Annotated in this window: 90 protein-coding genes and 2 pseudogenes; 25 read left to right on the top strand and 67 right to left on the bottom strand. The window is 47.2% G+C overall.

What is annotated here, in order from left to right; all coding sequences use genetic code 11:
• The first annotated feature begins 44 nt into the window (after positions 1-44).
• A complete protein-coding gene (locus SD53_RS14580; protein WP_046520912.1) occupies positions 45-1,676 on the top strand; it encodes a response regulator in 1,632 nt (543 codons plus the stop codon).
• Positions 1,677-1,729: 53 nt separating this feature from the next.
• On the opposite strand, the gene SD53_RS14575 is transcribed toward SD53_RS14580, so the two are convergent.
• Both SD53_RS14575 and SD53_RS14570 read right to left on the bottom strand, forming a co-directional pair.
• On the bottom strand, positions 1,730-2,224 hold the full coding sequence (locus SD53_RS14575) for a DUF1543 domain-containing protein (protein ID WP_046520911.1): 495 nt from the start codon (positions 2,222-2,224) through the stop codon (positions 1,730-1,732).
• A 12-nt stretch (positions 2,225-2,236) separates the two neighbouring features.
• A complete protein-coding gene (locus tag SD53_RS14570) occupies positions 2,237-2,833 on the bottom strand; it encodes a nucleoside deaminase (RefSeq protein WP_082101887.1) in 597 nt (198 codons plus the stop codon).
• Positions 2,834-3,063: 230 nt separating this feature from the next.
• On the opposite strand from SD53_RS14570, the gene SD53_RS14565 reads away from it, so the two are divergent.
• From SD53_RS14565 to SD53_RS14555, 3 genes are all read left to right on the top strand, one after another.
• Positions 3,064-3,840, top strand: a complete 777-nt coding sequence (locus SD53_RS14565; RefSeq protein ID WP_125060808.1) for a penicillin-binding transpeptidase domain-containing protein — start codon at positions 3,064-3,066, stop codon at positions 3,838-3,840.
• A 133-nt stretch (positions 3,841-3,973) separates the two neighbouring features.
• Positions 3,974-4,708 (top strand): hypothetical protein, encoded by a 735-nt coding sequence (locus SD53_RS14560; protein ID WP_046520927.1) that lies wholly within the window; start codon positions 3,974-3,976, stop codon positions 4,706-4,708.
• A gap of 102 nt (positions 4,709-4,810) precedes the next feature.
• On the top strand, positions 4,811-5,299 hold the full coding sequence (locus tag SD53_RS14555) for a CS1 type fimbrial major subunit (protein ID WP_046520909.1): 489 nt from the start codon (positions 4,811-4,813) through the stop codon (positions 5,297-5,299).
• A gap of 2 nt (positions 5,300-5,301) precedes the next feature.
• On the opposite strand, the pseudogene SD53_RS18380 reads toward SD53_RS14555, so the two are convergent.
• A pseudogene (locus SD53_RS18380) lies at positions 5,302-5,818 on the bottom strand (integrase core domain-containing protein); the annotation flags it as partial.
• Between the two features lie 61 nt (positions 5,819-5,879).
• Here SD53_RS18380 and SD53_RS18535 point away from each other — a divergent pair.
• Positions 5,880-6,966 (top strand): annotated as a pseudogene (locus SD53_RS18535) (IS3 family transposase).
• Positions 6,967-7,061: 95 nt separating this feature from the next.
• On the opposite strand, the gene tnpA reads toward SD53_RS18535, so the two are convergent.
• The 13 genes from tnpA to SD53_RS14485 form a co-directional block, all read right to left on the bottom strand.
• Positions 7,062-7,229 (bottom strand): IS66 family insertion sequence element accessory protein TnpA, encoded by a 168-nt coding sequence (gene tnpA / locus SD53_RS18530; RefSeq protein ID WP_185714226.1) that lies wholly within the window; start codon positions 7,227-7,229, stop codon positions 7,062-7,064.
• 334 nt (positions 7,230-7,563) lie between these two features.
• Positions 7,564-7,950 carry a helix-turn-helix domain-containing protein gene (locus SD53_RS14540; RefSeq protein WP_052749396.1) on the bottom strand — a complete coding sequence of 129 codons (387 nt, stop codon included), beginning with the start codon at positions 7,948-7,950 and terminating at the stop codon, positions 7,564-7,566.
• A 162-nt stretch (positions 7,951-8,112) separates the two neighbouring features.
• Positions 8,113-9,327 carry a hypothetical protein gene (locus tag SD53_RS18370; protein WP_052749395.1) on the bottom strand — a complete coding sequence of 405 codons (1,215 nt, stop codon included), beginning with the start codon at positions 9,325-9,327 and terminating at the stop codon, positions 8,113-8,115.
• 139 nt (positions 9,328-9,466) lie between these two features.
• Entirely contained in the window at positions 9,467-11,923 is a 2,457-nt protein-coding gene (locus SD53_RS14530) for a CS1-pili formation C-terminal domain-containing protein (RefSeq protein WP_082101884.1), read from the bottom strand.
• A 318-nt stretch (positions 11,924-12,241) separates the two neighbouring features.
• On the bottom strand, positions 12,242-12,775 hold the full coding sequence (locus tag SD53_RS14525) for a CS1 type fimbrial major subunit (RefSeq protein WP_046520906.1): 534 nt from the start codon (positions 12,773-12,775) through the stop codon (positions 12,242-12,244).
• A 602-nt stretch (positions 12,776-13,377) separates the two neighbouring features.
• A complete protein-coding gene (locus tag SD53_RS14520; RefSeq protein WP_046520905.1) occupies positions 13,378-13,854 on the bottom strand; it encodes a CS1 type fimbrial major subunit in 477 nt (158 codons plus the stop codon).
• A 489-nt stretch (positions 13,855-14,343) separates the two neighbouring features.
• Positions 14,344-15,462 (bottom strand): group II intron reverse transcriptase/maturase, encoded by a 1,119-nt coding sequence (gene ltrA, locus SD53_RS14515; RefSeq protein WP_206539949.1) that lies wholly within the window; start codon positions 15,460-15,462, stop codon positions 14,344-14,346.
• A 518-nt stretch (positions 15,463-15,980) separates the two neighbouring features.
• Positions 15,981-16,457: a CS1 type fimbrial major subunit gene (locus SD53_RS14510; RefSeq protein ID WP_046520904.1), complete on the bottom strand. Its 477-nt coding sequence runs from the start codon at positions 16,455-16,457 to the stop codon at positions 15,981-15,983.
• 330 nt (positions 16,458-16,787) lie between these two features.
• A complete protein-coding gene (locus tag SD53_RS14505) occupies positions 16,788-18,059 on the bottom strand; it encodes a DUF5666 domain-containing protein (protein WP_046520903.1) in 1,272 nt (423 codons plus the stop codon).
• 277 nt (positions 18,060-18,336) lie between these two features.
• Positions 18,337-19,506: an EAL domain-containing response regulator gene (locus SD53_RS14500; RefSeq protein WP_046520902.1), complete on the bottom strand. Its 1,170-nt coding sequence runs from the start codon at positions 19,504-19,506 to the stop codon at positions 18,337-18,339.
• Positions 19,507-19,526: 20 nt separating this feature from the next.
• Positions 19,527-22,697 (bottom strand): response regulator, encoded by a 3,171-nt coding sequence (locus tag SD53_RS14495; RefSeq protein WP_046520901.1) that lies wholly within the window; start codon positions 22,695-22,697, stop codon positions 19,527-19,529.
• Positions 22,694-23,320: a response regulator transcription factor gene (locus SD53_RS14490; protein ID WP_046520900.1), complete on the bottom strand. Its 627-nt coding sequence runs from the start codon at positions 23,318-23,320 to the stop codon at positions 22,694-22,696. The genes SD53_RS14495 and SD53_RS14490 overlap by 4 nt, the downstream gene beginning before the upstream one ends.
• A gap of 201 nt (positions 23,321-23,521) precedes the next feature.
• Positions 23,522-23,965 (bottom strand): SgcJ/EcaC family oxidoreductase, encoded by a 444-nt coding sequence (locus SD53_RS14485; RefSeq protein ID WP_052749394.1) that lies wholly within the window; start codon positions 23,963-23,965, stop codon positions 23,522-23,524.
• A 486-nt stretch (positions 23,966-24,451) separates the two neighbouring features.
• On the opposite strand from SD53_RS14485, the gene sbcB reads away from it, so the two are divergent.
• From sbcB to SD53_RS14455, 6 genes are all read left to right on the top strand, one after another.
• Entirely contained in the window at positions 24,452-25,912 is a 1,461-nt protein-coding gene (gene sbcB / locus SD53_RS14480) for an exodeoxyribonuclease I (protein ID WP_241481812.1), read from the top strand.
• 203 nt (positions 25,913-26,115) lie between these two features.
• On the top strand, positions 26,116-27,138 hold the full coding sequence (locus SD53_RS14475; protein WP_052749393.1) for a hypothetical protein: 1,023 nt from the start codon (positions 26,116-26,118) through the stop codon (positions 27,136-27,138).
• Between the two features lie 261 nt (positions 27,139-27,399).
• Positions 27,400-28,428 carry an alpha/beta hydrolase gene (locus SD53_RS14470; RefSeq protein WP_052749398.1) on the top strand — a complete coding sequence of 343 codons (1,029 nt, stop codon included), beginning with the start codon at positions 27,400-27,402 and terminating at the stop codon, positions 28,426-28,428.
• Positions 28,429-28,710: 282 nt separating this feature from the next.
• Complete coding sequence (locus tag SD53_RS14465; RefSeq protein WP_046520898.1) at positions 28,711-29,418, top strand: 3-keto-disaccharide hydrolase; 708 nt, start codon at positions 28,711-28,713, stop codon at positions 29,416-29,418.
• Entirely contained in the window at positions 29,418-31,097 is a 1,680-nt protein-coding gene (locus SD53_RS14460) for a GMC family oxidoreductase (RefSeq protein WP_046520897.1), read from the top strand. Before SD53_RS14465 ends, SD53_RS14460 begins: the two co-directional genes overlap by 1 nt.
• A complete protein-coding gene (locus SD53_RS14455; protein WP_046520896.1) occupies positions 31,097-31,897 on the top strand; it encodes a gluconate 2-dehydrogenase subunit 3 family protein in 801 nt (266 codons plus the stop codon). The genes SD53_RS14460 and SD53_RS14455 overlap by 1 nt, the downstream gene beginning before the upstream one ends.
• Before the next feature lie 73 nt (positions 31,898-31,970).
• Here SD53_RS14455 and blaOXA read toward each other — a convergent pair whose 3' ends face one another.
• The 4 genes from blaOXA to SD53_RS14430 form a co-directional block, all read right to left on the bottom strand.
• Positions 31,971-32,765, bottom strand: a complete 795-nt coding sequence (gene blaOXA / locus SD53_RS14450) for a class D beta-lactamase (RefSeq protein ID WP_436197679.1) — start codon at positions 32,763-32,765, stop codon at positions 31,971-31,973.
• A 577-nt stretch (positions 32,766-33,342) separates the two neighbouring features.
• Complete coding sequence (gene katG, locus SD53_RS14440) at positions 33,343-35,541, bottom strand: catalase/peroxidase HPI (RefSeq protein ID WP_046520893.1); 2,199 nt, start codon at positions 35,539-35,541, stop codon at positions 33,343-33,345.
• A 530-nt stretch (positions 35,542-36,071) separates the two neighbouring features.
• Positions 36,072-36,221: a hypothetical protein gene (locus tag SD53_RS18680; RefSeq protein WP_157850025.1), complete on the bottom strand. Its 150-nt coding sequence runs from the start codon at positions 36,219-36,221 to the stop codon at positions 36,072-36,074.
• A gap of 358 nt (positions 36,222-36,579) precedes the next feature.
• Complete coding sequence (locus tag SD53_RS14430) at positions 36,580-36,942, bottom strand: YebG family protein (protein WP_046520891.1); 363 nt, start codon at positions 36,940-36,942, stop codon at positions 36,580-36,582.
• A gap of 160 nt (positions 36,943-37,102) precedes the next feature.
• Here SD53_RS14430 and SD53_RS14425 point away from each other — a divergent pair, with 160 nt between their 5' ends.
• From SD53_RS14425 to SD53_RS14405, 5 genes are all read left to right on the top strand, one after another.
• The gene (locus SD53_RS14425) at positions 37,103-38,374 is read left to right on the top strand and encodes an anti-phage deoxyguanosine triphosphatase (RefSeq protein ID WP_046520890.1); all 1,272 of its coding nucleotides are present in this window, start codon (positions 37,103-37,105) and stop codon (positions 38,372-38,374) included.
• Positions 38,375-38,398: 24 nt separating this feature from the next.
• Positions 38,399-39,436: an alpha/beta hydrolase gene (locus SD53_RS14420; RefSeq protein ID WP_046520889.1), complete on the top strand. Its 1,038-nt coding sequence runs from the start codon at positions 38,399-38,401 to the stop codon at positions 39,434-39,436.
• A 14-nt stretch (positions 39,437-39,450) separates the two neighbouring features.
• Positions 39,451-40,344 carry a LysR family transcriptional regulator gene (locus SD53_RS14415; RefSeq protein WP_046520888.1) on the top strand — a complete coding sequence of 298 codons (894 nt, stop codon included), beginning with the start codon at positions 39,451-39,453 and terminating at the stop codon, positions 40,342-40,344.
• Between the two features lie 170 nt (positions 40,345-40,514).
• A complete protein-coding gene (locus SD53_RS14410; RefSeq protein WP_046520887.1) occupies positions 40,515-41,324 on the top strand; it encodes a hypothetical protein in 810 nt (269 codons plus the stop codon).
• Positions 41,325-41,381: 57 nt separating this feature from the next.
• The gene (locus SD53_RS14405) at positions 41,382-41,942 is read left to right on the top strand and encodes a DUF1349 domain-containing protein (protein ID WP_082101883.1); all 561 of its coding nucleotides are present in this window, start codon (positions 41,382-41,384) and stop codon (positions 41,940-41,942) included.
• 18 nt (positions 41,943-41,960) lie between these two features.
• Here the strand turns inward: SD53_RS14405 and SD53_RS14400 are convergent, their stop codons facing one another.
• The 24 genes from SD53_RS14400 to yceD all read right to left on the bottom strand — a co-directional run bounded on the left by SD53_RS14400 (position 41,961) and on the right by yceD (position 62,722).
• Complete coding sequence (locus tag SD53_RS14400) at positions 41,961-42,530, bottom strand: GNAT family N-acetyltransferase (protein ID WP_046520885.1); 570 nt, start codon at positions 42,528-42,530, stop codon at positions 41,961-41,963.
• 18 nt (positions 42,531-42,548) lie between these two features.
• Positions 42,549-43,061: a GNAT family N-acetyltransferase gene (locus tag SD53_RS14395; protein WP_046520884.1), complete on the bottom strand. Its 513-nt coding sequence runs from the start codon at positions 43,059-43,061 to the stop codon at positions 42,549-42,551.
• 81 nt (positions 43,062-43,142) lie between these two features.
• Complete coding sequence (locus SD53_RS14390) at positions 43,143-43,547, bottom strand: hypothetical protein (RefSeq protein ID WP_046520883.1); 405 nt, start codon at positions 43,545-43,547, stop codon at positions 43,143-43,145.
• A gap of 105 nt (positions 43,548-43,652) precedes the next feature.
• Positions 43,653-44,879: a 2-methylaconitate cis-trans isomerase PrpF gene (prpF, locus tag SD53_RS14385; protein ID WP_046520882.1), complete on the bottom strand. Its 1,227-nt coding sequence runs from the start codon at positions 44,877-44,879 to the stop codon at positions 43,653-43,655.
• A 16-nt stretch (positions 44,880-44,895) separates the two neighbouring features.
• On the bottom strand, positions 44,896-47,484 hold the full coding sequence (acnD, locus tag SD53_RS14380; protein ID WP_046520881.1) for a Fe/S-dependent 2-methylisocitrate dehydratase AcnD: 2,589 nt from the start codon (positions 47,482-47,484) through the stop codon (positions 44,896-44,898).
• An 83-nt stretch (positions 47,485-47,567) separates the two neighbouring features.
• The gene (gene prpC / locus SD53_RS14375) at positions 47,568-48,695 is read right to left on the bottom strand and encodes a bifunctional 2-methylcitrate synthase/citrate synthase (RefSeq protein ID WP_046520880.1); all 1,128 of its coding nucleotides are present in this window, start codon (positions 48,693-48,695) and stop codon (positions 47,568-47,570) included.
• 52 nt (positions 48,696-48,747) lie between these two features.
• A complete protein-coding gene (gene prpB / locus SD53_RS14370) occupies positions 48,748-49,632 on the bottom strand; it encodes a methylisocitrate lyase (RefSeq protein WP_046520879.1) in 885 nt (294 codons plus the stop codon).
• Positions 49,625-50,311, bottom strand: a complete 687-nt coding sequence (locus tag SD53_RS14365) for a GntR family transcriptional regulator (protein ID WP_046520878.1) — start codon at positions 50,309-50,311, stop codon at positions 49,625-49,627. Before SD53_RS14365 ends, prpB begins: the two co-directional genes overlap by 8 nt.
• 217 nt (positions 50,312-50,528) lie before the next feature.
• Positions 50,529-51,239 (bottom strand): DUF4386 domain-containing protein, encoded by a 711-nt coding sequence (locus SD53_RS14360; protein WP_046520877.1) that lies wholly within the window; start codon positions 51,237-51,239, stop codon positions 50,529-50,531.
• A 535-nt stretch (positions 51,240-51,774) separates the two neighbouring features.
• On the bottom strand, positions 51,775-52,554 hold the full coding sequence (locus tag SD53_RS14355; RefSeq protein WP_046520876.1) for a TatD family hydrolase: 780 nt from the start codon (positions 52,552-52,554) through the stop codon (positions 51,775-51,777).
• 52 nt (positions 52,555-52,606) lie between these two features.
• A complete protein-coding gene (locus SD53_RS14350; protein WP_046520875.1) occupies positions 52,607-52,933 on the bottom strand; it encodes a PilZ domain-containing protein in 327 nt (108 codons plus the stop codon).
• A gap of 12 nt (positions 52,934-52,945) precedes the next feature.
• The gene (gene holB, locus SD53_RS14345; RefSeq protein ID WP_046520874.1) at positions 52,946-53,869 is read right to left on the bottom strand and encodes a DNA polymerase III subunit delta'; all 924 of its coding nucleotides are present in this window, start codon (positions 53,867-53,869) and stop codon (positions 52,946-52,948) included.
• A complete protein-coding gene (gene tmk / locus SD53_RS14340) occupies positions 53,844-54,491 on the bottom strand; it encodes a dTMP kinase (RefSeq protein ID WP_046520873.1) in 648 nt (215 codons plus the stop codon). Before tmk ends, holB begins: the two co-directional genes overlap by 26 nt.
• Positions 54,488-55,513: an endolytic transglycosylase MltG gene (gene mltG, locus SD53_RS14335; RefSeq protein WP_052749391.1), complete on the bottom strand. Its 1,026-nt coding sequence runs from the start codon at positions 55,511-55,513 to the stop codon at positions 54,488-54,490. Before mltG ends, tmk begins: the two co-directional genes overlap by 4 nt.
• On the bottom strand, positions 55,510-56,274 hold the full coding sequence (gene pabC / locus SD53_RS14330; RefSeq protein ID WP_157850024.1) for an aminodeoxychorismate lyase: 765 nt from the start codon (positions 56,272-56,274) through the stop codon (positions 55,510-55,512). The genes mltG and pabC overlap by 4 nt, the downstream gene beginning before the upstream one ends.
• 102 nt (positions 56,275-56,376) lie before the next feature.
• The gene (gene fabF / locus SD53_RS14325; RefSeq protein WP_046520872.1) at positions 56,377-57,615 is read right to left on the bottom strand and encodes a beta-ketoacyl-ACP synthase II; all 1,239 of its coding nucleotides are present in this window, start codon (positions 57,613-57,615) and stop codon (positions 56,377-56,379) included.
• Positions 57,616-57,735: 120 nt separating this feature from the next.
• Positions 57,736-57,972, bottom strand: coding sequence for an acyl carrier protein (gene acpP / locus SD53_RS14320; protein WP_008898948.1), 237 nt, complete (start codon positions 57,970-57,972; stop codon positions 57,736-57,738).
• 61 nt (positions 57,973-58,033) lie between these two features.
• Positions 58,034-58,168 carry a hypothetical protein gene (locus SD53_RS18960; RefSeq protein WP_277619436.1) on the bottom strand — a complete coding sequence of 45 codons (135 nt, stop codon included), beginning with the start codon at positions 58,166-58,168 and terminating at the stop codon, positions 58,034-58,036.
• 111 nt (positions 58,169-58,279) lie between these two features.
• On the bottom strand, positions 58,280-59,026 hold the full coding sequence (gene fabG / locus SD53_RS14310; RefSeq protein ID WP_046520870.1) for a 3-oxoacyl-ACP reductase FabG: 747 nt from the start codon (positions 59,024-59,026) through the stop codon (positions 58,280-58,282).
• Positions 59,027-59,040: 14 nt separating this feature from the next.
• Positions 59,041-59,976, bottom strand: coding sequence for an ACP S-malonyltransferase (fabD, locus tag SD53_RS14305; RefSeq protein WP_046520869.1), 936 nt, complete (start codon positions 59,974-59,976; stop codon positions 59,041-59,043).
• 19 nt (positions 59,977-59,995) lie between these two features.
• On the bottom strand, positions 59,996-60,955 hold the full coding sequence (locus SD53_RS14300; protein WP_046520868.1) for a beta-ketoacyl-ACP synthase III: 960 nt from the start codon (positions 60,953-60,955) through the stop codon (positions 59,996-59,998).
• 6 nt (positions 60,956-60,961) lie between these two features.
• Positions 60,962-62,002, bottom strand: a complete 1,041-nt coding sequence (plsX, locus tag SD53_RS14295; RefSeq protein WP_173425702.1) for a phosphate acyltransferase PlsX — start codon at positions 62,000-62,002, stop codon at positions 60,962-60,964.
• Between the two features lie 6 nt (positions 62,003-62,008).
• The gene (gene rpmF / locus SD53_RS14290) at positions 62,009-62,176 is read right to left on the bottom strand and encodes a 50S ribosomal protein L32 (protein WP_008898943.1); all 168 of its coding nucleotides are present in this window, start codon (positions 62,174-62,176) and stop codon (positions 62,009-62,011) included.
• Positions 62,177-62,194: 18 nt separating this feature from the next.
• Positions 62,195-62,722 carry a 23S rRNA accumulation protein YceD gene (gene yceD, locus SD53_RS14285; protein WP_046520867.1) on the bottom strand — a complete coding sequence of 176 codons (528 nt, stop codon included), beginning with the start codon at positions 62,720-62,722 and terminating at the stop codon, positions 62,195-62,197.
• A 207-nt stretch (positions 62,723-62,929) separates the two neighbouring features.
• Between yceD and SD53_RS14280 the strand changes: the two genes are divergently transcribed.
• Positions 62,930-63,523 carry a Maf family protein gene (locus SD53_RS14280; RefSeq protein WP_046520866.1) on the top strand — a complete coding sequence of 198 codons (594 nt, stop codon included), beginning with the start codon at positions 62,930-62,932 and terminating at the stop codon, positions 63,521-63,523.
• 58 nt (positions 63,524-63,581) lie between these two features.
• Here the strand turns inward: SD53_RS14280 and SD53_RS14275 are convergent, their stop codons facing one another.
• Together SD53_RS14275 and rluC are read right to left on the bottom strand one after the other, a co-directional pair.
• Entirely contained in the window at positions 63,582-64,229 is a 648-nt protein-coding gene (locus tag SD53_RS14275) for an HAD family hydrolase (RefSeq protein ID WP_046520865.1), read from the bottom strand.
• A complete protein-coding gene (rluC, locus tag SD53_RS14270; protein ID WP_046520864.1) occupies positions 64,229-65,188 on the bottom strand; it encodes a 23S rRNA pseudouridine(955/2504/2580) synthase RluC in 960 nt (319 codons plus the stop codon). The genes SD53_RS14275 and rluC overlap by 1 nt, the downstream gene beginning before the upstream one ends.
• Before the next feature lie 605 nt (positions 65,189-65,793).
• Here rluC and rne point away from each other — a divergent pair.
• Both rne and SD53_RS18875 read left to right on the top strand, forming a co-directional pair.
• Positions 65,794-67,917 (top strand): ribonuclease E, encoded by a 2,124-nt coding sequence (rne, locus tag SD53_RS14265; protein WP_241481811.1) that lies wholly within the window; start codon positions 65,794-65,796, stop codon positions 67,915-67,917.
• A complete protein-coding gene (locus SD53_RS18875) occupies positions 67,842-68,897 on the top strand; it encodes a ribonuclease E domain-containing protein (protein ID WP_241481810.1) in 1,056 nt (351 codons plus the stop codon). The genes rne and SD53_RS18875 overlap by 76 nt, the downstream gene beginning before the upstream one ends.
• A gap of 79 nt (positions 68,898-68,976) precedes the next feature.
• Here the strand turns inward: SD53_RS18875 and SD53_RS14260 are convergent, their stop codons facing one another.
• Both SD53_RS14260 and SD53_RS14255 read right to left on the bottom strand, forming a co-directional pair.
• Positions 68,977-70,020, bottom strand: a complete 1,044-nt coding sequence (locus SD53_RS14260; protein WP_052749389.1) for an alpha/beta fold hydrolase — start codon at positions 70,018-70,020, stop codon at positions 68,977-68,979.
• A 3-nt stretch (positions 70,021-70,023) separates the two neighbouring features.
• Complete coding sequence (locus SD53_RS14255) at positions 70,024-71,037, bottom strand: serine hydrolase domain-containing protein (protein ID WP_046520863.1); 1,014 nt, start codon at positions 71,035-71,037, stop codon at positions 70,024-70,026.
• Positions 71,038-71,292: 255 nt separating this feature from the next.
• On the opposite strand from SD53_RS14255, the gene SD53_RS14250 reads away from it, so the two are divergent.
• On the top strand, positions 71,293-73,386 hold the full coding sequence (locus tag SD53_RS14250) for a winged helix-turn-helix domain-containing protein (RefSeq protein WP_046520862.1): 2,094 nt from the start codon (positions 71,293-71,295) through the stop codon (positions 73,384-73,386).
• Between the two features lie 36 nt (positions 73,387-73,422).
• Here the strand turns inward: SD53_RS14250 and SD53_RS14245 are convergent, their stop codons facing one another.
• The 8 genes from SD53_RS14245 to SD53_RS14210 form a co-directional block, all read right to left on the bottom strand.
• Entirely contained in the window at positions 73,423-73,800 is a 378-nt protein-coding gene (locus SD53_RS14245; RefSeq protein ID WP_046520917.1) for a nuclear transport factor 2 family protein, read from the bottom strand.
• Between the two features lie 189 nt (positions 73,801-73,989).
• Positions 73,990-74,877, bottom strand: coding sequence for an EamA family transporter (locus tag SD53_RS14240; protein ID WP_046520861.1), 888 nt, complete (start codon positions 74,875-74,877; stop codon positions 73,990-73,992).
• 133 nt (positions 74,878-75,010) lie between these two features.
• Positions 75,011-75,523 carry a GNAT family N-acetyltransferase gene (locus SD53_RS14235; RefSeq protein WP_046520860.1) on the bottom strand — a complete coding sequence of 171 codons (513 nt, stop codon included), beginning with the start codon at positions 75,521-75,523 and terminating at the stop codon, positions 75,011-75,013.
• Positions 75,524-75,919, bottom strand: coding sequence for a nuclear transport factor 2 family protein (locus SD53_RS14230; RefSeq protein ID WP_206539948.1), 396 nt, complete (start codon positions 75,917-75,919; stop codon positions 75,524-75,526). It abuts the gene before it with no gap.
• Positions 75,920-76,031: 112 nt separating this feature from the next.
• Entirely contained in the window at positions 76,032-77,120 is a 1,089-nt protein-coding gene (locus SD53_RS14225) for a phospholipase A (protein WP_046520858.1), read from the bottom strand.
• Positions 77,121-77,263: 143 nt separating this feature from the next.
• Complete coding sequence (locus tag SD53_RS14220; protein WP_046520857.1) at positions 77,264-77,704, bottom strand: GFA family protein; 441 nt, start codon at positions 77,702-77,704, stop codon at positions 77,264-77,266.
• A 53-nt stretch (positions 77,705-77,757) separates the two neighbouring features.
• Positions 77,758-78,543, bottom strand: coding sequence for a PhzF family phenazine biosynthesis protein (locus tag SD53_RS14215; protein ID WP_052749388.1), 786 nt, complete (start codon positions 78,541-78,543; stop codon positions 77,758-77,760).
• A 38-nt stretch (positions 78,544-78,581) separates the two neighbouring features.
• Complete coding sequence (locus tag SD53_RS14210; protein WP_046520856.1) at positions 78,582-79,052, bottom strand: YehS family protein; 471 nt, start codon at positions 79,050-79,052, stop codon at positions 78,582-78,584.
• 133 nt (positions 79,053-79,185) lie between these two features.
• On the opposite strand from SD53_RS14210, the gene SD53_RS14205 reads away from it, so the two are divergent.
• On the top strand, positions 79,186-79,662 hold the full coding sequence (locus tag SD53_RS14205; RefSeq protein WP_241481809.1) for a LabA-like NYN domain-containing protein: 477 nt from the start codon (positions 79,186-79,188) through the stop codon (positions 79,660-79,662).
• Between the two features lie 95 nt (positions 79,663-79,757).
• Positions 79,758-80,099 (top strand): zinc ribbon domain-containing protein YjdM, encoded by a 342-nt coding sequence (locus tag SD53_RS14200; RefSeq protein ID WP_046520854.1) that lies wholly within the window; start codon positions 79,758-79,760, stop codon positions 80,097-80,099.
• A 62-nt stretch (positions 80,100-80,161) separates the two neighbouring features.
• Here the strand turns inward: SD53_RS14200 and SD53_RS14195 are convergent, their stop codons facing one another.
• The 11 genes from SD53_RS14195 to SD53_RS14145 form a co-directional block, all read right to left on the bottom strand.
• Complete coding sequence (locus tag SD53_RS14195) at positions 80,162-80,509, bottom strand: GFA family protein (RefSeq protein ID WP_046520853.1); 348 nt, start codon at positions 80,507-80,509, stop codon at positions 80,162-80,164.
• A gap of 26 nt (positions 80,510-80,535) precedes the next feature.
• Positions 80,536-81,261: a polysaccharide deacetylase family protein gene (locus SD53_RS14190; protein ID WP_046520852.1), complete on the bottom strand. Its 726-nt coding sequence runs from the start codon at positions 81,259-81,261 to the stop codon at positions 80,536-80,538.
• Entirely contained in the window at positions 81,254-82,129 is an 876-nt protein-coding gene (locus SD53_RS14185) for a sterol desaturase family protein (RefSeq protein WP_082101879.1), read from the bottom strand. The genes SD53_RS14190 and SD53_RS14185 overlap by 8 nt, the downstream gene beginning before the upstream one ends.
• A 61-nt stretch (positions 82,130-82,190) precedes the next feature.
• On the bottom strand, positions 82,191-82,583 hold the full coding sequence (locus SD53_RS14180) for a hypothetical protein (protein WP_046520851.1): 393 nt from the start codon (positions 82,581-82,583) through the stop codon (positions 82,191-82,193).
• A gap of 60 nt (positions 82,584-82,643) precedes the next feature.
• Positions 82,644-83,405 carry an SDR family oxidoreductase gene (locus SD53_RS14175; RefSeq protein ID WP_046520850.1) on the bottom strand — a complete coding sequence of 254 codons (762 nt, stop codon included), beginning with the start codon at positions 83,403-83,405 and terminating at the stop codon, positions 82,644-82,646.
• Positions 83,406-83,443: 38 nt separating this feature from the next.
• Positions 83,444-84,349 carry a 3-hydroxyisobutyrate dehydrogenase gene (gene mmsB, locus SD53_RS14170; RefSeq protein WP_046520849.1) on the bottom strand — a complete coding sequence of 302 codons (906 nt, stop codon included), beginning with the start codon at positions 84,347-84,349 and terminating at the stop codon, positions 83,444-83,446.
• Between the two features lies 1 nt (position 84,350).
• Positions 84,351-85,502, bottom strand: coding sequence for an enoyl-CoA hydratase/isomerase family protein (locus SD53_RS14165; RefSeq protein WP_206539947.1), 1,152 nt, complete (start codon positions 85,500-85,502; stop codon positions 84,351-84,353).
• Between the two features lie 10 nt (positions 85,503-85,512).
• Positions 85,513-86,286, bottom strand: a complete 774-nt coding sequence (locus SD53_RS14160) for an enoyl-CoA hydratase (RefSeq protein ID WP_046520848.1) — start codon at positions 86,284-86,286, stop codon at positions 85,513-85,515.
• A 106-nt stretch (positions 86,287-86,392) separates the two neighbouring features.
• Positions 86,393-87,550, bottom strand: a complete 1,158-nt coding sequence (locus SD53_RS14155) for an acyl-CoA dehydrogenase family protein (RefSeq protein WP_046520847.1) — start codon at positions 87,548-87,550, stop codon at positions 86,393-86,395.
• Between the two features lie 164 nt (positions 87,551-87,714).
• Positions 87,715-89,211 carry a CoA-acylating methylmalonate-semialdehyde dehydrogenase gene (locus SD53_RS14150; protein ID WP_046520846.1) on the bottom strand — a complete coding sequence of 499 codons (1,497 nt, stop codon included), beginning with the start codon at positions 89,209-89,211 and terminating at the stop codon, positions 87,715-87,717.
• A 250-nt stretch (positions 89,212-89,461) separates the two neighbouring features.
• Positions 89,462-90,646 (bottom strand): thiolase family protein, encoded by a 1,185-nt coding sequence (locus tag SD53_RS14145; protein WP_046520845.1) that lies wholly within the window; start codon positions 90,644-90,646, stop codon positions 89,462-89,464.
• A 269-nt stretch (positions 90,647-90,915) separates the two neighbouring features.
• On the opposite strand from SD53_RS14145, the gene SD53_RS14140 reads away from it, so the two are divergent.
• The 3 genes from SD53_RS14140 to SD53_RS14130 form a co-directional block, all read left to right on the top strand.
• Entirely contained in the window at positions 90,916-91,347 is a 432-nt protein-coding gene (locus SD53_RS14140; RefSeq protein WP_277619435.1) for a MerR family transcriptional regulator, read from the top strand.
• A gap of 95 nt (positions 91,348-91,442) precedes the next feature.
• On the top strand, positions 91,443-92,612 hold the full coding sequence (locus tag SD53_RS14135; RefSeq protein ID WP_046520844.1) for an isovaleryl-CoA dehydrogenase: 1,170 nt from the start codon (positions 91,443-91,445) through the stop codon (positions 92,610-92,612).
• An 86-nt stretch (positions 92,613-92,698) separates the two neighbouring features.
• A partial coding sequence (locus tag SD53_RS14130; protein WP_046520843.1) for a carboxyl transferase domain-containing protein occupies positions 92,699-93,932 on the top strand: 1,234 nt, incomplete at its 3' end.

The following is a 93,932-nucleotide window of genomic DNA, read 5'->3' as shown; positions in this document are numbered from 1 at the left end:
CGTGATAAATCAGCAGTTAAACGCATAATAAGAGTTAGTTCGCTATGGACCAGTCATTTTTTCGATGTAAAAAAGTCTTGGTCATTGATGACTGTGCGCCTGTCCGGGCCACCGTAAAAGGAATGTTACAGCAAATGGGGTTTGAGGCTATTCATCTGGCCAAAGACGCGGGCGAAGCGATGCAAAAATGCATTGATATGCCCTTCGATTTTATTCTGTGTGACTTTAACCTGGGTGACTGCAAAGATGGTTATCAGTTGTTTGAAGCCTTAAAAAAACAACAGCTACTGGCCCCGCTCTGTTGTTTTATCGTGATTAGTGCCGAAGCTCAAAGCCAAATTGTGCATGGTGTGATTGAGCTGCAACCGGACGATTACCTGCTCAAACCTTTTACGGCCCCTGCTTTGGAAGAACGGATCAGTAAAGCGATTCGTCATCGTATCGAGCTTCGAAAAGTATTTTTCCGTTTGTTTGAACAGGATTATGCAGAAGCCTGCCGGGAATGTGATCTGGTGATCCGCACTAAAGCTGACTATGCACTGCAAGCTATGCGTGTCAAAGGCGAACTTTTGCTCAAATTAGCTCAATACGACAAAGCCGAACTGTTTTATCAGAACGTCATGCAGCAAAAAGCCTACAGTTGGGCGCGCCTCGGACATGCGATCAGTTGTTTTTATCTGGAACGTTGGGAAGATACCGAACTGGAGCTTGCCGACTTGACACAATTTGGTGACACCAAAGTAGAGGCACTCGACTGGTTATCCCGTTTATACCTGCGTCATGGGCGTTATCAACTGGCCTTTGACACGCTAAGCAAGGCTGCCGCTTTGTCACCGAAAAATATCAGCAGGCAAAAGACGCTCAGTAATTTATGTGTCATTTTAGGTCATACCGATGTCGCAGCCCGTATTGCCGGTAAAATAGTTCAGGGAGCCCGCCATTCGATTGATGATACGGCAGACAATTATCTGAACCATGCCCGCGCTTTGGTGGATCAGGCTAAAAGCGCTAACGTGCTGGAAAAAGCGGTGATCCTGCAAAACGCCGGTAAACTGCTGGATGCACTGCATAAACGTTTTAATGTCGAGGCACTGAAACGGGAGACTGTACTGTTACGTAGCCGGATGTACAGTTGCCGGGGCGCTATCAAAGAAGGCCGTGAACTGATGCAGCAAATTCAGGACTTACCTCTGGATGATCTCAGTATCGACAGTTGTATGGATGCGGCCAAAGCTTATTTTGAACTGGGCGATTTATACTCCAGCCAACTTTGTATCGACCGATTAAAAACCATGTTGTACGACGATGATTTTCTCACCGAAACGCAGCGTATCATGCTCCAGCAGGAGCAAAACAAACATGAGAGCCTGAAACAACAAATCAAACAAGTAAATACAGAGGCGTCCGATGCGTATCGTCTGGGCCAGTATGGCCGCGCTGTGTCACTTTTTTGTGAAACCTTCGACTATATGCCCACCAATCCGGTGATCGCACTCAACTTGCTGCAAGCCATGAGTAAAAGCGCCGGTTTAACAGGCGAAACCATCCATTATGCGAAAAGTGCAGCCCGCGTTCTCCGGCAAAATAAGCTGGAGAAAAACGAGCAGGAACGTTTTGAAAAGTATGTGGTGACCTTAAAGAAGACCCAGCCAGGCTTAGCTCAGATCCAGTTGTAAAAATGGGCGCAGATCAGGTTGTTCATCAGGTGATCTGCTCCCCATTTTGATGTTTAAGACAAAATAATATAGTCCGACTGGTGCACTATCTCTTTGTGTTGGCCCGGGATCAACCGCACGTAACGACCCCCGATCTGATCAATAGCGATGCAATCATCGACATCCACTACCGCATCGGTATGGGGTTTATCCCAGCTTTTCGGCAGGTAGCTTTTGCCTTTTTGCTTGGCTTGTACTTTATCTTTTGCTGTCACCAGCAGGTAATGATGGTCCTCACCAAAAGCACCTGAGGTATAGCCACCTAAGTTGATAAAAAATAGTCGCAACTCGTCGGCCGCTGGAGCCTGCTCAGAAAATCGCACCAGATAGCCTTCAACACCATCGACCTGCATCCAGCAGTCGATATGCAGACCGGCCGCAGCACCAAACCACTGCGCGCGCAGCTCTTGGTAGCACTCTTCAATGCTATTGCCAGTCACGAACACCACATCGTGCACTTCAATTTTTGCTTTGGGGTGTTTTCCCCCCAGCATCACCACAAATAGCATGAAAAACTCCTGTTAATCTCTGCCGTTGTAAATACGACCGCCGGAGTTTTTGTAATAATCCAATACAGCTTTAGCATCAGAGCGTTTAAACTGGCGCACGACCTCCATACCGGCTTTTTCTAAATACTGGTAGGACTGCTCAAACACCGGACCTTCGTCAAAACCAATGGCACGCGCGTCTTCTGCGGCACCGGCACAAACCATCCGATTGACGCCGCTCCACAGCACTGCGCCCATACACATGGCGCATGGCTCACAAGAGGTAAAGAGTTCACGCCCCCCCTCTGTTGCCAGAGTGAAAGTCCCGAGCGCTTTTTCCGCCATCATAATAGCCACAGTTTCACCATGTAAGGTGGAGTTGCTTAAAGGCACCACCCGGTTAACCCCAACCCCTAACAACTGGCCTGAAGCACGATCAAAAATAGCAGTACCAAAAGGGCCGCCTGTACCACGTTCAACATTTTGTTTTGACAGTTCAATAGCTAAGGCCATTTTCTCATCATCTGAATTGTATGTTTTTTGCCAGTCGACAAAAGTAGCTACCCAGTCAGGTAATTCCACAGTGACAGCACTGCCCGGCTGGTGCATAAAACCAATACGTTCTCTCATAAGTTGTCCTGTTGCCTGCTGCAAAAAATGGGGCCGACTTTTTACCTTTATATCAGCTGGGCTACAAGTAAAAAATCACTGAATGCTAAATTTTTGTGAAAAACGTGCACATTTTTTAGCCCATGCACTGAAGCTTCTATTTAGAACCAGATTAGTCTGATGACCAAGCGATAATAAAGATGAAAAACTAGCGCAGATAGTAAGCACGAAGTTTCCGCAAAGTGGATTTATTGAAAAAAGTATTTTTTCTAATCGCAATTCAGTCTATTTGCTTCGTTTCAGCCAACGATCAACAAATTGCCAGTATTTTTTCTGCTCATGGCATCGAAGGAGCTATGGTACTGTCATCTCTTCATTCTGGAAAAACCTATATCCATAACTCGCGAAAAGCTTCTCAGCCACTGCCTCCTGCTGCAACTTTCAAAATACTGAACATGCTAATTCTTCTGGAGCAAACCATTATTACGCCAGAACAAAGCGGCTTCATTTGGAAAAATAAAACATGTACGGAAAAACGTTGGTTAAATCGACGAATACCCCAGCAAACAGGTCATAGGACGTCAAATTGTTACTACCTGGATCAACTTACCAAAAATGTTGGAACAATAAATTACGTCCAGTACCTTGAAGCGTCAAAGTACGGACACATAGACAACATTAGTACAGGTACAGAGTTCTGGTTTAACGGCAACCTACAGATCAATAGCTACGAACAAGTCAGTTTTCTGAAAAGTTTTTACAAAAAAAAATTACCTTTCCAGTTCGGTAATTTCTCATTAGTAGAACAATTGATGCTTGCAGAAAAAACGGATACTTATCAGCTTTATTATCAAACCGCTTGGATCAAAACGATTTATCCAGACCTGGGTTGGCACATTGGATATTTAACAACCAAAAGTGATACTTGGTTTTTTACAGTTGTTGCCACCACAAAATCAGGCGAAAACTTAACCTTACTACCACAAATTGCAATCCATTCTCTAAAAGCCAAAGGGCTACTGTTATAATTTTTTGTAAAAATCTCAGAGGTTGTGAAACATTACGGATAACTTGAATCAGAGGAATCTGATAGCTATGCTCACATCCTTAAAGTACCTTAAAGGTATTGATTTTTTAGAATTGTTATTAAAGGAGAACGACATGCACAAACTTCTGGTAGCTATTGGAATAACTCTTAGCTCAGTTCATGCTTTGGCAGCCCCACAACTTAATGTAGGTTCAATGTACGATTATGTGGCGGCAAGCAAAACAACCGAGGTAAAGCGTATTATGAATTCGGGGTCGTCGACTGCTTATGTACGAGTATCTGTAGCTGAAATTGTCTACGATAGCAACGGGAAAAGTAGTGAAGTCGCAGCGGGCGAAATACTGGACGTAAGCAAACAAACAGACACTTTAATTGCCAGCCCGGCTCGCTTAATAATTCCTGCAGAATCTAGCCAAACTGTACGGCTATTGTATATGGGGAATCGTGAGAAAGAACGTTATTTCCGGGTACGTTATATTCCGGTAGCACCAGATATTAACGATCAGTTTAATTTGTCGGAAAAAGAAGCTGAAGAGTATAAAAAACAACTAGATGCTGGTTTTAGCATCATGGCTGGCTATGGAACCATAGTAATGGTCCATCCAGAAAAAACAAGATTTGATACCCAAGTTATTGAAAGTGAGTCAAATATTAAAGTAACAAACAAAGGCAACTCGACAGCGATTGTCGACATGATCAGATATTGCGACAACTCTGGCTTAAACTGCACTCCTGTAAGAGTTGATCACCTGCTGCCGGGAAGAGAAAAAACATATGAAAAAATGTCGGGAAAAAAAATATACTTCGACATAAAAGAGTTCGATGTAAAAAAACCATACTCTTTTTGATGGAAGGCTTTCAGCATATAAAACCATACAAGTGGTTTTATATGCTGAAGTTTTCTACAACACCCTATCAATCTCATTGTCAAATTTTAGAGAGTTAAAGTCATGATTAAAATACATTCAATAATAGCTTTTTTATTATTATCGACTTCCCATATTTTATCAGCGAACGACATTATTGAGCACAAAGTAAAAGTTGTAGTAGAGCTACCTAATCCGAACTTTATTGTAAGACCTCCAACGGGAAACAACTGGCTGTACGAAACACAAACTATGCACTGGGATATGGTTGGTAATAGGCATTCAGCTATTCGCCAGCAGCTTTATATTGAAAGCAGTCTGGGACCTGTTACGGCCAGACTTTATAATGAAGCGGAACTGGTAGGTATAAATGACAGAATACCTTTGAACGTCAGAATAAATTCCGTGCTTTTAACTACAACAGCCCAACAAATACTTAACAGTCAGGACAGTCATGCGGGACGACTAGTTCCGGTACACATTAGTATCCAGCCGGCACCAAGTGGCACCCAATATCAACCTGGAACTTATTTAGGCCAGGTTAATTTAGTTTTCGACATTTTGTCGCCATAAGCTTACCTTTCGGTAATACTCCCATTTTTAAGCGAAGTTAAAAGTAGAGTTTGTGCAGCCATCAATGGTGACTTTCCGTCATTGGCTTTGTGTGGCCGTTCATGATTGTAAAACCATAACTATTTGGTAGTGTAGTCCTGAACTTCTTCAAGCCTGTCAAATAAATATGTTTGCTTACCCAGCTGTACCTGTTCGTGTACCTGTTTGCCTTGTTGTGTCGTTCGATGTACGCATTTTGCTGCGGCTTGCCAGGTTAAATGTAATCAATCTTGATCTCATGCTTTTTCGCCCATTCCGTAAATTCGTGACGAATAAACTCAGGTCCATTGTCACAATGGATGGCCATTGGTTTGTTCGCCCTTCAAGTAGCTAATTTAGGGGGCGGTTCACCCGCATTGTTGGCAAGGAAAACCAGCTTCAATCGCGAGCCATTCACATTTAAAGCTATCAATCACTCTGAACAGACGGTTGGCTTCTTCCACCTGATAGCTGGTTATGCATAAAATTGTCGGTCCCCCAATAAAAAGATCCAAAGCAGCGATGAATTTGGGCATGATTAAAAACCTACGAGGGCCATGCCATGAAATCAAAACGTTTTTCTGTCGAACAGATCGTTTCTGCGATAAAACAACACGAAGCGGGGCTACCTATCGCTGATATTGCCCGCAAAATGGGGATTGCCGAGGGAACATTCTACGCTTGGAAGAAAAAATACTCTGGGCTTGAATCAGGCCAAGTTCGTGAACTTAAGCAATTACGAGAGGAAAATGAAAAGCTTAAACGAATTGTTGCAGATTTAACTCTCGACAAGGTTATGTTGCAAGATCTCAATACCCGAAAGTGGTAAGCGTACCGCAGCGTCGCAAAGCGGTACGCCATCTGATAAGTCTTTATCGAATAAGTGAGCGGCGAGCATGCTCTTTGACTGAATTAAGTCGAACGGCGTGCCGGTATAGACAACGCTCAGAGCCTCAGGAAGCTCTTCGTCAGAAAATCGTAGCGATTGCCAGAGCACGAGTCAGGTATGGCCACAAACGTATCCACATCATGTTGAAGCGTGAAGGGATCCATGTGAACAAAAAGCGAGTGCACCGCCTGTACTGTCTGGAAGGACTTCAGTTGCGGCCTAAGCGGCCTCGACGTAATTTCAGTGGTGCACATCGAAAACGCGATTACATCCCAAGCACAAGACCAAATGAGGCATGGGCAATGGACTTTGTGGCAGATCAGCTATCTACGGGTAACAAGTTCCGTATTCTGACCGTGGTTGATACCTGCACAAGAGAATGTTTAGCAGCCGATGTCGGTGCACGTTTACGTTCGGAAAATGTGGTCGCAACACTGACTAGGCCCTGTCGGGAGCGAGGCGTTCCACAACGTATTTATTACGATAATGGGAGTGAGTTTGCTGGGCAGATGGCAGCTCTATGGGCATACACAAGGTTACACTTGCATTCTCTCGTCCTGGGAAGTCAACAGACAACGCTTATATTGAGTCGTTTAATGGAAGCCTGCATGATGAATGCTTGAACTGCCACTGGTTTGAATCACTGACCGATGCAGAATTGAAAATCGAAGCCTGGCGAGATGACTATAACAAGAGTCGGCCTCATCGGGCTTTAAATAACCTGCCACCTTTGCAGTTTGTGGCGTCCATTGAAAATTGAATAACTCAATTCATTCTACGAGTGCTCCTAAAAATGGGAGCCTGTCATAAGCTGGAAAATCTCATCACGGGATTGGTATTAATTCCGGGGAAAGGTCAAAAGCCGTCGTTATCGTCCTGTTGCCAGGCAAGCAACTGCCGCTTGCGCAGTCTGAAGTAACCTGGGTCGATGCCCTGCTGCTTTGCAAATTCGGTCTGAGTTAAACCGCTGGCTTTGTGCTGGTCAAATAGCGTCTGCCATTGTTCGGAGGTTCTGCGGAGCATAGGAAGCCCTGATTGGTGAATGATGCACACAGGATATGGTGGTTTAGCTAAAGCTGGAATGTGGGGTTCGAGCTACGCTTACTTTTTAAATTTTGACTGAGAATTCAGCTCAGACTTTAAAGAATGGCTCCTCACTTTTTTTACCTTGCAGATCTGGGCAAGACGATAAAAATTCATGTGATAGCCACAACAAGTTTTTAAGCAGCAGAAAAACAGAAACGTCCGTGTCCATCTCAGTTATGAATAACATTGCCCCCTGAACTTTGCACTCCGAAAATGACAGCTAAGCAGAGCGACATGGGCTCTCTCAAGACTTTGCATATCCGGTCCGTTTTTATGCTACTTTTCCGCCTGTCTCACTACGAACAGCTATACTTTCAACCGCTTCAATATCCAGTCGCACTCCATAAGCGGGGAATGTCAGCAGCAAACATGGTAAATTGTTGTCCCGACATAACCCTCTAATTTGATGCAGAAGCTGATGGTAGCTATTACTGGGGTTCTGCTGCGGACAATCAAACCACAGATAATTAAAAAGGTCGGATCTGCGCGTTACATTTTTCAGCAAACAAGCAAATAATCGCTTTTGTATTTCATTTAATCTCAGATACTTTCCTGCAATATATAACTGATTTTGCCAGCAATCTAAAATTAAATAATTATTTTTGCATTTTAACTTCGTCTGGTTCACGTCGAGCCAGAATTCTTCGTAATTTATCACGTACTGCTCCTTTTCATTCACTTCACTTCACTTCACTTCACTTCACTTCACTTCAAAACGACAAATCGTCAGTTTTGACAAAATGCAAGTAATTAATTGTTAATTTAAATAACGGAAGCGCTGCGTACTATAGGAATATTCCGTTTTTCACATGCTTATTTATTATAAAACCTCAGATTCAATCATTAGGGTTACATCCCCCTCATACCTTTCTCCGGGAGTATCTTTTAACATTCCCTCTAAAGCCGGATTCGTAATTTCAAAATGCAACAGCCCTTGCTGATTACTTACCGCAAAGAGCGGCGTAAAGGCTCTACGCATTAAACGTCCTACAGGTAATGACAACCGGTTCACTGGTGAACCATTACCAAGCCGAATTGCGCCAGGCAGAGTAACCGAAGTATCCAGCCGTACTGTGCGGCCCGAAGCCGCCTTAATACCGCAACCAACATTTAAATCATGTTCGCATGCAAGATACATACTAAAAGATCCGGAGTTTGTTACTCTAAATGGGATATCTTTATTTATTGAGCCTGGGTTTGCGCCATTGTAACTGGCCCACCCCCCGGCTGGCTCTAACACAGCAATACTTTCGGCAGCCGGAAACTGAAAGATAAAATCGTGCATTACATTCAATTCAAAGTTAACTGTCATTTGATTAGAAATAGAGGTAAAGCTGTCGCCAAAATCGATTTCGCCCCCAGGTCCAACTGAAAAAGTAAGGCTGCCGTTATATATACCACTCTCCATCGCTAAGGGGTTTGGCGTTTCAAGTTCATACGCCAGAAACAGCTGTCGCATCGAGTATTCCCAAGTACCTTGGAGGGAAGATTGATTAAACATTTTATAGCAGTCTGTTCCTGTGGATTGAAAGGCAGGCATAATATCCCAGGCAAACCCAGTATCAGTAGGTCCCCAGTACGCCCAGCGCAGGTTGCAATAAACACCACGATTGTGAGGCAACACATTTCCCGACAACTGATACAAATGTGGTGTAGTATTTACTGTCCGCCGATACACCCCGCCAATTGCAGTAAATCTAAAAGTTAATACATGTGTCTGTCCTTTTGCATTAGTCATATTCACTGTTCTACTGCCAGGAACCTTATAGTACAAATTTTGCCGGGGATCTGTTGAAGGCACCGTTGTTGTAAGCTCTGACCCCATGGTATTCATAATGACGGTTCTCCTTTGTCCCATATAACTACACCAGTAATTGGTGCCGCAACTGGTTGTGTCGGTAAATTCTGCCTGATTGACACCTTTTACTGTACGATATTCAGCTTTTACACTGACCTCATAGGCTGTTGCTGTCATCGTGCTTAACAAACAAAGCAGAGCTACGTTTGCTTGAACTATTTTTTTTATTTGTTGCATTACTAACTCCGTAAATCAATTACTTAACAGCGAGTTTAAACAGAGCAGAACTTTTTTCTGCTTCACTTTATGCCTGACCATACTCACAATACTCACAACACAACATGCATTTTTGAAACCTGGTTTTGTTCACGATTTCTTATTCAGTCTCTTTGTTAGCAACAGCCACGCCGCATTGAACATCGCCCACCATTACCACATTATCCTGTCGAGTGGTATGCGAGGTATTCAGTTCAATGTCACAGAGTTCTTCACCCTGGTACACCACTTTTAAAGTAGGCGTGGCTTCGCGCATCTCTACACTAAAAAAACCACTATGTTCTGTTACTGTTCGACTGGCATGGTTAATGACATGACTGCCGCCTAAAGGTTTACCCAGTGTATCCAGCAAACGTCCCAATACGGTCACGGTTTTATGAACATACAACTGAACATGCTCTACACCGCCTTTGTTTAACTGATAACTCTGGCTGCTTTTTGATAAGCTGATGTTATCCGTGCGTCCTTGTGCCAAATCAAAACTTACAGTACCTGGTTTAAACGCCGTGACAGGTACCAGATTTTTCCCTGGTTTTAGCTGATACTGACCACCATTTGAGTCATAGGCCATCACTGGCACATCAGGAGCATCACTGATCAATTCTACGGTCAAAGCAGCACCATTGAACAATGACACGCTACTGGCAACTGCACCTTCGGTTCCCAGCACAACACTATTTTGTAAATTTAACCCACCACTCAGCGAACCAGAACCAGCGGCAGTACTGATAAACATATCGGCTTGCACCACATCGTTATCTAAAGACCCAGCGCCACTAAGCCCTACTCCTGATGAATTTACTGACGCATTCGCACCCAGCTGTTTGATGATTGAATCAGAGTATGTTCCCTGCCAGCCCAAATCCAACACCTGTTCTTTTTTACCACTTGTTGAAGTGCGACTACCTATGGCTGCATTGTAACGGTTTCGATCTTGCGATGAATCACCAAATCTGATGTTTACTCCAAGCTCTATACCTTGCTGACGCTCAAACTTTGTCCCCTTGTTCCCCGGACGATTAAATGCACTCAGGTTCCAGACGGCCGGAGCATTTAATACAGACGAGTTGTAAAGCCAGCTGATATCATAAGCCGTTCCTTGATTATTTTGGCGACTGATCCGCATCATCATATTTTGATCTCTCGTCAAGCGGTAACTTAAACTTAAGCTGCTGATGTGCTGGGCTTGCTCAGTTAAGGCTTCACTTAAATCTTTTTTACTGTATCTGTGCCCCAAAACAAAATAACCAAAATTAAGAGGATGCATCAGCTGCATATCGGCTGCCATGCCAAACTCTGTTGAATGCAAAACATTTGTTAACATTCTGGTCTGATCGAATAAAGTCCAATCAAAGGAAGCGCCCATTTCCAGCTCTGAGCCTCTGGTTTGTATTGAAACACCACCAACCAACTGAGGCTTCAATAAATAGTTTACAGCTGCCCCCAAAGTGAAACGTTCATCAGCATTATTTGTAGTTCCCGATAAAAAATTACTTTCCTGACCGGCAAAAAAGCTGTACCTGAGCTTTTGTGATGGATCTCGCCAAGAGGTCGGTTTATAAACCATCTCTTCCGTTTCAGAAATTACCTGACCGTCTTCAATTAATCGAACTAAAACAGGGTAAATACCTGTCGGTAACTGACGCGTATCAACAGTCTGCAAACCTGATGGAACAGACTGACTATGAATTAATGCGCCATTTTTGTATAGTTCAACTGAAGCCTGCTTGTTTGCAGTAACGTAAATAGGTGTGCTACTTGGTGTATTTTCCACTCTCACCAACGCATCGGAAGAGCTATACATAGCACCCAACATAGTGTTATTTCCAAGTTGCTGAGGTCTTAAACTAAGACCCTCAATGCCATTATAAAAATACCCGACACGAACAAAGTTATCCTCAAATTCAGTCTGTCCATACAACTGGTCAATGCCATACATATTTTTTTCTTCGGCGAAATCACTTTTTACAAACTGCCCACCTGCATGGTATGACCATAAACCGCGACTGGCTGTTGCATTAAAATTATAATTTACGTTAGCTTGTTGGTGTTCTGCAGCAGTCACATTTAGACGATTTTCCAGCATTAATCCTTTACTACCATTTTCAGGCATTTGGTAGTGGCGCCCTACAGTGTTTTGTTCTGCATCGGCGGTAAGAATGCTTAGTTTAGATTCATTTAAATTGTAATATAAGGCTAATATATTATTTGGGCATTTAGTGGTGCATTTACCAAGGTTAGTAAAGTTCTGTAAACTATCTGCCCACGCGGTACGGTCCTGCTCTGAATATTTACTGCTGTGAGCTTCTGTAAACCTTAATAACTGAACTTGCTCTTTCCGATTCAGCATTACCATAGCATCGCCCAGATACTGATCATTTAATTCGACCCGGACAAAAAGGGGAGCATCAAATAAATAAGAAACAAAATCTGCAGGCAATTCCTTAGCCTGAGATAAAAGGCTGGGTTGACTCAGTTGCGATCCGGCAAAAGCTGATACATGACATAAAGCCATAACTATAACGCTAAGACGCTTTAATTTAAGTAAACGTGCCATAAGAGCCGAGCCTCAACTGATTAGAATTTAATTCATTTTAAGGAGTCGGGGCGAATGACAACATCAGACTAATCCGAAATATGTGAGGTTGGGTGGACGTTAGACTGTTAGACAAAGCGCCTTGATATGCGCAAAAATCTGCGCATTCAGTGAGTAAAGACTTACGCTAGTTCAATAAATTGGCTTATCTATTTGATTTTTTGTTAAATATAGAGTAGTCGACACTCATTATCCCGAGTTCAGGTTGATTTGGGGATCTACAAAACTCCCCAGGACTACTAAAGAGCACCAGGAAGTTTTTATTATGAAAAGTCAGGGTCAAAGATCTGCCGAATTCTCGAACAAAATATTTAAACTGGCTGAATAATAATCAGCGACTACAGAATCGCTGGTTTTTGCATTGATCGTTAATTTAACAACTTTACTCGCTGCAGCTTCCATTTCATTTGCAATCTGCTGACTTGAGGCAGTTAATAGCAAAGAATCTATATGCACCTCTAATGGTATTTGGTTCGCTGAATAATGCCCGGTTAAAGCCTGAGCCCCCAAGAGCATTGCAGAAATAGTTCCTGCTGACGCCCCAATAATAATTTCTCCCCCAACTTCAGAAAAATTACTAACACCTGTGTCGTAATGCATTCGTTGGTTACTAGAAAAAATAGTGGAGCCACTCTGCTCCACAACATAAAATGATTGAGATGGCACCTCAGCTATAATCGAAACCGAACGATTATCTCCTGCTACAACAGGTGCAACATTCAAAAAAAACACGGCAACAGATATAAAGTATTTCATGATAAGAACTCCCCATTTACCGAAAAACAAACCTTTCAAAATTACATAAGTACCCATTTACGGATCAATTAAAATCCTTATTATTAATAACGCTGCTTTTTATCTTTTCTTGATTTAACTCGCCATATTTTTTAACCTCCTTTACCATAGATATAGCTCAAAATTTATCAGGTGATGAAAAATAATTTATTTCAGGAGTCAATGGGCTGGCGCTTAAATCCCCGGGAAACCTTTCCCAGAAAATCGTAACGATCGCCAGAGCGCTAGTGCGATATAGCGACAAACGTCTCCACGTCAGTTGAAGCTTGAGTGGTGATCTACGTGAACAAGAAAAGAGTGCATCGTTTGTATTGCCCTGTGCGGCTTCAGTACACGCCTAAGCGGCCTCGACGCATCGAAAACGTGATTACATCCAAAGCAAAGCACAAGACCAAATGAGGCATGAACTCATTTCATTCTAAGGGGGCAAAAATTAGGGGTTAATCAGGAAAGGTTATCGCTCTGACGACTGAAAAAATATCATTTCTTTTTTGGCTCATTATCTCGAAGGTACATTAGAGCATTTATCTCTCTATCAAACCTCTTTAGCCATGCATAAAAAAATCCCCCACCGCAAGGTGAGGGACTTTTTGACAACAGAACCAGAACGCTGTTTTCTGTTACGGTGTTACGTTTTCAAAAATCAGGTTCACTACACCAGAGTAGCTATCCGCCGCAGGTGCATTACCACCAGCAGTCGCAGAAACACGCAACTGCTCAGTTGTTGGTACACCAGCGCTTGACGCAGGCGCAATTTCTGCCGCTGTGGCACTCAGTGTAACGTTACCAATTTGCACAGTTAAAGGAACTGTGTTGGCCGGGTCACTACCTGTCAGGGTAGGAGTTCCCGTTACCGCTGCAGTGATAGAACCTGCTGACGCCTGAAACGTTATGCCACCTGTCACTGGCGCAAACGTTTTAGCCACAACATCATAGTTCATTGTCTGGGTTGCGCTGAAAATATCAGAGCCCGATGCCTCGACAACATAAAATGTATCCGAAGGCACATCAGCTATGATGTCTACAGTGCGCGTTTCTGTTGCAGCAGCCTGGCCCGCAATAAACAAAGAGGTTGCAATTAATAGTGCTTTTTTCATGATTAATACTCCCTAAGGGTTAATGAACTGGTTAACTTCTCGTTGCAGGAGCTAATTTAATCCATCCCTTTGCCTTGCCCTATCGGAGTAATCTGAAAGTACTTAATAAACCTTAGCGCCATAGCCAGCACCTCTTTAGCCATGATCGAGTAGGAGGCGGGATCGCTCCCGCCGTCCTCTCACACCACCGTACGTGCGGCTCCGCATACGGCGGTTCATGTTAACACTGGAACTGTCGATGACTTTCCAGCAGTGAAACCAGTCCCAGCCTGTCGAACCAGCTCTTCTTTAAAGCCTGATCCATATGACTGGCACCAGAGTTCCACCAAGCGCCACGCTGGTTACAAGCTGACGCCCATGCCCTGACTTCATCAAGTCCTGCTTTCATCAGTTGTTTGGCTCGGGTAAAAGGTCGCTTCTATTGTCGCCAGTACAGGCAACGCAGTTTACGTCTTATCCAGCCGTCCAGCTCTTCCACCACGCCTTTGATTAGGTCAGTCGGAAGTAGCTTATCCACCCACGCAGTATCGGTGTCAGTTCGCTGATAGCTTTTGCTACTGATTTTGAACCATTTCCCGTGGTCAGGCTTCTGATTTTGTCTTTCAGCCTGCCTACGCTGCTTGGTGCTATTTTCAGTCGGGCCACTTTGTGCCATGTGAAGCTGTAACCAAGGAACTGACGTTCCGATGGTCTTGCCACTGCACTCTTCTGTGCATTCACCTTCAATTTCAGCGTTTTCGCTAAGAATTCACTCATGTCTTTCAGTAAATGTTCGCCCGCCTTTTGGCTGCTGACATAAATGTTGCAGTCATCGGCGTAGCGGCAGAAGCTGTGACCTCGTCGCTCCAGCTCTTTATCCAGTTCATCCAGCAGGATATTCGATAGCAACGGGGACAATGGGCCGCCTTGCGGCATGCCTTTATCGCGTTTTAAGACCTCTTTTCCATCCATCATTTCTGCTTCCAGATAACGGCGGATAAGTTTGAGCAGCCGCTCATCTTTGATAGTCCGTGCCAGTCTCGACATCAGAATATCGTGGTCGACACGGTCAAAGAATTTCTCCAAATCCATGTCTACAACCCAGCGTTTGCCGCTTTGAATGAACTGCTGTGCTTGTCGCACCGCTTGCCACGCGTTGCGGTTGGGTCTGAAGCCGTAGCTGGACTTCGAGAATGTCGGTTCCACGTAGGGTGTTAATGCTTGTGCTATCGCCTGTTGGATAAATCGGTCTGCCACGGTTGGGATACCCAGTGTTCTCACATCGCCATTTGGCTTTAGGATATCCACTTTGCGGATTGCCCGTGGCAGATAACTGCCTGCCATCAGTGTACTTTTGACGCTCTGCCAATACTGTTTCAGCCATGGTTTTAACTCCAGCACACTGAGGTTATCCACCCCCGCCGCACCTTTGTTTTCTACCACCCGCTGATACGCCAGCATCAGGTTCTCGCGGCTTATCACTGCGTCCATCGTCAACGACATTTCCGCTTTCGTTCGCCCACTGGCCGCCGTATCAATTTCAACACCATCAACCAGCCCCGGCGAATTCTGTTCGCTTCCTCTGTTCATGGCCGCAGTCGCCTGCGCTTGTGCATCATCAATCAACATCGAGGTCCAGAGTCCTAATCGCGGTTAACTATGTTCAGCCCTTCGTGCTGTTGGTTAAGAGCACTACTACGGCCTCGGCTGACTTCTGAGCATCCATCCCAACACCTCCCGATGTCAGTAGCACTCTGGCAGACACTCAGACCTCCCGGGGTAATTCGCGCGACCTTCCTGCTTATACCTGTCGACTCTACGTTGTAACATTCCGTGCAAGTATTGGGCTTTGGTGATATTGGCCACCTTACCCTGCTACAGCGCATAAATCGCTTCCTGTTCGTCAGGCCAGCATTTTGCTTTCGGCTTCCTTCAGATTTAACCTCACGGTGAACACCCTTGCCGTTCAGCTAACACTTCCCCTTGCCGGGTGTGTAGAGGACTTGCACCTCCAAGTCACCGGTTTGACTACCTCAGTCAACCCAGTTGCGCTTACGTGCAACGCGCCGTGCCCGGCGCACCAAAAAAAAATCCCCCACCGCTAGGTGAGGGACTTTTTGACAACAGAACCAGAACGCTGTTTTCTGTTACGGTGTTATGTTTTCAAAAATCAGGTTCACTACACCAGAGTAGCTATCCGCCGCAGGTGCATTACCACCAGCAGTCGCAGAAACACGCAACTGCTCAGTTGTTGGTACACCAGCGCTTGACGCAGGCGCAATTTCTGCCGCTGTGGCACTCAGTGTAACGTTACCAATTTGCACAGTTAAAGGAACTGTGTTGGCCGGGTCACTACCTGTCAGGGTAGGAGTTCCCGTTACCGCTGCAGTGATAGAACCTGCTGACGCCTGAAACGTTATGCCACCTGTCACTGGCGCAAACGTTTTAGCCACAACATCATAGTTCATTGTCTGGGTTGCGCTGAAAATATCAGAGCCCGATGCCTCGACAACATAAAATGTATCCGAAGGCACATCAGCTATGATGTCTACAGTGCGCGTTTCTATTGCAGCAGCCTGGCCCGCAATAAACAAAGAGGTTGCAATTAATAGTGCTTTTTTCATGATTAATACTCCCTAAGGGTTAATGAACTGGTTAACTTCTCGTTGCAGGAGCTAATTTAATCCATCCCTTTGCCTTGCCCTATCGGAGTAATCTGAAAGTTATATATTTTCACTAACTAACAAAGTGTTGAACTTATCCCCATTTATCGTTCTGGGTTACTACACCACTATTTGTTGCACACTATGGCCAGATGGCAAATCAGAAAGCTGAATTAGAGTTCGTTATGAGGTAGTGTACACTTCAAAAAACTAAAACGGGGGGTTAAACCGAATGTGACAGCAACAAATATAAAATAAGTAACTGTCACATAGAGCAGAGTTTAATTCAATTTAATCAATTTGGCATTGTGAAAGTGAAAGTCCATCGAAAAAACATTCCAATTCGACCCACAGGCCTTCAAAATGCTCCAAAGAACGATCTGAAGCTGAATACCCCCAAATACCACCATTTTCTACTAAGCCTTCAAGCGACACTTCGCGGTCATGGTCTTTGCGTTCAATTTCCCGAACCCAATAAGCTCCGTCTCGAAATACACCATCAATCTCAAGCTCTGCCCCATCTAACTGCCCAAGTGTTAAGCCATCATCAAACCGGGTTTGAGGGTCCAATTTAAAAGTAAAACCATTAACAATCAGAACTGAGTTACTGTAACTGGCTCTACCAAATAACTCATAATTCTGCGGTTTACCGCTTACAGGAGGGACCATTTCATATTGGAAATCTATTTCTGAAACCAGACTGCTGTCATTTGTGTTCTTGATTTTGACATCAATCACTTTGCCTACAGCTAAGTCACGCTGTGTACCATCTTTAAACCTTGTCTGTGGACTCACTTCCAAGGCGATATGATTATTAAGCTCAAACGCAACCTGTTGTGGGTCAACCCAGGTCACTACTCCTTCAATTTCTATATCATTAGTATTGCTGTAGCCCTCAACATCTACCTCATAAGCAATGAACACATGCCCTTCAAATTGGCCAAAGACTTCGACCCAGGCCCCCGCATTAACAGGGCCGCCTTCAATCACAGCAGCGCTGTAATCAATCAGAATATCGTTAATCACAAAGGTGGAAGACCCCGGAATTATTTCACTGATACGGCCTTCAATTTCGCTGTAAAGCGGTGCTGAACTCAATTTTGTGACAGCAGTTACATCAATCACATCACTGTATTTATTGGTGCTGACAAGAACATAATCACCATTACGAATATCGTTAGCAATAGTGTCGTAATTCATAGTAACGCCAGCAACTGTCATGCTGCCGGATTCAACTTTACTTGCTTCACCAGCAATGGTTGGATTCAGTTCTATAGTTGAAAGTTTCTTTCCATCAGTATAAACACGTACTGCAGCTCCCTCGGTTAGCATATGTTGCGACAACATATTATCTCCGTACTGCACAACGACATGCTCTGTTGGCCACGAATAATCGTTCACTGTGACATTTTGGACTGATATCGCATTGATAGTGCCGACAATAAGCTTTGGATAATTAATATCACCTCCTGAACCAGGATTTGGTACGGAGATCGAGTCTGAACTTCCACCACAGGCTGTTAGCGCAACAGTAGCAGTCAAGAACATAATTTTTTTAAGCATGATTAAGCTCCTTAAATAAAAAAGTAAAACTTCGGCAAGCAAGCCAAAGTTATACTGGCGACTATGGCCAATTCTAAGGAAATGAGCTTAGGCTTATATCAGATAAATCCGGTATTGATTGCAAAGAAGTTAATAAAGATAGGTCAATCTGAATTCACAAAAGTTCAGTTTATGATCCGAAAATCTAAAAAATCAGATTTTGGTGCAGCCGTGAATGTTGGTTAACGTATGTTTTAACAGCTACTAAACCTCTACGTCAGTAAGGTGACATTGTTGCTTACTGCTGTAAATACTGGATCAAGGCTTCGGCATCCAAAGGTCTGGAATGATAATAACCTTGTTGGTATTCCACTCCCAGCGCAGTTAAAGCATTAGCTTCGGCTTGTGTTTCTATGCCTTCTGCAACCACGGATAATCCAAGTTGTTTTGCCATTTGTATGGTATTAGCCAGGATCACAAACTGTTGTGAGCCTTCAGTGACATTACTGACCATACTGCGGTCGAGCTTTAATCTGTTTGCTGGTACCCGAAGCAATTGTTGAGTGTTCGCATAGCCTGTGCCGTAATCATCTATCGCAATAGAAAACCCACGTAGCCGCAAACTGGCCAGATTTGCAATAGAGCTTGCAAGATCAGTGAAGTCTGCGCTCTCTGTGACTTCAAACATAAGCTGATCGGCCGAAATCTCTTGCTCTTGCGCTATTTGCATAATTCGGTTCATAAAAAGAGTATCGGGTAAAGATAAGGCTGAAAGATTAAAGGATAAATTGACAAATACCCGCTGACGGTTCCATAGCTTTAACTGACTTAATGCTTGTTGAAGCAACATTAAAGACAAAGGTTCAATCAGATGAAAACGCTCTGCGGCTTCAATAAATTGATCGGGAGACACGGGCCCCAACTCAGGATGAGTCCAGCGGGCTAATACTTCGGCAGCAACAGGCATGCTTTTATCGGCAGGCACTATCGGCTGATAAACCAGCGTAAATTGATCCGTTTCCATAGCTCGTCGGAGCATTTCTGAGCTGATGTTGAAAACAGGGCGACTATCTTGTTTTGTAACCTGCTGATGTTGCGCCTTTTTCAGGCAAAGCGTAAGAAGGTCTATGCTGATAGGCTTACTCAGGGTTCCCAGTATCGTCAAACCATCGGCCTCCGCCATTGTCGTTACGCTGGTGAGTAACAACGGGTCTTTCGCACTGGCGATAATGACTTTAGCGCAAAGTTTTTGCCGCGCTATATGCCGAAGTAATTCGATGCCATTCATCACACCCATTTCCAGGTCGACCAGAACAACGTCAGCTACTTTGGCGGCTAATCGCTCTAACGCCTGTTCGCCGTTGGCGGCATAAGAAATATCTGTAATGGCGAGCTGATGAAGCAAACGGGTTGCGTATAAACGTTGAATTACGCAATCTTCGACAATAAGTACACTTAAATTTTGCATATATACCGTCCCTAGTTCGGTTAATCTGGCAACATAGCCGAAACAGAATGATTGAACTCAGACAAATGCTTAATCAACAAGGCCGCTAATTCGACACATTGTTCTTCTGGGGCATGTTCTATTTTTAAACAACTCTCCACAATAGTTGACGCATCAATGATAAGAGCCGCGCCTTTGATTTTGTGTGCTAACGATATGATGGCCGCTGTGTCGCCTTTATCCACAGCCTGTTGCAACTGCTTTTGATCAGCTTCATTACTCTTGCACATTTCCTGCAGCATCAAGTTAAAAAAGCTATCGTCCCCCCCCGCAAAGTGCTTTAGTTTCTCGACCGAAAAAACGCTCGGTTGTGATTTCAGATAGGCTTTAAACACCTGTTGTAACTCAGCGATACCTATAGGTTTAAATAAACACTCGTTCATTCCGGCATGAAGGCAACGTTGGCGCTCTTTATTTTCAGCGCTGGCTGTCAGTCCAAATACCGGTATATCTTTTAGAATCGGGTCAAGACGTATCGCAGACGTTAGCTGATAGCCATCCATAACGGGCATATTGCAGTCAGTTATCACTAAATCAAAATGGTGCTTTTGCAACAGTTCCAGGGCTTGTTTGCCATCGCCACAGGCTTTGACGTGGTGTTGACAATATTCGATCATACGAACCAATAACATTCTGTTGACGTCATGGTCATCAACAACAAGAATTCGCAATGGCTCAAACACTCTGTCGTCTTCAATACTGTCCTTTGCTATAGGGTCAGCACGCGATTCAGTTCGTTTCAGGCTTAATAGAACCCGCACTGAGGTTCCTTCACCGACTGCACTTTTAAGCTCGATTTTACCATCCATATGTTTAACAATAGCCAGACAAATACTCAGCCCCAATCCTGTACCTTTGGCTGTGGTTCTGCGAGCAGATGACGCCTGGACAAAAGGTTTCATTAATTTTTGTAATTCGTGCTGTTCGATACCACATCCGGTGTCGGTAACGACTAACTCGATGTTTAACAGCTCTGCCGATTGTTCGGCCAGCCTGAGTGAAAGCGTTACGCCACCTAATTCGGTAAATTTCACAGCATTACTTAACAGATTGGCAAGTATCTGTCGGAATCTGTCTAAATCAATCAAAACAGTTTCATGCCTTAGCCTTTCATCAATATCTAGCTGTAAATAAATAGATTTTTGCTTGGCTAACCCAACAAATATTTTATAAACACGTTCGGTGTGACTGATTAAATCTGCAGGGGTAGGAAAAAGCTCCAGCTTGCCTGCCTCTATTTTTGCTATGTCGAGAATATCGCCGATGAGCTCCCGTAAGCCCAGAGCTGACTGATAGGCTATATCGACCGCATTAAAATCCCATATTTTTTCCAGGGCTTTTAACCTGGCCAGCTCCAGAGTTCCTATCACTGCATGTAAAGGTGTGCGAATTTCATGGCTCATATTGGCAAGGAAAAAGGTCTTGGCTTTGTTGGCCTGTTCGGCTTCATCTTTTGCACTTTGTAAAGCTTCGAGTAATCGTTGGCGTTCACGAACCTGGTGTCTTAAATAAAAATTCCAGAAGGTAAAGGCAGAAATGACGAGGAGCAACAACAACGCAATTCTGATGATTTCATTTTGATAATCTTGCCAAATACGTACTTCCTCATCAGCGCGATTTAACCAATCAGACGTAAGTAAAGCCAGCTGGTCAGGCGGTACACTGAGTAACGCTTTATCTAAAATACTGGAAAGTACCTGCTTTTGTTTATGTACCGAAAATGTAAAACGAGACTCTGACTGAAGAAAACTGGAGCTAACCTGTAAGGTATTTTTATAAAACCTATTGATGTGGTATCTAGCGGTAATTAAATCATTCGCTGTTGCATCCACATCGCCTGAGCTTACCGCCTCAAAGGCTTGCTCGGCAGTATCGACCGGAACCACAATGATCTTTGGGTAGTTTTGTTGTATGAACGCCTTTACCCTGTGAGACTTCAGCACCGCAATGCGTTTGCCTGAAAGATCTTCGAGTTTTGTATTCTCTTTATCTGCTTTTATTTTTGTGATCAACGCATAAGAAGTCACCAGATAAGGACGGGTAAAAAGTAAGGTTTTTTTTCGTTGCTCTGTTGGGGCTAACACCGCAGCAATATCGACTGCCCCACTTTCCAGGCTATCGGTCAGATCTCTTAGCGATTCAACTTGTTTCCACTTAAACTGCAAACCGGTTTTCGTCTGAATAACTTCAGTTAATGACTTTACTATGCCTTGCACCCTGGCTGGATCATCGCCCATGGTAAAAGGAGCCTGTTTAGACATATAGGCAATGGTTGCGACAGGATTGTTTGCTAAATATTTGCGTTCGTCGTCTGACAGGTGAAGGGATTGGTCCAGCATGTGCAAAGTTCGGCCTGCACTCCAGCGTTTCAAGATATCTTGTTTCTGTTTGTTAGGGATAACCCGCAGAACTTTGTTAATCAGGCCTAAAAATGTATCATCCTTACTTCTGCTGTAAAAATTAAAGGAACCAGAGGAAAGCGGAGTGAAATTAGCAATTTGAAGCTCATTAAAATGGTTTGACTGGATCAAATAATGAGTGCTGATGATATTACCCAAATAATAGTCTGCCTGCCCGAAAGCGACCGCCTCAATGGCTTGGCTTGGACTGTCAAACCCCTTCAACTGAGCATTTGGAAACACTTCTTTTAGTTTTTCAGCATGAACATAATGGACAGAAAAGGACAAACGAACATCTTTTGCTGCGACCGTATTTTCCTCAGCAGAAGACAATAAAACCGGAATGTCATCCGCATAAGCATCAGAAGCAACTATAGCCTCAATACCAAGGTCACTTAAGCCCGCATAACTAAAAAAATCTATGTCTTTATTGATCAGAGCGTCAATAAGCTGCTGCTTATTAGAAAAAGTTTTGATTTTTATATCGATCTTCAAGGCGTGAGAAATCAAGCCTAAATAATCTGCAGTTAGTCCCTCAAATTCAGAACTGTTGGCACGCATCATAAAAGGAGGATGTTCGAAGGACAAAGCACCAAAGACGAGGTGTTGACGTTGATTGCGCCACTCAGCCTCATGCTCTGACAGGGTAATACGAATGTTTTCCGTATTACTACGGGAAAAAATATGTTGTTCTTCCTGCGCCGAGAGGCAAAAACAGCTAAAAAAAACCAACCACACTAAGGTTTTAATCATCCATTCAGGCCGTTTCTACGAGCGAAATCAACGAGTTCTATCATGCTGCTCAACCCCAATTTCACCAGCAAATTTGTCTTATGAGTACTTACGGTTTTAAAGCTGATAGAGATTTCATCCGCTATATCTTTATTCGCTTTGCCTTTACACAACAAATTTAAAATTTGCAGTTCTCTGTTACTGAGACTTGCCAGCAGTTCAGATTCGGATTCAGCAAGTCGTTCGCCATAATACTCAGGTTGGGGAAATACTTTCTGACCCCGAAGAACTTTGTGGGCCATGTCGACTAATTTATTCAACTCCTGAGATTTAGATAAAATGCCATGGGCCCCTGCTTCAGCGCAACGTACGGCATAAATGGAAGGTTCCTGAGCTGTTAAAACAATAATAAAAACATCAGGATGACGCTGAGCCAATCTGTGAATAACTTCCAGACCATCCAGCTGTGGTATACCCAAATCAAGGATCATTAACTTAAATTCTTCTTTACGGGGAAGAGCAACAGCGTCTAAACCGTTATCGGCTTCTACGACTACCTTAAAGTTGTGCTGTTCAAGAACATTTTTTACGGCAAGTCTTAAGAAAGGATGATCATCAACTACAGCTACAGAGATTGGCAACATACCATGCTTTCCATATTAAAAATTTAGTCAAGCTATAAGTTTGTAAGAGGATATTAGCTGGTAGCGCAGGCAACATCAATTAAATTTGCCAAAGGAGGTGTTTACAGAACTTTATAATCAGGTACAAAAAAAGGAAAACCGAATTTCCTTCTTTTATCGCATTAATCGCTTGTTAAACAGCGATTTACCAAGACGCTTTTACTACTCTGGCATCAGAGAAGAATGATGATGGCTGATCAGCCACTTGTTGTCGGCAAAGCGATAAACATAGGTATAACGAGCCTGAGCCTTGGAGCCATCAGCGAAACTAAAAGTATAAATACCTGTATCAGTTGCTTTGTTGCAACCCAATACCACAACTCGCTCATTGATCTCACCTTGCGGCCCTTTCTTCAAAAAATGGCTAAAATAATCGGCGATTTCGACATGATTAGTACGCATATCATTTGACAGTGTAGGCAGTAACACAGCGTCCTCAGCGTAGAAGTCGGCCATTAATTCCGGTTCTTTTGCTTTTAAACCTTTGTTCCATTGTTGAAACAATGAGGTTATTTCATTCTCTGTCACTGACTGACAGCTTGTGTCTGAAGCTTGTACCCCGGCAGCAACACTAGAAAACGCCAGTGCTATAAAAGTTTTCTTCACAAAATATCTCCTGAAAAGTTAAAATTGGCTAAATCGGGCTACTCATTGAATATCTTTGACAACCAATGAGATTCTTGGGCAGTTAACATATGCTGCGTGTGACGCTTGTTTTGAGTAAGCTGTGGACTAGGTTCTTCGCGACTAAGGCTTAACCGGTCATTCTGAAGTGACACATGCAAAGAAATTCCTGCCCTAAGTTGCATAGCCTTGACGTAAGATTTGGGTAGCCTGAGTATCAGCTCATCTCTATCGGATACACATACCAGTGCTTTTTCTTCACAATTCATACAGGAACCATCTTTTCATTCACTTAATATCTGAATTAAATAGTAAATTCTGCGATCAGGGCATAGGAATGCTCTGATTTACACTCACAGATTAATTACCGACCTGGTAATCCTGAACTACGAGCAACCCAGTCGACGCCTTTCGCTACCAGTGCTACACTGCCTGCTCTTCGTTTTCGCATTTATGGATGCCACTGTTTTGAGCCAACAATCGACACCACTGGCACCACCACAGGCCAGCTTCTATTTTTACGACTATGAAACCTGGGGCGCGGATCCAAAAAAAGACCGCCCGGCCCAGTTTGGTGGTATTCGCACAGATTTTGATTTAAACCCTATTGGCGAACCCGATATGTGGTATTGCCAGTTGGCGAACGATTATTTGCCTCATCCAGTGGCCGCTTTAATCACTGGCTTGACGCCACAGCTTTGTAATCAAAAAGGTTTGCCTGAAACTGAATTTTGCCGTCGTATTCTCGAGCGTTTTAGCCAGCCCAACACCTGTGTGCTGGGCTACAACAGCTTACGTTTTGATGATGAAGTCACGCGTTACAGCCTGTACCGCAACTTCTACGAACCTTATGGTCGTGAATGGCAGCACGGCAATAGCAGATGGGATTTAATCGATATAGTACGCGCCTGTTATGCGCTGCGCCCTGAAGGCATTGTCTGGCCAGAAAAAGCCGATGGCAGCCCCAGCTTTAAGTTGGAAGATTTAACCAAAGCCAATGGTTTATCACACCAACGCGCGCACGATGCCTTGTCTGATGTCTATGCCACTATCGCTATCGCCAAGCTGGTGAAAGAAAAACAACCGAAGTTGTTTCAGTACCTGCTGGGTTTACGCAAAAAAACTGAGGTCAGCAAGTTATTTGATTTGGTCAATTTAACACCGCTGGTGCATGTGTCGGGCCGCTTCCCCGCTATTCAGGGTTGTGTGAGCTGGATAGTGCCGTTAGCGCCACATCCCAGCAATAAAAACGCGGTGATTTGCTACAACCTGCAAGCCGACCCAACACCTTTATTGGAGCTCGATTTAGCCTCGCTGCAGCAACTGTTGTACACCAAAACCGCAGATTTGGATGAAGACCAGCAACGGCTTGGCTTAAAACTGATTCATATCAATAAGTGCCCTGTGCTGGCTCCTGCGAAAACCTTGTCAGAACAACGTGCTGCCGATTTAGGCATCAACAGAGCCGCTTGCCTGCAGCATCTGGACTGGTTACGGCAGCACCGCGTCGCTATTCAGCCTAAAGTGATGGAGCTGTATCAATTGCCGACAGACTACAGTGTGGAAACCAACCCGGATTATCAGCTCTATAACGGTTTTATCTCTAACGAGGATAAACAACGGATGGAACAGTTGCATCAAATGAGCCCCGATCAACTGGCGTCCAACCCAGTGCTGTTCAGCGAAGATCGCCTCAATCAGTTGCTGTTTTTCTACCGCGCCCGCAATTATCCACACAGCCTGACTCATCAGGAACACCAGCGCTGGCAACGCTATCGCAGCGATAAGCTGACGCATGGTCTGGATAAACCTAATTTAACTTTTGAAGAATTTGGTTTAGCGCTGGAAAATCTGGCGCATGAGGCGGGTGATGACGCGAAAAAAATGAATATCCTCAAAGCCTTGTATCAATACGCTCAAAGCTTGTAATAGCTAAACCCCAGGGGCGGGACTTGTGCCCGCCCGTTCTTAAGATGTCGCGGTATGCATTGACGGGCCGGGACAAGCCGCAGCGTCGAACACAACAGTCACAGTTTTTTTGTTCAGCTACCAGTCAGCTCTCTATGTTTCAGATCAGACTTCTGCTAGCCTGCGCACAGTAATCAGTGTTGTTTTTGGGTGCGGAGTCTGTGATGAAGTTGTGGTCAAAAATCAAAGTGATGTTATGCAGTTTGTTATTAACCGGCTGTTTTGCTCCGGCTTTATTAATGACATCACAGGCCCAGCTTCTGGGTGAATTGTTCCGCCCTCTGGTAGGTTTTAACCCACTTGACGTCAAGCTGTTTGAAAACCCGCTGATCCGCGACCCGATGGTGGCTTTAATGGGCGAAGATAATTACCGTACAGCCGTTACTTTATTAAATACCGCTACTGCAATTCAGCAACAAGGCCCGCTGTATTTTGTCGTATCAGAGCACTCCCCTTTGCCGCATCTGGCAGAAAAAGCCGGTTTTGTCTGGAACTCAGAACACAACCAAATGGCTATTTTGCTGGTATCCGGCGGCAAAACCGAAATCTTTAATCAGGTGGTGGAAGGTGCTGCAGGCAAAATAGCGCCAAGCTGGCCGAAAGAGCTGGTCGAGTACACCAGCCCTGAAAAGTTAAAACAAAAAGTGGTCGCTGAGGCAGCAGGCCGAATTGGTCAGGGTTTAGGCTTATCCGAACAGCAAACAGGTTTGGTTGAAACCGGTTTATCCGGTGGCTCGGTACAAAATGCGCTGGAGGACAACTTAAAACAACAAGCGATGGATCCGGTGGAGGAAATTAAGCAAAAGGTAGAAGCTGGCAAAGCAAAGCTGTTAAGTGTGCCCAAACAACGTTTTACAGAAATGACTCAGGAAGCAGTGCCCACAGAAGATGATGTGATAAAACAATTTACCGGTAAATCGGCCGACGAGCTAAAAGCTGCAAAAAAATATGTGGAAGACGCCAAAGCTAGGGCTGACGCTAATCAAAAGCAGCCGGTTTCGACAGTGAAAGACCAAGCCACTTTAGAAAAAGAAGCCAAACAGTGGGCCAAAGACAAAGCCAACAAAAAAGTAGACGAAACCCGCGCCCCGGCTGACGAGTTACTGAATGAGTTAACAGAAGAAGTAAAACAAAAGACTACTTTGCCAACGCCTGCGCCAGCGAAGAAAAAGGATGGTGGGGAGTAGGTTTGAATCAAAAAATCCAGTTAAAAGGCTAAAGTACATACCTGATTAGGTCCTACCGAGATTATGTTGCAATGCCGCATACGGCGATTGCAACCTACCCCTTTCACAATTTATTTATCCGCTTAACGTTTTTTCGCACAAAAGCCTGTTGTGCCGAATTGTTTTGGTATCAGCCACAAATCCATGTTTTTATAAAAGCATGGGCGGACAAACCAAAGTCTGGTGGTACAAGCTGCCAGCAAACACTTATCGGGAGTTTTTATGCGCAAAGGGCAAGTTGCTATTGTTTATATCCTGTTTTTTATCACTGCAGTGTTTAGCCAGCAGGTGGTGGCGCTTAATGAGGTGAAATTACATCAAGAGATCGAGTGGACTAAAGTCAAAGGTTTTTCACTGACAACCGACATTTACAGCCCGCAAAACAAAGCTAAGCCTCTACCTGTATTGGTGATTTTCCATGGTGGCGGCTGGCTGGTGAACAACAAATCCATCATGAAGGATATGGCGCTCTATATGGCAAGCCATGCCGATCTGGTGGTAGTGAATATGAACTACAGGCTGCTTGGCGATAACAACAACCGCACCACAATCAACGAGATAGTCGAAGATGCGCTGGGTGCTGTGCTTTGGGTCAAAGATCATATTCACCACTACGGCGGCGATCCAGCGAAGATCGCACTGACAGGCGATAGCGCCGGTAGTCATTTAGCCTCTATGGTGATGCTCGCAAGCCGCTCTTTAGACTCCAAAGGTTTTACCCCACAAAGCCAGAAATTTACCCCCAGCTATTTGCCAAAAGGTAAAACCGCGGAACAAGTAGCTGCTGCCGATGGCGCCAAAGTGCAGGCGGTGATTTTAAGTTACACCGCCTTCGATTTACTGCAAAGCGCTAAAGGTGGCTTTGAGACAGCACAAAATCCATTCTGGACATGGGGCAACGCCAGTCCACGTGGCTTGTTTGGCGCTGGTATTAGTGTTCAGAACCATCCGCAGTATTACAAAGCGGTGTCGCCTCTGTATCTATTGCCACAAGATGGCTACAGATTACCGCCTCAGTTTGTGTTGGTCGGCAGTGACGATAATCTCACCACGCCTGAAGTTGCGAGTCGTTATGTCAGTGAGCTCAAAGCCGCCGGACAACAGGTGGAGTTTAAAATTTACCAAGGCAAAGGCCATGGTTTTCTTGATAGCGGCTGTAACGACTACACCAAAGGCTGCTTTAAAGACTTAGCCACCCCCACTTTGGATGACATGATTAAGTTTTTAAACACTGTGTTTGAGCAGCGCTAACAGGCATAGCTTGAATTCAGTGCCTGCCCGGTTTCACCCTGGGCTTTCAGCGTTAGCTGAAGAGCCCGGGGGCAGTGAAGCCAATCAACTTTCCAGTGACCTGCCTAGAGCGTCGCCACGCTTGAGCGCAAACAGCAAGGCTTGCACCTCAAAACCTAAAAACAACCCTTGCTTTCTGCTGGCTATAGTTGTTTTGATAGAGCAGCAATGAAACCGATTACACTACAGTAAAACCATAAAACGGTGCTAACAGAGCATTGCACAGACAACAGGGGTGACCAATTGATATTATCGATAAAAAATAAAACCTTAGCAGCCATTACTCTGCTTTCGGTGATAAGCGTATCAGTCTTTGCAGACGACAACCAACTGACAGCACAGGAAAAGGCAGACGGCTGGCAGTTGCTGTTTGACGGCACAGATATGTCGCAGTGGCGCAGTTTTAAACAGCCAACTGTCAACGAAAAATGGCAGATTGAAGATGGCGCTATTACCCTGACCGCAGGCGGTGGTGGCGACTTAATCAGTAAAAAAACTTACAAAAACTTTGAGCTGACGCTGGATTGGAAAATTGCCGAAGCTGGCAACAGCGGCATTCTTATTCTGGCGGATGAAAAAGGCAAATACATTTACTCCCACGCACCGGAAATTCAGATTCTGGATAACGAGCGTCATCCAGACAATAAGCTCGACACTCACCTCTCTGGCTCCTTGTACGACCTGATTGCCTCCCCTATCGCTTCCCATAAAAAAGCCGGGCAGTGGAACAGTACTAAAATTCGTTTGGAGAACTCTGCTTTAACTGTTTGGCAAAATGACGTGCAAACGGCAAAAGTGACGATCGGCAGTGACGAATGGAACAGCTTAATTGCAAAAAGTAAGTTTGCCAGTTGGCCAGATTTTGCGGCAGCCAAAGAGGGTCATCTGGGTTTACAGGATCATGGCGATAAGGTCTGGTTTAAAAATATCAAAATAAAAGAGCTGAACTGATGAACAATTTTGACTTTGAAGTACTGGTGGTTGGGTCAGGCGCTGGGGGTTCCATGGCAGCCTATGAACTGACTAAAGCCGGGCATAAAGTGCTGATGCTCGAAGCCGGGCGGGATTATGACCCAAAAACAGAAACTCCTATGTTTAAACGTAATGGCGAAGCGCCGTTGATGGGCGCTGGTAACTCAGATAAAGACTTCGGTTTTTATGACGCGACTGTCGATGGTGGCTGGCAAGTACCGGGAGAGCCTTATACTGCAGCCGATGGCTCTGAGTTTTTATGGTGGCGCGCTCGTATGTTAGGTGGCCGTACCAATCACTGGGGCCGTTATTCATTACGCTTCAGCGAGCATGATTTTAAGGGCAAAAGCCGGGATGGTTTAGGTGCAGACTGGCCATTTGATTATGAAGATATAGCCCCCTGGTACGATAAAACCGAAGCTTTAGTGGGTGTCTGCGGCACCAATACAGGTTTGGATGATATGCCGCCATCCTCAGATGGTATTTTGCAGCCGCCACCAAAACCTCGTATTACGGAGCTGTTGATCGCAGCCGCGGCGAAAAAACTGGGGATCCCGGTAGCCCCTATGCACCGCGCCGTACTCACCCGTCCGCTAGACAACAGAGCCGCCTGTTTTTACGCTACGCCTTGTGGTCATGGCTGCTCTATTGGCGCCGCTTTTCAAACTACAACCTCGCTTATTCCTATGGCCAAAGCCACAGGCAATTTGCAGGTGATCACAGACGCTATGGTGAAATCTGTTGATACAGACGAACATGGCACAGTGACAGGTGTGAGTTACGTCGATAAAAAAACCTCTGCAGTGCATCAGCTCAAAGCCAAAGTGGTGATCCTGGCCGCCAGCGCCTGCGAATCGGCCCGTTTGTTATTAAATTCCAAATCGGCGCGTTTTCCCAATGGCCTGGCCAACTCCAGTGGTCAGGTTGGTAAAAACCTGATGGACTCGACAGGCGCCAACATTGGCGCTATGGTGCCAGCTTTGCAAGGCAGGCCAATTTATAACGAAGATGGCCATACCGCCAACCATTTGTTTATTCCCTGGTGGGGCCACAAAGCGCAAGAGCGCAAGGAGCTGGATTTCCCACGCGGTTATCACTTTGAAATTGGTGGTCGTTTTAGCGAACCCAGTGCAGGTATAGCAGGCAATGTTCAGGGCTATGGCGCTGATTTAAAACGTCAGGTCAAACAGAATTATGGTGCTTATATCGGATTTGCCTTACGGGGTGAGATGGTACCGAACGAGCATTGTTATATGGATATAGACCCAGAACTGAAAGATAAATGGGGTATTCCTGTCGCGCGTTTTCACTGGAAATGGTCAGAGCATGAATTAAAGCAAGTGGCCCATGGTCTGAACACCGCCAAAGCGATTTTCGCGCACATGGGGGCCGATGTCGGCGAGTTGCCAACCCCGGAGCAAGCCATTTTAAAAGGCGGCGAAATTATTCATGAAGTGGGCACCACCCGGATGGGTGCATCCCCCAAAGACTCGGTCACCAACCAATGGGGTCAAAGCTGGGACTGCCCTAACCTCTTTGTAATGGACGGCGGTGTATTTGCCTCTAACCCGCATAAAAACTGCACCCTGACTATTATGACGCTGGCGATGCGCAATTCAAACTGGCTTTCGGCCCAGTTAAAACAAGGAGCGATCTGATGGCCAACGACCAAAACAACAGTACTGTAGAACAACATCAGACGCACTACCGATCCGGTATGACCAGACGCGATTCGTTAAAACTGATGATGGCCCTGGCAGCCAGTATTTTATTACCAGCAGTGTTAGCAGGTTGCGACAACGCGCCATCAGGGACTCAAGATGGCGGCACAGACTTAGCAAAAGCCACCACTGAACATTGGCCAGAGCTGAAATTAACTCCAATCACAGCGACTGGTTATGGCAAAGATCCGAATTTAATTTTGCCACCAGAATCGCCCTGGCCTTTGACCTTAACTCAGGCACAACTGACTTTAGTGGCCGTGCTTTCAGATATTCTGGTTCCCCGTGAAGGTAGCGTACCCAGCGCTTCGGAAGTGCATGTGCCTGCTGTGGTGGATGAATGGGTTAGCGCACCTTACGAGCGGCAACAACAAGACCGACTGACTATTTTGTCGGCTTTGGCCTGGATAGACGACGAGGCGCAGATGCGTTTTGGTAAAAGCTTTGTATTGCTCACTCAGGTGCAGCAAAAAGCCATTATGGACGATATCGCTTTTGATACCGCTGAAACTCCGGCTCAGTTTAAACGCATCGCCGCTGCGTTCAGCCGCTTCCGAAGCTTGGTGGTGGCTGCGTTTTTCTGCACACCTGAAGGTACCAAAGACATAGGTTATGTCGGTAATGTGCCTATAGGAGGCGATTATCCCGGCCCAAGCCAAGAAGCTTATGCACATTTAGACAAGGTATTGGCCGATTTAGGCTTAACCGAATACGCCTATCCTATTCATTCTGCATAAGCAGAGCCTTTACTTGTGCTGATAAAGGCGACTTCAGGGTCGCCTTCCACACTATCAAAGTTGGCTCAGCAGATTATTGTGCTGCTGTTGTAACAGGTAAGGCGCCTATGGACTGCAAAACGTCCCGCACTATAGCCTCTCTTTTATATAGATCCTTCATCCGTTCTGGTGTGTCTATATTCAGCGCAAAAAACACCGGCCCTGCCTGCCATTCGACATAACCCACCCACCAGCCAAAGCGTCCTTCCCAGCCGGTTTTCGCTCGCAAGATCCATTCCTTGTCAGCTTGATTGATCATCATATCTTTGACCAGCAATTGATGCTCTTTAGAAAAAGGCAATTGATTCAGATAGAGTTTTTTAACAAATTCAATTTGTTCATAGGCAGAAATAGCCAGCTTGCCATCGACCCAATAAGTACCTTTGTCTGTGGAAGGGTTGGCATTGCCATAGCCAATTTTTTGCAGATACTCGCCTGCCCGCTTTTCACCAATTTGTTTGGCAAAGATTTCATACACCCAAATAGCCGAGGTACGCATCGCAGAGCGTAAGTTCTGATCCTGATTATGACCTGCAAAACTACGCTCTACACCATCCCAGCGAAAGAGCTGAAATTCATCTTTTAGCACACCTGCATCCAAGGCCATCAGGCTGTGTGGGATTTTAAAAGTCGAAGCTGGAGACATGCGCCGCCCGGCGCGTTCAGGGTTAAATACCAGCAATTGAGCTGGTGTTACCCGCTCGTCCAAAACCACCAGCGTACCTTTGGCGTTAAATTTGCTGAAAACCGCTTGCCAGTTTGGCTGCTCCACAGGCTCTGCGGCCAGACTAAGTTGCGCGCTGGTTATAAAGAAAACAGCAGAAATAATGTTTAGAACAGACACTTTAATTCCTTATCGTTGAACCAGATAAACCAGCGGACTGAGTACGAGTACAGATAACATGACTAACCCCATTATCAAACTAGAACCTGAATACCAAGCAACTTTTGCCATCCAAAGCTCTTTGGGAACATGTCTGTACACACTATAAGCGACAAACACTGCAAGTATTGAAAGTACAAAAGTAGTTGTGACCATAGTCACATCCAGAGTTATGTAGCCATCATTGCCAAATTTATACCAAAACCAAAGCGCATGCAGAACGCGGTCCAGTATCCCATAACACTGTATAAATGCAGCGAAAAGCAAAATTACAGTTAAAAGTCGATATAGAGTAGTCATGGCTTACGACTTGTTTTTTTTCAGTGGTTTCACACAGATGTCAACTTTCACTCATTCAGCACATTGTGGTCGGCACATAAACCGCGATGTGTCAACAAAGATTTTACGCTAATACCAAAGCTTCTCGGCTGTACCCCTTTTCTCTCAAAACAATTGAGCCAAAAGTAAAAAGGCAGCGGTTAAAGAAGCTGCCTTTGTTCAACTCAGTTTGCCACTAGTACTTTTACTTTAAGTCAAAACGGTCAGCATTCATCACTTTATTCCAGGCAGTGACAAAGTCGCGGACAAACTTTTGCTTATTGTCGTGCTGAGCATAAACTTCAGCCAAAGCACGCAGTTGAGAGTTGGAACCAAACACCAGATCAACCCGGCTGGCGGTCCACTTCAACGCACCCGTTTTGCGGTCTTTGCCTTCAAACACTTCGGCTTCTGCAGAGACCGGAGTCCAAACGGTGTTCATATCCAACAGATTGACAAAAAAGTCAGTGCTTAGGGTGTCAGCCCGTTTCGTGAACACACCATGCTGGGTTTTATCTGCATTGATATTTAACACCCGCAGTCCACCGATCAGTACTGTCATTTGTGGCGCAGTTAAAGTGAGTAACTGGGCCTTATCCAACAGCAGCTCCTCTGGTTTCACCGAATAGCGCCCTTTGACATAGTTACGGAAACCATCCGCTATCGGCTCCAGCACGGCAAAAGAGGCCACATCGGTTTGCTCCTGCGTTGCGTCAGTGCGGCCCGGACTAAAAGGCACTTCGATAGCAACACCAGCATTTTTTGCTGCTTGCTCTATCGCTGCCGCACCTGAGAGTACAATCAAATCTGCCAGAGACACCTTACGGCTTGCTGACTGCTGATTAAAACTGGCTTGAATTTGTTCAAGCACAGAGAGCACTTTGCTTAATTGGGCCGGTTGATTAACTGGCCAATCTTTTTGCGGTGCCAGACGAATACGAGCACCATTAGCACCACCGCGTTTATCTGAACCACGGAAGGTAGAAGCCGAAGCCCAGGCCACTGCGACCAGTTCTGAAATAGATAAGCCGGACGAGAGAATAGTAATTTTCAGTGCAGCTATATCCTGACTATTGATCAGTTCATGGTTGACCGCTGGCACCGGGTCTTGCCAAATTAACTCTTCCGATGGCACTTCCGGGCCTAAATAACGTGCTACTGGCCCCATATCGCGGTGAGTTAACTTAAACCAGGCCCGGGCAAATACATCGGCGAATTGCTGCGGGTTTTGATGAAAACGGCGTGAAATGGCCTCATAGGCCGGGTCCATTCTCAACGCCAAATCCGCTGTGGTCATCATAGGCGCGTGACGAATGGAAGGGTCATGGGCATCCGGCACAGTAGTTGCCGCGGCTACATCTGTGGGGATCCACTGATGAGCACCAGCCGGACTTTTTACTAATTTCCAGTCGTAACCAAACAAAGTATCAAAATAACTGTTGTCCCATTGGATGGGTGTTGGAGTCCATGCCCCTTCAATACCACTGGTGGTGGTATGCACACCTTTGCCTGTACCAAAGGCATTTTTCCAGCCCAACCCCATTTCTTCCAGTGCAGCAGCTTCAGGCTCAGGTCCGACTAACGATGGATCTCCGGCACCATGAGCTTTACCAAAGGTATGGCCCCCCGCGACTAACGCCACTGTCTCTTCATCATTCATGGCCATACGGGCAAAGGTCTCACGAATATCCCGCGCTGAAGCCAGCGGATCCGGTTTACCATTCGGACCTTCTGGATTGACGTAAATCAGACCCATTTGCACTGCAGCAAGTGGATTTTCTAATTCGCGATCGCCGGCATAACGTTTATCGCCCAGCCATTCAGTCTCCGTCCCCCAGTAAATGTCCTCTTCCGGCGCCCAGATATCCTCGCGACCACCGGCAAAACCAAAAGTTTTAAAGCCCATGGATTCCAGCGCGCAGTTGCCAGCCAAAATCATTAAATCAGCCCAGGACAATTGGTTACCGTACTTTTGTTTAATCGGCCATAACAAACGACGGGCTTTATCCAGGTTACCGTTATCCGGCCAGCTATTGAGTGGAGCGAAACGCTGTGAACCTGATGATGCACCACCACGACCATCGCTGGTGCGGTAGGTACCTGCACTGTGCCAGGCCATACGAATAAAAAACGGACCATAATGACCGTAATCAGCGGGCCACCAGTCCTGAGAATCGGTCATCAGTGCGTACAAATCCTGTTTCACCGCGGCCAGATCGAGTTTTTGAAATGCTTCAGCGTAGTTAAATGGCTGATCCATAGGATCAGATAACGATGAGTGTTGGTGTAAAATACTTAAATTCAGTTGATTCGGCCACCAGTCACGGTTTGAAGTACCGCCAGCGGCTGACTTGGTCAGAGCACCGTGCATGACAGGGCATTTACCCTTGGTATTGTTATCCATCTGTAACTCCAGTTATTGCTATTATGAGGGACTACGCCCTTTCAATGGTGATAACTCTGCAATCGGAACCTGCACATCCACGCGCGTTATCACTGCATGTCGTCTTTGTTCTGACACCTGATTTCAGAGCATGTGTCAGCCAGTGTTGATGTGCTCTTTCATCACAGACTTGGCTACCCAACAGCAGTCTATCTGATCCAGACCTCAGTTTTTAATGAAAAAATTCAATGCTTTAAATCAGTATTTCAGATACTACAGAGTGGTGATTCAGAAGATAGTTCCACTAAAAATAGTCGAAGAGCCAGCGATGACAAATAAATTACGCCAAAACGACAGCTCTGATAGTGATAAGGGATACTTCAGCAGGACACACAGATACAGAGCCACAGTGGCCGATCGAGGATAAAAAAAACGCGCTTAGCAGCAATCTAAGCGCGTTAAAGGGGTTACGTTTTTCAACAACAGGGAACTTAGCAATCAACAAGGTCGCTGCAACAAGCTCAGCATGGCTTGCCACAGCGCTCACTGTTTTATTTCGTATATACAGCACCACTCAGACTTAAAGCACGGCCAATCTGAGCTAAAAACTGATTGATCCGACGCACCAGCAGCAGAGAAGATACACTGCGCTCTGTCGTGCTCAGGTCAGATTTTTCTACTGTCGTATGGATACTGTTCATGTTCAACCTCGTTTAGTCTGAGAAAGTGTTCATCCGAAAACGTGGTTATTATGCTGCAATTTTAACCAGAGCACTAACGAGATAATTTACAACCTGGCCATTAGTTTTTCTAATGGAAAATAGATGTGAACGTCATAATTTATTCAGCTTAGTTTCATAATGGCTATGCAGCTCGATACTTATCCGGCAATAAAAATGCTGCCAAAGCAACTAATTATGCAGAATTAATTAGTAAAGCCCAATAAAAAAGGCATAAACCATTTATAGTTATGCCTTTTCAGAGAGATTTATTTAATTAGCTGTTCTAATAAAAGTTAAAGGGACAAGCAAGTTTCTAGCTCAGGCATCTGCTGAAAACTTAAGCAGCCAGTTCATCTGCAGCTTGTGTCACTTCGGTCAGTACAACGGCAGCTTTAGTCGCATCTGTAGTGCCCTGCTCTTTCCCCTTGTCTTTGGCCTGATCTTTCTCCGCCACTGCTGCTTTATTGCTTTTAGTTTTCTGATTCAGCGTTTGGATCACCAGCTCTTTTTGCTGTGCTAAATACAACGCCAGATCTTCACGTTGTTGCTCATCCGGGATCAACTCACTTTGCCCCAGCAGCAAAAACAGTTCATCAGCTATATCCAGCATCCGGTCATAGGCGTCCGCTTCGGGCTTTGAACTAAAGGTCATTTTTTCTACTCCAGCACGCTCAACAATGTATTTAATAATAACGGCCATAAATCCTCCTGCGTTTGATACTGTTCATTTATACAGTAATCACTGTTTATTTGTCCAGCTCTTTTTATGAAAATACGCATCGCCTGTTTGCTGCTTTTGCCGTAGCATAAAGTAATGATTTAAAGTGAAAAATTTCAGGCTAGTGTCAGAAGGATTTTGTATGCAGCATCAGTGGGCCGAACGCCGTCTTGCCGAGCAGAGTCAACGACCAAACGATCACCGAACCCCCTGGCAAAGAGACAGGGCCAGAATTCTGCACTCTGCGGCTTTTCGCCGCTTGCAGGCAAAAACTCAAATCATGGGCATAGGCCAGAATGACTTCTATCGCACTCGTCTGACTCACTCGTTAGAAGCGGCTCAAATAGGCACAGCTTTAGTGGCTCAGTTAAGTTATCAGCAAGAAGACCCGGCGCTGCGGTCCTTGTTGGCACAAGACAGCCTGATGGAAGCCTTGTGTCTGGCGCATGACTTAGGTCACCCGCCTTTTGGTCACGGCGGCGAGAAAGCGTTGAACGCCTGCATGCAACAGTTTGGTGGCTTTGAAGGCAACGGCCAGACCTTGCGTATTGTCGGTAAATTGGAGCCCTATACCGCTAGTGGTGGTATGAATTTAAGCCGCCGTACTTTGTTGGGTTTATTAAAGTATCCGATAGTACAACCTGCACCTGGCCAGGTTGAACAAGGCCTGACCGTTAAACCCTGCAAAGCTATTTATGCCTCAGACAGCGATTTACTCGACTGGATCTTAAGTCCACTGGCAACAGCCGATCGTGAAGCGTTTCAGCGCACCGAAACACTCGACAAAGCACCTTTCCTAAAATCGCTGTATAAATCCTTAGATGCCTCCATTATGGAGCTGGCTGATGATATCGCCTACGGTGTGCATGATTTGGAAGACGCGATAGTCACGGGCACCGTCAGTAGCGAGCACTGGCGTCGGCTGGCCGAACCTGAAATGGCAAAATTGCCTGCAGATATTGCCAGCGCGTTAAAACATATCAGCCAGAAATTATTTATACCCGAACATCATATTCGCAAAGACGCTATTGGCGCTTTGGTGAATTTGCTGATCACCAGTGTTGAGTTGTATCAGTCATTGCCGCAGGCTTTGGATCCGTTGATCCGTTACAATGCCAGGCTGCCCGAACCGCAGCAGCAGTTGTTACAACTGTTGAAGAGTTTTGTCTATGAAGCGGTGATTTTGTCACCGGAGGTGCAAAGAGGCGAATACAAAGGCCAGCAAATCGTTCGTTCCCTGTTTGACGCTTTTAGTTCGCAAGCAGAGCGGTTATTGCCAGCCAACACCAAAAATCGCTGGCAGAGAGCGGACAATCAGCAGGCACAGATGCGCATTATTTGTGATTATGTGTCTGGCATGACTGACGAGTATGCACTGCGCATGCATCAGCAATTATTTGCTGCATCGTTGTAAGTGTGGAATAAGGAAAGAATTCTGGTGACGAAGTCGGCATTAAGAGTACTGGCAGGAGCCACAGCTTTTGCCCATTTGCAGCAGCATGGTTTACGTCAGCAAGACATTGATTTGGTGTTAGGAGCCAGCGGTGGTCCTAAATGGTTTTGCTTATTTGGCTTGGATCAGTATCTGTTTGGTGAGTTTTTTAAAGACAGAACCTCGCCTTTATCCCTGGTTGGCAGTTCAGCCGGTGCCTGGCGTTTTGCCTGTGTCACGCAGCAAAACCCGGCTGCAGCCACAGCACGTTTTGCCAAAGCTTACAGCAGCTTATGTTTTCCAGCTAACGCCAGTATTGATGAAATTACGGCCACCTCAGCTTCAGTTCTGGATCAGGTGTTTCCAACTGATGAGGCAATTGCACAGGTATTAAATAACCCTGTGCTGCAACTGAATTTTATTGCAGCCCGCGAAGTAAAAGTCCGAAAATCTGAACGCAAGGCAGCACAACTGCGGCGTTTAATGCTGGCTGCAGGCGCCAATCTGCTTCAACCTGCCTTGCTGCAAAAATTTTACACAAGAGTGGTGATGCAAAACCACAGCAACCCGACTTTACTGCAGCGAGTACCACATGAAGCTTATCCACTGACTCTGGATAATTTTAAAGCGAGTTTACTGGCTTCAGGTTCTATTCCAATGGTGATGCATCCGGTCAAGGATCCGGCAGGCATGCCTGCAGGTTTATACATGGACGGTGGTTTGCTCGACTATCACCTGAGCTTGCCTTACCAGCAGCAAGGATTGATTTTATATCCTCACTTTTATCCGTACCTGATACCCGGCTGGTTTGATAAATCCCTGCCCTGGCGTCGTGCCAAAGCAGCGCAAATGGACAAGATGATTTTGCTGTGCCCGTCCGACGCCTGGCTGAAGTCTTTGCCCTATGGCAAAATTCCCGACCGTAAAGATTTTGATAAACTGACAGATACTCAGCGTCTTACCTATTGGGCTACAGTGCTGGAACGCTCAAAAGAGCTGGCGGACGACCTTAAATCCGGCCATTATCTGCTGGAAAAAATCTAGTCAGGTGGCGGTCTATGGATAAACTCAGAGCCTTAACTGTGTATCGCCGGGTGGTTGAACTCGGTAGTTTTAAAGCCGCGGCCGATGATTTGAATTTATCCAAAGCGGCTGTCAGTAAAAATATCTATGAGCTGGAAGACTATCTGCAAAGTCCGTTAATTCAACGAACCACCAGAAAACTGCACGTGACGGATCAGGGTCAATCCTATTACCAGCAGATCTGTCGGGTGTTGGATAACCTGGCACAGGCGGATCTGTCGGTGCTCGAGTCCGCAGACGTGCTGAAAGGTCGTTTGAAAATCAGTGTGCCCATGTCATTCGGTCTTGTCGAAATCAACCCGCTGATTTGTGCATTTATGCAGCAACACCCTGCGCTTGCGATAGAGTTGCTGATGACGGATCAGTATATTGACCTGATGGAGCAAGGCGTGGATATTGCGGTGCGGGGAGGTGCGCCTCTGGTGGATTCCAGTTTGCGCTCACGTAAACTGGCCGATATAAAACGAGTGCTTTGTGCCTCTGCAGATTATCTGAAACGATCCCCGCCTTTGCTCAGTCCTGCCGATCTGAGCCAGCATCAGTGTCTGGTGTATAGTTTATCCTCATCGGCACAGCGCTGGAGCTTTAAAAAACAGCAGCAACAGCAAGATATTGAGCTACCGGTCAGTCGTTATACCGTCAATAACGGTTTGGCCCTGGCACAAACAGCAAAACTGGGCCATGGTATAGCCTTGCTGCCGGAGTATTTTGTCAAACAGGCGCTTGCTCAGGGCGAGTTGCAGCAGGTATTGCCGGATTGGCAGACAGAACAGCATTCTCTGTACATCATTTATCCTTATCATAAAGAGCAATCGCAAAAAGTCAGAGCTTTTATCGATTTTATGCTACAGCACTTTACTCAAATCTGACGTCAGGTCGCAACAAAAGGATCGCTGCAACAACGCCGCCTGAGCCCACCAATAGTTCACTATAGGTAAACAATTCATCCACCAATCCAATCTTTATATTGAATTTAGTAAAAATTACACTGACTCAGAACACAGCAGTTTTCAATATTTCTGGATCAGGAGATCACCGAATGAACCTTTGGCACAAACTAATGGCAGTGGCATTACTTTCCAGCTTGCCATGGACGCAAAGCACGGCACAAACACACTCTGACAGCGGACAACTCACCTTGTCGTACAGCGATGGCCGACCAGCCACTCAAGGCCTGGAGCAGGTCAATCAGGTACTGAAGTCTGTTGGGGTCAGAGTCAGCACTGTGGCTATCCCACCACAGGCAAAAGCAGTCATAGCTCAGGCAAAACAACGGGCACTCAGCCAACAGGAAAGTGAACAATTGCTTGCGCACTTTGCGCTGCACAGAGGCGAGTTGCTCGAGCAAATCCGTTTAGCTGGCCGTGAAGCCGCTGCGCCACGGGGAGGTTTTTTATCCACCTCAGAAAAAGGTGTGGCGCCTTATCCTAAAGTGTACGATATGAAAGCGATGACACCGGAACTGGTGCATTATCTGCAGAAAAAGTTTGGTAAGTTACATGTCAACAGTGCCGATAATGGAGTAGGCATTGATGAAGTGATGACCATAGTGTCGGGGGGCGCCTGGACCTGGTTTTTTGTATTACCTGATAATACAACGGCTAAACTGACCTTGGGTTATGTACCGGCGGATGGAGAGGCCTGGCGTATCAGTTATCCGGGGTTAGTACCTCATGGCGGGTTCTTCGACGCACCTTATGGCCTGGTTGTGGCTTATGCGCATGGGCCAGAGCATTTTGTGATGCGTTATGAAGAGCCCGCCGTACAAGGCGCAGAAACACTAGGCACTAATCCCTGGATTAACTTCAATGCTGAAAAACCAGAATTACTCACTCAGATCACACCCTAGCGTCCAACCAGCAAGAGCCGGGCTTAGAGCCCGGCGTCGCTAATCCAAGGAGATCACATGACAAAGGCTTCTCAATGGTTCAACCCGCCCGGACGGTATTCAGACGGGCCCCCTCTTCGATTTACTACAGCAGCCCACACCGACTTTTGGCAACATACGCATTATCACTTTTATCGGGACAATGGCCATTTCTATTATTGGCAAAGTACAGCAGACCAACTCTCGTTGGTCGTTGAAGTGCAGGTAAACGCCAATAGCAAGTTCGATCAGGCTGGTATTATGCTGAGAAAAGATGCCCATAATTGGTTAAAAATCTCAGCGGAATGGCTATCAAAAGACCAGGCTGCGTTGGGTTCAGTGAATACACAAAATAGCAAATCTGACTGGGCCAGCCAAACTATCCAACCCGCTACAAGCTGGACCTTGAAAGTAGAAATTTCACAGCAGGACGCTGTAGTCTTCGCCTTATTGGGCGCAGCGTGGCAGCAATTACGGGTGTTAGATATCAGTCATATCAGAGAGAACGACAGGATTTGTATTGGTATTTACGGTTGTAGCCCGGACGGGCCGGGCTGTGAGGTTATTTTTCATCGTCTGGACTATGCTGAATCAGCCTGAGCCCTGCCTGGTGTGTGCTTATTGCCCCACCAGAGACTTGCTTAATTCGGTACGACTATGAAGTTTGACGCCAAAGGACTGTACAGCCACCTTACGTCGAAATTCAAAACCTAAGCGGGTCCAGAATTTTAACGACTCAGGGTTCTGATCAAAAACACATAACCTGAGTTCCCGGGCCCCCTGTGTCAGAGCCAGTGCTTCAAACCTCGCAAATAGCCGGGAACCTACACCTGTTGAACGTAATGTCGGGTGAACCAGCATCAGCCCGATATACCACACCCCAGAGCTTGGATAATGGCGCAGCCCCTCAATCATAGCGTGATAATTTCCCTGTTGGTTTTCTGCCGCATAAATAAACTTACTGTCTGGACTCAGACCGGCAGGCACATATCCAAACTCATCTGCAGCGGCTGATGGCGCAGGAGGACAGCCATCAGCCATCACATAATAGTCGGTGCATTGCTCAAGCAACATTTGTAGTTTTGGTGCCGCACTTGGATCCAACAAGGTCAAACTGTTAGCGTCAGTTTGCTGTTGTGTCAGACATCCGGTAGCTGCTTTGTTGAAAAAGCTTGTTAGATTAGCCATGCCGCCCTCTCTGCTTTATTAACACTGCGTTTCGGTTAAAGAACACTGCATATAGCTGGCTATTTCGGGTAAATAAGTATCCAGACTAGCCTGCTGCTCTGCAGTTAGCGTCACAACTTGGCTAAAACCTTGTTTTGCCCAGTAAAGGTCCGCCCCCTGCACTGCAACCAAAGCCAGAGCATCTAAGCCCATGCGTCGGGCTTCGGCTCTGGCATGTGCCAGTAACTTCGGCGCCAGAGACTGACCGCGAAACTCACTGGAAATTGCCATATCATGCAGGTACAAACAACTGGCCTGTTCATAACGGGGAAAGGCTGTAGCTAAAGGCGCAATACGGCCGGGTATGGAAGGATAAGCCAGCAGATAACCTGCCATCTGCTCGCCGATAAAATATCCCCAGCAGGTTTGACTAAATCCAGAGATCCGTTCAGCCATCACAGCGGCAGATTCAACCAGTTCTTCGCTGTAACAATTGCCCTGCACCTGCATCAGTTGAGGTACATCAGCGACAGATAAATTCAACACAGACATTACAGATACCAATAAAAATACCACCTGCTCCAGAGGAGACAAGTGGTTTTTCAGGTTAAAAACTCAGTGAGTTTTGTAGTTTTAGTTCAGACTTTTTAACAGCGCCTGATCAAGACCGTCGCCTGTTAACAACTTCACAATGGCTTTGCAGTGATCCAAGGTAAAGTCACCTTCGCTAATTTGCAGATTTAAAGCTTCGCGGCGTTTCTGCACTACATCAGACAGGGTTTTATTGTCAGCGTCAGCGCCTTTTAGTTTCTGATCTAATTTGGCCAGCCAGGGGTACAATTGCTTTTCTGCGTCATAAGCCTGCTGGCGAATTTCCGGATGATAGTCTTCGCAGGCATTGAGATTTAACAAGTAAAAATTCAGATAACCGGCAACGGTCAGATACTGATAATCCACTGTTTCAGCTTTTACTGTAGAAGACAGCGTTGCAGAACTTAAACATAAAGCGGCGAACAGACTGTAACCTAACTTCTTCATCTAAGGCTCCCCTAAAAAATCGTAAATTCGATAACCAATCTACAGAGAATAACCTGCCTTTTCAACACAGCAGGTTATTTATCCAGCGCAAACACAGAAATAGGCTTAGGGCCTATCAGTTTTTGCATTTTCACCCGATGAAAAGCAAGCAGCGGGCACCCTGACCCAACCTTCCATTAGTACCCTGGCACTGCGGCTCATGATGGCTTTGGTGACTTTCCACTCCCCGGCCACGAACACCGCTTCTGCCCCCACCCTCAAGGTACCGGACGGATGGCCAAAACGGACGACTTTACGCTTGACACCACCAGCGGCCTGATTGACTAAAGTACCAGGGATAGCGGCTGCAGTGCCAATAGCAACGGCGGCTGTCCCCATCATGGCATGGTGTAATTTACCCATAGACAAAGCCCGCACTACTAAATCTATATCTGCTGTTGTTACCACTTTGCCGCTGGACGAAACATAGTCAGTGGCAGGAGCGACAAAAGCCACCTTAGGCGTATGCTGCCGGGTTTTGGCTTCGTCTATATGGCTGATTAAACCCATTTTCACCGCACCATGAGCGCGGATAGTTTCAAACATGGCCAGAGCTTTGGGGTCGCTGTTAATCGCATCCTGCAGCTCAGTGCCTGTATAGCCTATGTCTTGGGCGTTGACAAAAATAGTGGGGATTCCGGCGTTAATCAGAGTGGCTTGTAAAGTGCCAACACCAGGCACTTCCAAATCGTCCACTAAGTTGCCGGTTGGGAACATGGAACCACCACCCTCGCCGTCTTCATCCGCGGCCGGGTCGATAAATTCCAGTTGCACTTCAGCAGCCGGAAAGGTCACACCATCCAGTTCAAAGTCACCGATTTCCTGCACTTCGCCGTTGATCATCGGTATATGGGCAATAATGGTTTTGCCAATATTGGCCTGCCAAATCCGCACTGTGGCTTTGCCGTTTTGTGGAATGCGGCGCTCATCGACCAAACCAGCACTGATGGCAAAAGAGCCAACAGCGGCGGATAAATTGCCGCAGTTGCCGCTCCAGTCGACAACAGCTTTGTCGATAGAGACCTGACCAAACAGGTAATCGACATCATGATCGGCTTTGCTACTTTTGGATAAAATCACCGTCTTGCTGGTACTGGAGGTCGCACCACCCATGCCATCAATTTGTTTACCATATGGATCCGGGCTGCCAATCACTCTGAGCAGCAGCGCATCTCGCGCTGCTCCCGGAGTTTGCGCCGCTTCTGGTAAGTCCTGCAGACGGAAAAATACGCCTTTGCTGGTGCCACCCCGGATATAAGTGGCAGGAATTTTTAGTTGTGGTAAATAGCTCATTATTCTTATCCCTGCCCTACACCTTAGCTTCAAGGAAGTCTTTGGCAAAACGCTGCAACACGCCACCTGCTTCATAAATCGACACTTCTTCGGCGGTATCCAACCTACAGGTGACAGGCACCTGCAGCACCTCGCCGTTTTTGCGGGTCACCACTAAGGTCAAGGTAGTGCGCGGTGTACGTTCCCCAACCACATCGTAACTTTCTGTGCCATCCAACCCTAAGGTTTTACGGTTCACCCCGGCTTTAAATTCCAGCGGCAACACGCCCATGCCGACTAAGTTAGTGCGATGGATACGCTCAAAGCCTTCCGCCACTATGGCTTCTACCCCGGCTAAACGTACCCCTTTGGCCGCCCAATCCCGGCTGGAACCCTGGCCATAATCAGCACCGGCAATGATGATCAGAGGTTGTTTACGCTGCATGTAGGTTTCAATGGCTTCCCACATCCGGGTCACTTTGCCATCGGGCTCAATCCGGGTTAACGAACCTTGTTTGATTTTGCCATCCACCACGGCCATTTCGTTCATGAGTTTAGGGTTAGCAAAAGTCGCACGCTGCGCTGTTAAATGGTCGCCTCGGTGCGTAGCGTAGGAGTTAAAATCTTCTTCCGGCAAGCCCATTTTATGCAGGTATTCCCCGGCCGCACTGTCCATCATAATGGCGTTGGAGGGTGATAAATGATCGGTGGTAATGTTATCGCCAAGCACGGCCAGTGCCTTCATGCCCTTCATAGTACGCTCACCAGCCAACGCGCCCTCCCAATAAGGTGGGCGACGGATATAGGTGCTTTGTGGCCGCCAGTCGTACAGCGGACTAATTTTTTCGCCATAATCCACCGACAACGCAAACATAGGCTCATAGACTTTACGGAACTGTTCAGGCTTCACGCTGCTTGCGACCACGGCATCAATTTCAGCATCACTTGGCCAAATGTCTTTTAAGCGAATTTCGCTGCCGTCTTTGTCCAGCCCCAGCACGTCTTTTTCGATATCAAAACGAATGGTACCGGCAATGGCATAAGCCACCACCAGCGCAGGAGAGGCTAAAAACGCCTGCTTGGCATAAGGATGAATACGGCCATCAAAGTTACGGTTACCGGACAACACAGCAGTGGCGTATAAATCACGCTCGATAAGCTCTTGCTGAATAACCGGGTCTAAAGCGCCACTCATGCCATTACAGGTGGTACAGGCAAAAGCCACTATGCCAAAGCCTAAGGATTCTAAATCGCCTAATAAGTTGGCTTCTTTTAAATACAGCTCAACGGTTTTAGAGCCAGGCGCTAACGAGCTTTTTACCCATGGCTTACGGCTTAAGCCTTTGGCTTTGGCGTTACGCGCCAATAAACCGGCTGCGATGACATTTCTTGGGTTACTGGTGTTGGTACAACTGGTAATGGCAGCGATAATCACAGCACCGTCCGGCATCAAGCCCGGCTGGTTTTCTACTACACCACTAATGCCTTTGGCGGCTAAATCGCTGGTGGATACCCGGGCATGTGGATTGGAAGGACCTGCAATAGTGCGGCCAACACTGGATAAATCAAAACGTAAAACGCGCTCGTATTCAGCCGTTTTTAAACTGTCAGACCATAAACCTGCAGTTTTGGCGTAGGTCTCTACCAGTTTAACTTGAGCTGGCTCACGGCCTGTCAGAGTTAAATAATCCAGCGTTTGCTGATCGATAGAGAACATAGCGGCTGTAGCGCCATATTCAGGCGTCATATTCGAAATAGTCGCGCGGTCGCCCAAACTTAAGCTGCTGGCGCCTTCACCAAAAAACTCCAGATAAGCCGACACCACTTTTTCTTTGCGTAAAAACTCAGTTAAAGCCAGTACGATGTCGGTCGCCATAATGCCCGGCTGAGCTTTGCCGGTCAGCTCCACGCCAATAATATCTGGCAGACGCATCCAGGAGGCACGGCCTAACATCACGCTTTCAGCTTCTAAACCACCGACCCCAATCGCAATCACACCCAGTGCATCGACATGAGGGGTATGGCTGTCGGTGCCAACTAAAGTATCAGGAAAAGCGACACCATCAATGGCGTGAATAACCGGCGACATCCGCTCTAAATTGATTTGGTGCATAATGCCGTTGCCAGGTGGAATGACATCGACATTTTTAAAGGCTTTTTTGGTCCACTTGATAAAGTGGAATCTGTCGTCGTTGCGTCTGTCTTCAATAGCGCGGTTTTTCTCAAACGCATCTTTTTCAAAACCCGCATGCTCCACCGCCAGCGAGTGGTCAACAATGAGCTGAGTCGGCACTACAGGATTGACTTTGGCCGGATCGCCGCCTTGTTGTGCTATCGCATCACGCAGGCCAGCTAAGTCCACTAAAGCGGTTTGACCTAAAATATCGTGGCAGACTACACGGGCCGGAAACCAGGGGAAATCCAAATCCTGCTTGCGGTAAATCAGTTGTTTTAACGCATCGGTCAGTAAGGCCGGATCGCAGCGGCGTACTAAGTTTTCTGCATGCACACGGCTGGTATAAGGTAATTTGGCATAAGAGCCAGGTTCAATGGCGTTACAAGCCGCTTCGGCATCAAAATAGTCCAGACTGGTGCCTGGTAAGTTTTTACGGTAGTTAGAATTCATGGCGTGGCCACTCAGTTAAATTGTTTACTTCAGATCCTACAAAAGCCCGCTGAGGGCTTCTGTAGTTTGGGTATTTGATACTATTATCTTTGCGCTATTGGCTTAACACTACGTGGTTCCACACCTGTATATTCCGCGCTTGGGCGAATAATACGGTTGTCGGCACGTTGTTCCATCACATGGGCCGCCCAGCCTGTTAAACGCGAGCAGACAAAAATAGGCGTAAAGAGTTTGGTTGGAATACCCATGTAGTTGTAAGCCGAAGCGTGGAAGAAATCTGCGTTACAGAACAGTTTTTTCTCGCGCCACATGACACTTTCACAGCGCACTGAGATGTCATACAAAGAGGTGTCGCCATTGGCTTTCGCCAGCTTTTCTGACCATTCTTTGATCACCGCATTGCGAGGATCGGATTCGGCATAAATGGCATGACCAAAACCCATAATTTTCTCTTTGCGCTCCAGCATGCCTAATAACTTGGCTTCGGCATCATCCGGATTGTCCATCTTTTCAATCAGTTCCATCGCCGCTTCGTTAGCGCCACCGTGCAGAGGGCCACGTAACGAGCCGATAGCGCCAGTGATGCACGAGTGCATATCACTTAAAGTTGAAGCACAAACCCGGGCGGTAAAAGTCGAGGCATTAAACTCATGCTCTGCGTATAAAATCAGTGAAGCGTTCATCACATCGGTGTGTAACTGTGTTGGTTTTTCACCATGCAAAGTCCAGAGGAACTGCTCAGCAATAGAATCCGCTGCTGTTTCTACTTCAATACGTTTTCCGTTGTGGCTGAAGTTATACCAGTAATTAATTAAACCAGGGAAAATCGCCAGTAAACGGTCGGTGGCATCGTGTTGCTGAGCAAAACTCTGCTCAGTTTCTATGTTACCGAGCATAGAGCAACCTGTGCGCATCACATCCATAGGATGAGCTGATGCAGGAATACGCTCCAACACTTCTTTCAGTGCCTGTGGCAGGTTACGCATCGCCTTTAAGCGTTGTTTATAGGCGGCCAGTTCAGCTTGGTTCGGTAACTCGCCTTTTAAAATCAGGTGCGCTACTTCTTCAAATTCACAGTGAGCGGCTAAGTCTTTGACATCATAACCACGGTAAGTCAGGCCTGAACCTGTTTTGCCTACTGTGGATAAAGCGGTTTTACCTGCGATTTGGCCACGTAAACCCGCGCCTGATAATTCTTTTGCGTTCGCCATCTTGTCTCTCCGTTTTTAATTGGTTCTGTTGATCTGATGAATACGGTTTGAACTACTTTTTACTGGCAAATAAGGCGTCCAGTTTTTGCTCGTAGCTGTGATAATTGAGGAAGTCGTAGAGTTCAGCCCGGGTTTGCATGCTGTCCACTACTGCTTTTTGATCGCCGTTGGCCAAAATAGACTCGTATACATTGAGGGCAGCTTTGTTCATAGCACGGAAGGCACTGAGTGGATACAACACCATATCCACACCCACGCCAGCCAGCTCGGCTTTGTTAAACAGCGGCGTTTGGCCAAACTCGGTGATATTGGCAAGCACCGGCACTTTTAACGCCTTGGTAAAGGCCTGATACTGCTCCAAGGTGTAGACGGCTTCGGCAAAAATGGCATCAGCCCCTGCGGCTTCACAGGCTAAAGCGCGTTCGATGGCCGCTTCTAAACCTTGTTGTTGTAACGCATCGGTGCGCGCCATGATAAAAAAGTTTTCGTCTGTTCTGGCATCGACGGACGCCTTGACACGATCCACCATTTCATCCAACGATACAATTTCTTTGTTCGGTCTGTGACCACAACGCTTTTGCGCCACCTGATCTTCAATATGAAAACCTGCAGCACCAGCTTTGGTCATTTCTTTCACTGTACGGGCAATATTAAAAGCACCACCCCAACCTGTGTCCGCATCGACCAGCAATGGCAGTTGTGTCGCACCTGTAATACGGCGGATATCTTCACAAACATCGTTTAACGAGGTCATGCCTAAATCCGGCAAACCAAAAGAGGCATTCGCCACACCTGCACCTGATAAATACAGGGCTTTATGACCGACACGCTCCGCCATCATGGCGGTGTAGGCATTAATAGTGCCGACCAACTGTAACGGAGTGTTGTCTTTGATTGCCTGACGAAGCAGAGCGCCAGCGCTTTTTACATTAGTCATGTGAAGTCCCCTGTTGAAGTAATTGTTGTTCAATATTACGTCTGGATGCGGCGATATGACGGCGCATCAGTAAATCGGCAAGCTCGCCATCCCGGTTGGCAATGGCGTTAATAATAGCTTTGTGTTCGTCAAAAGCCCGCGACACCCGGGGGCCATTCATACCAAGCTGCACCCGATACATCCGCACCAGAAAATACAGCTCGTCACTTAAAATGTTGATGAGATATGGATTTTTACTACCCAAAATGACGCGGTAATGAAAGTCGACATCACCGGCTTCCTGATAATAACTTTCCCCTTCGCGCACCCTTTGTGTCGACAAATGCTGATCCAAAAGCGCTCTGACTTCTGCAATATCCTGCTCTGTCATATGCTCTGCCGCCAAACGACAAGCCAGGCCTTCCAGCTCTTCACGCAGTTGATACAAAGAACGTAAACCTTCAATCGACAGCTTCACCACCCGGGCACCGGCGTTGGGTGTGCGTTCGATTAAATGACAGCGCTCCAGACGCGCTAAAGCTTCCCGCAAAGGTGCACGGCTTAAGTCATAACGCCGCGCCAGTTCAGGCTCACTGATTTTAGTTCCAGCCGGAATATCACCTTCTACTATGGCGGTGCGAATTTGCACCAGTACCCGGTCGGCTGCAGTAATAGCCTGTTTAAACTCAGTAGCAAGCATTGGATTGTCGACAATTATAAAAAAGTAATGACGTTTTACGCCTGATAATCTGTTTGGTCAAGCAAAAACCAGCCGTTATGTCGACATAAAGACTAAAGTACGAGAGGAGCTTGTATGGAATTATGGACGATTTCAACCGGAGTTAGTGTTTTTCAGTGAAACACGAGGTTGCTCCAGGCTGTGACAGCAACCTCCTCATCGGACAGCACAGACATAGTTAGCTATGTTGCCATTTCGAGCTGTGAATACCTTTGATCATCATCCACAGGCTCAGTGTCAGCTCCCCGGCTAAAACCGGCAGCATGATCCAGGGGAATAAGTGCGACGCCAGATCTGCTGCCAACAACAGGGCCAAACTATTGATCAGGTAACACAAGCCTGCCAGCGCCAACATGCCCCCAATAATAGCAGGGAAAAAACCAGACTTGATGATCAGATAACCACGCAGCAAACAGGCCAAGGCAAAGAAAATCAAGCCTATGCCAAAACCATAAGCATGCAGCTCAATAGCCAAGGCAGACCAAGCCGCTAACTGCTCTGCAGAGAACACAGAGGCTGTAGCCGTGCCAGCCAACAACACTAAAGGCACGACCAACAACAACTTATTGGCAACTAACATTGCTGTTTGGATCAGGTTAAAAAAAGTAGCCATCAGATTCAGCCCCGCATTCACCCGTTTAAACAGCAAATAGAACAACACGATCACGGGAATATCCAGTAACTGCATGGTTAAATCCCCGACTATGCCAAGGCCCCATAAACCTGGTGCCGCAGTAATATTCTGTGCCGTGGCTGTGGCGTCAGTTGGCACCAGCATGGATCCCCTGACTATCAATTCACCAAAAAGCCCCAGCATGATAATAGCCAGATAAAATACACCGCCCAAACGAACATAAAATTGTAGTTCTTGCTCAAAGCTAGGTTTCATACCAGTATCCTTGGTTAGTGGGGATTAATAAATGAACAGAATCAATTATTTACACTGACAGAGTTGAGCTGAAAAAGAAAGAGACCGGTCGATAAAGCACCACTTGCCTTTGACTTACCTGCCTTCAAAGACCAAAAAGAACAAGCAAGCTGACGCAGTTTAGCTTAAAGATTTTGCAGTTTTTATTAGATTAATTTTTTCTAAAATTAATAGAGTGTAAAAACTTTAGCATCTATAGCAATAATGTGACAAAGGTCTTCACTTTGCCGCAAAAGCTTATTTGGCCTGAGGCGGAGTGGATAACTTGGGGATAACCAGGGTATAACATCAGGATAAACCCTGACTTCTGTTTCCAATTGAAGCAGTTAAAATGCAAAAGCCTGCGCAGGAAATTTTTGCAGCTTTGTCTACACTAAACCTCAGTAAGTTAACCTGTTTGTCCTCTTTGGTTCCGTATAGCGCACGGCTCATGTAGATGAGCCATTCCCCTAAGCCCAGAATGGATCCCTTGATTCTGGGCTACTTTTCTTCTTCGTTAAGCTCTTTTAACCGATTGAAACAGTTGATAAAAATTTTCTGTCGTTTGTTCTGCCAGCAACTCAACACTGACCTGACGCTGTTCAGCAATACAAGCAGCCACAGCGCTGACATAAGCGGGTTGATTAGTTTTACCACGATAAGGTACAGGGGCCAGATAAGGTGAGTCGGTTTCAATTAATAAGCGATCAGCCGGAAGTTGTCGGGCCACAGCACGCAACTCATCGGCATTACGAAAAGTCACTATGCCGGATAATGAAATATAAAAACCCAAATCCAAAGCCGCTTTTGCAGTCTCCCAATCTTCGGTAAAGCAGTGCAACACGCCACCACAATCAGCAGCGCCACCTGAACGCAATAAATTCAACGTATCGGCTCTGGCATCGCGGGTATGCACTATGAGAGGTTTTTTCAGTTCACGTGCAACCGCAATATGAGCGGCAAAGGCTTCTTGTTGAATGGCCTTGCTGTCCGGGCTGTAAAAGTAATCCAGGCCCGTCTCACCTACTGCAACTACCGCAGGATCAGTACAATAACGACCTAATACATCGATATCGATTTGGTCTTGCTGGTGCAATGGATGTTCACCACAAGAGATGGATACCTGCGGATAAGCCGCCACCAGTTGTTTCATTGCAGGAAACTCGTTCAGACTGACCGAGACACACAGCATATGTTCTACTTTAGCGGCGGCAGCTTGTTGTAAAACTTCAGGCAGGGTCAGAGCTAATTTGTCCCACTCCAGACGATCCAGGTGGCAATGCGAATCAACAAACAAAAGATTTCTCCAAAACGTTCACTAACAATAGCCAGAAGATGGCTTTATAGAGTTAAAGGCTATAGGTGGCTTCAGTCGAATCCAACATACCACCTAATAATTTCTCGATTTTGTCCTGCAACTGAAACTTATCATCGATAAAAGCCACGCCAATACCTGCGGGCGTCGAGCTTTGCGCCCCCTGGGGCGTCAACCAGGCCACTTTACCAGAGACCCTGATAGGCTCCAGTGCATCAGGCAATGTCACTACTAAAGATAGCGAATGCCCCATACGATAAGGTCTGGCGGTGCGCACAAATAAACCGCCATTTTTCAGAAATGGCATATAGCAGCGGTACAGCTCTTTCAGCTCGGTAAAATCCAGTTGGATTTCTTCCACAATAAGCTCCTGTTACAACAAGGCTGTGCGCATTTGCACTAACAAGGCCGATAAATTCAGCGCAGCATTTTGCCCTGAAATCAACTGACGGTCACGGCCCCATTGCTGCAAAGACAACAACAACTGATGGTGTTTCAGTTGCATCTCCGCCCCTTTCTGCCATAACTCCTGCCGCACAAACCAGAACAAGGTGGAAGGCAATTGGTCAGTGTCAGGTAAATGGGCCAGCAGCTCATACATATCTAACTGAGCCGACACGAACTTCTTCAGCATAACCAATTGTGCAGAAATTGCAGCCGCTTCGTCGTTTTCTAATAACTTCAGCGCCAATAAAGGCGCACCACCAACGTATTGCAGTAAAAAGTCCGGGACCGGCCTGCTGCTGTGCTCCTGTAACCAGCGCTCTATGACTTCACCATAGACCGGAGCCAAAGCCCAGCTTTGACAACGACTTAAAATAGTCGGCAATAGCTGAGCCGGGTGGGCACTTTGTAACATCAAAAAACTGTTTGCCGGTGGTTCTTCCAGAGTTTTTAATAAGGCGTTGGCCGCAGCCTCAGTCATCAGTTCGGCCTGTGGAATAAGCGCCAGCTTCACCCCACCTTGCTGCGATGCCCCCTGCATAAACTGTCCCAAAGCACGTATCGGATCGACCCCAATACTGCTGCTGCCTTCGGTCGGCAATTGCCACAGGTCCGGGTGATGGCCTGAGTCCATCAACTGACAACTTTTACATACCCCACAAGGCTGGTGCTGTTGTGGTTTTTTACAAAGCAAATAAGCGGCTAGCCTTTTGGCCAACTGCTGTTTGCCTATGCCTGCAGGCCCTGTCAGCAATAACGCATGATGCAATTGCCCTGCCGCTGCCAGTTCTGTCAGTTTGTAGTAATAAGAGTCCAGCCAGGGAAAATCAGACATCAGGTCGTAACGAGCCATGTTGATAAGCCTGCTGCAATGCATTCAGGATCTGACGCTGCACCTGTTCTATTGACTGACTGGCATCAATAGTGATGATATGAGGTTCAGCGGCCGCTATTTGTTGATACTTAGCGCGGGTACGCTGGAAAAAGGCCAGTTGTTCCAGCTCAATCCGATCCAGCTCACCACGGGCCTGAGCCCGTTGTAAGCCAATAGCAGGGTCTATATCCAGATACAAGGTCAGATCGGGGGTTAATTGCCCCAGTACGGCCTGACGGATGGTAGTAATCAGCGTTTCATCCAGTTGACGGCCACCGCCCTGATAAGCTCGGGAGGAGAGATCATGACGATCGCCTAACACCCAGCAGCCTCGCTGTAAAGCGGGTTGGATCACTGTTTTTACCAACTGCACACGGGACGCATACATCAGTAATAATTCAGTTTCAGGCGCGACCTGTTCATCCTGAACCTGTTTCACCAACATACGGATTTGCTCGGCTAAAGGAGTGCCTCCTGGCTCACGGGTGCTGATAAATTTGATCTGATGTTCGTTCAGCCACTGCTCAATAGTGCGGATAGCGCTGGTTTTACCTGCGCCCTCCAGCCCCTCCACGACGATAAAACGCCCCTGTGTTGTCATTGTTTTTTCTTTCCAAAAATATACTGCTGTACCGCGGCATTGTGCTCTTTTAGTGTACGGGAAAACTGATGGGTGCCATCCCCTTTTGAGACAAAATAGAGCCAGTCGGTTTTTGCCGGCTGCGCCGCAGCGAGAATAGAGCTGCCGCTTGGTGCTGCTATTGGGCCTGGCGGTAAGCCAAAATGCTGATAGGTATTGTATGGGTGCGGATTACGTAAATCGGCTCTGGTGATATCACCATTAAAACTATCACCTAAACCGTAGATCACCGTCGGATCGGTTTGTAATTTCATACCAAGTGCCAACCGATTGACAAATACCGAGCTGACTAAGGTTTTTTCCGGCTCATGACCGCTTTCTTTCTCGACGATCGAAGCCATGATCAGCAACTCATAAGGATTTTTATAAGGCAATTCAGCCTGACGATTGTCCCAGGCCTGCTGTAAACGTTGGATCAACAGTTCATTGGCACGTTTTAATAAGGCGGTGCTGGTGCTGTTGGCGGTATAGTTATAAGTTTCAGCAAAAAACAAAGCTTCGGCATTGGCAGGTTTATTGCCCCAGGCTTCAGGCCAACTTGCCAGTTCAACTAATGCGGCGTTGTCGGTCACATCATGCTGTAAATACTCAGCTTCAGCTAAACGCTTTATGCTTTGGCTTAAGGTTTCACCCTCTTTAATGCTGAATGCAAACTGTGCCACTTTACCGCTGGCAAATAACCGCAGCAGATCTAACAAGCGGATAGGTTTTTGCTCAGTGGGCACTTTGTATACGCCCTGATGCAGTTTTGAAAGCTCTGGATGTAAACGCAAATAAATAGATAACCAGCGGCACTGGGTGGCACTCAACAGGTTTTGTTGCTGCCACTGACGACACAGTTTCATCGCACTGTCGCCCGCTTTAATTTCGATATAAGGCTCAGTCAGAGCCAGGCTAGTTTGGCTGTATTGTTGCCAGATATTGGCTAAACCAAAACAACAGACCAGGGAAACCAGCAGTACAACAAATAAAGTTCGGATCAAAGCTCAACTCCGCAGACAAACTGGCGCACCAGTTCCATATCTTTAGTTTGCCCGGCAAATTCTGTGACCGGTACTACACCCATCAGGGCATTACAAATCAACAAAGCATCCGCCTGTTGCAGATCTGCCAACGAATAACGCGCCTCAGTGACCTGACGCTGACTCATCAGATGCTGTCGCATTACACCATTGATACCAGCCTGATCCAGCTTAGGCGTAAACCACTGACCATTTTTACTAAACATCAGATTAGCGGCAGAGACTTCAATCACAGCGCCACTTTGATCGAACACCACCAGCTCATCAAAACCAGACTGCGCTAACTCAGCTTTAATCAGCACCTGCTCCAGCCTGTTATTGTGCTTCAGCCCCGCCAACGCAGGTTGTTGTGCTAACTTAAAATCAGCAATACCCAGACGAAGCCCCTGCTGCTGCCAAAGACTGTAATCAGGTAAAGTCGCGGTGCTAATATAACAACAAGGCACATCAATTCCCTGCGGACTGTATCCCCGGCCAGCCTGACCACGGCTAATTAATACTTTTATCACCTGCTCAGAGGCTGAAATAGCCTGCTGAACCCGATGAGTTAGTTCATCGGTATCAAAAGCATGGATCAACAAGGCTTTGGCACCCGATACCAGACGCTGCAGATGCAAATTCCACAGCATAACTTTGCCGTCTTTTACCTTGATTGTGGTAAAAAGCCCGTCACCATACTGAAAGCTACGATCGGTCGTGTCGGGAGTTTGCACATAGAGCATTAACGCCAGTCCAAAGGGGGTGGAAAATTCTGGCCGAAAGTATGCCTGAAATCGGTGAGTTTGGAAATGCAGGGCCAGCATTGAAGTGCTGACCCTGAAACGTCAGATTTTCTTAAACAGAATAGAACCGTTGGTACCACCGAAACCAAAGGAGTTACATAAAGCGTATTCCAGTTTGGCATCTCGGGCGGTATGGGGTACATAGTCTAAGTCACAACCTTCGTCCGGATTATCCAGGTTGATGGTTGGCGACACTTTCTGGTCAAGCAGTGACAAAATGGTGATGATAGATTCAACAGAACCTGCCGCACCTAACAAGTGCCCCATCATCGACTTACTGGAACTGACCATCAATCCTTCTGGCTTGGCACCAAAAATAGATTTAATCGCCATAGTTTCCGCAATATCACCTGCCGGTGTGGATGTGCCATGCGCATTGATGTACTGCACCTGTTCGGCGTTAACACCCGCATCGCGTAAAGCGTTTTTCATCGCAAGAGCTGCACCACGGCCATTTTCCGGTGGTGAGGTCATATGATAGGCGTCACCACTCATACCAAAACCGACCAGTTCAGCATATATTTTTGCGCCGCGGGCTTTGGCATGTTCGTACTCTTCCAGCACCACCACACCAGCACCGTCACCTAACACAAAACCGTCACGGTCTTTGTCCCATGGCCGACTGGCCTGCTGTGGTGCATCGTTACGGGTAGATAAAGCACGGGCTGCACCAAAGCCTCCCATACCTAAAGTGGTTGATGCTTTTTCTGCACCACCTGCAATCATCGCATCTGCGTCGCCGTAAGCTATCATACGGGCCGCCTGACCAATGTTATGCACACCAGTAGTACAGGCCGTCACTATGCTGATGTTTGGACCTTGCAGACCTAACATGATGGATAAATGCCCTGAAATCATGTTGATAATGGTAGAAGGCACAAAAAACGGCGATAAACGACGTGGGCCGCTGTTGAGTAATTTGGCATGGTTTTCTTCAATTAAACCTAAACCACCAATACCTGAACCTACAGCCACACCAATACGTTCGGCATTTTGCTCGTTAATTTCCAGTCCGGAATCTTTAAAAGCCTGCACACCGGCAGCGACACCGTACTGGATAAATAAATCCATTTTTTTGGCTTCTTTGGCCGGGAAAAACTGTTCGACGTCAAAATTTTTGACTAAGCCAGCAAATTTAGTGGTGTAAGCCTCCGGATCAATATGATCAAACAGCGCTATCCCACTTTGGCCTTGTAATAAAGCCTGCCAGGTCGACGTTACATCGTTCCCCAGGGGCGTTAGCATACCTAAGCCCGTCACAACCACTCGACGTTTTGCCACAGAATCCTCCGCAGTCTGATTTATTCTTTATTGCTGATCCGCTTCTGCATTTGATACGTAGCAGACAGCTTCAGAAACAAAAACGGGTAGCAGAGGCTACCCGTTTTGTCAGCTCATCGTTTACTCAGCGTGAGCTTTGATATAGTCGATAGCAGACTGTACCGTTGTAATTTTTTCAGCTTCTTCGTCTGGGATCTCTGTATCGAATTCTTCTTCCAGAGCCATCACTAATTCTACTGTGTCCAGAGAGTCAGCGCCTAAATCGTCAACGAAAGAAGATTCATGCTTCACTTCTTCTTCTTTAACGCCTAACTGCTCGATGATAATTTTTTTAACGCGTTCTTCGATGTTGCTCATCTTTTCTTCCTTTTTCTCATGTAAATCGCAACAATTGGTGCAATTTTGTGTGGCGGCTAGTTTATGCGTAAGCCCGGTTTGTTGCAAGCAAAGGCATCGCCTTTTCCTGCTGGTCAAACCATTTACCTTCGTCATTGAAGCTGCAGCTTTGTTGACTGCGCTCTATCGCCCCAATCACATAGATAGCTATGCTCATGGGGACTCTTCGCTTATCGTCGCGCTGCAACATCAATGCCTTTGGTAAACTTACCTTCGTCATTGAAGCTGCAGCTTTGTTGACTGCAACTTCAGCAACGCTGGCAAGGGCTTACACCATATACATACCGCCGTTGATATGGATGGTTTCACCCGTAATATAGGCTGCCGGACCTGAGGCCAAAAAGGCTACAGCGGCCGCTATCTCTTCCGGCTTGCCCAGGCGATTCGCCGGGACCTGGCTGAAAATGGCTTCTTTTTGCTCTTCTGACAATTCTTTGGTCATATCGGTGTCGATAAAACCCGGTGCAATAGCGTTTACAGTAATACCACGCGACGCCACTTCTCTGGCCAATGACTTGGTAAAACCTAACACGCCCGCTTTCGCTGCAGCGTAGTTGGTCTGCCCGGCATTGCCCATAGAACCTACTACTGAACCTATGCTAATGATCCGGCCGTGACGCTTTTTCATCATGCTGCGCAGCACAGCTTTACTTAAACGGTACACTGATGTCAAATTGGTTTGCATAATGTCGAACCATTCTTCTTCTTTCATGCGCATCAACAGGTTATCGCGGGTAATACCAGCGTTGTTCACCAGAATGTCAATGTCGCCAAACTGAGCTTTAATGGTCTCTAAACATTGTTCAATCGACTCTGCATCGCCGACATTTAACACCAGGCCTAAGCCTTTGTCACCTAAATAAGCGGAAATAGCGGCCGCACCTGATTCAGTTGTTGCAGTTCCAACCACTTTAGCGCCTAACGCAGCTAATTGTTCAGCAATAGCACGGCCAATACCGCGGCTTGCGCCCGTGACTAACGCGACCTGACCTTCTAACGAAATAAATGGAGTCATTGTTTCTAAACCTTTTATTCTGCAGCTAAAGCGTCTTTTAATGACGCTACATCTGTGACTGAAGCTGTGTTCAGCTCTTTATTAATACGTTTAATCAAGCCACTTAATACCTTGCCCGCCCCCAGCTCAATCACTCTGTCCACGCCTTGTGCAGCTAAAAACTCGATACTCTCGGTCCAGCGCACCGGACTATACAACTGGCGCACTAACGCATCTTTGATGGCTGCGGCATCTGAAGCGACAACCACATCGACATTGTTCACTACAGGTATGACAGCCGTATGAAAGGCAATGCTGTTTAAATCATTCGCCAATTTATCGGCGGCTGGCTTCATTAACGCGCAGTGCGACGGCACAGACACAGGTAAAGGCAGCGCACGTTTGGCACCTGCGGCTTTACAAAGTTCATTGGCACGTTCAACCGCAGCTTTATTACCGGCAATCACCACCTGACCTGGTGAGTTAAAATTAACCGGCGACACCACTTCACCCTGAGCCGCTTCTTCGCAAGCTTTTGCAATCAGCGCATCGTCCAAGCCAATAATGGCTGACATAGCACCAGTGCCAGCAGGCACTGCCTGTTGCATATACTGACCACGTTTTTCTACCAGCTTAACGGCATCAGATAAGCTCAACACACCGGCGCACACTAAAGCCGAGTATTCACCTAAAGAGTGACCGGCTAAATAAGCGGGTGTTGCACCGCCCTGCTCCAGCCATACCCGATACACCGCCACTGAGGCTGTTAATAATGCCGGCTGAGTGCGATGGGTTTCGTTTAATTCAGTCTCAGGGCCATTGGCCACCAGGGCCCATAAGTCATAACCTAAAGCCTGGGATGCTTCGGCGAAGGTATCGCGTACACTAGCAAATTCAGCATAAAGTTCGGCTAACATGCCAACACTTTGTGAGCCCTGTCCAGGGAATACCAATGCAAGTTTATTGTTCATCATTGTTCCTGCAACTAGATTAATAACGTATTAAAGCCGAAGCCCAGGCAAAACCACTGCCAAAAGCTTCAAGCAATATAGTTTGTCCACGCTGAATACGACCATCACGGATGGCTTCGTCTAAGGCTGTTGGCACTGTGGCTGCTGAGGTATTGCCGTAGCGGTCCAGGTTAATCACCACCTGATCCATCGACATCTCCAGTTTACGGGCTACAGCCGAGATAATACGCAAATTGGCCTGGTGCGGTACTAACCAGTCAATTTGGGATTTATCCATCTGATTAGCAGCGAGGGTTTGCTCCACCACTTCAGATAAACGGGTGACAGCCACTTTAAAGACTTCATTGCCTTTCATCGCCCCCCAGGAATTGTGCACTGAAGCTTCATCCCCACGGATAGGATTATCGACATACAATAATTCGGAGTATCTGCCATCGGCATGAATATGAGTGGATAAAATACCTGGCTGCGCTGAGGCTTCTAAAATCACAGCGCCTGCCGCGTCACCAAATAAAATCACCATGCTGCGATCTTCAGGGCTCATTAAGCGCGATAAACAATCGGCGCCTATCACTAATACCCGTTTAGCCATACCACTTTTGACATATTGATCAGCAACGCTTAAGGCGTAACAAAAGCCAGCACAGGCGGCCGCTACGTCAAAAGCCGGAATGCCGGGCATATCCAGTTCACGCTGCACTTCGCAGGCAGCACTTGGCAAAGCCCGTGCAGCACTGGTGGTCGCCATCACAATCATATCGATGGAATTTTTGTCGATGCCTGCGGCTTCAATAGCTTTTAATGCAGCCTGGGCGCCCATAGTGGCGACAGTTTCATTGTCCGCGATAATACGGCGTTCTTTGATACCAGTACGTTCGATGATCCACTCGTCTGTGGTTTCGACCATGGTTTCGAGATCAGCATTGGTTCTGACCTGAGACGGAAAGTAACTTCCGGTTCCAATAATGCGTGAATACATTGGGCCCTACGCTTTGTCAATTAATACGTGTTCCAGCCTGTCTTTGATCTTCACCGGCACCTGGCGTTCAACCTCGCGCACGGCCTGACGGATGGCACTAAGAAATGCTTCTTTTGTCGCATTTCCATGACTTTTCACTACAATTCCGCGCAATCCTATCAGACTTGCCCCGTTATACTGGTCGGGGTTCACGCCCAAAGACATACTTTTCAGGAAAGGTTTGATTAGCCAGCCGAAAAGTTGTGCAGACATCGAGTTTTTCAGCGCAGTTTCTAAACGTTTTAAGATAAGTTTCGCCACACCTTCGCAGGTTTTCAGCGCTACATTACCGACAAAACCATCGCAGACAATCACATCGGCTTTGCCGGAAAAGATGTCATTGCCTTCGATATAACCAATGTAATTGATATCCGCGCATTCGGATAACAATAAGGAGGTGCGTTTGATTTGGTCCGACCCTTTAATTTCCTCTTCGCCCATGTTCAGCAAGGCGACTTTAGGTCTGGAGATACCTTCCACCTCTTCAGCCATCACGGCGCCCATCACGGCAAACTGAAATAAAGTATCTGAATCGCAATTGACAGTGGCGCCTAAGTCCAGCATAAAAACCGGACTACCAGCGGTCGAAGGTAAGCTGCTGATTAATGCAGGACGCTCCACCCCGTTGAGCATTTTCAGCACAAAATGCGCCATTGCAATCAAAGCTCCGGTATTACCGGCACTGACACAGGCAGCCACTTTATTCTGCTCGACTAAATCCAGGGCAATACGCATCGACGATTGGCGTTTGTTGCGCAAAGCCACAGAGGGTTTATCGGTCATCAGCACAGTTTGGGATGCATGCTGAACAGAAAGCTGAGGGTGGTTTAAATAACCCGCTTGTTCAAGTTCGGTAGTCAGCAGTTCGGCGTCGCCGCAGAGAACTAAATCTACATGAGGAAATTCACACAGCGCTTCTATGGCTGCAGGAAGGGTTGATTGGGGGCCATGGTCGCCCCCCATCATGTCTAAAGCTATCTTAAGTCGTAGTGGTTGCAACGAGTGCATCCAAACTTACTTAATTACTTTACGACCTTTGTAGTAACCATCTTCAGTGATGTGGTGACGACGGTGAGTTTCACCTGAAGTTGCGTCTACAGACAGCGTTGGCCCAGTCAACGCATCATGAGAACGACGCATGTCACGTCTTGCACGAGATTTTTTGTTTTGCTGTACAGCCATTGCCTTTCTCCTAAAAAACTATTTTTTCTTCAATTCTTGCAATATTGCAAATGGGTTCGGTTTTTCTGGTTCTGGTTCTATTTCTCCCCAGCTCATCTGCACTTTGGCCGGATCACAGGATCCTTCGTCGTGCATCGGAAACAGAGGTAAAGCCAGAATTAATTCGTCCTCAACCAATTGCCTCAAGTTAACTTCGCCGTGTTCGTTTTTTTCGACCACTTCGTAGCGCTCTGGAATATCATCGTGAGCCGAATCGTGATCACTCCGGACTGGAGTGTATGCAAAACTGCTGTTCAGTTCCAGACTCATGGGCTCGCTACAGCGTTCACATGTAACCTGAACCTGACAATGGGCTTGTGCTTGAATATACACCAGACCTTGTTCATCAGTTCCACAATGTACTACTACGTCTACATCACCCTCAGAACTTACTAGCGACTCCGTTAATCTGGTTAAATTTACCAGCGGAATTATGCCGTCGAACGTAGAACGTTTTTGCGCGGCACGCGTTGGGTCAAGGGTAATTGGAATTTTTACCTTTTGCATAAGGCGCGCATCATATAGATCGAGGCTAAAGCTGTCAAAGGATTCCTGCCTCTTTTTTGTTAATTTTCCGGTCTAAACTGCTGTTCTGGCGGCTATTGTGGCATCTACCAGCCTGAGTCAGCGTTGTTTGAGCCTGCGGAGTCAACAAAGTTGCAACTTCGCTCAGGAAAGGTATAGTGCGGCGCATTGTCCCAACGAGGTGTTTTTATGTCAACTCAAGCTTTGTATTTAGCCTCTACTTCCGTGTATCGTAAGGCGTTACTGGAAAAACTTACACCGAACTTTTCTACGGCCAAACCTGAAGTCGATGAAACCCCTTTGCCGGATGAGACACCGGAGCAACTGGTCAGCCGCCTGGCTGTATTAAAAGCCCAGGCTGTGGCGGATACCTTAACTGAAGGTTTGGTGATTGGTTCTGATCAGGTCGCCGTATTTAACGGCCACATTCTGGGTAAACCTCATACGGCTGAAAATGCCTATAACCAGTTAAAAAGCTTCAGCGGTCATACAGTCACTTTTTTAACCGGCTTAGCGTTGGTCAACGCCCACACCAAACAGCATCAGCTTTGTGTTGAGCCTTTTAAGGTGCATTTTCGCCAGTTAACCGATGCGGAGATCCTTGCTTATATAGAAAGAGAACAACCGCTAAACTGTGCCGGTAGTTTTAAAAGTGAAGGCTTAGGTATCAGTTTGTTTACAAAGCTCGAGGGCGACGACCCCAATAGCTTAATAGGCCTGCCACTGATTCGTTTGCTGGAGATGCTTCGTCATGAAGGCGCAGATTTGTTAACCAACCCTTGAGTTACACATCTGACGGGCAGGCACAAAACCCGCCCTTACGGCAGTGACTGCATCCTATTCAAAGCACTGTTAACAGCTCTGGCAACGAGTCAATAATAGCTCTGGGTTGATACTGGCTCAATTTGGCTCTGTCGTGGGCACCGTGAGTCACCGCAATACGGGGCATTTCGATCGCCAGTGCCATGGCCATGTCGTGAATGCTGTCTCCGACCATCACGGCACGATGCGCTGGCAACTTCAGTTCAGTCAGAATTTGTTGCAGCATATCAGGGCTGGGCTTGGATTGTGCTTCATCAGCGCAGCGACTGGCGCTGAAATAGCGCTCCAATCCGGTTTCTGCCAACATCCTTGTCAATCCTTTACGGGCTTTCCCTGTGGCCACAGCTAACAGAACACCTTGTTGTTTCAGTGCAGACATCACCTGCTCTGCCCCATCAAACAAGGGCGTTGGTGGATGGTCGTGTGATAGATACTGCTCGCGGTAATGCTCAAATACCGTCTGGCGCTGCGTGGCATTGATACCAGGAAATAAAATATCAAACACAGGGTCCATGCTCAGGCCAATGATTTGTTTGACCTGATGCTCAGTCGGCACCGCTAAGCCGGACAATTCAGCCGCAGCGCGCATCGAGGAGACAATCCGGCCCACTGAGTCCATCACTGTGCCGTCCCAGTCAAAAACCACTAAAGCGATATCCGAACTCATTATTTTCTCTTTAATTTTTCCAGCACACTACTTAATGCGTTGTCCAACGGCGCATCACAGGTGAGTACTTTACCCGTTCCCGGATGAGTAAAACTCAGGGTTTTGGCGTGCAGGTACAAACGATTTAATCCGAGTTTTTGCATTTGAGCGGTAAATTCGTTGTCGCCGTATTTATCATCACAGGCAATCGCATGCCCTTTACAGGCGGTATGCACCCGGATTTGATGAGTACGGCCTGTAACAGGAAAAGCTTCCACTAAGGTGCCTTCCTCGTAACGCTGCAGAATTTTAAAGCGGGTTTCCGAAGGTTTGCCTTGTGCTTCATCAACCCGCACCACCCGCTCACCACTTTGTAAGGTGTTTTTTCGCAGCGGCTCTGTGACTTTTTTAATTTTGCTGTCCCACTGGCCTGCCACTAAAGCCCAGTATTTTTTCTCGACCGTTTTTAAGCGCAACTGTTCATGCAGATGAGTCAGTACCGAACGTTTTTTCGCAATCAGTAAACACCCTGAGGTATCCCGGTCTAAACGGTGCACTAATTCCAGATGACGGGCGGTTGGACGTAAGGCCCGTAATGCTTCAATCACGCCAAAAGATAAACCGCTGCCACCATGCACTGCCATACCCGTAGGTTTGTTTAACACTATTAAATCGTTGTCTTCAAAAAGAATATGACTTTCGAGGTTTTTTACCATCGAAAGCCCCACAGACACCGGCTCTTTTTCCGGCTCGTCATGCAACACTAAAGGTGGCACACGTACCTGATCACCAGCTTGTAGTTTGTATTCAGGTTTTATCCGTTTTTTATTAACCCGCACTTCACCTTTGCGCAAAACCCGATAAATCACACTCTTTGGTACGCTCTTCAGCCGTGCCATTAAGAAGTTATCTATACGTTGACCGGAATAATCTTCTTCTACATCAATATATTGCACCGGAGTTTTGATAGTTTCAGTCATGCGTTTCAGTTACTCTGCTAAGCTTAAATTAAGTTGCTATTGGTCGCTAATTAGTGGGATAATTATCGGGCTAATTATGCCAAAAACGGCAATTAGGGCGCTCAAAGTGACGTAAGAGAAAATGTGAGGCACCGTTCGGGAGGCAGATCATACCGAATTCGTTGGGAAAACCAACGTATTTATCCTCTGCGAACGAGAATAACGCTATTTGTCTGAAGTAATGCTGCGTAATTTATTACTGACAGAGACAAAACACAGCTTCCGGTCACTTAGGCAAAAAAAAAATTGCGACAACGCAGCGCGGTATCGCGCGATCTCTGTGTCAGATCACAGCAAAAAACATTTAAGTGCGGCCCTGACAAGGCGGCGCCAAAACTACCTGAACTGTTCAGGTTCGAGTAAGGTGATAAGCAAGCTCGCTATGACGGACTCCGCTCCTCAGAAAAAGCCACAGCAATCAACCTGAAGCACCAGCAGGCAAAGTAGTAAATGAGTTAGCTCAAGCATCCCCAGTCGAGAGACTGCAGCATTGATATGTTTGACCATCTGAAACGCGGACGCAGGATGTCGTTGCGTTGTGGCCTATGCAATAGAGTCACAAAACAATGAAAAGAATGTTAATTAACGCCACGCAGGAAGAAGAAATCCGCGTAGCTCTTGTCGATGGACAAAAATTATACGACCTGGATATCGAAAGCCCAGGACACGAACAGAAAAAAGCCAATATCTACAAAGGAAAAATCACCCGGGTTGAACCCAGTCTGGAAGCAGCTTTTGTTGATTATGGCTCTGAACGCCATGGCTTTTTACCTCTGAAAGAAATCTCCCGCGAATATTTCCCAGCCGGTTACACCTTCGACGGCCGCCCAAACATCAAAGAAGTAGTCAAAGAAGGTCAGGAAGTTATTATCCAGATTGATAAAGAAGAACGTGGTCAAAAAGGCGCCGCCTTAACCACATTCATCTCTTTGGCTGGTTCTTATTTAGTACTGATGCCTAACAATCCTCGCGCCGGTGGTATTTCCCGTCGTATTGAAGGTGACGAGCGTCAGGATTTAAAAGATTCACTGGATCAGTTACAACTGCCAGACGGCATGGGTTTAATAGTACGTACCGCTGGTGTGGGTAAATCTCACGAAGAGCTGGATTACGACTTAAAAGCTTTGTTGAAGCACTGGTCTGCTATTACCCACGAAGCACAAAACCGCCCTGCTCCATTTCTGATCCATCAGGAAAGCAACGTGGTATTCCGTGCTATTCGTGACTATCTGCGCCGTGACGTCGGTGAAATACTGATCGACAACCCACGCATTTTTGAAGAAGCCAAAGTCTATATTCAGCAGTTCCGTCCTGATTTTGCCCACCGCGTCAAAATGTATCAGGGCGAAGTGCCGCTGTTTATGCACTTCCAGATTGAAACCCAGATTGAATCCGCCTTCCGCCGTGAAGTGCGTTTACCTTCTGGTGGCTCTATCGTCATCGACAGCACCGAAGCTTTAACGGCCATTGACATCAACTCGTCAAAAGCCACCAAAGGCGGTGATATCGAAGAAACAGCCTTTAATACCAACTTAGAAGCGGCCGATGAAATTGCCCGTCAGTTACGTTTACGTGACTTAGGTGGTTTGATTGTGATCGACTTCATCGATATGACGCCGGTTCGTCATCAACGTGAAGTAGAAAACCGCTTAAAAGACGCGGTAAAACAAGACCGTGCCCGCGTGCAGATTGGCCGTATTTCACGTTTTGGTTTATTGGAAATGTCACGTCAGCGTTTACGTCCTTCGCTGGGTGAGTCGGCCACTCATGTCTGTCCACGTTGTCACGGCCGCGGCACTATTCGCAGCACCGAATCTTCTGCTCTGTCGATTTTACGTTTAATCGAAGAAGAAGCCATTAAAGACAACACCAGTCAAATTCATGCGCAGGTGCCGGTGTCTGTCGCCACTTACCTGATGAATGAAAAACGGGATTCAGTGCGCCGTATTGAAAGCCGTCACGGCATCCGGATTTACATCATTCCTAACGAACATATGGAAACGCCAAACTATGAAGTGACGCGCATTCGTATCGACGAAGAGATTGAAGAGTCCAGCTACAACATGGTGAAAGCTCCTGCGGCCACCAGCGCTGTGTATCATCCTATTGGCGAAAACGTCAAAGAAAAGCCAGCAGTCTCTGCTATTAATATGGCTGACGCCTCAGCCGCTGCGCCTGCTCCGGTCGCTCGCAAAGCTGAAGCTGTAGCAAAAGATACAGGCCCTGGCTTGGTTGAGTCTGTCGTAGGTTGGTTTAAATCTTTATTCGCTGCTGCACCTGCACCAGAGAAAAAAGCAGAAGAAGCACCACGTCGTAGCAACAACCGCGATAACAACAGACGTCGTAACAACAAAAATCGCCGCCGTCAGGAAGGGGATGAAAAAGTTGCCAAAGACGACAACGCTGCTCCGGCCAAAGCAGAGCGGCCAAATGAACGAAATCAGGAGCGTACAAGCGAACAACGTTCCGACGACAGGATAAACCTCGTCAGGAACGCGGCGAACGAGCTGAGCGCCCAGAGCGTCATGACCGCCAGGAGCAGAAAAAACCTGCGTCTGAGCGTCCGGCTCCGGTCAAAGCCGCAGAGCATGACGAAGATCACAACACCAAGCTGGTGGAACGTCGTCAACGTCGTCAGATGCGCAAGTCTGTGCGTCATGAAAAAGAAGCGGTGGAAGCCGCAGCAGTAACAGTAGAAGCTGCTGTTAGCACTGCTCATGTGCTGGAAACTGCAGTAGTAGCTCCTGTTGTGATTGACACTGTAGCTGCAGACATGGCCGTTGCCACAGTGGATGAAGCAACAACTGAACCTGCTGCGGTTCAGGCAGAGCTGGTTGAAACTGTACAGGCTGAGATCACTGATGCAGACACTACAGATGCAGAAAAAGATCCAACTGAAGGCCGCAGCCGCAGCCGTCGTTCTCCACGTCACTTGCGTGCCGCGGGTCAGAAACGCAAAAAAGAACAGCAGGATCAGGAAGCTGAAGAAGCATTAGCGGCCCGTTACCCTGAAGAGCAGGACACTGTGGTCAGCACTGAACAGCAACTGGATTTACCTATAGCTGAAGCTGTGGTGGAAACTGCTGTGGTGGAAACAGAGGCAGAAACAACTCCAGTGGCTGCAGAAACTGCTGCGGTAGTAGCTGCTCCGGTCGAAACAACTCCGGTGGCTGCCGAAGTTGCTGTAGTCGTGGACGCACCGGTAGAAACAACTGCAGTGCCTGCAGAAGTTGCTGTCCCTGTGGACGCACAGGTAGAGACAACTCCAGCGCCTGTAGAAACTGCCGTAGCTGTGGCAATGCCAGTAGAAACTGCTGCTGTTGCTGAGGTACAAGCGCCAGTCGCAGAGGCTCCAGCAGAAACTACTGCTGTGGTGGAGGCAACTACAGAAGCAGAAGAGGCTCCGAAAGCTAAACCCCGTAAAGCTCCTGCGAAAAAAGCAGTGGCTGAGGTAAAAGTGACGGCCGCTTCAGGCAACAGGTATGCCAATATGGTCACAGCAGATATGACCAAACCGGTAGTGAAAGCTGAAACTCAGGCTGTAGTGCAACCTACAGCCATGGCCAACAGTGACCGCCCTCTGGTGATTAGCTCAGAACGTCCGGCTGGCTCAGCGTCCGCCCGTCAAATGAGTGTCGCGCCTATGACCAAACCTGGTGCAGTTGAATAAACTGTAGTCAGAACAGAAAAAGCCACCGCAAGGTGGCTTTTTTGTTAGCGCAGGTGCAGAGCGGATGACCCAGCGTTATTTAGTCAGCCGCAAAATAGGCCTGTATTTTGTCCAGTACCTGCTGACGAATATCATCCTGTTCAAACAATAGCTCATGCTTAGCGCCTTTGATCGGCTGTAAACCACCGACACAACCTGAATCAGGGTTTTCGGCCAACAGAGTACAAAACTGCTGCTGAGCGGATGCCGACACTATGCTATCCAATTCAGCCTGCATCAGCAGTAGTGGTATTTTGATCTTTGCTGTTTGCTGTTGCATCTGCGGTAACACAGCACAAGCCGCATTCAACCAGCCCCAGGTCGCCCCACCTAATTGCAACTGTGGGTTTTGCTGATACAACTCTTGCATCCACTGATAACGCACTTCCGACCCTGTCAGTTCATTGCCTTCAAATGGTCTTGTGTCGTAGGCTTTGTCTACAAAACCTGCATAACCTTCTGTTGAAAATACCGAGACCAGACTGGCCAGACGACAGGCATCAGCCTCATCATAAAACAGCTTGCCATTGATACCATGCATTGGAGCAGACAAAGCCGCTTTTTGAAACACCTGCGGATGCTGTTGTAAATACAAAGTACTGATAGCACCGCCCATAGAGTGGCCTATCAAATACAAAGGCTGCTGCGCTGGCTGCGCCAGCAGCACGCGACTGATCAGTTGATGCATATCATCGACATACTGCTGGAAAGCCTCAATATGACCTTTATGTGGGTTAGCGGTTAGACGCTCTGACAAGCCCTGCCCTCTGTGATCAAACATCAGCACCTGATAACCTTGCTGTGTCAGCTCATAGGCCAGTTCCTTATACTTCAGATAAGACTCAGTGCGGCCGTTGACCACCACAACAGTGGCTTTTGGTATTGCTGCATTTTGCGCTGCGCTCAGCAACACATAATGAATATGGCTGCCATCCTGCAATTTGAGCTGCTGAGGCTGTACAGTCTGCCAGAACGGTGCGATCTGCTGCTGATAACGCAGCGTAAATTCATCGGCTCGCAGCAGCGGAGAGGCCAATACATTGGCTGCAAGCGCAACACAAAGCACAGCAGAGGTCAGTTTCATACGTCATCCTTTTGGGTTTTGGCTCAGTATTTTAATCAGAGTTTCTCTTAAGCTGTCGTGGTAATAAGCGGCTCTGGCAAAATCAGCCGGGTCTAACGATTGGTTCTCCAGCACCACCAACGTCAGTTGCTGCTCTGGGAAATGGTTAAATACCGACACATAACCCGGAATATAACCGCCGTGACTCCACTCAGGACCAGCTGTAGTTTCGGCCACCTGTACACCATAGCCATAATAGACCTGGCCCCAACGATGTTGACGTCGCAGTTGAGCTGTGGTCATTTGCTGCACACTGGTTTTACTGAGCTGTTGTTGCATACACCAAGGCAATAGCGCCACCTCAGCAGCAGATGCGATCAGGCCACCACTGGGCTCAGCTTCGACCGGCATAAAGCCGCTGATCGCTTTCAGTTGCCCCTGCTCTTCATGCCAGCCCCCGGTTGCATCAGCAGCTTTGTCGGCAAAGCCAGCCTGGGTCATCTGACACTGCTGCAACACCTGATCAGCCAACTCAGCATAAGGCCGTTGTGTGACAGCCGTCAGAATTTGCCCCAGCAACTGGAAATTTAAATTGTGATAACGAAACTGACTGTAGTCTTGCTGAGTGGATATATCCACCAGACCAGAGCCATGACTCAATAAATCAGCCAGCCGCACTGAGGCTGCCCAGGGCTGTTTCAGTTCAGGTAAATAGCGCTTAACCGGAGCCTGCAGATCAAGGACACCAGCTTGCACCTGCTGCATCACTAAAATAGCGGTCAGGGTTTTACTGACAGAGCCCACGAAGAAGGCTGTGTGTGCAGTAAAAGGTTCACCCTGCGACGCAGCCCCCTGCTGATACTGCCATAACATGGTTTTGCCTTGCATCAATACTGCCGAGCCCCGAAAAGCTGGTCGACCAGCCAGTTCGGCCTTAGCCTGCTGGCTCAGCAGTGCAAAGTCTGAGACTGACCATCCGCTCGCCGCCAGCAGAGTGCCTGAAAACAATAAACAAGGAAGCTGGAAAAATTTAAGCATAAACAACTGACGTCTCGAATAAAACCATGATGAAAACACATTCAAATCGGCGCCAAGTCTACCTTGGGTTCCACGCTTTGTAACCACAATAAAGCCTGGTATTTGTAACTGGCAGCATCCGACTGTTACGCCGCCAGTCGGCAAAACTCCGTCTGACACCCTGATCGAAAAATGCATCGGGAAGACAAGAGTTTCTGCCTTTTTTGTGATACAAAGCTTAGCCTGAAGCTAAGCCAGTTTGCGGATTTTGAGAATATGTCTGAACACCACTCCCCAGTGCGACTTTCGTTTGGTCAACTGACCTTTGACAGCATCAGCCATGAGCTTAGCTCAGCGACTGAAACTTTGCGGCTGGAACCTCAGAGCTGTCAGCTATTGTTGCTGCTTATTGATGCAGAGCAGGGACAGTTGAGCCGGACACAGATCACTGAACGACTGAAGATCAGTGACAGTACTCTGACCAAGTCGTTGTCATCATTGCGTAAGGCTTTTGCCCAGTTAGATCCTGACACTGTCTATATTGAAACCTTGCCCAAAGTCGGTTACCGGTTGTGCCAGACGCTGACGCCTCAGGTCACAGCACCAGCAGAACCAGCAAGTGCTCATCAGCCTTCGGCAGTTGCCACTGTGCCGCCAGTTCAGCCGGCCGCAACACCGCCTGCTCCACAGCAGAATGTAAGCATCAAAACAACACTGCTCCTGGCAGTGCTGTGGACTGCCCCTTTGCTGTTTTTTGTGCTCTGGTTTTTTATTACTCTTGCGCCTGCGCCCGAACAATTGCCGACCCCTTATATCAATCCGCCTGTCGTGATCAGTTCAGAGCAAGGGATTGAGTATGATCTGAGCCTGAGCAAAGACGGTGCAACCTTAGTTTATCTGTCCAGAGATCCGGAAAAAACTCAGCTATTGCTGCAGCAAAATCGAACAAAACCAAGGTTGCTCGCTGAGGATAAAGCGCTGTCTGGCGCCGCTATCAGTCCTGATGGTTTGCAACTGCTGTGGGTAAAACAAAGCTCACAACGGTGCATCGTCGAGTGGTTGCATCTGGAAAAGCCACAACAGAGACAAACCGTAGCGCAGTGCGGTACGGATGCGCAGGTCAAAATCGCCTGGCAAAACGATAGTCAGGGTTTTTATCTGCGGGATAGAGCCGACAATACTCAACCCTACGCCTTGAGTCGTTATCAGTTCGCGACCGCAACCCAAGCGCAAGTGACCAGACCACTGCATGCAGAGAGTCCTGAGGGTGAACTTGCTTTCGCCGAATCCGATGATGGCAAAACCCTGGCCGTTGTGCGTGATTTGCCAAACCAGCACAGTGCCGTAGTGCTGCTCGATAGCAGCAGTTTTGCTGTGATAAAACAAAAAATCCTACCGTTCCGGGCCGGTAGTATTGACTGGTTAGCCAACAACCTGGTGCTAAGTAACGACGCTGAACTACTGCAATACAATACAACCACTGATGAGCTGGAGTTTTTATTTTATACCGGCCGTACCGTTCAGTCCCTTGCTGTGGTGAACCAGCAGATTTACTACACTGACTATGCGCAGGATGCGGACATCTGGCAACATGATTTAAACACGGACAAAGCCAGAATTCGCATCGGCAGTAGTAAAGTCGATCGGAGGCCGCAGGTGAATCATCAAGGCGATTTAGCCTTTTTAAGTCAGCGCAATGGTAAAGAACAAATTTGGTTACAACCTGCAGGCCAAAACGAATATCAACTGGCTGATTTACCGGGCGTCCCCGCTGTTGTCCGGTTGCAATGGTCACCGGATGGCGAGTCGCTGATTTTTAGCAAAGATGGTGCTTTATGGCAACTGATAGTCGCCTCAGGCCAAAGCAGGGTGTTGGTTGCGCCAGATAAACAAGTGGACGTGGCCAACTGGATGGAAGATGGCTCAGGCATTATTTACAGCAGTAAACAAAGCGGCGACTGGCAGTTATGGCAACTGGACCTGGCCACAGCAGTCAGTACTCAATTGACCCGGCAAGGTGGGTACAGTGGTTATCTGCACGGCTCTGTGCTGTATTTCACTAAGTATGAACAACAGGGGTTATTTGTGTTGGATCCAGCCCAAGGCGAAGAACGGCTGCTGATAGCCGGGTTTGATAAAAACAACGGTCATAGCTGGCGCTTCGCTGATGACAGCATTTATTACTATCAGCCCGGCCAGGGTATTCGTCAGTATCAGTTACTACATAAAACTGACCATCTGCTGCTATCTACACCGCAAGGTTTTGTGTCTGACTACGATGTACAAAACCAGCAGCTATTTTATGTCAAAGCCGCTATGCCCAAAGGCGATCTTTATAAACTGGAACCTGTCACTGAAAAAACAAAGTGACAGGCTAGAATAATCGAAGTCGTTTTAGCGGCGTTGTTATTCAAATAGCTCAGGCTGCCCCAACTGAAACAGGGCTTTGACAATCAGGCCCTGTTTCACCTGATAAAGACACAACATCTCCACCTGGCCACGGCCTTGTGGAAAGTTACGCTGAATAAGTTCGTGGTCTGTAACCCATTCCCCCATCACCATGCGGTTTAACAGTTGTGCATGCAGATCAGGTTCATTAAAACGCAGACGGATCCGCTCACGCATCTGATCATGACCATTGGCCAGCACAGCCCCGTGAAAATCCAGTTGCACTGCATCAGGCGCATAACAGCCAAGCCAAGCCTCGATATTTTTACTGTTGTACGCATCCAGTTGCTGTTGCACTAGTTGCTCTGCTTCGGTTAGTGGTCTTTGTTCTGTCATCAGAGTTTTCCCCAAAGTTAAAAAGCTGATGATCGGCAAAAGCAGCACAAAACACCAGCCTGGATTTGGCAACTCAGAGTTGCCATACCCGCAACAAAACTGACCTTTGTGTTGTTATCTGAACGTTGATGACAACCCCCTATCGATAACACAGTACCGACCACCCCGATCCTGTTTCAGGCCCTATGCTCAGGGTGAGGTCGGTGTTTTTACCGGCAGCGCCTGAGTTTTATACTGGCCGAGCCAGACTCCCGCCAGCACCAACACCATACCCAGACTTTGAATCAGGGTCAGATGTTGATCAAGCACCACCAAACCAAGAACTGTGGCACTGAGTGGACTTAGTAAACTGAAACCTATCACAGCGCTGGCCGACATCCGCATCACGCCACGCAACCAAAATACATAGGTTAGTCCTGTGCCTATCACGCCCAACCACAGATATGCTGCGACATGTGTCAGAGTGATGCTCTGTGGCAGATTTTCCACACTAAAAGCCAAAGGTAATAAGAAGATCCCTCCGACTGTCAGTTGCCAGCTAGTCAGCACCAGCGCATTGACTGGCGGCTGCCACCGTTTTGTTAATAAGGTGCCTAAAGCCATAGCCAGAGCGCCACCGGCAGCCGCTATAACTCCAATAGCATCGAGTTGAGCAGCGGGTCCCAGTACCAGCAGTGCAACGCCGAAGAAGCCAGCTATTGCCGCGATCCAGCTTAATAACGAGGGGCGACCAGCGAGCACAGCCCAGCTTAAGATGACTACAACCAAAGGCTGAATAGCTCCTACAGTGGCTGCCACACCACCGGGCAAACGATAGGCCGCGACAAAAAGTAACGCCTGAAACACAGCGATGTTGAGCAATCCCAACAAAAATATTTTGCCCCACCAGCCATAAGCCGGTAATTGCCTTAACCAGAACAGCATCAAGATCCCAACCGGTAAAGTGCGTAGAGCAGCAGATAACAAAGGTACATCCGGAGGTAAAAATTCTGTAGTGACTAAATAGGTGCTGCCCCAAATTAATGGTGCTAACGCAGTTAACCAGGGATCATACCAACGGGATACAACTGAACTCATTCTAACGGGCTCCTTTTCATACGGCTTAGCACTGAGGCTGTAAATTTGCCGCCACTTTAAAAGCTCATGTTAACTTAAGGTCAAGCACTATTTTGCGTACACAGGAAATAACCACAGACAGAGGCTGTCTCATTCAGAGTTTTAGCCACATCAGATAACAGGTCAGACTTTTCCCCCGAACCAAAGCCACATCAGGTAGAACTTCCAGAGGCTGAAATCCGGCCTTTTTCAAGACCTGCATGGAAGCATGATTTTCTGTCGACACAAAGGCAAATAACAGCGCTAATCCCATCTGCCGTGCCTGCTGAATCAGGCAGGATAAAGCGAAACTGGCTACGCCGCGGCCTGAGTCATGTTCAGCAATACGATAACCGACATAGGCCGATTGGCTCACTGTGTCGATATCTGTTAAATTGGCTCGGCCAATCAACTGATGTTCTGTATTAAAGATAACGGCTGGCCAGGCCAAAGCTTGCTGTTTTAACAGCAAAAACCCGGCAATATGCTGCTGTACAGCGTCAGGCTGATAAAATTCAGCGGGCCGTGCTTCGATGCTTTTTTCAAAGAAAGTTCGGTTGGCTAATTCAAACTGCAGCACAGCATCAACATCATCCGGCTGTAAGAGCCGGATAAAATAGCCTGACACTTAAGCAGGTCCGCTGGCTGGTAATACGGCTGTGCCCTGATGAAACAGCATTTGCCAACCAAGGCTGTTGAGTTGCCATAAAGAACTGCGCAGCGACAGTTTAGTTTGCAGCTCGCCGGCTTTGCGTAATTTGGCTTTGTATAACACCTGAGCCAAATCTTTGGCTAACAAGCGTACTTCAAAATCAAAAGCCTCCACCGACGGCGCCTGCTCTTCTGGCAAACGTTGTAACACATGGGCTTTATCAAACCGCACTCCGGATGCGGCGATTTCTTCAAAACCATTCGCCAGCAACAGATTGAGCTGCGCTTTATTTTTTCTGGTTTCGGCGCGCTGTAGTTGCAACTCCAGAGCTATCAGGTGTTCTGTTAAAGCTTGTGCTTGTTCCGATGTCACGATCATGGGCCTATGATGAATGTTGATGCGTTTTTTGCCGTCGCCCACAGAGCGCAAGCAAGCTTTTTTGCACTGTAGGCGACTTAGAGATGGCTTGATCTTAAACCAGGATTCAGAAATTAAACAACATGACGCCAAGACCTATACTGTTTTGGCGGAAATTGTAATCCAGCAAGGTTTCGCCATAACCGGAAAATAGCTGTAAATGCCAGCGCAGGCCGTCCAATTTACTGCGGTCAACTGGATAGGTCAGATCCAACTGCCAGGAACCCCGGCTTAAATAAGAAAAGTCATTCCGCCAGGTCAGTTGTGCAGTAGCATCACCGGGCAACCAGTTAGCACTGATCTCATGACTGCCGATATAGTCGATTAAATCCGGGTTATCGTCTTCTTCGCCATTTTCCGAAATTCGCTGGTTGTAACGCCAGTTCAGGCCAAACTCGCCTTTATCCACAGCTAAACCCGCATACACTTTATTCCAGCTGCGTGACAAAGGTTTAGCCTGGCCATTGGACTGATGAGCTACCCCAAACTGCAGCATACGGACTTGCCAGTCGCCCGGTAAGTTGCCCCATTGTTGTGCCACAGGCACCACATAAATCAGCTCAGGCTGGTAATCGGTATTACGAAAAGGTGCAGAATCCTGTTTGTTCCATAACTGCCACATCGAACGCTGGCTAAAGGCAAACCATAAATCAGCACCAGGTAACAGAAACTCTGTCATTAACTTGGCACGTAATGAAATTTGCAGCTTACTTTCCATCTGCTTGTAGTTGTTGTTATCTTCAGCCTGACCACGGGTTGGGCTTTGAGGCGCCTTATTGATATTGGAGGTCAGATGAGCAGGTAAAAAGAAGTTGGGCTGGTAGGTGCGAAACACAAAACGGTCACGTTTTTCTTCCGGCGTTAACTCCCAGTATTTTTGCATCACTGTCGCCACAGCTACAGGTTCTGCCACCACTTCAGTGCTAGCCACAGCCTGAGGTTTAACTTCAAGATCAGCCTCTGCCTCAGCTTGCGTTGTTTCAGTGTCTGTCAGCACTGTGGCTGTGGTGCCAAATATTCTGTCATAACAGGCCAGGCGTTCAGTGTTATCCAAAGTGCCCTGACAGACGCTGACATCCTGTGCTGAAACAGCAAAACTGGCAGCGCTAAGGCTAACAAAAACTGCAGCTTTACTTAAGTTCTGTGCTCGATTCACGCGCGCTCCATTCACCAAAAAATCTGAAAACCCAGTGTAAAGCTGAAATATAAACAAGGACTTAACAACAGGTGCTTTTGTTCATTTTTCAACGGCCTCTGCAGTACTTTGGATCACAATAGCCAGGTAAGCAAAGGCAAGCTTCAATCAGAGCTAAAGGACGCAAAAACCTCAGCCCCTGTCAGTTCCCTGGTTGGATTGGCAAAACAGTACCAGCGCGGTTTCTGCTCGATAAAAATCTGGTGATCGAACACAGGATCATCAGGCAGTGTCAGCAAACCTGCCGGAATAAAATACTGGCCATTTTGTTTGAGCCGGTAAAACAAATGCGTACCGCAGTGGTCACAAAAGCCCCGTTCGGCCCAGTCGGAGGATTGAAAAATGGAGATAAAACAAGCGCCGTCCAGTTTGACCTCAGTGCCAGCATCGAAAGTAAACAAAGGACCTCCAGTCCAGGTGCGGCAGTACTGACAATGGCAAACGCCTACTCTGAGCGCCATCTGAGCCACCTTCACTTTGACTTTGCCACATAAACACTGACCATCAACAGGTCCTTGCTTAGACTGAACTTGTCGTGACGACATAAGAAGCCTCCTGCCAAAAACTCACATCAGCCTACTGCAATTGCGCTCAGTTGTTAAGACATTGTTGCCATCATTCTGGTCAGATGCGGTAAAGCAACGGCTTGCGTTGTTAAATACAGTTGTCCGGATTGAAGAGTGACAGCAAAGCTGGCTGGGGTAGCAGAAAGCTGAGACACCTTAAAGCGGCTCAGCCCTGTTTTTGCCGCCCAATAAGGGGCAAGGGAACACTGCGCTGAACCTGTTGCTATGTCTTCCTCTATACCAATAACGGGCGCAAAATAACGCAGCACATAAGTATCAGGAGGGCTAAAAGCAGTAACGATCAACGCATGCTGTGGTACGCGGCGGATCTGCTCAGCATCAGCTTCAAATTGCTGTACCGCCTGCAGATCCTTCAGCATCAGTACCAGATCGCGGGTCTGAAACGCGTCAACAACTTCAGCACAGGTCAAAGCTGCGGGCCATTGAACAGCAGTTGCATGCCACTGCGGCAATTGCATGACTAATTCGCCGGTGCTGACTCTAACCTGCGGTTTGCCATAAGGACTAACAAAGGTATAACGGCCCTCACCTTTGAGTTGACGTAGCAAAGCAGCTGCAGCCAAGGTGCCGTGGCCACACAGATTGATTTCTTGCTGACAGGAAAACCAACGGATTTGGAACTGGTAAGGGTTATCTGTTGTGGGTACTACAAAAGCTGTCACCACCTGTTGAGCTTGATAAGCAATGCGCTGTAACACAGCAGTTTCAGGCCACTTGGCCAATAAAGCGCAGGCAGCAGGGTTACCTGCCTGAGCATCATGGGTAAACACTTTAAAAAAATACAGCGGCGCTTCCATGCCTCAGATCCTGTGTGTCGCTTTTGAATAACGGGCTGTTAGTCTTCTGCGCTTTCGCGGTATTTGATTTGCACAGCTTTGATAAAGTTACGCAGAATTTGATCCTGGCACTGGCGGTAATGATGGTGATCCGCACGGCGGAAAAAAGCGCTTAGTTCAGGTTTGCTGATGCGAAAACCAATATTGGTCATCATTAGCACTATGTCATCATCTTTTAAATCCAGCGCTATTTTTAACTTACGAAAAATAATGTTGTTATTCAAACGCTGCTCTGCCACAGGCTGTTCGCCGTCTTTGCGCCCTCTGCGTTCAATGATCAGGCCGTTTAAGAAAGTGGCTAAAGTGACATCATCACAAGGCTGAAAAGCGGCGTCTTCGTCTTTTTTCAGCCAATCACTGACCTGAGCTCTGCTGGCAGTTAAACCGGCATGGGCAAATAAATTCATCATTTGTTGATCGCCAAAATCAAAGGCGTAGCGTAAACGGCGTAATACATCGTTGTTATTCATAAATAATTCGCAAAGCGCTCCGGACAAGTTAGAGTCATTTTAACAGACACAAAGCGCAACAGGCTGATTTTCTTTTGCGGTATCAAACAGATGCCATGTTATAGTCCTGCAAGTTTTGCTAGTAGCCTGGGTTATGATGAAAAAAATTGCGGTTTTCGTTGATGTACAAAACATCTATTACACCACCAGACAAGCCTATGGCCGCTCTTTTAACTACCGTAAGTTCTGGCAATTGCTGCAAACTCAGGGCGAAATCTGTTACGCCTTTGCTTATGCCATAGATAAAAAAGATGATCAGCAGATTAAGTTTCAGGATGCGCTGCGTCATATTGGCTTTGAGGTCAAACTCAAACCTTTTATTCAGCGTGCCGACGGTTCGGCCAAAGGCGACTGGGACGTGGGCATCACCATTGATATGCTGACCTTAGCCGCCGAAGTCGACACTGTGGTCTTACTCTCAGGCGATGGTGATTTCGATTTGCTGCTGCAGGCCGTCTACCAACAACATGGGGTGGATACTGTGGTGTACAGTGTACCCGGCTTAACAGCCCAATCGCTGCAGCAAAGCTGTGCCTGTTGGCGGCCTATTGAAGCCGATTTATTGCTCTGAGGCCCTTTAAAACCCTATAAAACCCTGTAAAAAGTAGGGCCTTTCGGCTACAATGCCGGCCTTTTCGCGCCTCTTAGCATTGAATCAGGAACACCATGAGCCAATTACCCGCCTGCCCACACTGCAGCTCTGCCTATACCTACGAAGACAACGCTGTATTGATCTGCCCTGAATGTGGTCATGAGTGGTCTGCAGCAATCAGCACAGAAGCAGCAGAAGGCGACAAAGTGATCCGCGACTCTGCAGGCAATGTGCTGCAGGATGGCGATACAGTCACAGTGATCAAAGATTTAAAAGTCAAAGGTTCGTCGCTGGTGGTGAAGATGGGCACCAAGGTCAAAGCTATACGTCTGGTCGAAGGTGATCACGATATCGACTGTAAAATTGATGGTTTTGGTGCTATGAAGCTGAAATCGGAATTTGTTAAAAAGCAATGAGTTGAATATCACAGGGGCTCAAGCCAGCCCCTGCTTTTCAGACTTTAAAGCCACCAGCTTGTTTAGCTGTGTTTTCCGTCATGCTTATGGATCTCTAAAGCATCCAAATCTATCCCTTCTAAACAACGCAGATTAACTGCCGCGACTGCATTGCCTTGTGGATCTGTGCCTAAAGCAAAAGGCGAACAACCACAGACCGGACAAGTCTGGTGTTTAATTTTATGGCTGTTAAAAGTGTAGGTGGTTAAAGGCTGGTCCTTTTTTAATAAAGTCAGCTTGTCACCTGGGACAAAACTTAGCAAATAGCCTTTTCTGCTGCATATCGAACAATTACAACTTAACGCAGAACTGATATCCGCCTCAACCTGATACGCCACAGCTCCACAATGACAACTGCCTTGATAAAGCATGATTCCCTCCACCTTTGCTGATATGATTACTGCTCTACTGTGGCTTGTTTTTGGGCAGCAAGCAAGTCAGAAACTTTGACCATTGTGTAACCTTTGGCTTTTAAACCTTTGATAATAATCGGTAAAGCTGCACGTGAGGCTTCACGATTTTTATACATCAGATGCAATAATACGATAGAACCGGGCTGAACCTGCTCCAGCACCTCTGCGGCCATTGTCTGTGGATCTTCGGTCTCTTCATCGAAAGTCTCAGGCGCTATATCCCACATAATGCTGGTTCTGTCGGTCTGTGCCAGATACCAGGGCAACAGCACCAGCTTTTTACCATAAGGTGGCCTGAACAATATGTCGCCTTCAAAACCAGCGGCGCGGATTTGCTGATCAGTGCTTTCAATTTCGCGGTTAATCTCATCCAACGACATAAACAGCATCCGTGGATGAGACCAGCTGTGATTACCCAACTGATGGCCTGCCGCAACAATTTGTTTAGCCTGCGTCATATAACGCTGGGTTTCGGCTCCTGTAACAAAAAAAGTCGCCTTGACCTGATAGAGCTCTAACAGCTGCAAAACGCCAGCTGTGTAATGTGGTGTTGGGCCGTCATCAAAAGTTAAAGCCACCAGCTTTTGGTCTGTATCCACTTTGTGGATCAGCTCACCAAACAACTGAAACTCAGTGCTGGCAGAGAGTTTCCACAAGCCATAGCTGATGGCAACAAAGAGCAAAACCAATTTCAGCAGCAGTTTAGTCATGAGCTTCCATTTCCCCGGCTTGTCCGCTGTGTTGCAACAGCTTGAGTTCTGAGAATGCTTCCGGTGGCCCAACCAACAGTTTAACTTTATTCCGCCAGCCCTTGAGCTGTGGCCACAAGCTGATGATTTTTCGCCATTCGTAAAAGGTGATAGTGATAGGATTATTCGACTGGAAATCATCGGTGATCCCATAACGACACGCCTCTTGTTCAGGCACAAAGGTGCCAAACAACCTGTCCCAGATAATTAAAACCCCGGCATAGTTACGGTCTATATACTGCGGATTGCAGGCATGATGCACGCGGTGCCAGGCTGGCGTATTCAGCACTAAACCCAGGATACCCCAGTGTTTGCCGGACTGGGTATGGACAAAAAACTGAAAAGCTAAGTTAATAGCCACCACAGCCAGCACCAGCTGCACTTCAAACCCCAGCAATACCAGCGGCAACCAGAATAACCACATGCCGGAAATAGGGTAAGTTAAAGACTGGCGAAAGGCCGTGCTGAAATTCATTAAACGTGAGCTGTGATGCGCAACATGGGACGCCCATAACCAGCGCACTCTGTGCGAGCAGCGGTGAAACCAGTAATACAAAAAGTCCTGAGCGATAAAGAGCAAAAACAAATTCAGCGCCGAAAACTCAATAGAAAATAAGGCGAACTGTGATAGCCATAACATAAAAGGCAGCAGCGCCAGCAAAGCGATAAAGTCGCCAGCCTGGTGCAAAGCGGCTAAACCAAAGTTGGCGGCTGTATCGCGCCACTGATACAAAGTTTTGCCATTTTTTTCGCTGGAAAGCCATTCAAAGGCAATAAAGATGAAAAAAACCGGGCTTAACAGCAACAAAATAAACTCTACCGGGATCACGCTCTCACTCCTTTATTGCCGACTTTTGAGCGCAGTACTAAAGAGCCTGCATTCAGGGCTTTCATAACTTCGCCTTTGATTCAGTGTTGCTACTGGGGCTCTGTTGATAGTCCCAAACGCCCTGCTCTTGCACTAAAACGCTGCCTGAACGGCCAATCACCTGCAACAACCCCGACTCATGCACCAGATAACGGATACGACCATTATTAAACTGATAACCTAAAAAACGACAGGGGGTGACCCCATCGGCACACAAGCTATGCCAGGCTTTACCTTTCAGCTCAATGCTGGCGCCCGATACTTTAGAGGTGCCTTTGTAGACTACGTTCTGACATTGCACTTCGCCTTCAGGGCAAAGCTGCTGAATTTCAACGCTGTAATTCGGGGTATCCAGTCGCTGGGCATGGGTAAAAGCACAGACCAAAAGCAGCAGAGGCAAAAGCATAAGTTTCATCGGTGAGATCCTGTAACCAGATTTTACAGAGGCAGAGTTTATCACTCTGCCTCTGTAAAGTTACATACTAATACCACCGTCTACTTCCACCACCCGACCAGTAAAGAAGTCATTTTCGAAAATATATTTGGCCGTATGCGCAATCTCTGTTGCCTCGCCTAAACGGCCAACCGGCTTCATCGCGACCAAACGGTCACGGGCTTCAGGCTTCATCGCATCGGTCATGGCGGTACGGATCACACCAGGTGCTATAGCCCCCACCCGAATACCGTAACGGCCTAACTCACGGGCCCAGGTCACTGTCATCGCCACCACTCCCGCCTTGGAGGCCGCATAGTTGGTTTGCCCCATATTGCCGGCTCGCGCTACGCTCGACATATTGATGATCACGCCCTTGCGGCCTGATTTCACCATTAAAGCCGCCGCTTCACGGCCACATAAAAACACGCCTGTTAAATTCACATCAATCACAGACTGAAACTGTTGATGTGACATTTTACTGACCAGTTCGCCGTCTTTGAATTTCAGCAATAAACCGTCACGCAGAATACCAGCATTATTAATCAGACCATCGATAGCGCCAAAATCTGCGGCAATAGCAGCAAAACTGTTCTCGACACTGTCTTCATTGGCCACATTACAGACATAAGTGCGAACCGTCACACCTGATGCGGCTAACTCAGCTTTTGCCGCATCCAATTGCTCTGCATTCATATCCAGCAACGCTAAATGAGCGCCTTCAGCAGACAACATGCGGGCCATTTCTAAACCCAGGCCCTGAGCCCCGCCTGTCACTACTATAATTTTATCTTTTAAATTCATTATCTTATCACCTGCAAAAATGGCCAGCGCCAGAACTCTTAGTTCTTTTTGCCAAACATCTGAAAAATACCGGAAAAATCCTCTTTACCGTGGCCCTGACGCTGATGCGCCACATAGAGGCTACGGGCTAAAGTACCCATAGGGGTGCTGGACTGACTTGAAAGCGCGGTTTCTGTAGCCAAGGACAAATCTTTAGCCATTAAATCCACCATAAAGCCGCCCTGATAGCCATTGCTCGACGGCACATTTGGCATCACGTCCGGGCATGGATTATACAGCTCTAAGGTCCAGTTACGGCCCGAGCTTTTCAGCATAATGTCGGACAAGGTTTTCGGGTCTAAACCATTGTCTATGCCCAGTTGCAGCGCTTCACTGGTGCCTACCATCAGGATGGATAACAGCATATTGTTACAGATTTTTGCCACCTGCCCCGCACCGACATCACCGGCATGAAACAGGTTTTTACCCATAGCCGACAATACAGGCTGAGCGCGGTTAAAATTCTGCGCTGAACCACCGACGATAAAGGTTAGCGTACCGGCTCTCGCACCGCCGACACCACCAGAAACAGGAGCGTCGATAAAGGCTATACCCAAAGCGGCTAAATCAGCCCCCACTTTACGGGCTGTAGAAGCGTCAATAGTCGAGCAGTCAATCACTAAGGCATCTTTGTTAATGACAGAGGCAATGCCTGTGTCACCGGTATACGTCATGGCGACATGCTTACCGGCGGGCAGCATAGAAATAATAAACTCAGCACCCGTGGCCGCTTCAGCGGCAGATGCACAGGCTTTAGCGCCCTCAGAGGCCAGTTGGGCTAAAGCTGTTGCGGATAAATCAAAGGCTTGCACCTTAAAACCAGCTTTGACCAGGTTACTGGCCATAGGACCACCCATATTGCCTAAACCAATAAAGGCGACTGTTGCTTGCGTTGTAGCGCTCATCTTAATGCTCCAATGAACCTAAATGTTGTAACGGATGTAAGTCGGCCGCCCAAGGCGAATGAAACAACTGATTAATTACATCAGCGGGCACTTCGGCGACAGTTTTGTAGCGCCAATTTGGCTGTTGATCTTTATCAATCAACAGTGCCCTGACGCCTTCCGTGAATTCACCGAGCTTGGCGCATTGCACACTTAAGCCCAGTTCCAGCCGGAAGGAGTCGGCCAGAATTTTGCTTTGGCCCAGTTGCAATAAGCGGTAAACAATATGAGCTGTGATCGGGCTGCCATACTGCAAGGACGCTTTGGCTTTACTCAGCCAGGCATCTTCATTTGGCATAGCCAAAATTAACTCCACAGCCTGTTGCAACGAGGTGGCACGACCTACAGCACTGATAGCAGCCTGATGCAGACGAATTTGACTGGGTGGCATCTGACTGCGACACATCTCTTCCATACTTAATAATAAGTCGCTGAGTTTCTGGTGATTTAAAGCCACCGTATTGCCCCACTTCACTTGAGTCAATTTGTCCAGCACTGTGGCTTTTTTATCATGAGTCAGAAAATGATCAGCTAAATCAATCAGTTTTGCATCGGCTGAGTTAATCGAAGCGCCGGTTAAACCTAAAAATAAACCGCAACCTTCCGGCATCCGGTTTAAGAACCAGCTCCCCCCTACATCAGGATACAAACCTATCGCCATTTCCGGCATAGCGATACGGCTACTGGCTGTGACTATCCGGTGTGACGCTCCTGCCATCAGGCCTAAACCACCGCCCATCACTATGCCATTTCCCCATACCAGCACTGGTTTTTCGAAGGTGTGGATCAGGTAATCCAGGCTGTATTCTTTGGTGAAAAACTCCTCGACGTAAGGCTGATACGTTGCAGGTTCAGCTTTCATCGCCTGATATAAATCCCGTATATCACCACCGGCACAAAAGGCTTTATCACCGCTGCCCTGCAACACAACTAAGGCAACATTGTTATCGTTTTTCCATTGTTGCATTTGTGGCAATAAGAGTTCGACCATAGGTAAACTCAGGGCATTCAGTGATTTTTCAGAATTTAAGGTGGCGATACCTATAATTTTGCCGCCGACACAGGCGATTTCTTCAAACAGCACCACATCCTGCTGGATCATAGCTTCTGTCATGTTTTGTACCTTATCCGTTTATCCAACTGGCTTTACGTTTTTGTAAAAAGGCCTGTACCCCTTCCACCTGATCTTTGGTATCAAATAGCTTTACAAACAGTTCCCGCTCTAAAGGTAACGCTGTTTGCACTGGTGCGCTGCGACCTTTTTGGATCAGTTGTTTACAAGCTGCTACGGCAGGAGGGCTTTGCTCTGCGACTTTATCCGCCAGCAATAAAGCCGCTTCCAGCGCCATCCCAGTACCTACCACTTCTTCGACTAACCCAATCTGCAAGGCTTTGTCTGCAGTCACACGTTCACCACAGAGGATCATGCGTTTTGCCCAGCCTTCGCCAACTAAAATCGCCAGATTCTGCGTGCCACCGGCGCAAGGCAATAAGCCTACTTTGGCTTCAGGTAACGCCATTTGCGCCTGAGTTTCAGCAATACGGATATCACAGGCTAACGCCACTTCCAGGCCGCCGCCCATGGCATAGCCGTTAATAGCGGCAATAGAGACACCACGAAAAGCCGTTAAGGTTTCAAAAGCTTCACCAAAAATGGCCGACATCTGCGCAGCCACCGCTTTATCGCCCGAGGCAAATAAATTTAGATCCGCACCGGCGGAGAAGAATTTTTCCCCTTCACCTGTAATCACTAAGGCATAAATATTTTTATCCTGCTCCAGAGATTTCACTGCATCACGCAGTTGCGTCAGCGTCTCTTTGGTCCAGGTATTGGCAGGAGGATTTGCCATGGTAATTAAAGCGGTATGGCCGCGTTTTTCGAGTTTGAGTTGTGCCATAAAATCTCCATTTTTACCGGTTTTTTATCAGCGAATACCGGTTAGCTTTAATCTTTAAATGAGACAAAGCAGGCCATAAACCTGCTTCATTGTGAGTCAGCGCGTTTTATAGGATCTCGTTTGCCGCTTCATCTAACAGGCGTCGACCAATAATCAGGCGCATAATCTCATTGGTGCCTTCTAAAATCTGATGCACCCGCACATCACGGAAATGCCGCTCCAGCGGGTATTCTTTGATATAACCATAACCGCCGTGCAGTTGCAGCGCCTGATCACAAACCTGGAAACCCACATCTGTGGCAAAACGTTTGGCCATAGCGCAATAAGCAGTTTTTTCCGGATCGTCAGCATCCAATTTAAACGCCGCTAAACGCACTAACTGCCGGGCAGCCACCAGTTCTGTGGCCATATCCGCCAGTTTAAACTGCAGCGCCTGAAATGCGGCCAGAGGTTTACCAAACTGCTGACGCTCCAGCATATAGTTGCGGGCGGTATTTAAGGCTTGTTGCGCTGTGCCGATAGAGCAAGTGGCAATATTAATACGACCACCATCTAAGCCTTTCATCGCAAAACTAAACCCCTCGCCTTCGTTACCTAACAGGTAATGAGCCGGAATACGCACTTGATCAAAGGTAATTAAGCGGGTGGGCTGAGCATTCCAGCCCATTTTCTCTTCGGCTTTGCCGTAAATCACCCCTTGAGCGTCCGCTGGTACGATAAACGCAGAAACGCCTTTTGGACCTGCTTCACCAGTACGGGCCATCACTACTAAGACTTCAGTTTCGCCAGCACCGGAGATAAACATTTTCGAGCCGTTTAACACATAGTGATCGCCGTCTTTTTTCGCGCTGGTGCGCAAGGAGGCGGCATCAGAGCCAGAACCAGGCTCGGTTAAACAATAAGACGCCAGCTTGTCGCCCGTGACCAACGCTGGACACCACTGGGCTTTGGCATCTGCTGTGCCCCATGTTGCAATCATCCAGGTGGCCATATTATGGATGGTTAACATGGCGGTGGTGGCGGTACAGCCCATCGCCAGTTGTTCAAAAATAATGCTGGAATCGAGACGGGATAAGCCCATGCCGCCCTCAGCTTCAGGCGTGTACAAAGAGCAAAAACCCAATTCACCGGCTTTTTGGATCACGTCTTTTGGAAAATGATGATCCCTATCCCAGGCGGCGGCATGCGGCGCCAGCTCTTGTTCCGCGAATTGTTTAGCGACCTCGACAAAGGCCTTTTGATCGTCTGTTAAATTAAAATTCATCACATCACCCTAAGGTTTTAGCACAGCAGTATCTATACACTTTGCCAGCTCTGCTGTTTTGGTCTTCATGCTTATATACGCATTTCATCTGGCTTGGTTGTTTGCCTGAAGGCTTTTGTTTTTTAACAAGCGTTCTGCCCGAACACAGAACGCTGTAACAAAGCTTAACGCAGGTTAATTGACATATTAGGACCTGACACAGGAATCGAGTCGTCAAACCAACGGGCTGTGATGGTTTTGGTTTCTGTGTAGAAACGCACCGCTTGTTTACCGTAGGCATGCTGGTCGCCGTAGAACGAACCTTTCCAGCCAGTGAACGAGAAAAATGGCAGCGGCACCGGGATTGGAATATTAATACCAACCTGACCGACTTCAATTTCATGCTGATACTTACGGGCCGCTGCACCACTGGCGGTAAAGATAGAGGTACCATTGCCGTATGGGCTGTTATTCACCAGTTCAATGGCTTCATCCAACGAAGCAGCATTAACAGTTGCCAGCACAGGGCCAAAAATCTCTTCTTTGTAGATGGTCATCTCAGGGGTGACATCACTAAACACCGTAGGGCCCACCCAGTTGCCGTTTGGATAACCCGGCACCTGAACCGCAGAGCCATCGACTAAACAGGTAGCGCCTTCAACTTTGCCTTGTTCGATTAATGACAAAATACGTGCCTTGGCTTGTGGACTGATTTGTGGACCGTAGGCCGCGTCAGGATCGGTATAGACACCAGGACGTACTTTGGCGATAGCGGCAGCCACTTCAGGGATCCACTGCTGCGAATCCCCCACAAACACGGCCACAGAAATTGCCATACAACGCTGACCCGCAGCACCAACAGAAGCCCCAACCAAGGCGTTGATCACTTGCTGTTTATTGGCATCCGGCATAATGACCATATGGTTTTTGGCACCAGCGAAAGCCTGCACCCGTTTTAAATGATCAGTACCGGTTTTGTAGATGTACTGACCGACATTCACAGAGCCGACAAAAGAAATAGCTTTGATGTCCGGGTGTCGTAATAGCACATCCACTTGCTCTTTGTTGCCATGCACTACTTGCAGTACACCTGCCGGTGCGCCAGCTAAAGCAAACAGCTCAGCGATTTTATTCACCGTCATCGGGTCTTGTTCAGAGGGTTTCAGAATAAAAGTATTACCGCAGGCAATCGCCATAGGGAACATCCACAGCGGGATCATCGCCGGAAAGTTAAAAGGTGTAATACCGGCACAAACCCCTAACGGCTGAATATAGCTGTAGGTATCAATGCTACGCGCGACGTTTTCTACCGTTTCGCCCATCATCAAAGATGGAATATTGGCGGCTTGTTCTACCACTTCAATACCACGCCAGACATCGCCTTTGGCATCTTCCACGGTTTTGCCGAGTTCACGGCAAATAATCTCAGCGATTTCGGTCTGATGTTCTTTTAACAAATGCGCAAAGCGCATCATTAAACGGGCACGTTCTGATACCGGCACTTCTTTCCAGCTTTTAAAGGCTTCTTTGGCAGAGGCAATAGCAAATGCCATTTCGTCCGCTGTAGTGCAAGGCACCTGTGCTATCACCTCCTGAGTAGCAGGGTCTGTCACCGGAATAAAACGATCGGACTTGGACGGGACAAATTCACCGTTGATAAATAACTGAACCTGATGGGTCATCACTACGTCTCCCCTTTATAACCTTCGTCCTCAGCGTCGCAGCGGCGTTGACTACGTTCTCTCGCCCCAATCACCCATTCCTTATGAAAAGGAACAACTATGCTTCTGGGGTCTGGTTCACTGGTCGCCTTACTGCGACGCTAATGACTTTGGCTATACGTTGTTAAAATTAAACCTGTTGATTTAAATATATTTTTTATTAAATTCTTTGAAGCAAAAGGCGCAGTGTTTACCGCGCCTTTTTTATTGTTTATGGCAGTTCTACCGCTAATGCCACAGCCTCGCCACCACCAATACATAAAGTAGCGATACCCCGTTTTAAACCGCGTGCTTTTAAAGCATGAATTAAAGTCACCAGAATACGGGCACCTGAAGCGCCGATAGGATGTCCTAAAGCACAAGCACCGCCGTTGACGTTGACTTTGTTCACGTCCAACTTCAGCTCTTTGATTGCCAGCATAGTTACCATGGCAAAAGCTTCGTTAATTTCCCACAAGTCCACGTCTGTTGTTGCCCAACCTAATTTAGCTAACAACTTAGTGACAGCACCCACCGGCGCCACGGTAAATAGCTCTGGCTCCTGCGAATGAGTGGCATGGCCCACTACATGCGCCAATACAGTTTTGTTCTGTGCTTTGGCATCCTCTGCCCGCATTAACACCAGTGCTGCAGCACCATCAGAAATAGAACTGGAGTTGGCAGCAGTAATAGTACCGTCTTTGGCAAAAGCGGGTTTTAAGGTAGGGATTTTGTCGACTTTGGCGTTGCCCGGTTGCTCGTCTGTGGCAAAAGTCACTTCGCCTTTACGGGTTTGAAAGGTCACAGGCGTGATTTCTTCAACAAAAGCACCAGAGCTGATGGCCTGCTGTGCGCGGGTTAATGACAATACGGCATACTCGTCCATCTGAGCCCGGCTAAAATCATGCTCGTCAGCCGTTTTCTGGGCAAAACAGCCCATGGCTTTGCCATCGTAAGCGTTTTCCAGGCCGTCCAGCATCATATGATCCTTGACTTCCGCATGCCCCATCCGCATACCGGCACGGGCTTTGGGCAGAATATAAGGCGCGTTTGACATCGATTCCATGCCACCAGCTACTACCAGATCCGCAGAACCAGCACGTAACAGATCAGAGGCCAGCATCACAGACTTTAAGCCTGAACCACAGACCTTATTAATAGTGGTAGCACCGGCAGATAAAGGTAAACCCGCTTTCAAAGTGGCCTGACGCGCTGGCGCCTGGCCTAAACCGGCAGGTAATACACAGCCCATAATCACTTCACTGACTTGTGAGCCGTCGATAGCGGCTTGTGCTAGCGCCGCCTTGATAGCTTGAGCGCCCAGATCGGTACTGCTGACGTCAGACAAGCCACCTAAAAATCCACCCATCGCCGTTCTTTTGGCTGCCACTATGGCAATTTTTTCGTGCTGCGCCATGTTCATTTCTCCGTCACTCAAAAGCTTAATCAAAAAGTTGGTCCACACACTACACCAAATTTACGTTTACGCCAACGTCAACCAACCAGCACTATGGTCTTATCAGTGGTGAAAGGTTCAGAAAAATACAGAATTTAAGCAGTCCTATTGGCAGTTAAACTTTACAAGCTATGGTTCTCACCTGCCGCCAGGCCTTATTTGACGCGAACACAGCTTTACCTTTACGTAAACTTCACTTATAGTTGACGCCACTTTACCGGAAGGCCCCTATGACCGTTCAAGCGACAGCCCAAATGACAGAAAAAGACGACAAAACCTACAGCATCAGTGAGCTGGCCAAAGAGTTTGATATCACCACCCGCAGCATTCGTTTCTACGAAGATCAGGGCTTATTAACTCCTTTACGTCAGGGCCAAACCCGTATTTACAGCCGCAGAGACAGAGTGCGGCTAAAACTGATTTTGCGTGGCAAACGGCTGGGCTTTAGTTTGTCCGAAACTGGCCAATTGTTTGAACTGTATGACGCAGATAAAAGCAGCGTGACCCAGCTAAACACTATGTTGAAATTGATAGAGCATAAAAAAGCTGAGCTGCATCAACAGATGGATGACATCAAGGTGGTGCTGATGGAGTTGGTGACTGTGGAGAAACGCTGCCGCGAAACCCTGGATCAGGCCAAGCAAGTCAAAGAACCGAATTAAAAAACTGCATTCAACCAAATCAAATTAAACAGTGCCCAAAGTAGTTGGCGTTGCCTGAAAACGACCTGATACCAAGGGAAAAAACGGGGAAAGTTATGATTAGTACGTACAAAACTTTAAATTACGATCTGGGCGAAACCGTCGATATGATCCGTGAGCAGGTCAACAGCTTTGCCCGTGACGAAATAGCCCCACGCGCAGCTCAAATCGATCATGACAACGAGTTTCCGAATGACTTGTGGCGCAAATTCGGCGACCTGGGCTTATTGGGCATCACGGTCGATGAACAATACGGTGGCTCTGGTTTAGGTTACCTGGAGCATGTGGTGGCGATGGAAGAAATCAGCCGCGCCTCGGCCTCAGTCGCTTTATCTTACGGTGCGCATTCAAACCTCTGCGTGAACCAGATTTTCCGTAACGGCAACGAAGCGCAAAAACAAAAATACCTGCCAAAGTTATGTTCAGGTGAGCATATTGGCGCTTTGGCGATGTCCGAGCCCAACGCAGGTTCAGATGTAGTCTCGATGAAATTACGCGCCGACAAAAAAGGCGATCGCTACATTTTAAACGGCAACAAAATGTGGATCACCAACGGTCCAGATGCTCACACTTACGTGATTTACGCCAAAACTGATGTGAATGCCGGTTCTAAAGGCATGACAGCTTTTATCGTTGAGCGTGGTTTTAAAGGTTTTAGTCAGGCACAGAAACTCGACAAACTGGGTATGCGCGGCTCTAACACTTGTGAGCTGGTGTTTGAAGACTGTGAAGTACCGGAAGAAAACGTGTTAGGCACTGTGGGTTCAGGTGCCCGTGTACTGATGTCAGGTCTGGACTATGAACGTGTAGTGTTATCCGGCGGTCCACTTGGCATTATGCAAGCTTGTATGGACGTGGTTGTGCCTTATATTCACGACCGTAAACAGTTTGGCCAGTCTATTGGTGAATTCCAACTGGTACAAGGCAAAGTGGCCGATATGTACACCAAAATGAATGCGGCCCGTGCTTATGTCTATACAGTTGCCAAAGCCTGTGACCGCGGTGAAACCACCCGTAAAGATGCAGCGGGCGCGATTTTATACAGCGCTGAACTGGCCACCCAAATGGCGTTAGATGCCATTCAGTTATTAGGCGGTAATGGCTATATCAACGAATACCCAACAGGGCGTTTATTACGGGATGCCAAGCTGTATGAAATTGGTGCTGGTACTTCAGAAATTCGCCGTATGCTGATAGGCCGCGAGTTATTTAACGAATCGAACTAAACGCGACCTTTTAAGCGTCATAACCAATAAAGTAAGCCGGACTCCTGTCCGGCTTTTCCTAGACCCTGTAGCCAAAGGTGGTGAACGTGGCCAGACTGAATAGCAAAATTAATCCACGCAGTGACGATTTTATCCAGAACGCTCAGGCGATGCAGCAACTGGTGGATGATTTAGAGCAAAAAGTACAACAGATCAAATTAGGTGGCGGCGAAGCTTTGATTGCCCGTCATACCTCACGTGGCAAACTCTTTGTCCGTGACCGTATTCAAAAACTGCTGGACCCGGGTTCACCCTTTTTAGAAGTCGGCCAGTTTGCCGGCTGGGAATGTTATGACGACTATGTGCCCGCCGCTGGTGTGGTGGCCGGTATAGGCCGGGTCAATGGCGTTGAGTGCATGATTGTCGCCAACGATGCGACCGTCAAAGGTGGTACTTATTATCCACTGACGGTAAAAAAACACTTACGGGCCCAGGAAATTGCCGAAACCTGTAATCTGCCTTGTATCTATCTGGTCGACTCAGGCGGTGCCAACCTGCCGCGTCAGGACGAAGTGTTCCCTGATAAGCTGCACTTTGGACGGATTTTCTTTAATCAGGCGCGTATGTCTGCCAAGGGTATTCCACAAATTGCCGTGGTGATGGGCCTCTGTACTGCAGGTGGCGCTTATGTGCCAGCTATGGCGGATGAAAGTATTATCGTTAAAGATCAAGGCACTATCTTTTTAGCCGGTCCACCTTTGGTTAAAGCCGCCACAGGCGAAGAAGTTTCAGCCGAAGAGTTAGGTGGTGCGGATGTGCACTGCAAAATCTCTGGTGTAGCCGATCACTATGCACTAAACGACGAACATGCGCTGCAACTGGCGCGTAATGCTGTTAGCCGTCTAAATCATCAAAAACCAGTGCAAGGTGACGTGCGCCCTGTCGAAGCGCCACTTTATGATGCCAGCGAGTTGTACGGCATAGTCGGCACTGATCTGAAAAAGCCGTTTGATGTACGTGAAGTGATAGCCCGCATTGTTGACGGCTCTGACTTTGATGAATTTAAACAGTTTTATGGCGCGACTTTGGTCTGTGGTTTTGCCCGTATTTTTGGCCAGCCTATTGGCATAGTAGCCAATAACGGCATTCTGTTCTCTGAGTCAGCGCAAAAAGGCGCTCATTTTATTGAGCTATGCGCCCAGCGCAAAATTCCGCTGTTGTTCCTGCAAAATATCACCGGCTTTATGGTCGGTAAAAAATACGAAGCCGAAGGCATTGCAAAACACGGCGCCAAAATGGTGATGGCTGTGTCTTGTGCCAATGTACCGAAATTTACCGTAT

Origin of the sequence: Rheinheimera mesophila (assembly GCF_000986865.1) — a bacterium.
GTDB classification, from domain to species: Bacteria; Pseudomonadota; Gammaproteobacteria; order Enterobacterales; family Alteromonadaceae; genus Pararheinheimera; species Pararheinheimera mesophila.
Note: the sequence above shows the minus strand (reverse complement) of the source record. Positions and strands in the feature narration are given on the sequence as shown.

Bases quoted from the DNA above. Each gene is read 5' to 3' on its own strand.
- SD53_RS14470 (WP_052749398.1), top strand. From the start codon at position 27,400: ATGCGCAAAGGGCAAGTTGCTATTGTTTATATCCTGTTTTTTATCACT.
- SD53_RS14365 (WP_046520878.1), bottom strand. From the start codon at position 50,311: ATGCTTGCTACTGAGTTTAAACAGGCTATTACTGCAGCCGACCGGGTA.
- SD53_RS14195 (WP_046520853.1), bottom strand. From the start codon at position 80,509: ATGCTTTATCAAGGCAGTTGTCATTGTGGAGCTGTGGCGTATCAGGTT.
- SD53_RS14135 (WP_046520844.1), top strand. From the start codon at position 91,443: ATGATTAGTACGTACAAAACTTTAAATTACGATCTGGGCGAAACCGTC.
- tnpA (WP_185714226.1), bottom strand. From the start codon at position 7,229: ATGCTCCGCAGAACCTCCGAACAATGGCAGACGCTATTTGACCAGCAC.
- SD53_RS14400 (WP_046520885.1), bottom strand. From the start codon at position 42,530: ATGGCTAATCTAACAAGCTTTTTCAACAAAGCAGCTACCGGATGTCTG.
- SD53_RS14505 (WP_046520903.1), bottom strand. From the start codon at position 18,059: ATGCTTAAAAAAATTATGTTCTTGACTGCTACTGTTGCGCTAACAGCC.
- SD53_RS14240 (WP_046520861.1), bottom strand. From the start codon at position 74,877: ATGAGTTCAGTTGTATCCCGTTGGTATGATCCCTGGTTAACTGCGTTA.
- plsX (WP_173425702.1), bottom strand. From the start codon at position 62,002: ATGCACTCGTTGCAACCACTACGACTTAAGATAGCTTTAGACATGATG.
- katG (WP_046520893.1), bottom strand. From the start codon at position 35,541: ATGGATAACAATACCAAGGGTAAATGCCCTGTCATGCACGGTGCTCTG.
- SD53_RS14425 (WP_046520890.1), top strand. From the start codon at position 37,103: ATGCAGCATCAGTGGGCCGAACGCCGTCTTGCCGAGCAGAGTCAACGA.
- tmk (WP_046520873.1), bottom strand. From the start codon at position 54,491: ATGACAACACAGGGGCGTTTTATCGTCGTGGAGGGGCTGGAGGGCGCA.
- SD53_RS14510 (WP_046520904.1), bottom strand. From the start codon at position 16,457: ATGAAAAAAGCACTATTAATTGCAACCTCTTTGTTTATTGCGGGCCAG.
- fabG (WP_046520870.1), bottom strand. From the start codon at position 59,026: ATGACTCCATTTATTTCGTTAGAAGGTCAGGTCGCGTTAGTCACGGGC.
- SD53_RS14555 (WP_046520909.1), top strand. From the start codon at position 4,811: ATGATTAAAATACATTCAATAATAGCTTTTTTATTATTATCGACTTCC.
- SD53_RS14175 (WP_046520850.1), bottom strand. From the start codon at position 83,405: ATGAATTTAAAAGATAAAATTATAGTAGTGACAGGCGGGGCTCAGGGC.
- SD53_RS14155 (WP_046520847.1), bottom strand. From the start codon at position 87,550: ATGAATTTTAATTTAACAGACGATCAAAAGGCCTTTGTCGAGGTCGCT.
- prpF (WP_046520882.1), bottom strand. From the start codon at position 44,879: ATGAGCTATTTACCACAACTAAAAATTCCTGCCACTTATATCCGGGGT.
- SD53_RS14205 (WP_241481809.1), top strand. From the start codon at position 79,186: ATGATGAAAAAAATTGCGGTTTTCGTTGATGTACAAAACATCTATTAC.
- rpmF (WP_008898943.1), bottom strand. From the start codon at position 62,176: ATGGCTGTACAGCAAAACAAAAAATCTCGTGCAAGACGTGACATGCGT.
- SD53_RS14500 (WP_046520902.1), bottom strand. From the start codon at position 19,506: ATGCAAAATTTAAGTGTACTTATTGTCGAAGATTGCGTAATTCAACGT.
- SD53_RS18370 (WP_052749395.1), bottom strand. From the start codon at position 9,327: ATGCAACAAATAAAAAAAATAGTTCAAGCAAACGTAGCTCTGCTTTGT.
- SD53_RS14160 (WP_046520848.1), bottom strand. From the start codon at position 86,286: ATGGCACAACTCAAACTCGAAAAACGCGGCCATACCGCTTTAATTACC.
- SD53_RS18680 (WP_157850025.1), bottom strand. From the start codon at position 36,221: ATGAACAGTATCCATACGACAGTAGAAAAATCTGACCTGAGCACGACA.
- ltrA (WP_206539949.1), bottom strand. From the start codon at position 15,462: ATGTTGATTGATGATGCACAAGCGCAGGCGACTGCGGCCATGAACAGA.
- SD53_RS14275 (WP_046520865.1), bottom strand. From the start codon at position 64,229: ATGAGTTCGGATATCGCTTTAGTGGTTTTTGACTGGGACGGCACAGTG.
- SD53_RS14360 (WP_046520877.1), bottom strand. From the start codon at position 51,239: ATGAAACCTAGCTTTGAGCAAGAACTACAATTTTATGTTCGTTTGGGC.
- mmsB (WP_046520849.1), bottom strand. From the start codon at position 84,349: ATGAGCGCTACAACGCAAGCAACAGTCGCCTTTATTGGTTTAGGCAAT.
- SD53_RS14455 (WP_046520896.1), top strand. From the start codon at position 31,097: ATGGCCAACGACCAAAACAACAGTACTGTAGAACAACATCAGACGCAC.
- fabD (WP_046520869.1), bottom strand. From the start codon at position 59,976: ATGAACAATAAACTTGCATTGGTATTCCCTGGACAGGGCTCACAAAGT.
- SD53_RS14530 (WP_082101884.1), bottom strand. From the start codon at position 11,923: ATGGCACGTTTACTTAAATTAAAGCGTCTTAGCGTTATAGTTATGGCT.
- SD53_RS14520 (WP_046520905.1), bottom strand. From the start codon at position 13,854: ATGAAAAAAGCACTATTAATTGCAACCTCTTTGTTTATTGCGGGCCAG.
- pabC (WP_157850024.1), bottom strand. From the start codon at position 56,274: ATGCTCTATGTGCAAACTCCCGACACGACCGATCGTAGCTTTCAGTAT.
- acpP (WP_008898948.1), bottom strand. From the start codon at position 57,972: ATGAGCAACATCGAAGAACGCGTTAAAAAAATTATCATCGAGCAGTTA.
- SD53_RS14430 (WP_046520891.1), bottom strand. From the start codon at position 36,942: ATGGCCGTTATTATTAAATACATTGTTGAGCGTGCTGGAGTAGAAAAA.
- prpC (WP_046520880.1), bottom strand. From the start codon at position 48,695: ATGGCGAACGCAAAAGAATTATCAGGCGCGGGTTTACGTGGCCAAATC.
- SD53_RS14140 (WP_277619435.1), top strand. From the start codon at position 90,916: ATGACCGTTCAAGCGACAGCCCAAATGACAGAAAAAGACGACAAAACC.
- SD53_RS14560 (WP_046520927.1), top strand. From the start codon at position 3,974: ATGCACAAACTTCTGGTAGCTATTGGAATAACTCTTAGCTCAGTTCAT.
- SD53_RS14245 (WP_046520917.1), bottom strand. From the start codon at position 73,800: ATGACAGAACAAAGACCACTAACCGAAGCAGAGCAACTAGTGCAACAG.
- prpB (WP_046520879.1), bottom strand. From the start codon at position 49,632: ATGACTAATGTAAAAAGCGCTGGCGCTCTGCTTCGTCAGGCAATCAAA.
- SD53_RS14215 (WP_052749388.1), bottom strand. From the start codon at position 78,543: ATGGAAGCGCCGCTGTATTTTTTTAAAGTGTTTACCCATGATGCTCAG.
- holB (WP_046520874.1), bottom strand. From the start codon at position 53,869: ATGGCTCGTTACGACCTGATGTCTGATTTTCCCTGGCTGGACTCTTAT.
- SD53_RS14260 (WP_052749389.1), bottom strand. From the start codon at position 70,020: ATGAAACTGACCTCTGCTGTGCTTTGTGTTGCGCTTGCAGCCAATGTA.
- SD53_RS14410 (WP_046520887.1), top strand. From the start codon at position 40,515: ATGAACCTTTGGCACAAACTAATGGCAGTGGCATTACTTTCCAGCTTG.
- yceD (WP_046520867.1), bottom strand. From the start codon at position 62,722: ATGCAAAAGGTAAAAATTCCAATTACCCTTGACCCAACGCGTGCCGCG.
- SD53_RS14150 (WP_046520846.1), bottom strand. From the start codon at position 89,211: ATGACCCATCAGGTTCAGTTATTTATCAACGGTGAATTTGTCCCGTCC.
- SD53_RS14200 (WP_046520854.1), top strand. From the start codon at position 79,758: ATGAGCCAATTACCCGCCTGCCCACACTGCAGCTCTGCCTATACCTAC.
- SD53_RS14390 (WP_046520883.1), bottom strand. From the start codon at position 43,547: ATGAAGAAGTTAGGTTACAGTCTGTTCGCCGCTTTATGTTTAAGTTCT.
- SD53_RS14475 (WP_052749393.1), top strand. From the start codon at position 26,116: ATGAAGTTGTGGTCAAAAATCAAAGTGATGTTATGCAGTTTGTTATTA.
- SD53_RS14575 (WP_046520911.1), bottom strand. From the start codon at position 2,224: ATGCTATTTGTGGTGATGCTGGGGGGAAAACACCCCAAAGCAAAAATT.
- SD53_RS14165 (WP_206539947.1), bottom strand. From the start codon at position 85,502: ATGACAGAAGCTATGATCCAGCAGGATGTGGTGCTGTTTGAAGAAATC.
- SD53_RS14180 (WP_046520851.1), bottom strand. From the start codon at position 82,583: ATGAAACTTATGCTTTTGCCTCTGCTGCTTTTGGTCTGTGCTTTTACC.
- SD53_RS14490 (WP_046520900.1), bottom strand. From the start codon at position 23,320: ATGTTGCCAATCTCTGTAGCTGTAGTTGATGATCATCCTTTCTTAAGA.
- SD53_RS14525 (WP_046520906.1), bottom strand. From the start codon at position 12,775: ATGGGTACTTATGTAATTTTGAAAGGTTTGTTTTTCGGTAAATGGGGA.
- SD53_RS14250 (WP_046520862.1), top strand. From the start codon at position 71,293: ATGTCTGAACACCACTCCCCAGTGCGACTTTCGTTTGGTCAACTGACC.
- SD53_RS14220 (WP_046520857.1), bottom strand. From the start codon at position 77,704: ATGTCGTCACGACAAGTTCAGTCTAAGCAAGGACCTGTTGATGGTCAG.
- SD53_RS18960 (WP_277619436.1), bottom strand. From the start codon at position 58,168: ATGAGCATAGCTATCTATGTGATTGGGGCGATAGAGCGCAGTCAACAA.
- SD53_RS14495 (WP_046520901.1), bottom strand. From the start codon at position 22,697: ATGATTAAAACCTTAGTGTGGTTGGTTTTTTTTAGCTGTTTTTGCCTC.
- rne (WP_241481811.1), top strand. From the start codon at position 65,794: ATGAAAAGAATGTTAATTAACGCCACGCAGGAAGAAGAAATCCGCGTA.
- SD53_RS14210 (WP_046520856.1), bottom strand. From the start codon at position 79,052: ATGAATAACAACGATGTATTACGCCGTTTACGCTACGCCTTTGATTTT.
- SD53_RS14415 (WP_046520888.1), top strand. From the start codon at position 39,451: ATGGATAAACTCAGAGCCTTAACTGTGTATCGCCGGGTGGTTGAACTC.
- SD53_RS14145 (WP_046520845.1), bottom strand. From the start codon at position 90,646: ATGGCGCAGCACGAAAAAATTGCCATAGTGGCAGCCAAAAGAACGGCG.
- rluC (WP_046520864.1), bottom strand. From the start codon at position 65,188: ATGACTGAAACTATCAAAACTCCGGTGCAATATATTGATGTAGAAGAA.
- SD53_RS14395 (WP_046520884.1), bottom strand. From the start codon at position 43,061: ATGTCTGTGTTGAATTTATCTGTCGCTGATGTACCTCAACTGATGCAG.
- SD53_RS14190 (WP_046520852.1), bottom strand. From the start codon at position 81,261: ATGACTAAACTGCTGCTGAAATTGGTTTTGCTCTTTGTTGCCATCAGC.
- SD53_RS14580 (WP_046520912.1), top strand. From the start codon at position 45: ATGGACCAGTCATTTTTTCGATGTAAAAAAGTCTTGGTCATTGATGAC.
- SD53_RS14405 (WP_082101883.1), top strand. From the start codon at position 41,382: ATGACAAAGGCTTCTCAATGGTTCAACCCGCCCGGACGGTATTCAGAC.
- SD53_RS14460 (WP_046520897.1), top strand. From the start codon at position 29,418: ATGAACAATTTTGACTTTGAAGTACTGGTGGTTGGGTCAGGCGCTGGG.
- SD53_RS14300 (WP_046520868.1), bottom strand. From the start codon at position 60,955: ATGTATTCACGCATTATTGGAACCGGAAGTTACTTTCCGTCTCAGGTC.
- acnD (WP_046520881.1), bottom strand. From the start codon at position 47,484: ATGAATTCTAACTACCGTAAAAACTTACCAGGCACCAGTCTGGACTAT.
- SD53_RS14570 (WP_082101887.1), bottom strand. From the start codon at position 2,833: ATGAGAGAACGTATTGGTTTTATGCACCAGCCGGGCAGTGCTGTCACT.
- SD53_RS14280 (WP_046520866.1), top strand. From the start codon at position 62,930: ATGTCAACTCAAGCTTTGTATTTAGCCTCTACTTCCGTGTATCGTAAG.
- SD53_RS14255 (WP_046520863.1), bottom strand. From the start codon at position 71,037: ATGCTTAAATTTTTCCAGCTTCCTTGTTTATTGTTTTCAGGCACTCTG.